Source organism: Kribbella aluminosa (assembly GCF_017876295.1).
Classification (GTDB): Bacteria; Actinomycetota; Actinomycetes; order Propionibacteriales; family Kribbellaceae; genus Kribbella; species Kribbella aluminosa.
Window position 1 is genome coordinate 168,524 of sequence record NZ_JAGINT010000001.1, and the last position, 113,011, is coordinate 281,534.

110 protein-coding genes and 1 pseudogene (2 of these 111 cut by a window edge) are annotated in these 113,011 nt (G+C 66.2%); 60 read left to right on the top strand and 51 right to left on the bottom strand.

Annotation, left to right across the window (positions count from 1 at the left end; translation table 11 throughout):
- Both JOF29_RS00920 and JOF29_RS00925 read left to right on the top strand, forming a co-directional pair.
- Positions 1–246 carry the 3' portion of a macro domain-containing protein gene (locus JOF29_RS00920; protein WP_165952287.1) on the top strand. 234 nt of this gene lie to the left of the window's left edge, so 246 of the gene's 480 nt are visible here — the last part of the coding sequence; its start codon lies off the left edge, out of view; the stop codon is at positions 244–246.
- 45 nt (positions 247–291) lie between these two features.
- Entirely contained in the window at positions 292–852 is a 561-nt protein-coding gene (locus tag JOF29_RS00925; protein WP_209692328.1) for a hypothetical protein, read from the top strand.
- A gap of 86 nt (positions 853–938) precedes the next feature.
- On the opposite strand, the gene JOF29_RS00930 is transcribed toward JOF29_RS00925, so the two are convergent.
- Positions 939–1,451 (bottom strand): Lsr2 dimerization domain-containing protein, encoded by a 513-nt coding sequence (locus tag JOF29_RS00930; RefSeq protein WP_209692329.1) that lies wholly within the window; start codon positions 1,449–1,451, stop codon positions 939–941.
- Positions 1,452–1,603: 152 nt separating this feature from the next.
- Between JOF29_RS00930 and JOF29_RS00935 the strand changes: the two genes are divergently transcribed.
- The 11 genes from JOF29_RS00935 (at position 1,604) to JOF29_RS00985 (ending at position 15,546) form a co-directional block, all read left to right on the top strand.
- Positions 1,604–3,451: a DHH family phosphoesterase gene (locus tag JOF29_RS00935; RefSeq protein ID WP_245357391.1), complete on the top strand. Its 1,848-nt coding sequence runs from the start codon at positions 1,604–1,606 to the stop codon at positions 3,449–3,451.
- A complete protein-coding gene (locus JOF29_RS00940) occupies positions 3,451–4,260 on the top strand; it encodes a CPBP family intramembrane glutamic endopeptidase (RefSeq protein ID WP_209692331.1) in 810 nt (269 codons plus the stop codon). The genes JOF29_RS00935 and JOF29_RS00940 overlap by 1 nt, the downstream gene beginning before the upstream one ends.
- Positions 4,261–4,349: 89 nt before the next feature.
- The gene (locus JOF29_RS00945; protein WP_157630298.1) at positions 4,350–4,790 is read left to right on the top strand and encodes a hypothetical protein; all 441 of its coding nucleotides are present in this window, start codon (positions 4,350–4,352) and stop codon (positions 4,788–4,790) included.
- A 1,226-nt stretch (positions 4,791–6,016) separates the two neighbouring features.
- A complete protein-coding gene (locus JOF29_RS00950; RefSeq protein WP_209692332.1) occupies positions 6,017–7,882 on the top strand; it encodes a DNA primase family protein in 1,866 nt (621 codons plus the stop codon).
- 85 nt (positions 7,883–7,967) lie between these two features.
- Positions 7,968–11,237 (top strand): hypothetical protein, encoded by a 3,270-nt coding sequence (locus JOF29_RS00955; protein ID WP_209692333.1) that lies wholly within the window; start codon positions 7,968–7,970, stop codon positions 11,235–11,237.
- Complete coding sequence (locus tag JOF29_RS00960; RefSeq protein ID WP_209692334.1) at positions 11,238–11,411, top strand: hypothetical protein; 174 nt, start codon at positions 11,238–11,240, stop codon at positions 11,409–11,411. It begins immediately after the preceding gene.
- A gap of 40 nt (positions 11,412–11,451) precedes the next feature.
- The gene (locus JOF29_RS00965; protein ID WP_209692335.1) at positions 11,452–12,204 is read left to right on the top strand and encodes a hypothetical protein; all 753 of its coding nucleotides are present in this window, start codon (positions 11,452–11,454) and stop codon (positions 12,202–12,204) included.
- A 54-nt stretch (positions 12,205–12,258) separates the two neighbouring features.
- Positions 12,259–12,411, top strand: coding sequence for a hypothetical protein (locus JOF29_RS00970; protein WP_209692336.1), 153 nt, complete (start codon positions 12,259–12,261; stop codon positions 12,409–12,411).
- Between the two features lie 117 nt (positions 12,412–12,528).
- The gene (locus JOF29_RS00975) at positions 12,529–14,484 is read left to right on the top strand and encodes a helicase-related protein (RefSeq protein WP_245357392.1); all 1,956 of its coding nucleotides are present in this window, start codon (positions 12,529–12,531) and stop codon (positions 14,482–14,484) included.
- A 93-nt stretch (positions 14,485–14,577) separates the two neighbouring features.
- The gene (locus tag JOF29_RS00980) at positions 14,578–15,135 is read left to right on the top strand and encodes a DUF7694 domain-containing protein (protein WP_209692338.1); all 558 of its coding nucleotides are present in this window, start codon (positions 14,578–14,580) and stop codon (positions 15,133–15,135) included.
- A gap of 48 nt (positions 15,136–15,183) precedes the next feature.
- Entirely contained in the window at positions 15,184–15,546 is a 363-nt protein-coding gene (locus JOF29_RS00985) for a hypothetical protein (protein ID WP_209692339.1), read from the top strand.
- 28 nt (positions 15,547–15,574) lie between these two features.
- Here JOF29_RS00985 and JOF29_RS42590 read toward each other — a convergent pair whose 3' ends face one another.
- Both JOF29_RS42590 and JOF29_RS45815 read right to left on the bottom strand, forming a co-directional pair.
- Positions 15,575–15,775 carry a UTRA domain-containing protein gene (locus JOF29_RS42590; RefSeq protein ID WP_245357393.1) on the bottom strand — a complete coding sequence of 67 codons (201 nt, stop codon included), beginning with the start codon at positions 15,773–15,775 and terminating at the stop codon, positions 15,575–15,577.
- 352 nt (positions 15,776–16,127) lie between these two features.
- Positions 16,128–16,352 (bottom strand): annotated as a pseudogene (locus JOF29_RS45815) (winged helix-turn-helix domain-containing protein); the annotation flags it as partial.
- 978 nt (positions 16,353–17,330) lie between these two features.
- Between JOF29_RS45815 and JOF29_RS00995 the strand changes: the two are divergent.
- The 9 genes from JOF29_RS00995 to JOF29_RS01035 all read left to right on the top strand — a co-directional run bounded on the left by JOF29_RS00995 (position 17,331) and on the right by JOF29_RS01035 (position 29,794).
- Complete coding sequence (locus JOF29_RS00995; protein ID WP_245357394.1) at positions 17,331–17,855, top strand: hypothetical protein; 525 nt, start codon at positions 17,331–17,333, stop codon at positions 17,853–17,855.
- Positions 17,856–18,255: 400 nt separating this feature from the next.
- Entirely contained in the window at positions 18,256–18,450 is a 195-nt protein-coding gene (locus JOF29_RS01000; protein ID WP_020385285.1) for a hypothetical protein, read from the top strand.
- A 414-nt stretch (positions 18,451–18,864) separates the two neighbouring features.
- Positions 18,865–19,791, top strand: coding sequence for a hypothetical protein (locus JOF29_RS01005; RefSeq protein WP_209692341.1), 927 nt, complete (start codon positions 18,865–18,867; stop codon positions 19,789–19,791).
- A gap of 104 nt (positions 19,792–19,895) precedes the next feature.
- Entirely contained in the window at positions 19,896–20,891 is a 996-nt protein-coding gene (locus JOF29_RS01010; RefSeq protein WP_209692342.1) for a hypothetical protein, read from the top strand.
- Positions 20,892–20,927: 36 nt separating this feature from the next.
- Positions 20,928–22,160, top strand: coding sequence for an AAA family ATPase (locus JOF29_RS01015; RefSeq protein WP_209692343.1), 1,233 nt, complete (start codon positions 20,928–20,930; stop codon positions 22,158–22,160).
- A 45-nt stretch (positions 22,161–22,205) separates the two neighbouring features.
- The gene (locus tag JOF29_RS01020) at positions 22,206–23,900 is read left to right on the top strand and encodes a vWA domain-containing protein (RefSeq protein WP_209692344.1); all 1,695 of its coding nucleotides are present in this window, start codon (positions 22,206–22,208) and stop codon (positions 23,898–23,900) included.
- Between the two features lie 87 nt (positions 23,901–23,987).
- Positions 23,988–25,919 carry an AAA family ATPase gene (locus JOF29_RS01025; protein WP_209692345.1) on the top strand — a complete coding sequence of 644 codons (1,932 nt, stop codon included), beginning with the start codon at positions 23,988–23,990 and terminating at the stop codon, positions 25,917–25,919.
- A gap of 1,407 nt (positions 25,920–27,326) precedes the next feature.
- Positions 27,327–29,033, top strand: a complete 1,707-nt coding sequence (locus JOF29_RS45095) for a 3'-5' exonuclease (protein WP_209692346.1) — start codon at positions 27,327–27,329, stop codon at positions 29,031–29,033.
- A gap of 107 nt (positions 29,034–29,140) precedes the next feature.
- Entirely contained in the window at positions 29,141–29,794 is a 654-nt protein-coding gene (locus JOF29_RS01035) for a hypothetical protein (protein ID WP_209692347.1), read from the top strand.
- Between the two features lie 790 nt (positions 29,795–30,584).
- On the opposite strand, the gene JOF29_RS01040 is transcribed toward JOF29_RS01035, so the two are convergent.
- The 6 genes from JOF29_RS01040 to JOF29_RS01065 all read right to left on the bottom strand — a co-directional run bounded on the left by JOF29_RS01040 (position 30,585) and on the right by JOF29_RS01065 (position 36,216).
- On the bottom strand, positions 30,585–30,854 hold the full coding sequence (locus JOF29_RS01040; protein ID WP_209692348.1) for a hypothetical protein: 270 nt from the start codon (positions 30,852–30,854) through the stop codon (positions 30,585–30,587).
- 13 nt (positions 30,855–30,867) lie between these two features.
- Entirely contained in the window at positions 30,868–31,272 is a 405-nt protein-coding gene (locus JOF29_RS01045) for an Imm1 family immunity protein (RefSeq protein ID WP_209692349.1), read from the bottom strand.
- Positions 31,273–31,491: 219 nt separating this feature from the next.
- Positions 31,492–33,210, bottom strand: coding sequence for a group II intron reverse transcriptase/maturase (gene ltrA, locus JOF29_RS01050; RefSeq protein ID WP_307863091.1), 1,719 nt, complete (start codon positions 33,208–33,210; stop codon positions 31,492–31,494).
- A 670-nt stretch (positions 33,211–33,880) separates the two neighbouring features.
- Positions 33,881–34,342 (bottom strand): DddA-like double-stranded DNA deaminase toxin, encoded by a 462-nt coding sequence (locus JOF29_RS45820; protein WP_372446220.1) that lies wholly within the window; start codon positions 34,340–34,342, stop codon positions 33,881–33,883.
- 360 nt (positions 34,343–34,702) lie between these two features.
- On the bottom strand, positions 34,703–34,963 hold the full coding sequence (locus JOF29_RS01060) for a hypothetical protein (RefSeq protein ID WP_209692352.1): 261 nt from the start codon (positions 34,961–34,963) through the stop codon (positions 34,703–34,705).
- 155 nt (positions 34,964–35,118) lie between these two features.
- Entirely contained in the window at positions 35,119–36,216 is a 1,098-nt protein-coding gene (locus JOF29_RS01065) for a methyltransferase domain-containing protein (RefSeq protein ID WP_209692353.1), read from the bottom strand.
- 624 nt (positions 36,217–36,840) lie between these two features.
- On the opposite strand from JOF29_RS01065, the gene JOF29_RS01070 reads away from it, so the two are divergent.
- The 9 genes from JOF29_RS01070 (at position 36,841) to JOF29_RS01110 (ending at position 42,328) form a co-directional block, all read left to right on the top strand.
- Entirely contained in the window at positions 36,841–37,923 is a 1,083-nt protein-coding gene (locus tag JOF29_RS01070) for an AAA family ATPase (RefSeq protein WP_209692354.1), read from the top strand.
- A 146-nt stretch (positions 37,924–38,069) separates the two neighbouring features.
- A complete protein-coding gene (locus JOF29_RS01075) occupies positions 38,070–39,038 on the top strand; it encodes a hypothetical protein (protein ID WP_209692355.1) in 969 nt (322 codons plus the stop codon).
- Positions 39,035–39,523 (top strand): hypothetical protein, encoded by a 489-nt coding sequence (locus JOF29_RS01080; RefSeq protein ID WP_209692356.1) that lies wholly within the window; start codon positions 39,035–39,037, stop codon positions 39,521–39,523. Before JOF29_RS01075 ends, JOF29_RS01080 begins: the two co-directional genes overlap by 4 nt.
- A 5-nt stretch (positions 39,524–39,528) precedes the next feature.
- Complete coding sequence (locus JOF29_RS45100; protein WP_157630302.1) at positions 39,529–39,885, top strand: HNH endonuclease; 357 nt, start codon at positions 39,529–39,531, stop codon at positions 39,883–39,885.
- Between the two features lie 186 nt (positions 39,886–40,071).
- On the top strand, positions 40,072–40,341 hold the full coding sequence (locus tag JOF29_RS01090; RefSeq protein WP_209692357.1) for a hypothetical protein: 270 nt from the start codon (positions 40,072–40,074) through the stop codon (positions 40,339–40,341).
- Complete coding sequence (locus JOF29_RS01095; protein WP_209692358.1) at positions 40,338–40,610, top strand: hypothetical protein; 273 nt, start codon at positions 40,338–40,340, stop codon at positions 40,608–40,610. Before JOF29_RS01090 ends, JOF29_RS01095 begins: the two co-directional genes overlap by 4 nt.
- A 109-nt stretch (positions 40,611–40,719) precedes the next feature.
- Positions 40,720–40,950 (top strand): hypothetical protein, encoded by a 231-nt coding sequence (locus tag JOF29_RS01100; RefSeq protein ID WP_020385299.1) that lies wholly within the window; start codon positions 40,720–40,722, stop codon positions 40,948–40,950.
- Positions 40,951–41,366: 416 nt separating this feature from the next.
- Positions 41,367–42,083 (top strand): hypothetical protein, encoded by a 717-nt coding sequence (locus tag JOF29_RS01105; RefSeq protein WP_209692359.1) that lies wholly within the window; start codon positions 41,367–41,369, stop codon positions 42,081–42,083.
- Positions 42,083–42,328, top strand: coding sequence for a hypothetical protein (locus tag JOF29_RS01110; RefSeq protein WP_209692360.1), 246 nt, complete (start codon positions 42,083–42,085; stop codon positions 42,326–42,328). The genes JOF29_RS01105 and JOF29_RS01110 overlap by 1 nt, the downstream gene beginning before the upstream one ends.
- 490 nt (positions 42,329–42,818) lie before the next feature.
- Here JOF29_RS01110 and JOF29_RS01115 read toward each other — a convergent pair whose 3' ends face one another.
- The 17 genes from JOF29_RS01115 to JOF29_RS01195 form a co-directional block, all read right to left on the bottom strand.
- Positions 42,819–43,031, bottom strand: coding sequence for a hypothetical protein (locus JOF29_RS01115; RefSeq protein WP_209692361.1), 213 nt, complete (start codon positions 43,029–43,031; stop codon positions 42,819–42,821).
- A gap of 77 nt (positions 43,032–43,108) precedes the next feature.
- Complete coding sequence (locus JOF29_RS01120) at positions 43,109–43,534, bottom strand: HU family DNA-binding protein (protein ID WP_245357395.1); 426 nt, start codon at positions 43,532–43,534, stop codon at positions 43,109–43,111.
- A 37-nt stretch (positions 43,535–43,571) separates the two neighbouring features.
- Positions 43,572–43,919 carry a hypothetical protein gene (locus JOF29_RS01125; protein ID WP_209692362.1) on the bottom strand — a complete coding sequence of 116 codons (348 nt, stop codon included), beginning with the start codon at positions 43,917–43,919 and terminating at the stop codon, positions 43,572–43,574.
- Positions 43,920–43,994: 75 nt separating this feature from the next.
- A complete protein-coding gene (locus JOF29_RS01130; RefSeq protein WP_209692363.1) occupies positions 43,995–45,710 on the bottom strand; it encodes a hypothetical protein in 1,716 nt (571 codons plus the stop codon).
- Positions 45,711–45,715: 5 nt separating this feature from the next.
- On the bottom strand, positions 45,716–51,274 hold the full coding sequence (locus tag JOF29_RS01135) for a hypothetical protein (RefSeq protein ID WP_209692364.1): 5,559 nt from the start codon (positions 51,272–51,274) through the stop codon (positions 45,716–45,718).
- A 161-nt stretch (positions 51,275–51,435) separates the two neighbouring features.
- On the bottom strand, positions 51,436–55,449 hold the full coding sequence (locus tag JOF29_RS01140; protein WP_209692365.1) for a type IV secretory system conjugative DNA transfer family protein: 4,014 nt from the start codon (positions 55,447–55,449) through the stop codon (positions 51,436–51,438).
- Between the two features lie 118 nt (positions 55,450–55,567).
- Entirely contained in the window at positions 55,568–57,709 is a 2,142-nt protein-coding gene (locus JOF29_RS01145; protein ID WP_209692366.1) for a coiled-coil domain-containing protein, read from the bottom strand.
- Positions 57,710–57,749: 40 nt separating this feature from the next.
- On the bottom strand, positions 57,750–59,516 hold the full coding sequence (locus tag JOF29_RS01150) for an AAA family ATPase (RefSeq protein WP_209692367.1): 1,767 nt from the start codon (positions 59,514–59,516) through the stop codon (positions 57,750–57,752).
- A 117-nt stretch (positions 59,517–59,633) separates the two neighbouring features.
- Entirely contained in the window at positions 59,634–60,203 is a 570-nt protein-coding gene (locus JOF29_RS01155; RefSeq protein ID WP_209692368.1) for a hypothetical protein, read from the bottom strand.
- Between the two features lie 181 nt (positions 60,204–60,384).
- Positions 60,385–62,652, bottom strand: a complete 2,268-nt coding sequence (mobL, locus tag JOF29_RS01160) for a relaxase MobL (protein ID WP_209692369.1) — start codon at positions 62,650–62,652, stop codon at positions 60,385–60,387.
- Between the two features lie 50 nt (positions 62,653–62,702).
- On the bottom strand, positions 62,703–63,761 hold the full coding sequence (locus JOF29_RS01165) for a hypothetical protein (RefSeq protein ID WP_209692370.1): 1,059 nt from the start codon (positions 63,759–63,761) through the stop codon (positions 62,703–62,705).
- A 19-nt stretch (positions 63,762–63,780) separates the two neighbouring features.
- Positions 63,781–64,281, bottom strand: coding sequence for a hypothetical protein (locus tag JOF29_RS01170; protein ID WP_209692371.1), 501 nt, complete (start codon positions 64,279–64,281; stop codon positions 63,781–63,783).
- 101 nt (positions 64,282–64,382) lie between these two features.
- Positions 64,383–65,078 (bottom strand): hypothetical protein, encoded by a 696-nt coding sequence (locus JOF29_RS01175; protein ID WP_209692372.1) that lies wholly within the window; start codon positions 65,076–65,078, stop codon positions 64,383–64,385.
- Positions 65,075–66,028 carry a hypothetical protein gene (locus JOF29_RS01180; RefSeq protein WP_209692373.1) on the bottom strand — a complete coding sequence of 318 codons (954 nt, stop codon included), beginning with the start codon at positions 66,026–66,028 and terminating at the stop codon, positions 65,075–65,077. The genes JOF29_RS01175 and JOF29_RS01180 overlap by 4 nt, the downstream gene beginning before the upstream one ends.
- A gap of 74 nt (positions 66,029–66,102) precedes the next feature.
- On the bottom strand, positions 66,103–68,154 hold the full coding sequence (locus JOF29_RS01185) for a phage tail tip lysozyme (protein ID WP_209692374.1): 2,052 nt from the start codon (positions 68,152–68,154) through the stop codon (positions 66,103–66,105).
- Positions 68,155–68,229: 75 nt separating this feature from the next.
- A complete protein-coding gene (locus JOF29_RS01190) occupies positions 68,230–69,543 on the bottom strand; it encodes a hypothetical protein (RefSeq protein WP_209692375.1) in 1,314 nt (437 codons plus the stop codon).
- Between the two features lie 60 nt (positions 69,544–69,603).
- A complete protein-coding gene (locus JOF29_RS01195) occupies positions 69,604–69,984 on the bottom strand; it encodes a hypothetical protein (RefSeq protein WP_209692376.1) in 381 nt (126 codons plus the stop codon).
- 439 nt (positions 69,985–70,423) lie between these two features.
- Here JOF29_RS01195 and JOF29_RS01200 point away from each other — a divergent pair, with 439 nt between their 5' ends.
- The gene (locus JOF29_RS01200) at positions 70,424–70,816 is read left to right on the top strand and encodes a helix-turn-helix domain-containing protein (protein ID WP_281067205.1); all 393 of its coding nucleotides are present in this window, start codon (positions 70,424–70,426) and stop codon (positions 70,814–70,816) included.
- Positions 70,817–70,948: 132 nt separating this feature from the next.
- Here JOF29_RS01200 and JOF29_RS42610 read toward each other — a convergent pair whose 3' ends face one another.
- Positions 70,949–71,140 carry a helix-turn-helix domain-containing protein gene (locus tag JOF29_RS42610; RefSeq protein WP_209692378.1) on the bottom strand — a complete coding sequence of 64 codons (192 nt, stop codon included), beginning with the start codon at positions 71,138–71,140 and terminating at the stop codon, positions 70,949–70,951.
- Between the two features lie 100 nt (positions 71,141–71,240).
- Between JOF29_RS42610 and JOF29_RS01210 the strand changes: the two genes are divergently transcribed.
- Positions 71,241–72,575 carry a site-specific integrase gene (locus JOF29_RS01210; protein WP_209692379.1) on the top strand — a complete coding sequence of 445 codons (1,335 nt, stop codon included), beginning with the start codon at positions 71,241–71,243 and terminating at the stop codon, positions 72,573–72,575.
- Between the two features lie 244 nt (positions 72,576–72,819).
- Here the strand turns inward: JOF29_RS01210 and JOF29_RS01215 are convergent, their stop codons facing one another.
- Positions 72,820–73,575 carry a TetR/AcrR family transcriptional regulator gene (locus tag JOF29_RS01215; RefSeq protein ID WP_209692380.1) on the bottom strand — a complete coding sequence of 252 codons (756 nt, stop codon included), beginning with the start codon at positions 73,573–73,575 and terminating at the stop codon, positions 72,820–72,822.
- Between the two features lie 109 nt (positions 73,576–73,684).
- Between JOF29_RS01215 and JOF29_RS01220 the strand changes: the two genes are divergently transcribed.
- Entirely contained in the window at positions 73,685–75,361 is a 1,677-nt protein-coding gene (locus JOF29_RS01220; protein WP_209692381.1) for a carboxylesterase/lipase family protein, read from the top strand.
- A gap of 26 nt (positions 75,362–75,387) precedes the next feature.
- Here the strand turns inward: JOF29_RS01220 and smpB are convergent, their stop codons facing one another.
- Positions 75,388–75,867, bottom strand: coding sequence for an SsrA-binding protein SmpB (gene smpB / locus JOF29_RS01225; protein WP_209692382.1), 480 nt, complete (start codon positions 75,865–75,867; stop codon positions 75,388–75,390).
- 85 nt (positions 75,868–75,952) lie between these two features.
- On the opposite strand from smpB, the gene JOF29_RS01230 reads away from it, so the two are divergent.
- Positions 75,953–76,360 carry a hypothetical protein gene (locus JOF29_RS01230; RefSeq protein ID WP_209692383.1) on the top strand — a complete coding sequence of 136 codons (408 nt, stop codon included), beginning with the start codon at positions 75,953–75,955 and terminating at the stop codon, positions 76,358–76,360.
- Here JOF29_RS01230 and JOF29_RS01235 read toward each other — a convergent pair.
- A complete protein-coding gene (locus tag JOF29_RS01235) occupies positions 76,348–76,821 on the bottom strand; it encodes an NUDIX domain-containing protein (protein ID WP_209692384.1) in 474 nt (157 codons plus the stop codon). The two genes, JOF29_RS01230 and JOF29_RS01235, sit on opposite strands and share 13 nt — an antisense overlap.
- 40 nt (positions 76,822–76,861) lie before the next feature.
- On the opposite strand from JOF29_RS01235, the gene JOF29_RS01240 reads away from it, so the two are divergent.
- Positions 76,862–77,413, top strand: coding sequence for a P-loop nucleotide/nucleoside kinase family protein (locus JOF29_RS01240; RefSeq protein ID WP_209692385.1), 552 nt, complete (start codon positions 76,862–76,864; stop codon positions 77,411–77,413).
- Here JOF29_RS01240 and JOF29_RS01245 read toward each other — a convergent pair.
- Genes JOF29_RS01245 through JOF29_RS01255 form a run of 3 tightly spaced genes read right to left on the bottom strand, consistent with a single transcriptional unit; the run spans position 77,410 to position 78,925 of the window.
- Positions 77,410–77,940 carry a GNAT family N-acetyltransferase gene (locus JOF29_RS01245; RefSeq protein ID WP_209692386.1) on the bottom strand — a complete coding sequence of 177 codons (531 nt, stop codon included), beginning with the start codon at positions 77,938–77,940 and terminating at the stop codon, positions 77,410–77,412. The genes JOF29_RS01240 and JOF29_RS01245 overlap by 4 nt on opposite strands.
- 6 nt (positions 77,941–77,946) lie before the next feature.
- Positions 77,947–78,519: an AAA family ATPase gene (locus tag JOF29_RS01250; protein WP_209692387.1), complete on the bottom strand. Its 573-nt coding sequence runs from the start codon at positions 78,517–78,519 to the stop codon at positions 77,947–77,949.
- Positions 78,520–78,568: 49 nt separating this feature from the next.
- Positions 78,569–78,925 (bottom strand): YciI family protein, encoded by a 357-nt coding sequence (locus JOF29_RS01255; RefSeq protein ID WP_209692388.1) that lies wholly within the window; start codon positions 78,923–78,925, stop codon positions 78,569–78,571.
- Between the two features lie 108 nt (positions 78,926–79,033).
- Between JOF29_RS01255 and JOF29_RS01260 the strand changes: the two genes are divergently transcribed.
- The gene (locus JOF29_RS01260) at positions 79,034–79,441 is read left to right on the top strand and encodes a GNAT family N-acetyltransferase (protein ID WP_209692389.1); all 408 of its coding nucleotides are present in this window, start codon (positions 79,034–79,036) and stop codon (positions 79,439–79,441) included.
- 4 nt (positions 79,442–79,445) lie between these two features.
- Here JOF29_RS01260 and JOF29_RS01265 read toward each other — a convergent pair whose 3' ends face one another.
- The gene (locus tag JOF29_RS01265) at positions 79,446–79,910 is read right to left on the bottom strand and encodes an NUDIX hydrolase (protein ID WP_209692390.1); all 465 of its coding nucleotides are present in this window, start codon (positions 79,908–79,910) and stop codon (positions 79,446–79,448) included.
- 81 nt (positions 79,911–79,991) lie between these two features.
- On the opposite strand from JOF29_RS01265, the gene JOF29_RS01270 reads away from it, so the two are divergent.
- Positions 79,992–80,576 (top strand): mycothiol transferase, encoded by a 585-nt coding sequence (locus JOF29_RS01270; RefSeq protein WP_209692391.1) that lies wholly within the window; start codon positions 79,992–79,994, stop codon positions 80,574–80,576.
- Between the two features lie 88 nt (positions 80,577–80,664).
- Here JOF29_RS01270 and JOF29_RS01275 read toward each other — a convergent pair whose 3' ends face one another.
- From JOF29_RS01275 to JOF29_RS01290, 4 genes are all read right to left on the bottom strand, one after another.
- Positions 80,665–82,557, bottom strand: coding sequence for a heparinase II/III domain-containing protein (locus JOF29_RS01275; RefSeq protein ID WP_209692392.1), 1,893 nt, complete (start codon positions 82,555–82,557; stop codon positions 80,665–80,667).
- A 215-nt stretch (positions 82,558–82,772) separates the two neighbouring features.
- Positions 82,773–83,018 (bottom strand): hypothetical protein, encoded by a 246-nt coding sequence (locus tag JOF29_RS01280; RefSeq protein WP_209692393.1) that lies wholly within the window; start codon positions 83,016–83,018, stop codon positions 82,773–82,775.
- A 15-nt stretch (positions 83,019–83,033) separates the two neighbouring features.
- Positions 83,034–83,519, bottom strand: a complete 486-nt coding sequence (locus JOF29_RS01285; RefSeq protein WP_209692394.1) for an SGNH/GDSL hydrolase family protein — start codon at positions 83,517–83,519, stop codon at positions 83,034–83,036.
- A gap of 59 nt (positions 83,520–83,578) precedes the next feature.
- Positions 83,579–84,394 (bottom strand): SGNH/GDSL hydrolase family protein, encoded by an 816-nt coding sequence (locus JOF29_RS01290; RefSeq protein WP_307863093.1) that lies wholly within the window; start codon positions 84,392–84,394, stop codon positions 83,579–83,581.
- Between the two features lie 264 nt (positions 84,395–84,658).
- On the opposite strand from JOF29_RS01290, the gene JOF29_RS01295 reads away from it, so the two are divergent.
- Positions 84,659–84,799: a hypothetical protein gene (locus JOF29_RS01295; protein ID WP_209692395.1), complete on the top strand. Its 141-nt coding sequence runs from the start codon at positions 84,659–84,661 to the stop codon at positions 84,797–84,799.
- A gap of 60 nt (positions 84,800–84,859) precedes the next feature.
- Here the strand turns inward: JOF29_RS01295 and JOF29_RS01300 are convergent, their stop codons facing one another.
- Complete coding sequence (locus tag JOF29_RS01300) at positions 84,860–85,234, bottom strand: VOC family protein (RefSeq protein WP_209692396.1); 375 nt, start codon at positions 85,232–85,234, stop codon at positions 84,860–84,862.
- 120 nt (positions 85,235–85,354) lie between these two features.
- Here JOF29_RS01300 and JOF29_RS01305 point away from each other — a divergent pair, with 120 nt between their 5' ends.
- Positions 85,355–85,759: a VOC family protein gene (locus JOF29_RS01305; RefSeq protein ID WP_209692397.1), complete on the top strand. Its 405-nt coding sequence runs from the start codon at positions 85,355–85,357 to the stop codon at positions 85,757–85,759.
- Positions 85,760–85,825: 66 nt separating this feature from the next.
- Here the strand turns inward: JOF29_RS01305 and JOF29_RS01310 are convergent, their stop codons facing one another.
- Positions 85,826–86,314: a carboxymuconolactone decarboxylase family protein gene (locus JOF29_RS01310; protein ID WP_209692398.1), complete on the bottom strand. Its 489-nt coding sequence runs from the start codon at positions 86,312–86,314 to the stop codon at positions 85,826–85,828.
- Positions 86,315–86,468: 154 nt separating this feature from the next.
- On the opposite strand from JOF29_RS01310, the gene JOF29_RS01315 reads away from it, so the two are divergent.
- Positions 86,469–87,353, top strand: a complete 885-nt coding sequence (locus JOF29_RS01315) for an RNA polymerase sigma-70 factor (RefSeq protein ID WP_209692399.1) — start codon at positions 86,469–86,471, stop codon at positions 87,351–87,353.
- A 3-nt stretch (positions 87,354–87,356) separates the two neighbouring features.
- On the opposite strand, the gene JOF29_RS01320 is transcribed toward JOF29_RS01315, so the two are convergent.
- The gene (locus JOF29_RS01320) at positions 87,357–88,001 is read right to left on the bottom strand and encodes a hypothetical protein (protein WP_209692400.1); all 645 of its coding nucleotides are present in this window, start codon (positions 87,999–88,001) and stop codon (positions 87,357–87,359) included.
- 70 nt (positions 88,002–88,071) lie between these two features.
- Here JOF29_RS01320 and JOF29_RS01325 point away from each other — a divergent pair, with 70 nt between their 5' ends.
- Positions 88,072–88,431 carry a hypothetical protein gene (locus JOF29_RS01325; RefSeq protein ID WP_209692401.1) on the top strand — a complete coding sequence of 120 codons (360 nt, stop codon included), beginning with the start codon at positions 88,072–88,074 and terminating at the stop codon, positions 88,429–88,431.
- A gap of 3 nt (positions 88,432–88,434) precedes the next feature.
- Here JOF29_RS01325 and JOF29_RS01330 read toward each other — a convergent pair whose 3' ends face one another.
- Entirely contained in the window at positions 88,435–89,397 is a 963-nt protein-coding gene (locus tag JOF29_RS01330; protein ID WP_245357398.1) for a 2-hydroxyacid dehydrogenase, read from the bottom strand.
- A 151-nt stretch (positions 89,398–89,548) separates the two neighbouring features.
- On the opposite strand from JOF29_RS01330, the gene JOF29_RS01335 reads away from it, so the two are divergent.
- Both JOF29_RS01335 and JOF29_RS01340 read left to right on the top strand, forming a co-directional pair.
- Positions 89,549–90,550, top strand: coding sequence for a magnesium and cobalt transport protein CorA (locus tag JOF29_RS01335; RefSeq protein ID WP_209692402.1), 1,002 nt, complete (start codon positions 89,549–89,551; stop codon positions 90,548–90,550).
- 55 nt (positions 90,551–90,605) lie between these two features.
- Positions 90,606–91,154: an AAA family ATPase gene (locus JOF29_RS01340; RefSeq protein WP_209692403.1), complete on the top strand. Its 549-nt coding sequence runs from the start codon at positions 90,606–90,608 to the stop codon at positions 91,152–91,154.
- Here the strand turns inward: JOF29_RS01340 and JOF29_RS01345 are convergent.
- The gene (locus JOF29_RS01345; RefSeq protein WP_209692404.1) at positions 91,092–92,408 is read right to left on the bottom strand and encodes a Gfo/Idh/MocA family protein; all 1,317 of its coding nucleotides are present in this window, start codon (positions 92,406–92,408) and stop codon (positions 91,092–91,094) included. The genes JOF29_RS01340 and JOF29_RS01345 overlap by 63 nt on opposite strands.
- Before the next feature lie 79 nt (positions 92,409–92,487).
- Here JOF29_RS01345 and JOF29_RS01350 point away from each other — a divergent pair, with 79 nt between their 5' ends.
- Positions 92,488–93,447 carry a LacI family DNA-binding transcriptional regulator gene (locus JOF29_RS01350; RefSeq protein ID WP_209692405.1) on the top strand — a complete coding sequence of 320 codons (960 nt, stop codon included), beginning with the start codon at positions 92,488–92,490 and terminating at the stop codon, positions 93,445–93,447.
- Between the two features lie 81 nt (positions 93,448–93,528).
- Here the strand turns inward: JOF29_RS01350 and JOF29_RS01355 are convergent, their stop codons facing one another.
- The gene (locus JOF29_RS01355; protein WP_209692406.1) at positions 93,529–94,017 is read right to left on the bottom strand and encodes an Lrp/AsnC family transcriptional regulator; all 489 of its coding nucleotides are present in this window, start codon (positions 94,015–94,017) and stop codon (positions 93,529–93,531) included.
- 199 nt (positions 94,018–94,216) lie between these two features.
- Here JOF29_RS01355 and JOF29_RS01360 point away from each other — a divergent pair, with 199 nt between their 5' ends.
- Genes JOF29_RS01360 through JOF29_RS01370 form a run of 3 tightly spaced genes read left to right on the top strand, consistent with a single transcriptional unit; the run spans position 94,217 to position 97,651 of the window.
- Positions 94,217–95,305, top strand: coding sequence for a thiamine pyrophosphate-dependent dehydrogenase E1 component subunit alpha (locus JOF29_RS01360; protein WP_209692407.1), 1,089 nt, complete (start codon positions 94,217–94,219; stop codon positions 95,303–95,305).
- Position 95,306: 1 nt separating this feature from the next.
- The gene (locus tag JOF29_RS01365; protein ID WP_209692408.1) at positions 95,307–96,293 is read left to right on the top strand and encodes an alpha-ketoacid dehydrogenase subunit beta; all 987 of its coding nucleotides are present in this window, start codon (positions 95,307–95,309) and stop codon (positions 96,291–96,293) included.
- A complete protein-coding gene (locus JOF29_RS01370; protein WP_307863094.1) occupies positions 96,290–97,651 on the top strand; it encodes a dihydrolipoamide acetyltransferase family protein in 1,362 nt (453 codons plus the stop codon). Before JOF29_RS01365 ends, JOF29_RS01370 begins: the two co-directional genes overlap by 4 nt.
- A gap of 12 nt (positions 97,652–97,663) precedes the next feature.
- Here the strand turns inward: JOF29_RS01370 and JOF29_RS01375 are convergent, their stop codons facing one another.
- Complete coding sequence (locus tag JOF29_RS01375; RefSeq protein ID WP_209692409.1) at positions 97,664–98,365, bottom strand: TetR/AcrR family transcriptional regulator C-terminal domain-containing protein; 702 nt, start codon at positions 98,363–98,365, stop codon at positions 97,664–97,666.
- A 159-nt stretch (positions 98,366–98,524) separates the two neighbouring features.
- Here JOF29_RS01375 and JOF29_RS01380 point away from each other — a divergent pair, with 159 nt between their 5' ends.
- A complete protein-coding gene (locus JOF29_RS01380; protein ID WP_209692410.1) occupies positions 98,525–98,902 on the top strand; it encodes a hypothetical protein in 378 nt (125 codons plus the stop codon).
- A 76-nt stretch (positions 98,903–98,978) separates the two neighbouring features.
- Here JOF29_RS01380 and JOF29_RS01385 read toward each other — a convergent pair whose 3' ends face one another.
- Positions 98,979–100,184, bottom strand: a complete 1,206-nt coding sequence (locus JOF29_RS01385; protein ID WP_209692411.1) for an MFS transporter — start codon at positions 100,182–100,184, stop codon at positions 98,979–98,981.
- Between the two features lie 118 nt (positions 100,185–100,302).
- On the opposite strand from JOF29_RS01385, the gene JOF29_RS01390 reads away from it, so the two are divergent.
- Complete coding sequence (locus JOF29_RS01390) at positions 100,303–100,752, top strand: MarR family winged helix-turn-helix transcriptional regulator (protein WP_209692412.1); 450 nt, start codon at positions 100,303–100,305, stop codon at positions 100,750–100,752.
- Position 100,753: 1 nt separating this feature from the next.
- A complete protein-coding gene (locus JOF29_RS01395; protein WP_209692413.1) occupies positions 100,754–100,942 on the top strand; it encodes a DUF3099 domain-containing protein in 189 nt (62 codons plus the stop codon).
- Here JOF29_RS01395 and JOF29_RS01400 read toward each other — a convergent pair.
- Entirely contained in the window at positions 100,927–101,799 is an 873-nt protein-coding gene (locus JOF29_RS01400) for a LysR family transcriptional regulator (RefSeq protein WP_209692414.1), read from the bottom strand. The genes JOF29_RS01395 and JOF29_RS01400 overlap by 16 nt on opposite strands.
- Before the next feature lie 71 nt (positions 101,800–101,870).
- On the opposite strand from JOF29_RS01400, the gene JOF29_RS01405 reads away from it, so the two are divergent.
- The 6 genes from JOF29_RS01405 (at position 101,871) to JOF29_RS01430 (ending at position 108,578) form a co-directional block, all read left to right on the top strand.
- Positions 101,871–102,923 (top strand): SDR family oxidoreductase, encoded by a 1,053-nt coding sequence (locus JOF29_RS01405; RefSeq protein ID WP_209692415.1) that lies wholly within the window; start codon positions 101,871–101,873, stop codon positions 102,921–102,923.
- A gap of 26 nt (positions 102,924–102,949) precedes the next feature.
- Entirely contained in the window at positions 102,950–103,534 is a 585-nt protein-coding gene (locus tag JOF29_RS01410; protein WP_209695913.1) for a helix-turn-helix domain-containing protein, read from the top strand.
- A gap of 110 nt (positions 103,535–103,644) precedes the next feature.
- Entirely contained in the window at positions 103,645–104,805 is a 1,161-nt protein-coding gene (locus JOF29_RS01415; RefSeq protein ID WP_209692416.1) for an NAD(P)/FAD-dependent oxidoreductase, read from the top strand.
- The gene (locus tag JOF29_RS01420; RefSeq protein WP_209692417.1) at positions 104,802–106,670 is read left to right on the top strand and encodes a 2Fe-2S iron-sulfur cluster-binding protein; all 1,869 of its coding nucleotides are present in this window, start codon (positions 104,802–104,804) and stop codon (positions 106,668–106,670) included. Before JOF29_RS01415 ends, JOF29_RS01420 begins: the two co-directional genes overlap by 4 nt.
- On the top strand, positions 106,667–107,569 hold the full coding sequence (locus JOF29_RS01425) for a dihydrodipicolinate synthase family protein (protein ID WP_209692418.1): 903 nt from the start codon (positions 106,667–106,669) through the stop codon (positions 107,567–107,569). Before JOF29_RS01420 ends, JOF29_RS01425 begins: the two co-directional genes overlap by 4 nt.
- 7 nt (positions 107,570–107,576) lie before the next feature.
- Positions 107,577–108,578: a proline racemase family protein gene (locus JOF29_RS01430; protein ID WP_209692419.1), complete on the top strand. Its 1,002-nt coding sequence runs from the start codon at positions 107,577–107,579 to the stop codon at positions 108,576–108,578.
- A 17-nt stretch (positions 108,579–108,595) separates the two neighbouring features.
- Here the strand turns inward: JOF29_RS01430 and JOF29_RS01435 are convergent, their stop codons facing one another.
- Complete coding sequence (locus JOF29_RS01435) at positions 108,596–108,943, bottom strand: UBP-type zinc finger domain-containing protein (RefSeq protein WP_281067206.1); 348 nt, start codon at positions 108,941–108,943, stop codon at positions 108,596–108,598.
- 88 nt (positions 108,944–109,031) lie between these two features.
- Here JOF29_RS01435 and JOF29_RS01440 point away from each other — a divergent pair, with 88 nt between their 5' ends.
- Positions 109,032–109,535, top strand: a complete 504-nt coding sequence (locus JOF29_RS01440) for a VOC family protein (RefSeq protein WP_209692421.1) — start codon at positions 109,032–109,034, stop codon at positions 109,533–109,535.
- On the opposite strand, the gene JOF29_RS01445 is transcribed toward JOF29_RS01440, so the two are convergent.
- Genes JOF29_RS01445 through JOF29_RS01455 form a run of 3 tightly spaced genes read right to left on the bottom strand, consistent with a single transcriptional unit; the run spans position 109,528 to position 111,718 of the window.
- Complete coding sequence (locus JOF29_RS01445) at positions 109,528–110,364, bottom strand: 5-oxoprolinase subunit C family protein (RefSeq protein ID WP_209692422.1); 837 nt, start codon at positions 110,362–110,364, stop codon at positions 109,528–109,530. The two genes, JOF29_RS01440 and JOF29_RS01445, sit on opposite strands and share 8 nt — an antisense overlap.
- Positions 110,361–110,966 carry a 5-oxoprolinase subunit B family protein gene (locus tag JOF29_RS01450; RefSeq protein ID WP_209695914.1) on the bottom strand — a complete coding sequence of 202 codons (606 nt, stop codon included), beginning with the start codon at positions 110,964–110,966 and terminating at the stop codon, positions 110,361–110,363. The genes JOF29_RS01445 and JOF29_RS01450 overlap by 4 nt, the downstream gene beginning before the upstream one ends.
- The gene (locus tag JOF29_RS01455) at positions 110,966–111,718 is read right to left on the bottom strand and encodes a LamB/YcsF family protein (RefSeq protein ID WP_209692423.1); all 753 of its coding nucleotides are present in this window, start codon (positions 111,716–111,718) and stop codon (positions 110,966–110,968) included. Before JOF29_RS01455 ends, JOF29_RS01450 begins: the two co-directional genes overlap by 1 nt.
- Before the next feature lie 79 nt (positions 111,719–111,797).
- Between JOF29_RS01455 and JOF29_RS01460 the strand changes: the two genes are divergently transcribed.
- A complete protein-coding gene (locus JOF29_RS01460) occupies positions 111,798–112,532 on the top strand; it encodes a GntR family transcriptional regulator (RefSeq protein WP_209692424.1) in 735 nt (244 codons plus the stop codon).
- Positions 112,533–112,574: 42 nt separating this feature from the next.
- On the top strand, positions 112,575–113,011 hold the 5' portion of the coding sequence (locus JOF29_RS01465) for an aminopeptidase P family protein (protein WP_209692425.1). It continues 991 nt past the right edge of the window; only the first 437 of its 1,428 coding nucleotides appear in the window; the start codon lies at positions 112,575–112,577; its stop codon lies beyond the right edge, outside the window.

Consider the following 113,011-nt stretch of genomic DNA (forward strand, 5'->3'; position numbering starts at 1 on the left):
GCGAACTTCCCCACGAAAGAACACTGGCGCGACCCATCGAAGCTCCAGTGGATCGAAGCGGGGCTCGTCGCCCTTCGACAGGTAATCATCGAATCCCAAGCCCGATCAATCGCCATCCCGCCTCTTGGCTGCGGCCTCGGAGGACTCGACTGGAGCGACGTATCCAACCGCATCGTCGAATCTCTGACGCCGGTCGCCGAGGCCGGCGTCGACGTCCTCCTGTACCCGCCTGCCAGTCGCAACTGAGCAGGACACGTCTCGCAGATGATTCATCGCACGAGAGGATTTACCATGCCCCACGTCACTCCAGACGATGCCGCAGCGGCGCGAATCGTGAACAACCCGCGCAGCCCCGTGTACTCACACGTCGACCTGGTTACCGGCGCGCGCAGCTGGGACGACGAGATCGGCATGCGTGCCGCCTACCGCGAGGGCTGGCAAGGCTGGGGACCGTCGAGCGTGACCAGCCCGCTGCTAGTGTCCGGGCACTGCCCGGCAGATCCTGACGGTCGCGGCGCGGACGCCATGGCCGAGATGTTGTGGCGGGCAGAGGGTTTCGAGGTCCTGACCGTCCCCGCCGACTGGACGACCTATGGCAAGAGGGCCGGCTTCATCCGCAACCAGCAGATGGTCGACCTCGTAGTGGCCCTGCTCAAGCAGGGCAGCTCCGTGCGTTGCACGGCCTTCCTCGACCTGTGCCGCAGGCCGCGATGCCCGCAATCGCACGACCAACAGCTCATACCGCTGGTGGCAGGGCACTTCTCCCATGGCACCGTTGACTGCCGGACCCGAGCCATCCAGGCCGGCATCGAGACCTTCGACGTGATGCATCCCTCGCTGCGTCCGGTGTGATGCTGGAGCCGGACCGATAGATCTAACCCAGCTGCGGACTCGAATTCAGGGCTCAAGGCGACGATCGCATCGGGTCGTGCCGGGGGTTATCTCTCCCGGGCGATCCCGTGTGCTTCGTCGTAGGCGGCCTGCAACTCTTTGCTGATCCGCCCCTTGCCTTGGGCATTGAAGCCGTTGTCCCGACCCCAGGCCCGGATCGTCTCGCGCTCCTCAGGAGTCATTGCGGGGACCTCAGGCCCGGCACTCCGACGCGGCTTGGGAGCTGCTTTGCGGCTGGCCGTGTCGATCCCGTGTGCTTCGTCGTAGGCGGCCTGCAACTCTTTGCTGATCCGGCCCATGCCTTGGGCATTGAAGCCGTTGTCCCGACCCCAGGCCCGGATCGTCTCGCGCTCCTCAGGAGTCATCTCTGGAACTTGCCGCTGCTTCTTCGGCTCGGCTCTGCGGCCCGCCTGGACGTACTTCTTCAGATCTGCCTCGAACTCGCGCCGCTCCTTGGCGGTGAGGTCGATCTCATACCACTCGTCACCGACCGCGAAGGTGACTGTCGCGGCATTCGGACGCTTACTGAGGTCCGACTCGACGACGCTTCGCTTAGCCATGGTGTCGACCATAAACCACTAACTGATCTATGAAAAGTCATTGGATGACGATTCCTATAGATTAAGCAAAGATGATGTGATAACAGCATCAAGAAGAGGTTCGCGCTGCTAAAATCGCATTAGACGATCATTCGATCAGCAAGGACATGATGATGACCACAACCCCCACCTTCGTCGACTCCGATCGCCAGTGGCAGGGTGCTGGAACCAGCTCCGACCTGTTCGTGCTCCTGCGCCAGCGCAGGGGCTGGACCGACGAGTACCTCGAGGCCATCGACTGCGAGAAGCACGACGCGCTGAAGGATCTCGAAACTATGGTGGCCGCGCTCGAGGACGTCCGTCGTTCGGGAGGCACGATCACCGTGGCTCCCGATTTCGACATGGACGGCATTGCCTCTGGCGTTCTCGGATTCGCGGGGCTCAAGGAGCTCGGGTTCGAGGTGAACCTCTACATCCCCGACTACCGCCGCGGGCACGACCTGACCATCGAGGACGTCGCCGACATCCATCGGCACTACCCGGAGACGACCACGCTGCTCACCTGTGACGGGGGAGTGAACTCCCATGCCGGTGTGCGCGCCGCACAGGCGTTGGGGTGGAAGGTCCTGGTGACCGACCATCACCAGGAACTCGCTCCCGGCAGCGCAGCCGACGTGACCGTCGACCCGTGCCGCCTCGATGAGACCTACGCTCTGCGCGGGATCTGCGGCGCGCATGTTCTCTACCAGGTGCTGGAGGCCTATACCGCGGCACACCAGCCATCAAAGCGGTGGGCCATTCGCCTGCTACGCCTGTTCGCCGGCCTCGGTACCGTGTCCGACGTCATGCCCGTGCTGTACGAGAACAGGCAACTGGTGCGCGACTCGCTCTCGATCGCCCGGCTGCTGAGCGCGGCCGCGCCGAGGACGGTTCCGAACCCTTATGGCGGCTTGGACCCGAACCCCGACGGCATCGATGTCCAGAAAGCCACGCTCCTGCAGCTGCTTGCCGCACAGCCTGGTGAGCACGATGCGGCGTACCTGGCCGCGTTCGAGGGTTTCGCGGTTCTCCTGAAGGCCTTCGCGCAGGCCGGCAAGGTCCGAAGCGTCGACGACATCGACGAAGGCTTCTACGGCTACTATGTCGCCCCGGCGATGAACAGCCCCCGGCGGATCGGCACACCCTTGTCCGACTGCTTCGCGGTGTTCACGAGCCCGACCACGAACCAGAAGCTCGCAGCGGCCCAACGGGTGATCGCGAACAACGAGCGCCGCAAGGAACTGGTCGTCGAGCACCTGGCCGAGCTGGCCGACGGCGACCAGCCATTGGCGCCATGGGTCTACTTCTCTGCCGCCCCTGCGGGCATGTACGGCCTGCTGGCCAACCAGATGATGGAGAAGCACGGTCACCCGGTCGTCGTGCTGAACCGGCCGGCGACGCCGTCGGAGCCGGTGAGCGGGTCTGGCAGGGCCCCAGCCTGGTTCGAGATCATCGCCGCGCTCGAGGGTCATGAGGACCTCTGGGCCATCGGTCACCAGCAGGCGTGTGGAGTGAAGCTGCGCTCCGCCGCAGCGCTCGACAAGCTCTCGGCAATCCTCGAAAGCGCAACCCGCGTCGCAATGCTCGCCGCCGCAGACTCGATCGGGCCGGCGAGTGACCTCGTGCTCGGTCCAGGCCCCGAGTGCGACGCACCACTGACCGACGTCGAACCACTGATCGAGCTGGTGCGCCGCATCGAGACACTGCGCCCGTTTGGCCACGGCTTCGTCGAGCCGGTCTTCGAAGTCGCGCTCGACGGATTCAGGGTGGACCGGATCGGCACCGAGAAGCAGCACCTGCGACTCGTCACCGGCACCGGTCTTGCCTGCCTGTGGTGGAACGCGGCCGAGGAGCACCATGACCGGCTTGCTCAGACCGCTACCAGCCACGATCTGGAGGCGTTGCGCTTCCTCGGGAGACTCCAGCTCAACACGTTCATGGGCGAGACCCGTCTACAGGTGGTCATCACGGAGCCGCTGTGATGACCACCGAGACTGACCGAAGACCGCGGACCGAGCCGCTTCTCGCGGCGTCGCGCCGCATCGGCTGGTGCGTGCTCGTGATGCTCGTCGTTCCCGGCGGGTACATCCTGCTCGCCGCGCTCGTCCTGGTGTGGATCGGGAACCCGGTCGTTGCCACGATCGCCGTCGGAGCGATCGTCACGCTGACTGTTGGCTGCGCGCGCTACCTGCGGCCCAGATTCTTCGCCTTCGACCCCGGACCTGGGCCACTGGACGGCACGCAGCGATCCCCGGGGTTCTGGCGCTGGGTGCTGCTCGCAATGCCAGTGACATTTCTGGCTGGTCAGACGATCGCGCTCATGCTCTATGGGCTGGTGGGGTCTCCTGGCTTCGACCGGCACCGCGAAGCCGAGCAGGCGTCCGCTCAGGTGCTGGTGATCACGCTGACTCTCGTGGTGGCCCCGCTCAGCGAGGAGGCACTCTTGCGGGGGCTCACCTATCCCCTGCTGCGCAAGCAGGTAGGTGTCGTGACGTCGGCAGTGCTCACGTCGCTGATCTTCGCCTGTATGCACGGCAACCTCGTCCAGGCGGTGGCGACGGCACCTCTAGGGCTCGTGCTCGCACTAATTGCCGAGCGCACCCGTGGGCTCTGGCAGGTCGTCGTTCTCCATTCGGCGTACAACCTTGCCGCAGCTCTGGTTCCACCGGGCGCCGTCCAGGCGCTGGCGACACCGGTCGGCGTCACGGTGATGGGCGCGGCCTGGGTTGGGTGCCTCGCCTGCCTGTTCGTGCGAGTCCGGTCGCGAGGTAGCGCGGCGAGGCCCGGGTGACCGGGGTGAAACCGGTCACCGGGGGACAGTGGAAAGCCGAGTTCGGCCGGCCTACTGGCCGGTCAGTGCAGCGAAAGGAGCTGATCATCATGGCTGTCATCGAGACCTGCGTCTACGCGGACGGCGAGCTGATGGCTCCGGCGCTGCTGCCGACGCTCAGGGCGAAATCCCGTCTGGCCTTTGCCAGCGCGAAGTACTTCCCAACTTTCGACATCGGCTACACCCACATCTACCGCATCACTGCCTGGGGTCTGTCTTGCGACAAGGCCGAGCGCCGTGCCAAGCGCAAGGTTGGCCGGTTCTACCGGAAGCTGAACCAGGTCGAAGGCTTCAGCACCATCACGCTCGACAAGCGTGAAGACTATGTGCGCGGTAACCAGAACTACTCGGTCACCTACGACATCGTCTATGTGATCGAGCGGACAGGCTCGCGCACCCAACGACCCGACGCCCCGTACCCGGAGTACCAGCACGATCTTCAGAAGCTGACGTTCACGCCGGAGACGGCCGCGGTACTGACCCGGCGGTGACAGGCCGCAGGATCGTGCGTCGGGCAGGACATACGAGAAGGACCGAAGGGATCCCTTCCCACGGGGAATACCCTCCGGTCCTTCTCTTCACGTTTCCATCCGCCAAGAGCGACGGCGACGGCGACAGTCTCCTGCCGTCTGCTTGTCATCGTAGCGGAATCAAAGATCATTCGACAACCATCAATAGATCATGCAGATGTGATCCCGATAGAGCCCGAATAGTCATCCATGACCCTCCCCTTGCGAGTGGCCGACCGCAGTGGCAGTCGTCCACCCCAGTTGCCCGGCAAGATGAGAGCTGCTGCCGGCCATCTCCTACCACCCCGAAGCCGGCTACTGCCGGCTCTTCTGCCCCGGATGAGACCTCCTGTCTCGTCCGGGGCATGTTTGTTCAGAGCAAATCGCTGCCAGATGTACCACTTGCTCTGGTACACCTCACGAACCGAGGTCTGACCTGGGGAAACGCATGGCCTGGGATTCGACAGCGCGAGTCACCCGTACCACTGCGAACATTCCCGTGGTACACCCGTTTGCCCTGGTCAGACACGGATTTCAGCCCGATGTACCAGAGGTACCACCGATCTGGCACCTTCCTCTAGCAGTGGGACGGCCGAGACACCGAGTCCCGCCGTCGCGGTGGCGTCGCAGGGGAGTGGGGACCCGGCTGAGAACCCCGGACTGGTCGCAGGCGCACCCGCAGGCATGCGCATGTCAGGTCTGAAATCTCTGGTACCTCTGGTACAGGGGTACTAAAAACCCCACCTGACCTGGCGTTCTGTCTGTACCACTTAAAATTTGGGAAGTGGTACAGCCCTGGCAGAAGCCCGGCAGAAACACGATCTGACCTGCGGAAACGCCTGTACCACTTGACGTGGTACAGCTTTCGCTGCCCGAGGGCAACCAGGATCTGCCCGGGCGTGCTGCCTCCCACGTCCTGCCTCATCCGACGAGCGGACCCACTGGGACGAACTCGGGCGGCTGACGCCGCCCCCGGGTGCTGCTAGGGGCCCGCTCGACATCGAGCACCCCTCGCTGCACGGACTGCACACTCCGGCCCACGCAGCCCGCCCGCGGGGTGCAGATAGTCATTCAGATAATCATTCAATAGATTGCAGATGATCATTCGAATGACATAGGGTCGGTGGACACGTTCCATTCAGAGACGAACCGTGTCGGCTTCCCACCCCCTGCCGACGGGTCTCCATCACGATGCGAAGAGGCGACGCATGACCACTCCCGGCACGGGCAACGGCTCGTCCGTCTCGCCCGGCGACACCGGATCCTCGCCGCCGGTGACCAGAACCGCGACCCTGCTGACCGAGTTACTCGACTTCTTCGACCGACGCTCGCAAGCCGCGGCACCGCAGAACCTCATCGTTACCCACGTCACGACCACCTACTTGTCGCGCCTCGACCTGGACGCTGCGCCCACCCCTCGGATACTGGAGCAGGAGCTGCTTGCCGCCAGCAACGCGATCATCAAGGCCGAGAACGTCAAGATCCCCAAGGGCGACGGCCGGTTGCCACTGGCCAAACGCCTCTCCTGCTGGCAGATCGCGCAGATACTCCTGCACCTGCACCATGTCATCAGGATCGCTCCCAACGCGAAGGACACCGATCGCGAGTACGACCTACTCGCGATGTACAACGCCACCGGAGTCAATCGCGGCACCTACACCGTGAGCGAAGACGACCTCCGCACGACTGCGAGACGCTACGACACCCAGCTCACCCTGAACGACTTCAAAGAGGTCCTCGCGATCCTGCGCGAGGACAGCCCTCGGACCCAGCGGTGCGCCCACCGGGATCTCCTTGCCGTCAACAACGGCATCGTCTTGTACAGCACAGCCGACCGCGACATCGAGATCGGTGGCCGGACGTTCCACTTCGAGGGCAAGAAGGTCCACCGCTTCGACCCGGCCATCGTCTTTCTCTCCAAGAGCCGCGTCGACTACGTCGAGGACGCGCCTCCGCAGGTCATCACCCACCCCGAGGACGGGGACTGGGAGATCGTCGCCTGGCTAGAGGAAATGTTCGACCAGCCCGGCCAGGAAGGACTGGCCGATCTGATCTGGGAGATCATCGGCGCGATCGTCCGGCCCCATGTTCGCTGGGGCAAGACCGCGTGGTTCTACAGCGAGCGCGGCAACAACGGCAAGGGCACGCTCTGTGCCCTCATGCGCAACCTGGTCGGTGACGGTACCCACACCTCGATCCCGCTGTCCGACTTCGGCAAGGACTTCGCGCTGGAGCCACTCGTAAGGGCCAACGCGATCATCGTCGACGAGAACGACGTAGGAACACTCATCGACAAGGCCGCCAACCTCAAGGCGATCGTGACCGGCGACGTCATCCAGATCAACCGCAAGTACCGGATGCCGATCGCGTTCCAGTTCCTCGGCTTCATGGTGCAGTGCCTCAACGAATTCCCGAAAGCCAAGGACAAGTCCGAGAGCTTCTACCGCCGGCAGCTCTTCGTGCCCTTCACGAAGAGCTTCAGCGGCTCAGAACGCAAGTACATCAAAGACGACTACCTACAGCGCACAGAGGTCCTCGAGTACGCGCTGTGGTACGCGATCAATCGTGCCGGGGCCGCAGATCCGGGGAACTACTACCAGCTCTCGGAGCCTGTGGCGACGAAGGCCGTACTCGCCGAGTACAAAGAGGTGAACGACCCGGTCAGGTCCTTCTGGGAGGAGCTCCGCGAGCTGTTCGTCTGGGACCTGTTGCCGTTCCCGTTCCTCTACGACCTGTTCAAGAGCTGGTTCCTCCGGGCGTCTCCGTCCGGGTCTCTGATCAGCCGGCAACGATTCGTCTCCAGCCTCGTCGCCATCATCGACGGCGACTCCGACTGGCACTGCCCGGACAAGAACCGCAAAATCCGTCCCGGCCAGATGCTGAACAAGCCCGAGCCGATGATCGCCGAGTACGAACTGAAGAGCTGGTACGCCCCTGCCTACAAGGGCACCGACCCGCTGAAGATCGGCAAACCCCTGCTCCAGGCGAGCTACCGCGGACTACTGCGCCATGCCCTGACCGCGACCGGCGCGGCGCCCGTCCCGGCTCCGGGATCGAGCCCCGATGAGCCCTGACACGACCAGCCCCGCTCAACGGCATGAAGCCGTGCCCGGACGAGATCCCGGTTCTGCAGACCCCTAGAACGAAATGAGAGACACGATGCCTGCTACCCAAGAGAGGACCCAACCTCGACGGCGACTCCCACCCGTCACAGCGGAGTCATCGCTGTTCACGTTCTATGACATCGAGTCCTTGTCGAATGTGTTCAGCCTCGTCGCCTACACGCCGCGCCCGGACCTGGCCCGCGATGCACTCGAGGTCTTCTACCTCGTCGACGACGCCACGCTGGCCGCAGCGGTCCAGACCCACTCGCTGGTCGAGGTGATCCGCACCGGCAACCCCGGGCTGCCACAGGTCGAGGCTTCGCTGTACGACCTCCACACCATCCGAGGCAACCTGCGGCTGGCGCAACTGATGGGGCTTTCCGACGCAGAGCAGGTGTGCGATCCGGAGCAGGACTCCTCATACCCCGGTGACTTGCGTCCCGTCTGTGATACCGACCCCAGCTTTGACCCGGCGGCCCACCCGTTCCTCGCCGGCTACAACTCCATGAACTACGACACGACCATGTTGGCGCTGTACCTGTCCGAGGTGTACTCCGACGTCGTCGACCACCGCGCCCGCCTGGCGTACGCACAGCAGCAACGCCGCAGTGCGAGTACGCAGCGCGTCGCAGAGACCGAACAACTTCTCGTCGACGTCCTCGCACAGCGCCCACAGTTCAAGCCGATCACCGCGGCCGCGTTGCGCTCACACAACGACGAACTGTTCGATGCCAAGAACATCGAGTACATGCCCGGCTACCTCGGCTGGGACACACCTCAGGGCAAGATCCGCCGCGCGATGCTCCAGTCCGGGCGTCACCTCGACGTCGCGCGACTCAACGAGCTGCAGCGCAAGGTCGGGCTGAAGCGCCTGCTCGGCATGCTCGGGCACCAGATCAAAGAATCCGGCAAGCTGGGCCACGACTCGATCATCACGACGCTCGAAGAGCTCTACGAACTGCTGGCCTACAACGTCGCCGACTGTTTGGGCCTCGCCCAGCTGTTCGAGCACCCGCTGTACTCCAGCGCCTTCGACCTCAAGGCCGGCCTACTGACCCAATATCGCGAGACCGTCTTCAACCGCAACGAGACGGTACGCCGCGACCGGCTGACCATCGATTCGTCCTCGGCCAAGTTCGTCGGCCGCATCCTCGCCCCGCACACGCCCCTGAACGACATCGAGAAGGTCTCGTATGTCTACCCCGCCGCAGAAATCGCTCACGAGCGCGGAATCGCCCAGGTCAACGTGCTCGACGAATGCGTGCGCTTCTTCGAGGAGCACGTCACCCCCGATCGCGCCGCCAACCCAGCACAGGCGAAGGCGCACACGGACTTCCTGCAGGTCGTCGCGTACTACCGGTCGATCGAGGGGCAGAACTTCAACGACTCCGAGGAGTACAGCGAGCTGCACGGACTCCCGGTCCGGTCACTGAAGGAGATCCCGAAGTCGCCCAACAACCTGCCCTACTTCCTCGCCGACGGGACCCCGTCGTCGTGCTTCGCGACCTTCTCCACCGGGGGGATCCACGGGGCCGAGGCCGATATCGCCGGGTTCAACCGAGACCTCGCGGAGCACCGCGCCAGCACGATGATGCTCGGCCTGGCCCGCCACCTTTACCCCGACGCGAAAGACTTCGTCGCCGAGGCGAAGCGCCAGCACAACATGCTCGCCCTGCCAGACGGCACGTCAGTCGACAAGCGTCTCGTACTGCTCGGATCGGACCCGGCGAAGGTCAAGTACCGCAAACCCAAGAAGGACGACCCAGTCCAGGCAGAGCAACTGACGCGAGCCCAGACGCAGGTCCCTGACCCCGCAGGCCTCCTGGCGGTACAACGCCCGGACCACGAAGCCCTGGACGTTGCGATCACCGACAGCATGAGTCCCGGCGGAGTGTTCGTCATCCGGGGCAAGACGGTGCTGGCGAAGTCCGCGGCCACGTCGGCCGAGTACCGGACGGAGGCGGCGAAGAAGCCACCGGAGCTGTTCGTTGCGAAGGAGGACGCGTCCACCAAGCTCCACCCGAAATACGCCCGGACCTCGACAGGCCACGTCACCCACGAGGATTTCACGAGCTACTACCCGAACCTGCTGCGCAACATGAGGGCCTTCTACAACCCCGAGCTGGGGGAAGACCGCTACGCAACGATCTTCTTCGACAAGGAACGACTCGGACGCGAACTCAAGCAGCCCGGCCTCCGCGCGGCTGAGAAGGAACGCCTGACCACCTTGCGCAACGGGACGAAGCTCATCCTCAACGCCGCGTCCGGCGCAGGCGATGCATCCCACAAGAACCCGATCCGGATGAACAACCGGATCATCTCGATGCGCATCATCGGTCAGCTCTTCAGCTGGCGGATCGGCCAGGCGCAGACGCTCGCCGGTGCCCGGATCATCTCCACGAACACCGACGGTCTCTACTCCGTACTGGACCGGGAGATCAACGACCAGGTGCTCGCCGAGCAGGCAGCACTGATCGGGGTCGACATCGAACCCGAGCCGATGTTCCTCATCAGCAAAGACTCGAACAACCGGCTGGAGCTAACCGCACCCCGAGCAGGAAGCACGCTCGCCGAAAGCCGTATCATCGCTGCTTCCGGCGGCACGCTGGCCTGCCATGTGGGACCCCGTCCGGACAAGTCACTGGCCCACCCGGCCGTCATCGACTTCGCCCTGGCCCAGTACCTGCAGGTGGTCGCCACCAGGGGAGAGGCCGCACTGTCGGAGGCCTTCGACACAGACCTCGGGCGCAAGCTCATGGGCGAGGCGATCGACCCCGAGGACCCGCTGCGAACGGCGCTGCTGTTCCAGAACGTCATCGCCGCGTCGCGCGGCTCCATCACCTACCCGTTCGCCGCGGCCCCTCTGGATCCCACTGCAGGCGACGAGGGCCAGCGGATCGTGGACCCGAGGCCGCTGCAGATGGTCAACCGGGCGTTCGTCGTGCGTCACGGCACCGACGGTGCGGTCAGCCTGCTCAACGCCGGCGCCTGGAAAATCCCACCGGCCACCCAGGCGAAACGCCGACAAGGTGCTCAGCGCCCGGTACCAGACGAGATCGCCACATCGATCCTCGCCCATCACGGCTGGGCCGCGACCCGCTGGATGAACTCCCAGAACCCCCGTCTGACCCTCGTCCCCGAAGACCGAGACGTCTCCACCCGCAAGATCAACGGCATCGACCCCACCTGGTCCATGGTCATCTGCAACGACGACCTAACTGCCCTGGGACCACCCGCCCTCATGGCAATCATCGAGGCACTCGACCTCGACGTGTACACCCAGATGCTCGCCGAGACGTTCACCAAAAACTGGATGAACACCTAGATGGGCACCGTCAAGCGTGACGTCGACCGGTACCGGCCGAAGGAACGTCTCCCACGAGGCTTCCTCTACCTGAAGCTCCTGCCACCCCTACGCAGCGGCCTCCACGCCCCGTTCGTCGCCGACCTGTGCGGCGATCAGTCGGTTCCCGAACCCGAGCGGCGGACAACTGAATGAAGACCGCGACCGCCCGAAGACACCAACACAAGGCAGATCGATGAGCCGCGGCCTCACACGATCGAACCGCCAAAACACGACCGCCTTCGGCCGCATCACGAACCACGACCTCCTGGGCTTCGACCAAGCCGCCAGGGATCTGATACTCAACGCGATCGCGCAGGGCTGCACCGGCAGAGTCTCAGCCAAAGGACACTGCATCCTGCGCAACAACACCGCGGAGACCGCCTCGGTACCGCGCAACATGACCGCTCCGAACAGGGCGTCCCGCAACGCCAAGGCACAGATACGCCGGCTGCTAGCCACGCACCGCCTGGACGAGGACCCCGAACAAGACACCCTCGCCGAACCATCGGAAACACCGAGACCGATATCGATTGCCCAGGCATTCAACGACTACGCAGGCGCGTTCTCTTCGTGGCTCGACGAGCAGGCCGACGGCCTGCCGGGGGACGCCGCGATAGAAGTCCGGTTCGACCAGAGCGGCGCACCCACGTTCCGGCTGATACCGCACCCGGCATCAGTCGCATCCGACGAGCGCCTTGCGTGTGAAGAGAAACCGAAAATGCCTATGACGACCAGCCCTAAGACATCGCGCCGCCCGCACGAGAAAGAAGACGATCACCCGAGCCTCGTTCCGCAACGCGTCCGCGAGGCACGCAGCACGACGACCACCATCGCTGAGCTGCAAGCCGAGAACCAGAGCCTGCGTGCCGAACTCGAGCGCCAGCGGAACAGAGCCGACGAAGCCGAGGTACGGATCGCACTGGTCAAGGAGGCCCTCGGCGTCTGAACCAGGACGCAAATCCAGCACAGCAGGTCATCACGCCGAACAGGAGTACCAGGTATGCGCCGGATCCCAATGAAACGACAACCCAACGCTGGGCCTGAGGCCGGCGCGAAGGAGACCCAGCAGAAGCAACTGGCGATTCCGGCAATCGTCGGCATCTGGCTCCTGTCCCTGGCCTGCCTCGCCGGCGCCTGGGCACTCCTGCGCTGACCAGCACCAAGGCCGGCCCTCCATAGACCAACGACGAAAGGAGGCAGCCGGCCAGTCCAAGGCGGCTCGCCCACGATGACCACTCTCGCCACAACCCCGCCCTCGGCCCCTCGCCTCATGCCGCATCAGCAACACACCGTCGACTTCATCGTCGACCACCCGTTCGCCGGTATCTGGGTAGACGTCGGCGGCGGTAAGACGCTCTCCGTCCTCAGCGCCCTGCAACGCATTCGGCCCATCGGCCACATCCTCGTGATCGCCCCCATCGCGGTTGCCCGCTCCACCTGGATCGACGAGATCGAAGACCGAGGCTTCAACATCCGCACCCGGTCACTGATCGTCGACGAACGCGACCGAAAACTCTCGCGCGAGCGCCGCGTCCAACGGTTCCGGCAGGTGCTCTCCGACCCGCCGACCATGTACTTCATCAATGCGGATCTGCTCACCCAGCCGTCCCAGCAAACCAGAGTGATCACACCGGTAGCGAGCAAGAAGGCAGACCCGGTCATGTCTGCGGAGGCGGCCCAGATCCTGCGACTGGTGCGAACCCGAAGGCTGCTCAACTACGACGAACTCGTCACCGAATACCGCGACCTGGCGGCCACAGATCCCGGCCGCCCGACCCCTGCCAAGTCCAAGATTCAAACCTGGGTGCAGGAGCTACGCAACGCCTCGCTGGTCACATCGGCGCCGTGCGCCTGCCGCACCTGCTCCGGAGCCGGCTGCCCCGAATGCAGGTTCGGCCTGGTCGACCAGATGCCGATCCAAGACCTCAACGGTCAAAAGACCCTCATCTGGCCGTTCCAGACCATCATCATTGACGAGAGCCACGCATTCAGATCCCACTCCTCAAACCGATTCAACGCACTCAAGGCCGTGCGCCCAGCAGTCACCCGGCTGATCGAGCTCACCGCCACGCCAGCGCCGAACGGCCTCGAGGGCCTGTGGAGCCAGGCCTACCTCCTCGACCAAGGCAGGGCTCTGGGGACCGACATCGACGCGTACCGCGAACGCTGGTTCACCCCGACGGTCATCCCGGACTCCAAAGCGCCCCCGAAATGGAAGCCCAAGCCGGGCGCCGAGCAGGAAATCCAGCAGGCCATCGCACACCTCGTGATGAGCGCACAGAACACGTCAATCAAGCTGCCGCCACTCATCGTGGAGGACGTCCACGTCCGCCTACCTCCCGACCTGATGACTGCCTACCGGGAGTTCAAGCGCGACCTCATCGTCCAGATCGTCAGCCAAGCGGCGCTGCAGAAGGCCGAGCTCGCCTACGCCGACTGGCTGCGAAACTCCGCCGAGCCCGAAGCCCAAACGATCCGCACACACCTGGCGACACTGACCGGCGACGACCTACGCGACGCCTACACGACGTTCCGCCAAGCAACGATCGGCAAGTTCCTCCACCAACCCGACGAGCACCTCGTCCGCACAGTCGTCGCCGACAACCGCGCCGTGCTGATCAGCAAGCTCATGCAGTTCGCCTCAGGCACCCTCTACACCTCCGACCCAGGCGACCCGAGCACCAAAGGCCAGTACGAGATCATCCACGACGAGAAGATCCAGAAAACCTCGCACCTGATCCGCCAGAACGCCGGAGAACCCGCGCTGGTCGCCTATCACTTCAAGTCGGACAAGGAACAGCTGCACACCCGTCTGAACAAGACAGGCATCCCTACCGAGGCATTCGACGGCTCGCGCACGATGATCCGCCGCTGGAACGCCAAGGACATCCCGGCGATGCTGATCCACCCGGCTTCGGCCGGCGCCGGCCTGAACCTCCAGCGCGGCGGCTCCACGCTGATCTGGTACACGCTGCCGTTCCTTCTCGACTACTACCAGCAGACCATCGGCAGGGTGTACCGCCCCGGGCAGACCAAGCCGGTGAAGGTCTACCGGATCATCACCGCCGGCACGCAAGACGAGCGTATGCCTGGGGTCTTGTCTACCAAGCGGCAGATCCAGGACCGGCTCCTCCGGTACGTCGACGTCGACAAGGCTCTACTCGCCGCACTCGACGACGAGATCCGAAGTGACCTCAACGACCTCTGGTCCACCCTGCGGCTCTGAGGCTCAGCTCGTGTGCCGCAACCGCCAGGGTCGGCTCTGCCAGCCGGCGGAGCCGACCCGGGTGAACAGCGCAACCGACAGGAGATCACGACGATGCCCAAGACCAGAAAATCAGGCAACCCGGCTAAAGCAGCCGGAGGCCGGCAGCGATGGACCCGATTCGTCCAGCACGAGAACACCACCACCGGCGAGCAGGTCTGGCAGAACAGCCGCTACATGGTGCTGGTCGCCACTCGCAACGACCGAACCGTTCGCTGGGGAGGACTCGAAGGTACACATGATGCCCACCTGTCGTTTCGCCGCCGCGACAGACAGCCCGAACCGATCACCTGGCGAGACATACAGCGGATCAAGTCCGAGTTGTGTGGGTCAGAAGCCGAAGCCTTCGAGTGTTTCCCTGCCGAGTCACGATTGATCGACGGCAGCAATCAACGCCACCTGTGGGTCTGGCGGGCCGGCAACCTCAACGCACCGCAGCTCGGCTGGTACAACGTCCGAGCTGTGCTGGGCGAGGCGCTGTCCGAGGCTGACGCTGCCACGGTCGCGCCGCTGGTCACCGTGCACGGAGGCAAGCTGTCCAACGCCCGGCAGAACCCGTTCGAAGACGGCGCCGACGCCAACCTGAATCACCAAGGCGTGATCTGGTCATGACGCTCCAGAGGACTCGATACGCATCGGCACACGAAAAGAGGCACAGCAATGCGTGACTTTACGGCCAGCAAAGCCGAGGAGAACTCCGAGCCAGATCAATCGGGTTCGCAGTTGGGCCCTGCCGATCGAGGCTTCCGATTCAACGGGCTGAGCACCGATGATGACACTGCGATGACTGTTGCTCTCAAAGACTCGATCGCCGGCACGCTCGCCCTGTCGGGCATCAGCGGCATCAGCTTCGCTGAGCCCCAGGAAATTACCGATGCCCGCGCCCGGATCCAAGGCCGCGAGAGCACCTTCAGGCACGTCACTGACGGCACGCCCACCGGCTGTCTGTGTGGTTACACGCCCCAGAAGCCCCCTGCACGCGGGGCACCCGATTGCCCAGCCTGCGAGCTGCTCGATTGCTAGTACACGCTCCTCGCGACGGAGCTTACGGCTAGCCGCCGAGCCTCGGCCGATAGTGGAGCTGAGCATCCTCCGCGCTGCGCCGGGTTTCCTGGATCAGGATCGGCTGACCGTTGTGGGTGGCGATCCGGCGCGTGACCAGCATGGGGAATCCCTCGGGAATACCCAGTGAACGAGCGTCGCTTGGCGCCGGAGGACGGGCATGGATGTAGTCGTTGAGATCCAGCTTCATCCCCGCGGCCCTTGGCCGCTTTGTAGGTCTGCCGGGCGGAAATATATTGCCGCCGGGCCAGTCCAGGTAGTGATTTGGCAACGACTGTGGGCAAGTAGCTGCGGACGAAGATTCGTGTCCCGGCGTCATTTTCGAGGATCCGGTCTGAGGCGTAGAACGCCGTGCCTTGAGGGACGCCGAGGGCAAGCGCCAACGGCGCATCGGCACTGGTCTGGTACTTGGACGGGGGCTCGATGTCGTGCCACTCGCCACCGGCGGACTCGGAGTCGACATAGTTACCGTCTCCGTCAACGGTGATCGTGCGCGGGTGTGTATGACTTGGCCAATCGCCCGACCTTCGCACGAACGCCCGTTGGCCCTTGATGGTCTGCACGAGCCCTTCACTGCGGAGTTGGGCAATCGCCCGCCGCACCGTTACCAGCGACACCTCATGGACCCTGGCCAACTCGCCTTCGGATGGCAGTACGGACGCCGGAGCAAGGCGGCCGGACGAGATCTGGGCTCGCAAGTCGTTGGCGACCTTCTCGGTCAGACTTACCCGCCCATCTGTGCTCTCCGTTGCGCCTTTGGTACTCACTGCTACTCCCTCTTCTCATGTTCAGGAGTCCTTGATCTCGGGATCCAGGTTCTCTCGGTTTCTAATGGCTCTAATAGTTCTATTACACAGATCCTCTTCTTGCAATAGGGTGTTGCAAGAACCTATTGCAATACGTCAAGGCCGCCGGTTAGGCTTCGCGTGTCGATTCAGCAGCCGGTCGAGGGAGGGATCAGAGATGAAGTCACGACTCCGTGGAAGGTGGATACCCCGTGGCTTGGCGGTAGCCGGTCGGTGTCGCGGACCCTGTTCCACTGACGCGACGCGTACCGCCGCGAGATCGTGCAAGCGGTGATGTCTGCATGGTCAGCGCCTTCGACTGGAGGCACGTCGAGCTCATGCGCCTGATCGTCGGCCGCCCGCGATGCGAATGCACGTGCAGGTGCGAGTGCTAACGCCTGTGCAGGTGCGCTTAAGGGTGTTGACAGGTCGGTGTAGGGATGTTGCAGGTTCGTGCAATCGAGACCGATGGTTCTTGATTTGGGACGATGCCGAGGGCAATGATGGTCGGTCTGTTGAGCGGGCCTGGAGGTTGGTTGCTGAGGGCATCTAAAGTTCCGGAGCGCGCTCTCCACGTAGCGCCAGTCATCCGAGGCTGTGGCCACCTTCGGTGGCCGAGGATCGTCAGCACATCGAACAAGCTCGACGGGGGTCGGGAAGCGATGTTCAAGCAGTGTCAACGGAGTTATCCACAGATCCACATTCTTCCTCCGCGACAGGTAGCCGGAGTGGATAGTCTTCTGTTGCTGGTTCAGCGGCCAGTCGGGGGAGCAAGGAGTGGGGTCGAAACTGCTACTAGACGGGAGGTGATTGCCGTGCGAAACGGCAGTTGTCAGCGTGTGGCCCGGACCAGACAGTCTGATGACGGGTTCAACCAACGGAGCCAGGCCATCGGTCATCAAGGAGCTGACATCGGGTTTCACCGCACTTCGCGACCGTGCGCGTGAAGGGGGCACGCCGATGAGCAATCTGCAGCCTGAGGCACCCAGCCCGGGTGAATTTCAGGGTTACAACAGGGCCCGCTGCCTTATGTGGTGCCATGAGGCCCGGGCCCGCGTGTTCGAGCGTCTCGACAAGGAGACGGCTTTCATCAGAGACACCTCGGTCGAGGCCGTCCACGTCGACAACACCAAGCTGGCCGATCGGGTCTTCCTGACGGCATTCGACGATGAAGGCCGCCGTGTCAGCGGCGACACCCTTTACAACGACGAGCCCGATCAGCGCCTGGAGGTCGCGTCGGAGTTCGACCACGACTTCACTCACATGGAAGTCCCACCCGGGTCGGACCTTGAGAAGGTTGTTGCCCGCGAGGACGGCTGGGTCGTCAACATGGAAGTGGTGCGGGAATACGACGTCGTCGACGATCGCCGGAAGACGCAGCGTGCCGTGGTACTCGCGCATCTGCCTGACCTGATGAAACGGGGCGAGGCTCGCGGCTTCCTGCTCGGCCAGGACGAGCCCGACGAGGAGGCTGATGCCGAGTGAGAGAGCCGTTGCTGCCGTTCACCTGCCGACCCAGAAGACCCGCCCGGATGCACTGAGCCCGGCGGGTCTCCTACATTTGGGCGGCTCGGGCGCCGTGCGGCGTCCACGGCGACGATCAGCGCAGCTGCTCCGGAAGGGGGAGAGCAAAGGGCGACCGCAGCAGCACGAGGATGCTGTCGACAACGTCCGGATGACTGTGGACCGTTGCAGCGGACCGACTGACGTCGGTCTCGGGTGCGATGTGGTGCGGCGTCGGAGCCGGCCGAGTGGTCCACGCCCGCAAGCTTGCGGCGGCATGCCGGATTGCTCCTCCATCACCCGCTGCCATCACGCCGGACAGTCGTCCGATGCGCGGGTGTCGATGCCACTCAACCCGTGAATGCCGGACGAAGGAACAGCGATGGACGAGCGGTGTATCGGGCCTGGCTTCTGGGAGATCGACGGGTTCCGTGTCGAGCGCCGAGCCAGGCTCTGGGGCGTGTACCTATCACCCAACACTGAGCCGGTGTTCGAGCATCGCACGCTCAAGTGGTGCCGGCAGTTCGTCGCGGACGGTATGGCGCATGACGCACTGACCGACCGGCGCCGGCGATAGCCCTCCCCGGAACCCGCGTATCGATGCCTTGTTGACATGACTCTTGCCATGGGCACCGAGCTCGTCGGCCGCAGCGGGAAGCCAGCAGTGAAGACTGCCGCCTAGATCAAGCCCAGGCTCCGAGTGCTGCCAGCCGCGGCCGGCGCACTGACTGCGGCTCCTGATTACCGAGCTGCATGTACCTGCCCGAGACCTGAAGGACGTCGACCATCGGCGTCGGACCTGCCTCTCCCAGTCTCCAACGCTGCTGGACGCCAAGCCGGCTGAGGTTCGCCTGAGCCGGGAGGCGGTCCAGTTCCCCGATAGCGCCAGGTCACCCGATCTGAGCCGAGATCGACGCGGCAGTAGCTGAGCTCCGACGGGCTCCATGCTCGAAGACCCAGACCAGCGAATCCACATAGAAGGAGCGCCATCATGGCCAACTATTCAATCTCTGCCACCCAGCTCAGCGAGGGGGAAATCGTCCTCATCCGCGGCAAGCTCGGCTTCTCCCGACTGACCCGCCTCATCGACGGTGCCCAGCTCGAGGCATCCGACGCGCGTAAGGTCCAGAGCGGGGGGATTGCCGTCGGGAAGCCTCACACTACGGCGCTCATCACCCAGGCCGAGCTGATCTGCAAGGACCCGGCCAATCCCACGGTGGAGGAGCGTTACGTCGCCGAGCGACGCTTCGCCTCTGCCAAGCACCCGGATACCGGTGCGAACTACTCGATCGACAGCAAGGGCAGCCTGCCGGGCATTGCAATCCCCGGCGATGACGGCAAGGTGGTCCAGGACGACTCCGGCCGGGAACTGGCCCAGGGCCTCGACGTGACTCTGGTGCTGCGCGTCTACAAGCCGAAGGGCTACGCCAACCGCGGGCTGTCGCTCGATCAGGTGATCGTCAACGAGCCTGTTCGCTACTACGTGGGCAACACCAACGCTGCCGAGCTCGCCGCTCGTGGCATCGTCTTCGCCGCGCCGCCGCAGAGTGTGCAGGCGGCCGCGGCTCCCGGCGCCGAGCAGCACGGGGCTGTGGCCACGGCCGTCGACGACGGAACCGGCACCGTGATCGACGAGAACGGCTTCGCGCTGCCTGGCCCATCGGCCCATCAGCCGCAGCAGGCCGCACCGGCCACCGCGGCGGCGCCCAACTCGGTGCCCGCTTCGCAGGCAACCGCGCCGGCGGCGCAGCAGGAAGAGACTCTCGAGGCCAAGCTCGCGCGGCTGGAGGCGGAGAACTCGGCGCTCAAGGACGCCGGGTCCGCCATCGGCACTCCGTTCGCACTGACCGCTCCGGCAAGCCCGTGGAGTGACGACTCCCCGGCAGGCGAGACCGCGGGGATCACCTATCAGGGCTGAATCCCCGACGACCGATATGGCCCCTGCACCGAACATTCCTGCAGGGGCCATGTCATGCCTGCTCGCTTCGTCGAGTCCGCTGCCGTCCTTCAGGAAAGATCTCGATGACGCTTGACGATCCCCGCATCAGGTTCGCCGACTTCTATGCCAACCCGGCGGTTCGCGCGCTTGCGGGCGCTGCCCGGTGGACAATCTCCGGCAGCCTCGGCGATGACCCTGACGATCCGACGACCACACGTAAAGCGCCCATCGACCTGCGCGCGCTGCTCGACCGCAACTGGCTGCGAGGTGCCTGGACGCTCGACGAGCAGTGTCTCGTGGTGCTCGACGAGCTCACCGACAGGCTCCCGGCGGCTACCAACACCGCCTTCTACCTGCGTGCGCTCACCGACGGCCTCATGGTGATCGACATCGAGCCAGATTGCCCGCCGGAGGTCGCCGCCCAGCTGCTCGCACTACCTGCCGTCCTGTACCGCGAGCAGTCGATGTCCGGGCTGGGTTTCCACGTCGTGACTGCGCTGCCGGACAACTTCCATGCGTTTCCTGTCGCCGCCGGCAAACGGGTGCTCCGCGAGGAGCACGGCTGGTACGAGATCTTGCTCGACCATTGGGTGACGTTCACCCGCCGCCCGCCTGCACCCGATGTCCTGGCCCGTGCCACGGCGGGGCCGGCAGGGCAGTTCGGCACGGTCGAAGACCTGTACGCCTTCCTGGCCCAGAATGCGCGAGTCCCTTCGGCGTCCGCCGCCGACGTCGACACCGGCGTCGAGGCCCCGGACATTCCGGGTGGAGCACAGATCGTCAGACAGACGGTTGCCGCCGCACGCCGCAGGTTCAAGACTCTCGACGACTTCGACGGCGACCACTCGCGTCACGAATTTTCAGTTCTCGGCACGCTCCACCACCAGCTGCTCAATCACCTGGTCGAGCACATGTCCGTCGGCCGGAGCTTCTCCAGCAGCGACCGGGCCTGGCTGCTGTTCCAGGCAGCTCAGCAAGTGATTCCACCGCGCGCGAAGCACAACGAGCGCCGCAACGGGCGCCCGTTCCTGCTCGACCGCGCCGCGGCGATGGTCGCGCAGCCGACGTCAGACTCCTGACCTCCCTGTCAGCCCACCACAGAAAGCATCCTCACTATGCGCTTCAACGACACGCTGTCCGAGGTCATCCGCCAGGACCTCGAGATGAATATTGTTCCCGCCCTGATGGGCGAGCCCGGCATCGGCAAGTCCTCCTGGGTCGAGGCGCTGGCCTACTCGATGAACACAAGGGCCTTCGTGCTGCCGTGCAACCAGCTCGCTGACAAGGCAGACCTCACGGGTGCGCGTCTCGTGCCGACCAACGGTGGGTCCTACAAGCAGGTCTTCTACCCCCACCACGTCATCCAGGACTGCATCGACTATGCCGAGGCGAACCCGCGCGAGTGGCCGATCCTGTTCCTCGACGAGATCAACCGAACAACCGCCGACGTTACGTCCGGCGCGCTGACCTTGGTCACGCTGCGCTGCATGGGGCACGTCGAACTGCCGAAGAACGTCCGCATCATCGTGGCTGGCAACGACAAGGGCAACGTCACCACGCTCGACGAGGCCAGCCTGTCCCGCTTCTCGATCTACCGGGTCGAACCCGAGGCCGCGACTCTCATGAACATCCTCGGTGACGACCTCAACCCGTGGGTGAGGAAGGTCCTGACGCAGTATCCGGCACTCGTCTTCCAGAAAGCTGTGTCGGGTATCGCCGCAACTGACGGGCCTGACGATGACGACGATGCCACCACTTCGTCATTCGCCGAGCTGTTCGACTCCGGCGAGGAGATGAACCAGCTGACCACGCCGCGAACGATCGACAGCCTGTCGCGCTGGCTGAACAAGGCCAGCCGTGACCAGTTGTCGCGCTACCTGGCCACGCCGACAACGATCGGAGACCGTGAGACCTACGTCCTGAACGAGGTGATCGAATCGCACGTGGGCAACACGGCGTTCGCTGTGCAGGTTGTCGCGGTCATCGCCGAAGACCTTGCCAGCGGAAGCGGCCAGACGGTGTCCAACCAGGTCGTTGTCCCGAAGCCGAACTGCTACGCAGAGCTCAAAGCCGCACAGTCCGTGACGGACCTGTCGACGCTGATCGCGGACCTGACCGACTCTGACAAGTCCGGTTCGCTGCTCTACGCGCTCAGGGATCACGAGGACAACACCCGGCTGATCGAGCAGCTCGCCCAGGCGACGAACCAGATCGAGACGGCTCATATGCGGACCCTGGTCGAGATGCTCTCCGCTGCCCAGGCAGATACCCAGAACGTCGAGGCCTTCCTCAACAGCGGGACAGCGGTGGCCGAAAGGATCAAGCCGATGATCTCGGCGTTCCTGTGATCGAGGACTGCTCAACGGACACCCCGAAAGGAGGGGCCAGTCATCATGACAATCACCGTTTCCAATCAGAAGCCGGCCGTGCTCGACCCAGTCCACACGATCTCGTGCAAGGGTGACTACGATCCACTGCCCATCCTCGGATCTGTCGTCGTGGACCCGCTACGAACGCCACTCAACCCCGGCGCCCCGGCGAGCATCACCGATGCGCACGGCAACGACATCGGGCCGGATATCGAGCAACTGCTCATGTCCTGCCTTGCCGAGACCGTGCAGCCGTCGGCTGAGCAGACCATGAAGGAGATCCTCGGCCAGACCCTGGTCAGCTACGACCAGGGGACGACCCTGCCGGTGGGCGAACTGTTCGCTGCTCAGGCAGGGCGGGCCCACAAGCTACCTGCTCCCAGCCGTACGGTCATCTACACCGCGCACCAAGACGTGATCCCCGCGGCCAAGGCACTCTTGTCGGGATCCGGCGACAGCAACGAGTTCTTTGCGGCCCTGGCCTACGCCTACCACCCGGACACGCTCGGGTTCTGGTTCCAGTCCGCAGCCGCATTCGACGACTTCAAGGCCTGGCTCACCGTCCAGACCCAGGCCATGAGCGCCGCGCTGCCAGCTCAGACGGTCCGGCTGCTCGGCGACTTTGCCGCGCTGCCGCTCAAAGGCCTGACCGAGTCGCTTCAGCTGCGCGTCGACGATGCCGACGGCAACGACGAATTCTCGTTCGCGCGGGTGATCGTGCACATGCTGATGCTCTACGTCGAACAGCAGCGTGCGGGTGCAACCCTCCAGCAGGGTGTGGCAACAAACTGCACGGCCGGCGTCTTGCCCTTCACCATCGGAGAGCTGTTTTGCCCGCGGTCGCTCGTGCTGGTGAACGTTGAAGCGCATGCCCGGGCGCGTGCAAACAAGATCACCGCCGAGTGGATGATCATCAACCAGGCACTCGCTGCCCCGGTGAAGGTCGTCTCAAATCAAGCGTTGTCGAAGCTCACGACCCTGCAGCGCGCGACAGCCCGGGCCAAGGTTCTGGCCGGCGCACAGCAGACCGGCTGGCCGACAGGCCGGGCCGCCCGGGTGATGTTCCGTAAACAGCCGCCCTCGAAGGTCGACCTGTTCGCAGCGCTCACCCGGGTGTTGAAACGGATGGGCAAGGTCAATCGATCACAGAACATCTTCCGCAGGTCGAAGACGACATTTCTCAAGGCGAACCGCCGTGATCCCGACGACTTCAACAAGGCCGGCCGGATCACCAGCGTGAGCTACATGCCCGACCTCCACCTCTACGTCGACACCTCCGGGTCGATCAGTGAGGCGAACTACCAGGAGGCGGTGCTGATGCTCATCAGGATCGCGAAGAAGCTCAACGTCAATCTGTACTTCAACTCGTTCAGCAGCGTGCTCTCGCAGGAGACCCTGCTGAAGGTGGAGAACAAATCCGTCACCCACATCTGGCGGGAGTTCCGCAGGGTCCCGAAAGTCAACGGTGGAACCGACTACCTCCAGATCTGGCGCTACATCAACGCCAGCGCGGTCCGCAAGCGCCGGCTGAGTCTGGTCATCACCGACTTCGAGTGGACTCCACCCTCGACCCGTGAGGACCACCCAGCCAACCTCTACTACGCGCCGTGCGGAGCCATGGACTGGGACTCCATGGTCAGCAACGCGAAACAGTTCACGAGGGCCATGCAGCACATCGACGCGGCCACCGCGCAACGACTGCTGGGAATGATCGCCTGAGCCTTCGCTCCCCAACGACGGTGCTGCCCACTCGGGCGGCACCGTCGTCCCGTCTCGCCACATCACATCCGCGAAGGAGCACGATCAATGGGCCTCCAGAACTTCACAGGCCGTCCCGACGATGACACGGGTTCGCCGAGTGGACCCGGTGGCCCGTCCGGCTTCGCTGTCGGTCTGCCCATCGGAGACGACGAGGACACCAACGGCAATGTCGTTGAAGAGATGCTCATCGACTACAACGAGAAGTACCGAAACGCTGAGCCCACGCTGTTCCGCGACAGGCTGATCGAGCAGATGCTCTCGATACTCATCGGAAGGACCAAGCCCAACGCGCTGCTGGTCGGTCCTGCCGGTGTCGGCAAGACCAAAATCGTCGAAGACATTGCCCGGCGCATTGCCCTCGGCGACACCCTCATCCCGGATCGGCTCAGGAACCACACGGTCTACGAGCTGCCACTCTCGAATCTCGTTGCCGGATCCTCGCTGGTCGGCGCGCTGGAAGAGAAGGTGAAGGCGGTCGTCACCTACGCCTCGGATCCCGCGAACAAGGTCATCTTGTTCATGGACGAGATCCATCAGCTCACCACCAGATCCGACGGTGGCACCTACGGGAAAGTCGCGCAGATCCTCAAGCCCGCCCTGGCACGCGGCGACATGATCGTCATCGGTGCCACGACCATGCAGGAGGCACGCTCTCTCGACGACGACCCCGCGTTCAAACGCCGCTTCTCCCGGCTCATCGTCGACGAAATCACGCCCGGGCAGACAGGAACCGTGCTGGAGAAGATCCGGCCTGGCCTGCTGGCTCACTACGGGTACCAGATCAGCGTCACCGACGACGTTCTGGCCACCGTGGTCCGGATAGCCGACGCGAACTCGCACCTGGGATCCCACCGACCCGACAACGCGATCACGCTGCTGGACCGGGCGATGGCCAACCGAGTCCTCGAGCAGAAACGGCTCATTGCTGTGGCGAGTGCGGCCGGTGATACCGCAGCCGTGCAGGCACTCCAAGCGATCCCGTGCGTGCCGCTCACCGAGACCCGGGTTGTCGACGTTGCTCGTCGGCTTGTCACCGGCAACGCGATGAAGAACGTCTTCGACGTCGCGTTGCTGAGCGCCGCTCTGACCGAGCGGCTGCAAGGCCAGGACTCTGTGCTCACCACCCTGGTCGACCAGATCGCGCGTGAGCAGCTGGAGGTGTTCCCGCGCACAGCACCAGTGGCCTGGCTGTTCGCTGGCGCTTCCGGGGTCGGCAAGACCGAGACCGCCAAGGTGATCTCCGAGCACCTGGCCGGCCAGGAGCCGATCGTGCTGAACATGACCGAGTATCACCACGACTCGTCCATCTCCCGGATCATCGGCGCGCCTCCCGGCTACATCGGGTCGGACTCGAACGCCGAACTGCCGTTCGATTCACTCGAATCCAATCCGCACAGGGTCATCCTGCTCGACGAGTTCGAGAAGGCCGACCGAGCTGTGCAACGCCTGTTCCTTCAGGCCCTCGACGAGGGCTTCATCACCACGGCACGAGGCAAGCGGATCGACTTCTCCAAGGCGTTCGTCATCGCGACAACCAATGCAGCCCGCGACGTCCTTGACGGCCAGCAGGTCGGCTTCGGCGGTAGCCCGAAGACAGTGTCGGACCGCAGTCTCAAGGCCGCCCTCGCGCAGTTCTTCGACGCCGAGCTGCTCGGTCGCTTCTCGACGATCGTCGGCTTCAACCCCATCGACGAGCAGACCTACCGCGACGTCTTGACCGCGCACTACGCGCATCAGCGGGGACAAGCCGTCGACGCTAAGCCTCGGCTCAACTACGTCCTCCCCGCAGCGCTCCCGGACGCTGAGCTGTCTGCCATGTCCGAGCGAACCTTCGTACCCAGCCATGGGGCTCGTCCCGCCGCGCGTGCAATCAGGGGCTGGATCGAAGACGCCCTGATTGCCGCACAGACGACACCTCCGATCACCGCGGCACAGCAAGTTGCTCCCGCCCCGGACGACCCCGAGCTGAGCGGCTGAACATCAGCTGAAAGCAACAGTCCGGACTCTCGGGTACGTGCGCGGTCCTGGCGCAATCCACCGCGCGCTGCCTTCGGCGCGCGGTGCCCGGGGCCTCACGGCCCCGACGGGTGGGAACGCGAGGCATCTGCCCACCTCTTCGCGAACCCTTCCCGGCTCGGTTCGCCGAGTCGCGCCCAGTGGTCACCGCCTGCTCCTTCGCAAGCAGGAAGGAACATCACCGGCCCCTCTTCGCGCAGCACGCCGATGCCCTGCGGCATGCCTTCCAGCCCCTTCTCGCCGGATCACAGAAAGCGCGCACAATGCCTCTCCTACTTGACGACATCGATCTCACGATGCCGACCACCGTCAAGGTCGTCGACCCGAAGTTCTTCTCCTCGAAGCTCACCGGCAACGGCAAACACAAGACAGGCCTGCTCCGCGGCGACCTGCGCCCGGCCAGCACCTCCCGCAACAGTGCCCATGCCGCGGGCACCATCGACCACATCGAGGTCAAGTCGAGTTCCACCCAGCACGGCATCACGACCGCCAGCATCCCGTTCGCGCCGGTGCTGCGCCGCGCACTCACCGAGGCCGGCGGCTCCTTCACTCTCGCCACTCCGCAGGACCAGGACCGGTGTGCTGTCGAGACCGGTTCGACAGACTGGGACGTCGCCTTCGACATGACGCCGCAGGGGGCCAAGCTCGTCGAAGACGCCAACGGCGGCGGCGCGAACGGCGCTCCGAAGATGAGCCGCGACCTCGTCGTCCAGTACCGGATGGAGCTGTACTTCTTCAGGAAGGGCCACGCCGAGCCCGAGCGTACGCCGATCGCCTCGACGACGTCCGGTCCCGGACATCACACCGCCGCTGCTTTCGTGAGCTGGGACACCAGCCCGATGGACAACGCGGTTGCCTTCGTGACCGAGGTCCTGCGAGCGATCGGCCTGACCCACCGAAACCCTGACCTGCTGGTCGATTGGCTGACCAACGAGTTCAACATCCACGACCGCATCACCCGTCAGGCCGAAATCTGGGACTCCGAAGTGATCGCCGAAGAGATCCTCGCCTACATCGACGGTCTTCCGGCCTCGCCCACGAAGCAGCACCTCAACGCCCTCGCCGTGCAGCTGCGCTACCTGGAAAACTACAACGTCCCCCTCGAGGCCTACCGCTCGATCCATCAGAAGATCGAGACCACCTTCGACAACGAGACCGCGGCGGCATTGTCCAAGCAGAACCTCAACCTGCTGATGAGTCACACGCTGTTCCACCTCGAAGGAATGAAGTCGCAGCTGACCACCGTCGCCGCGCCGGGCCTGGCCCCGGTCATGCCGGCACACCTGTCGGTCCAGCAGCGCGCTGCCCTCACGACCCACGAACCGCTCGTGATGGTCCAGGGCCGGCGCAGGAACCGGCAAGAGCACCGTGATCCTCGAACGCATCAAGTACCTCGGGAGCTGCGGTGTTGCCGCCTCCGACGTCACGGTGCTGAGCTTCACCAACGCTGCAGCCGACAACATCACCGCGAAGAACCCCGACGTCGGATCGATGACCATCGCCCGGATGATCAACGACATCTACCAGCTCAATCACCCGATGCACGAGCTGTCCAGTATCGACACGATCATCAACTCGATCGACATCTTCTACCCGACCAGCGACTTCGCTGCCGGATTCCGGCTACGACTGCTCGAGGTCGACCAGAACAAGACAGGCGCGTTCACGGCCCTGAACACCTACATCGAGAACCACTTCGATGAGGTCGTCGCCTTGCTCGACATGATCAAGCAAACCTCGCTCGAGCTGGAAATCATCATCTGCTACCAGCGGATCGACACCATGCTCGAGCCGACCAACGTGCAGTGCAAGTACCTGATCATCGACGAGGTGCAGGACAACTCGATCTTCGAGTTCATCTACCTGCTGAAGTACATCACCAAACACGCCCAGTCCCTGTTCATCGTCGGCGACGCCAGCCAGACCCTGTACGAGTTCCGGTCGGCCAACCCGCGCGCACTCAACACCCTGGAAGGATCAGGTGTGTTTACGACCTTCAAGTTGACGACCAACTACCGGTCCAACCAGGAGATCCTGGACTTCGCCAACGTCGTACTCGGCGATCTGGAAACCAACCAGTTTGCCGGCATCCAGCTGCAGGCCAACTCCCTGGCAGTCCCGACGGCGAAATCCTTCCAGGAAAAGGTCACGCTCGACTACCGCGCCGTGCCGAAGCTGACATCATTCGTCGCCCAGGATCTGGCCGGCATCGTAGGCCGCACCATTTCGCGCTACGTCGATGCTTGCCTGGCCCGCGGTGAGCAGGTGTGCTTCCTGGCCTACTCGCGTCGCGAGGTGACCGTGATCCAGACTGCGCTCGAACAGGTCTATCCCCAACGGCATGTCGCGTCGCTCGTCAGCGACAGAGTCTTTGCGACCGATGTCTTCTCCAAATACATCAAGCTGTACTGGAACGACGTCCTCCAGGTCCAGCCTCCCGCCGCCTCATTCGTGGTGACCCAAGGCATCAAGGACAACCTGGACAAGCTGACCAAGAACGCCGGCAACCAGAAAGTCGTCTTCGCGGTCATCGGCATGGTGCAGAAGTGGTGGCTCGAGAACGCTGTCATCATCCGCGGGTGGGAACAGCTCCACCAGCAAGGAGCACTCACGCGCGACGACTTCTTCGAGCGCCTGCGAGACAGCCTGCTGTCGTTCGAGATCCGTCACAACGCAGTGCGCCAGTCGCTGGTGAACCAGAAGAACCGTGACCGCAAAGCCAAGAACGCCGAGTCCGACGCCGACCTGGTGGTCTCGACGATCCACGGTGCCAAGGGCATGGAGTTCGACAACGTCGTGGTCCTGCACAAGGAAGGCGCTGCGACGACCCAGGCGAGCCGTCGCGAGTTCTACGTCGCGTTCACCCGCGCCAAGAAGACTGAATACATCCTGTCCTACGGCACCGTGAAGAACCCGCCGATCGAGAGCAGCTACGCGCAGATCGTCAGCCTGCTCACCAAGCGCGACGCCCAGACCGCTGCACGTGCAGCCGGCGTCGATCCGGATCTTCTGGACGACGACGGCGCCGATCCCGGTGCGTTCGGCGACTTTTCCACGGTCGCCCAAGCCGTCTGACGACACGCGTCCTTCACACACCGCAGAGGTGGGTACCTCGTTCAGCGATCACGCCTACCTCTGCGGTGTTCCCCATCCAACCGACGAAGCAGCCAAGGGAGTTCGCTGTGACAGCCATCGGCGCCCATGTTGAGTCCGGCGAATTCATCGAGAGCCCCCACGCCACCTACGACCTGATCATCTGCCACGACAATCGGATCATCTTCCGCGGTCACTACGAGACGCGTGAGAAACGACTGGACCAATGCATCGGTGTCCTGACCAGCTCCGATCTCCTGGCCGGCACGATCACTCCCGAGCGTGCCTCGATGATCCACGAACTGCATCACGCTCATGCAAGCACCAACCCCGACACGATCATCAACAACATCGCGGAACTGTGCCGCAGATGGGGCGTCCAGGTCTACGAATGCACCACCTCAAGGCGGAGCTACGAGCACACCACTTTGAAACGAGTCGAGGCTCCTCAAGTGCTCTATTCAGTCATCACGGAGTACGGTCCCGGCCAGACCATCGCCGAACACTTCCCCAACCGAGAATCCCGCACGGCCAGTCTCGTCGGCCGCGCCGAGCAGTTCTTCGCCGCTCCCGGCCAAATCCCCGACCTTGTGCTCTCAGACGAGCAGCGCCTGGCTGCTCTCGTGGCGACGTTTCTCATGCCGGCCGTCATCGCTCTGACCGAGTCCGTGCTCAACGAAGCAGACGGTGTTTACCGCCCGAGCGGCAGCACCTTGCTAGGCATCGTTCACCCGCCCACCTAGATAGAGGCCTAGGGCAACAGACACACCCCTCACCCTGGCGCGCACAGCCAGTGTCTGGCTTCGACTCACCGAGTGGCGACCCAAGGCCGGACTGACCGTTGCCTTAGCCAACCGAAGGTGGGGGGGGTACGGAAGTGCACAAGCCAGATCCAACAACCTCCGGCCAGGCATTTTCGTGCGGCCGGAGGTAATGCGGAGTCTATGGCCGACGCTGAGAACCCTCTACCTCACCTCTCGCGCGCCGTGCTGCTTGCAGACGCCTTGAGTTCCGTGCTGCACGGCGCCTGCGAAGCCATCGTGCACCTCGGGAGACGCGGTCTCCCGCACGCCAGATGACAGTCCCCTTCGGGACGCCGAGGTCAGTGCGCATGGCACCCAGCAACCTCTGCTTGGCGTTGCTGAAGGCAGAGAGCAGCCGAAGTTGGTGCTCCTCCTGACGACCCGCGAGCCTCAGTTCTTCCAAGACGTTCTCAACGTCGGTCCACGAGTCCCACACAACCGGACTGGCGTAGAGCTGAATCCTGGAGTGATTTACAGGCGGAACCTCCGATACCGGCTGCGCCCCCCAGACAACGACGCCGATCGTCTCGTGCACCACCTGTGACCGGTAGGTAAGGTCATCAAGCATGTCCTGGTACAGCGCCTCAACCCGTGCGTGATGCCGGGATTCACGTCCTGTCCCGCGTCCACCAAAGTAGCCGGCCCCCATGCCAACTAGGGCCACTACATACGGCCCAGCTTCCTTGATCACACCTACGACGGAACTCACGGCCGCCCCCTAGCTCCCCGGTCAATCAACGATGTTCGGCGGCAGTGCTCGACGAGCCTCATCAACGGACCGAAAGAACGCAGCGATCTGGTCTGCCTCATTCACAGAGAAGCAGATCCGCTCCCGCGGCTTGCCATCATGCCCCAGGACGGTCCGGTCGTGGATCACCAGGGACAGCTGAGGTCCCTGCTCGTCAACAAACCCGTCGACCTGGACCAGCATGATGGGTGCCGGACCTTGCATCTCCTCCCAGTCGATGATGCCGTGGAAGTCGGCAATGAACTCGATCATTGGTTTCACAAAGTCAGCTCGGCTCCGGGTCTGGTAGCGGGACCACCGTCCACGCGACCACCTCTGGGCGGCGGCCCGTCTTCTGGAACTCAATTGCGGCCGCTCTGGCATCCTCGACGCTGATCGCGCTCCCGTCATCCATGTGCGTCGGCTGCTCACCCATCAGGAACGTTGCTACGTGAGGCTCCGCAAGTGTCGGAGACGAGTGGTAGATCTCCCCAGCCAAGCGATTCTCGTAGAACCGCAGGGTGCTGAACTCCGCCCCCAGGCCAATACTGAGTATGGCGTCGTCAGAGGTTGAGAGTTCGAGAAAGGTCGGATCTTCCAGTGCCGAGACCTTGTCCAGCAGAGCCACCAACTCGTCTGCCGAGTTCAGCTCCACCTTCTCGAAGTCGTAGATCGCCGTGAGAACGGTCATGCCAGCCCCTTTCCGTTACCGCGGAATACGTCGCTCTTGAGCCCGTCACTCTCGGGCCAGTACAGCGTCAGTTTGGTACCCACAGGAAGTAGATCCTCCAGTATCGCGTAGCAGCCCATCTTGTCGGGGTCGGGTAGCGGGGACGCATTGCTGCGTCCCCGCCCCCTCAGAACCGGACTTGCGACTTTCACCGCATCCGGCTCAAGCAAGCCGTGACAGTTAGTCGTTGTTTATGTGTTGCTGGTCTCGTTGTGACTGGTTGCGGTCGCAATGAGCGTGTACCAAGCGGATCTGTGTGAGGCCAGACGGGCCGTGTTCTCGTTGGGCGATGTATTGCTTGGTGATCGCTTGTTTGAGAACGCGTAGCCACTGTTCCCATTCTTGTGGGGTTTGTGGCGGGTGGTCGGCGTGGAGGAGGTAGGCACCGCAGAGAGAGCATTTGCCGTTCTGCCGGAGCAGCATGCGGCGGGTGCTGTCTTTGACTGGTGGGGTTGTCCTGCGTCGCCGTCTCGCCCAGTAGCCGGTCAGTGTGGGGTCATCGACCGAGGCGGTTCCTGGGACGAGCTGGTGTCTGACGATCTTCGTCCAGGAGAACTTATGGAGATAAGCCCCGGTGGTCCGGTCGCCGAAGACGTACCGGTCACCGGTGGACGAGTTGAACCGGCCGAAATACCGGGAAACGATCCAGTATCTCGACTTGTTCGGGTGGCGACGGCGCGCCCATTTGAACAGTAACCACCATAGGTAGTTGTCCAGGTTGCTGAAGATCTTGCTGGACACGACTGTCCGGTAGTAGGCGGCCCAGCCACGCACGATCGGGTTGAGCGTGCGCAGCAGCATGGTGACGTCCTCGCCCATTTGGGCGCGGACCTCGTCACGTAGTCGCCGGCGGATCCGTTTGACGGCGTCCGGGCTTGGTTTGATGAGGAGTTTCCCGCCGTAGCGGCGGAGGTTGAACCCGAGAAAATCGAACCCATCATCGATGTGCACGATCCGGGTCTTGTCGTCGTTGAACGACAGACCTCTCGGTTCCAGCCACCCCTCGAGCCGGGCCCGGACTTGTTCGGCCTGGTCGCGTGAATGGCACAACGCGACCAGGTCATCGGCATACCGGATCAGGATCGGTGAATCGGGCATCGAGATCCCCGGTTTCCCGCCCGTTCTCCGATACCGCACCCCGGCGGCCTGCTCCATGCCGTGCAGAGCGATGTTCAGCAGCAGCGGACTGATCACCCCACCTTGCGGGGTCCCTTCACCAGTCGGCGTGAACCGGCCACGATCCATCGTTCCGGCTGTCAGCCATTGCCGGATCAGTCCCCGGCCGGGGACCGTTCCCAGCATCGACAGCAGGTGGTCGTGGTCGATCCGGTCGAATGCCGCTGTCAGGTCCGCGTCCAGCACCCAGCGCCGGTGCGGGTTCGCGCCCCGCAACGGCACAAACAGTGCCGCAATCGCGTCATGACAGCCGCGTCCCGGCCGGAACCCGTAAGAACGGGGTTCGAACCGGGCCTCCCACTCGGGTTCCACGGCGTTGACCATGCGCGCTTGCAGCACACGATCGACCACCACCGGAATCCCCAGCGGACGCTGTTTCCCATTGGCCTTCGGGATATACACCCGCCGAACCGGCATCGCTCGCCATGGCCGGATCTGGTGGTGCAACCACCAGACCAGCATCGCGCGCTGGTCATCGAAGGCCACGACCCGGCCATCGATGCCCGCCGTCCGGCGGCCAGCATTGATCTGCGTCACCCGCCGCACACTCACCAAAGTGTTACTGCGGCTGCGCAGCATCAACTTCTGCAAACTACGGACTCTCTTCAGATCGCCCGCTCGACTAGCCGTGAAGATCCGCTGCCGCAACCGTCGTACCTGCTCCTCGGCGGCACCGAAATCAATCCGGTCCCAGTCGAGTTCGCCGTCCGCCGGTCCGTTCACTACTACCGAGGCAGCAGCGTCTAACTTGCCCGACGATTCTAACAATGCGTCAACACCACCTTCACAGGCTCACCTGATCCACGTCAGCGCCCTTCCGGGCCGGGCAAATGCCCGTATCCAGCGAGTTATCACCAACCCCGGCCAGGAGAGGCCGGGCAATAGGCGGGTGTTTTCCTCGTTCCTTTCGGCTCCTGGCATTCGCTTCTTGGATCATCCTTTCCCGCCGAGAAGATCGGCTTTCCTCACGGTCAGCTCACCACAACTCCTGTTACAGGGGTTGTGGACCTCGTCGGGGTTTCCACGTTCCACATGCGCGAGTAACGACCGGGGTGGGTGCCCTCTGAACCGCGGGACGGTGGCGTCCTTCCCGGTCAACCCCTGCTCCATGACCGGCACCTGCCGCTTCTCAACGGCCAGCCCTATACCCCGCTACCGCTTTCCATCGCGCGAGGGTCAATCTAACGCGGCGTCTCTGAGGGTTCACCGCATTCACCCGTCCGGTCTTCCCCTAACCCGTAATCCCTGGATGGAACAGGAACCCTTCGGCTTCCTCCTGGAGCTTCGAACCCTGCCGTTACCAGCAACGCACGCCAAGAGCGGGGACGGTTTCAGCGGACACTAAACCGGAATCACATCATTCGACACAAAGCCGAACCTCCCTACAATGGATTCACTCAACACATGCGACCTCGTGTCGCACGCAGGGCCGGTTGTTGATGTAGAGCGTCACGTCCTTGGATGCCCCGGCTCGACGCAGGATCGCTGCCACATGTCCTTCTACATGATCCAAGGCCGAGTTCATTCGCCTGTAGTCCCCGATCAGTCCTGGACCGCCAGCGCCTGGCCCGCCACGCCCGCTCGTGATGTCCTCAGGCTGCCCGTTGCCGATCAGGATGCCGTCGGTCGGATCGCCCCTCTTGGTTCGCACGGGCAGCTTCTTGAATAACTTCAGGTCGATCTCAGCCCAGTCAGCATGACGCGCCGGAAGATCGCCCTTCAGCTCTACTTTCGGCCCACTGCCACCGGAACCCCGCCCAGCCTCGCCGGATAAGCCTCCGTCCGGCTGGCTGCCTCCCGTAACACCGTTGGGTCGTCCGCCGCCCTGCCGACCTGGTCCCGATCTGTCCGGCACACCACGGCCGGCACTTCGATCACCGCCTGCTCCCGGGGCCGCCGGTCGTCAGCGGATTCCGGCCCGCCGATCCTGAGTCCGGTTGGCTGGTCCCGCCGAGCTGGGTTCCGATCAGACGCTCGGCCCAGCCCTTGGCCTTAAATGGAGCCAGGGACAGGTAGTGAGCTGCCTCCTCGCACTTCTGTGCAGCGGCATATAGCTGCTGAGCAGCCATCGACGCCCCGCCGCCCGAGATCTGAAGCGCGATATCCGCGTTCTCCCGGCACCGAGCGGCGGTACGCTGGAGGTGCGCCGCGACCCCCGGCACCTCGTTCAGGCAGTCCACAAGGCCACGTGCAGCCTTCTGAAGTTCCGAGGGCATTAGATCTGGTCTGCGTAGCTCTTGCACCCAGCAGAGGCGATCTCCAACGCCTCCGCAGCCTGTTCCACGGCCTTGCCCGCCGCGTCCAGGATCTCCGAGATGTCGCGGTCGACCCCGGTCGCCGTACCAGCAATCAGGCTTTCCACTTGTGCGCTGTGTTGAGTGAAGCGCAGCTTGAACCCTGCCAGTCCACCTGCGGCCTGCTTGGCCTCGGACGAGACCTGGTGTAGTTGCTCCTTCAGCCGTTGTACGTCTGACATCGTGTTCCCCTCACTGGTCGACGTGTTCCGGTTACCTCTCCAGCCAGCCTTCGCTGGGTAGGTCGAACTTGTTCCAGGCAATGCATGTCGGCCGCGTGTCCGTCTCCAGGAACTCGTGCGCGGCCTGCTGAGCCAACGCTGTACTCGACCATTTCTCAGGGCACCGCCGGGAGTTGCCAGGTGGCGTCGGTGCCGTCCAGTCGTACCTGCTGAACGTGAGGGTTGATGTCGAGGCGGAATTTGTCCCGGCCTGGCCGTCCCAACTCGTCCCACTGCCCGTACGCGGCTTCCACGATGTCCCACAGCCGCTGCGGGCCTGCCTGGGCAACAGTTCCCTTCTCAATCCGTGCCCACGAGCCGTCCGGATGGGTGAAGATCGTGACGCCGGTGTCGGGCAGCGTGGTCAGGAACCGCAGCCCGGGAAGTTCCAGAGCCTGGATGAAGCGGAACGCGTCGTCGAACCACACCGACTCGTCCAGCTCGACGGAGCGGGCGGTTGCATTGGCTGACGTGATGTCGGCGAGCTGGCTGCCCAGGTCGGCCGGTCGAGGGGCAGGGCGCAGCGGCATGAAGAACGCGCCGCCAGGAAGGAAGTGTCCGGTGCCTTGGCGGTTGTCGTCGAAGTCGATGACCGCGATGCCGGTAGCAATTGGCGACACGATGCGCCCACCGGTCCGGGTCTGATCGATCCACGTCTGCGGGATCCGGTTCGGCGCGCAGGTCGCGATGATCCGGTCATACAGCGCTCCGCCGACCCAGCCATCGGTCCCATCACCGATTCCCAGGGTTGGGCGGTAGCCGAGTAGGGCGAGTCGTTCGCGGGCTGCGTTGACCAGGTCGGCTGCAATGTCGATGCTCACCACGTTGCTGTCCCCGAGCCGGTGGCACAAGAGCGCGGCGTTGTACCCGGTCCCTGTACCGATCTCGAGCGCACGGTCACCGTCAACTGGAGCGAGGGCTTCCAGCATGGTCGCCATGAGGCTCGGGATTGTGCTCGATGACTTCACGTCAGGCGACACGACCAGCAGTTGGTTGCTGTAGACACCCTCCAGCCACTCGTCAGGCGAGGTCTCGTCTACGGCCGGCTGAGCGTTCGGGGTCTGGCGATAGAAGACCGGCACGAAGACGTGGCGCGGCACAGCCCTGAAGGCAGCACGCCAAACGTCGGCGGTCACTGCGCCGTCAGAGACCAACTGATCAACCAGTTGGCCGCGCAGCTTCTCGGCCCTTGGTTCCCATAGATCCGCGCTCACCCAATCGCACCTTTCTCCAGAATGCCGGCCCCAGAAGGCTTCGTGCTAACTGGCATAGACCTGTTGCGTGTTGCTCACGAGAAGTCTTCCAGCCACTACCGACAGTCGCTCGGCTTGGCCTGTCGTTGCTTGATCGCAGACAGGATCGGCCGCCGGCGCGACCAGCCGATACAGGTTGGGCCGATCGCCCCAGTCAGAGGAGCACCCCATGGACGTCAGTAATGTCGAGGTCACGGCCGAACGCCTCTCGGGCTACAGGTGGAAGATGTGCCCCTGCGGACGGGCGCATGGCAACGGACGTCGCAGTGGAACTCGCGGCACCAAGCGCGGCTGTTCTTGTGGCCGGGTGCACGGAGCTGACGAGACGGTCGCTGTCGGCCGATTCCGTCCTGGCGGCCCGACCGGATACAAGGCGAGCCCAGCGATTCGGCTCGATGCGCCTCTCCGGCGTACACGCCAAGAAGCGGAGCAGGACGTCTGCGACGAATTGGCGTCGTCTGACTAGCCCGGCCGGCGACGAGATGGCCGGTGACACGCGAGGGCATTGGGTTGCCGGAGTGAGCACCACTGCTAAGCGCATGAGTCCACAACTACTCACACATCCTGCGAAAGGGAGAGCTCTTCATGCCTGCTTCCACGATCGTCGCCTCCGGCGGAGCATTCCGCCTCTACGACGACGCCGTGCAGACCTACGAGAAACTGCCGGTTGCCACCTACACGATCGCCTTCTCGGAGCAGAGCGGCTACACCCTGCACCGCGTCGAGCCCCTGACATCGAGGGAGGAGGCCATCTACGGGAGGCATGCGGAACGAGTCCGCCGGATCGCCAGCGGCTACTCGGCGATGAACAGGTCGTTGGGCGTCATCCTGTCCGGTGACAAAGGTATGGGTAAGAGCCTGATGGTCCGAATGATTGCCGAGCGGATGCGCGATGAACGAAGCTTGCCCACTGTGCTCGTTCAGCACGCCACACCAGGTCTGGCTTCGTTCCTCGACGAACTCGGCGAGACCGTTGTCGTCTTCGACGAATTCGAGAAGGTCTTCCCGAACGAGGGTGAGAACGAGGCGCAGAACCAGTTTCTGAGCTTGTTCGACGGGCTCAGTACGACGAAGCGCCTGTACGTCCTCTCGGTCAACGAGCTGCGCCGCGTCAACGATTACATGCTGAACCGCCCCGGCCGCTTTCACTACCACATGCGCTTCGACTACCCCGACGCCGAGACCGTAGCTCAGTACTTACGCGACCAGGTGCCCGGGATCGACGAGACGGAGGTGGCCACGGTCGTCGACTTCTCCCGCAAGTACGACGTGAACTTCGACCACCTACGAGCGATCGCCTTCGAGCTCACCCTGGGCGAGGTCTTCGCCGACATCATCGGCGACCTGAACATCAAGCGGAACGAGACCTTCACCCCCTACGTGGAGGCCCAGATCACCTGGGGCGACGGGGAGACGGATGTGATCTCCGGCCAGGTCGACCTCTTCGACCGCGAGGGCCTGCAGTCGATCGACGCCTGGGAGCTGGAGACCTCGTTGCAGTTCCGTATTCGCGACGCCGTGCCGTCGAAGGACGGCTACCTCTTGCCGCGCGGTGCCTTCGAGACCGTCGACACCCGCGACCAAGACGACAGGCCGCGCGACGAGAAGCCGCGCGCCGCTGTCTCGGTGATTCTGCGCCGCACCCGGCAGCACTCCATCGACTTCTGAGCTTCCCCGCGGGCGCGCAGCCCAGTTCCCCGGGTGTCTCGAACCATTGCAGGTCAAGGCCCCGGCGCCAACTCTGCCTGTAGTGACGGTCGAAGGCATAAGCCATAGCCAGTCGGGCCTCCGATTTGAACAGTGAAAGGTCAGCCATGGTTTATGAAGAACCCGAGAACCCGTATGCCCAGACCTACCTCAACTTCCTCAATTACACTGCCGGGCACGAGCTCACCGTCGTTCATGACGACGGTCTCTACCGGCACCTGCGAATGCGTGACCCGCAGATGGGCGGTATCTGGAGCTGGGATGTCGTCACCTGGCCCGGGCACCTGGCCACATCCGGCGACCTCGCTTCCGGCTTCGTCTTCGCACGCATTGAGGACATGCTCGACTTCTTCAACCGCGCCGGCCACCGCAGCCACTATTCCGACGGTGCACCATCCATCGATTTCGCTTACTGGGCCGAAAAGATCGTCGGACGGGACTGCTATCACGGCGTTCGAAAGTACTCCCACAACATCTTCGTAAGGTACGTCACGCACACTCTTCAGGAGGACTCAGTCCTTGGGGTCGACGCCCAGATCGACTACGAGAAGACCGTGGAGATCGCCCGCCGGGTCACCGCCCGCAACGGCGTCCACTACGAGGACTACCTTGAGCACCAGCGCCAGAACTCTTCTCTCGCGCACCTGGACATCGACGGCAACTCGGCCGACGAAGAGCAGTACTTCGGGCTGCCGATCCCCGAGACCTCGCCGGCCGACCGCCGGCAGGAACTGATCGACGATGCCTGCCAGGTCGAGAGTCGCCGCGAGGACGCGCACCAATGGCTCAACGACCACGACGACTGCCTCGGCCAGGACACCTGGGAATGGGACCTGTCCGACTACGACACCAGCTTCATCACCGCCTGCTACGCCCTCGACAAGACCGTCCAGGGCCTGGACGGAACACCTCGCCGCGAACGCCGAAGCTGCTTCCCCGTCCGCCGCTCACACCACACCCATCAGGATTCAGGTCTGACGTGCCCCAATACCGTGTCATCTCCGAACTGGACCCCGGCGACGAGCATCGCGACCCCCGTGGTGCGCGACTTCGCCTGGATGAGGCCCGCACCGTGACCGTCGTCCAGGCGGTTAGCCTTGCTGACGCCGCCGCTGACGCCGGCGATGTCGAACCGCACAGTGAACGCCGCATCATCTCCGTTGAGGAACTCGGTCCCGTGCTTGCCTTCTCCGATGAGGTACTCAGCCGTGCTCTGGGAGACGCCGCAGGTTCACCGACCGGCGAGCCACTCGTAGACCCTGAGACCTTCGACGACGACCACCTGCCGCTCCTTCGGCGCCCGGAGTTCGTTACTACCGTGAAGCAGGTTGTCTACCGTCTACGCGAATCCGGGCTCGTGCCGGGCTTGGAGATCTCGGTGCTCGCCGACGAGCCCGATGAGCCTTACGCAATGATCGAGGTTCACGACGACGCCCGCGGCTTCTTCCACTCCCGAGGAACCGAGATCCGCAAGCTGACCGACGACCACTCAGCCACCGGCTGGAACGGAGTCCTTGCGGTCGCGCGCGCCGTCATAGCCCTCAGCAACGACCTGCAGTGACCGCCGTGCACGCAGACCCTCAGATCATCTGGTCCGCGATCGCACTGCTCGGAGTCCTGATCCTGGCGGGGCATGCAGGCAGGGGCCGCCGGCGTCGAGACCCGAATCGGTTCTACACCTGGCCCGAGAAGCAAGTACTGATCCAGCAGGCCGCCGGCCGCTGCGAACACAAGCCGCCGCTGTGGAGACGTTGCCCAGCACAAGGAACACAGGCCGACCACATTGTTCCCTGGAGCCGCGGGGGACGGACCGAGTTGTGGAACGGGCAGTTGCTCTGCGAGCGCCACAACCAGCGGAAGTCGAACCGCGTCCCGAGCACGCTCTATCGATGGCGGCTGCAACGACGCCGTACGAAGTACTGACGACCCGCCCTGGCGCTCAAAGCCTCGCCGTTGAAAGCCGCGTCCCGGCGAACGACCTGGGACACCGCGCCAGACGACGAAACCGGTTGTGTACTTCACCGCCCCTACCCATGCTTTTGCAGCCTCCGTCTGCAAAAGCCCGCCCGCCCGTCTGCAACTGACGGCTGTCTTGAGGAGACAACCACCATGCCGCTTGACTACATGGTCGGTTCGGCCAGAGACCCGAACGGCGCCAATCGCCAGACCCGCAAGAGAATCGAAGCCGCTGTCAGGCGGACCCTGCGCACCGGCGGCGTGCAGGCGCTGACGGCCGTGGACGCAGCCTCGGACATGGTCATCAGCTACTTGACGACAGCCAACAGCGCGAGCCTGAAGCTCGTGCACGATGTCGCAGGAAAAGAGATCGCGCGCCTGCTTGAGGAGTTGCTACAAGGCGGCGTCGAGGACCGCCCATGAAGACCTTTGACGAACTGATCAGCCGGTTCGATCAATGGTCGGCCGAACGCGACCTCATCGAATCCGAGGTACTGCACTCCCGCAAGGCCTGGGAAGACTCTGACGATGCCGGCATCGCGCTCCTGCGGGAGATGGTCGCGGCCCTGCGCTGCTGCACCGCTGAGGGCCCCGCCTGCGGTGGGGTCCGGACGCTTGGCGATCTCGCCGCTGGCCGGCCACTGCGCGTCGACCCGCGGCTGGCGCCGTCAGCTGGCACGAGCCGTGAGTAGCAAACCGGGGCCCTGCCCGGATTGCAGCGCGGGAGCCCGACAACCGCACGCCAACGACTGCGACGTTGCGCGATGCCTGACCACGGGAGGCCAGCGCCTGTCCTGCCTCATGCTCGGTGCGTCACAGAGTCATGACTGCGGACACGACACCTGGTCCGGCGAGTGGCCGGGCAACGCTGAATGCCGCGAGTTCGGCTGGTACGTCTACGGCGACCCGAGCGTGGACGGTTTCTGGGTGCGCTGCGGCGCCGACCACCCTCAGGCGACCGAAGACCTCAACCGTCTGGTCACCGAGGCCGACTGGAACCCGGCCCTGCAGCGCTGGCAGCAGCGGCCGTGATCAGCAGCAAATAGACCTCACGGCTGGCTCGGCGTCGTCCAGCGCCGCCACTGGACGAACTCCACCAGCCCATCATGCTTGCTCTGCGTTGCGCAGCAGGCTCATGGACCGCCTACCGCGACCACCATAGATTGCGACGACGATGGCCTGGATCAGATGCCCCCATTGTGACGAGAAACGGGACACCTCCGGGCGCTACACCTCGCCGACCAACGCGAAGCGCGATCACGACTGGTGGCTTGAGGAGCACGTCTCCGGTAGGTGCGTCCTGAACGATCTGTCCACGGAAGACGCAGCCCGGAGCGCGGCCACCAGGCGACAACCTGAGGGCACAGCTGACCTCTGATCGAAGCGCCATCCCCGGCGCTGGCCTCTTGTACTTCCTCTACCTGACTCAATCGACTAAGGAGCCCGCCATGGGCGCAAGTATGAGCACGGCGTACGTCGCCGCGCTTCCCGACGCCATGCTCGACTGGGATGCCGGTTCGGAGGCGCTGGACGAGATCACTGATCCGAGTGCCTTCGGGTGGGATTCGTTCGAGCTTGAGACTCAGGCCGAGTTCCTCGACGACGATGGCGGCATCCCCGAAGAGCCGACCTTCGAGATGGCCGATCTCGCGACACTCAAGAAGTACGGACGTCGCGTGCTCACCGAGCTCAAGGATGCGCTGGACACACCCGACGTCACCTTGTTGACGATTGGTGGCTATTGGATCTATCTCACCGGAGGACTCGACGTCGACGCTGGAGTCGACGACGAGTACGGCGCGATCTACGCCTCTCTGGGACTGCCCGACCTTGTGATGAAGGCCGTGGGCTTCGTCCCGAAGCCCGAGTATCCTCCATCGCGCCGATCCGGTGCTCAGGGAGACGCGACCGACACCGACATCGTTGATGCGATCGCGCTCGGCCTTGGAACGAAACCGAAGTGGCAGGGGCGCGCCGAGCTCACATGGATCGCCGACGCGATAGGAGAGGTGCGCCCCCACCCGTACGACGCGGATCCCGTCGACTACTACGAGGACTTCACGGGCCGAACGGGCTTCGACCCGCTGAACGACGCCTTCCTCAGTCGATACGTCGGCGAGCGGGCGACGGCCGACGATCACCCCGACGAGCAGAAGGCCGGCTGATGTTCAGCACGACTCGTCGCGTCGTGGCAGTCAGCGCATTCGCGGGCTGCAGCGTTGCTGTCCTGGCCGGCTGGCTCACCGGGTTCTTCGCTCGGGTCGTGACCGGTGTTAGCAGGTCGTGGGACTCTTTGCTCGCCTGGCTGCGGGCACCTCTGGACATGAGCCATCGCGTTGCCGTAACCGCCGCAGTCCTTGTCCCGCTGGTTCTGATCCTCGTCATCATGATGGTCCTGTCCGACGATTGACTACCACCACATCTGTGCCTTGCACACGACGAACCCCGAGCACACAGTGCACCCCGGACGCGATTGCGCCCGGGGTGCACTCTTTTTTCGAGCATAGGCAGGCCTGCGTTGATCCTGCCGATGTCCGTCCAGCCTTGGATGCGGCGTTGGTTAGCTGGGCGACGCAGTAAGGCGCCGAGCTGGGCAGCGTTCTGGCAGCCTCGATTGCCGGAATACCCGTGTGGGCGAGGTCGACAAGGTTGTGGATGGCGCGCTCGCACGCGGTCCAGTCGATGTAACCATCCGCTGCGACGATCAGGACGTGGTCGGGGCGGGTCATCAGGTTGCGGAACGTGTCGACGACGGCTGTGCTGCCGCTCTCGCAGGCGCCAAGGATTAGAAGCTGGGCGGTGATACCCCCGGCAGCGTGTAGCGCCGTGGCCAAGGCGGGCAGGGTTGTACCGAAGCCCCAGTTGCGGGCACCGATATACCAGGTGGCATCGCCGTACGGCTACGGCGAATCGTCTCCCCAGGATGTGGGGCTGTAGCCGTGGCCGGTCAGCAACACTGCATCGGCCGTACAGATTGCCTCGGCCAGTTGGCCGAGGCGTCCGGCGACGATCGGGGAAGCCACCGTGTCCGGTGCACGCTGGTGCAGTTGCATGGCGAATTCCTGGTACGCGGGCAGTCCGGTAAAGGTGACGGGGTGCAGCAGACTGGGCACGAGACCGACGCTAGCAGCGGCTGCGTCGCTGGACGGCTGCGACGGTCTGAGTCGCTGTCCGCGTCCGGGATGCATGTTTAGGCCGGTTCGTCTTCCACGATCGCCTCGTCGGTGAGACTGGGTTGTCCCTCGAGTTGCCGGTTCACGATGGGCGAGGCAGAGAACTTCAGAACTGAGTAGTCGTCGACCGCGGACTGGCCGAAGTGGACCTTATGGCCCTTGTGTGCCTGGTGGTAGAAGCGGCCGAAGCCTGTCAGTACGACGGTCTCACCTTGGGCGACCGCGTCCATGAGCTCGCCGAAGATCTCTTCGTAGACGGAGGTGACCGTCTTGATCGGCCACCCGCTGCGCGCTGCGACGCGCGAGATGAACTCGCGCCTCGCGACGCGCCGGTGTGGGTCGGTCATCACCTGCGTCATGTTCAGGCCCTGCTCTCTGTTTCTGCGTAACGCTGGTTTTGTTGGGCTCGGTTGACCGGAAGAGGTCTCTTGAATGGTCAGCATCGGCTGGGGCGTTCGGTCCGGCTCGGCCGATTGGCCGTCAGAACTCGAAGCCTTCGTCCAGCGGGTGACGGAGGTCGCGGTCTTGGACGTCCACGGTCTCGATGTGAGTGATGGTTCGCCGGGTCTCCTTGGACTGGTCGCGTTCCTCCTGGGCGGCGACTTGGTGTGCTGCGCGCAGCCTGGCCTGGTTCTGCTCGCGGCCGACCTCGGACGCCGCCGCTATCGCGGACTTGATGAACTGTGCGGCGGCGGTGGGCGTCTTGTCCTGTTGCTGGTAATGCCGGGCTTGGTCCCACTTCGCCCGGTCGTCCGGTGTGACGAAGCCGAATCCGAGGGCGGTCTCGCTGGGGCGGGGGAGCCCATTGCCCTTGTGCTGGTTGCTCATAGCTTCAGTTCTCCATCTCAAAGCTGATAGTCACTGACTGCGGCAGTACAGGATCGGTGTGACCGGTCCGGCACGTCAGGCCTGGTATTCGTGCTCGGTCCCCGCTGATTGTGAGGTGCCGTTGGTGCGGGGCTCGCTGGTACTGGATGCGGTAGAGGAAGTGCTCTGCTGCTGCGACTGCCACCTGTCATAGGCCTCGGCTGGATCGTTGCCGACGTGAGCGATGAACTGTTGCCAGTTCTGCCCATACCGCTGCGCCCACTGTTGAGCGAACCCCGGAAACGCAGCGTCGACGGCCTCCAGCGCGTCGGCGTAGGCGTTGGAGTAGAGCAGCCGTTGATCCTTCTCGCTCACGCTGTCAGCGGCCATGGCCGCCTGCATGGTGCGTGATTGGAAGAGCCTGTCCGGCAGCGTGCCGGGCATCCCCTCCCCGTCGACCTTTTGCGCGCGGGCGACGCAGCCGAGCATGTAGCCGGCGAGGTCCTGGTTGAACGCTTCCATGTCGCCGCGGGCCGCCGCGTGCGACATGGTCATCGCCATGGTCTCGGACATCCGGTCGCGATGTTCGGCGTGCCCCATCTGGGGGCGAAGGGTGAACGCGCCGAGCACGCCCTGGCGGCTGACGGCGTCCTCGTACCGGGTTGGATCGACGGGCCATCCGGTGCAGTCCATGAAGTCACCGCGCCAGACCGTCTGCATCTGGTCGGTGCCGGCGATCCGCTCCTCGTGCGGGGGCGACATGTGCCATTGGCCGTGGGCGAACCCGTTGACCATCACCTGCACGCGCGGGTCCTCCCGGATGCGTTGTCCGAGGACGACACGCGAGGCCTCTGTGACTTCTTCGCGGCTGATGCCGTCCTCTTCGGCCTGCCGGTACAGCCTGGCGATCATCGTGGTGTAGCTCGCCATGATCGTCTCGGTGTCCGCGCCGGGCTGACGCAGGGCCGCGAACGCGTTCTCGGTCAGTGCCATCTCCGTCATTCCCGCCGAGCGTGGCGTGAACAGCTCGCGGTGGCCACGCTCACGAAACTTGAGGTCGGCGTAGCGTGTCTGCCACTTCTTGGACAGATAGCCGCTGGGATCAACGGAGTCAGTATCGGGTCGCGACCCTCTGCGTTCGGCCTCGTGGCCTGAGGCCAGTTGCTGTGCCCAGTTCATCTTCGACTCGGCCTTGGCGTCGATGCGCTGCTGGATCGCCGTCGAGACTGGTTCGAGGCGCTCTTTGACGATGTGGCGGAACGTCGGCGACATCAGGTACATCGCCGCCATCGTGGACATCACGCGCACGACCGACGCCGCGCTGACGCCCTCGTTCAATGGCCGCATGGCGGCCATCACCATTGTCTCGGCATGCACGCGGTGCATTGCGCTGAGCTTCTCGACGCGCTCGTCGTCGTTGAACCCTCGCACGAGAATCTTGGACGCGCGTAGCGATTCCATGTACTTGTTCCCGGCGTCGCGGACGTTCTCGCGCAGCAGCTTGAGCTGCTCGCGGTCCGTGAGGTCTGCGGTTGCGTTGGTCTGCTCGCGGTCGGCTTCGCGCCGGCGGGCCTGTTCCTCCTCGCGGCGGCGCTCCCGGGTACTGAAGAAGTCGCGGGTGCGGTCCCACCGGTCCTGCCAGCCGGAGCCGCCGGTTCCGTTCTGCCCGGAGGGATCGTCTTCCCACCACTCGGCGTCGATTGGCTCCTGCTGCTGGTCTCCGGTTCGCCAGTGCCGCCTTTGCGCCGGGTTGAAGACCAGTTCGCCGGTGATCGGGAGCGCCTTGCGGCCCCGGCTGTTTCGTTGCGCCATGGTGCTCAGCTCTCCATTTCGTAGCCGGCGCCGTCGGTGGGCGCGGCTGGTTCAGGGTCGATCAGCGGCAGGTAGGCAGGGGCCTGGCCACGGGCAGGCCGCGCAGCGGCTGCCACGGCGACGGCATGTGTCGAGCGGCGGTTGTCGCCTCGTGCCTGTGCGGCGCTGTGCTCGTCGGTGACGACGTCGCGTTTGACGAGGGCGTCCGCGATGGTTTGCGCGGTGGGTTCACTGTGCGACTCCGGGTCCGGGAGCAGGCCGTTGGCGAGCCGGCGGGATCGTCGGGTGGCCGCTGAGCAGAACTGTTCGTTCATCTCGCCGTCGAAGAGGTTCTCGTGCTTGCCGGCGGCGACGATCAGGTCCTCGAGGGTGCCGCCGTACGCCATCCGATCCATCAACGAGCCTTGCAGCGACGGATCGTCTTCCAGGTTGCGTACGAGCCCGGTCTTCGGGTCGGTGAGCGCCTGGGCCACCCGGTCGACGTATTCAGGGTTGACGGTGACGGCGAACCCGTCCTTGGCCCGGTAGAAGTCAACGAACTGCTCCACCCACTGCTCAGGTGTCGCCTGGAGCGGGACACCGTCCTCGAATTGCGCCCGCCACTTGCCTGGCCCGAGGTGTTCCAGAACGCGCCCGCGCCACAGATCGCGCCCCGGGCCCTGCAGCATCTCGTACTTGTGCCGGGCCTCGGCGGCGTCATGCTTGGCCTGCAGGACGGACTGCGTCACCGGGTAGGTGACCTCGAGGACGGCTTTCATGTCCTCATTGCGCAGCGCGCGGACGGCGCGCTGGCTGTACGAGCCACCGAGACCGGTGCCGTGGGCCTTGATCGCGGTGGCGAACATCGAGGCCTCCTGGTCGGTCCGATTGATGCCTGAGCGGCCGCTGTGGCCTCCGAGGTATCGGGCGTAGTCGGTCAGTTTCTGGAGGTTGCCTTTGGCGCCGGTGGTGACGCAGACGTCGCGCACGCTGTTCAGGTGGGACTGCAGGTCGGCGAACGACAGGGCCGTGCCGAACTCGCCCCGCTGGGCGCTGCGGTAGAAGCCGCTCAGCCGGACGGTCACGTCGTCTTGGCGCGCACGGGTCGTCTCCGGAGCTTCATCGGCTGCGCCCCAGCGAATGAGGTTCGCCGCGCCACTCAGGCTGTCCAGCTGTTGGCGCAGCTCGGGGTCCTTCGAGAGCGCCACCTGGGTGTCGAGGGAGACCTGCATGGCGAACGGGTGCGTGCCCTGCTCGCTCACGACACCGGTATCCAGGAGGTTCGCCGGCACCGACAGCTTCGCCATTGCCTCGGCCTTCGCCGCCCGGCTGTGCAGTTTCACCACGGCGACGGCGTCGCCGTCGAAATCGCCGTCGAAGCACTGGTCCATCACCGGGTTGATGGCCACGCCGGTGAGTCGCTGGTCGACCGCGACGCGCAGATAGCGCACGCCCGCGTCGCGCAGCACCGGGTCACGCCAGACGAGCGCGTGGTCACCCTCGATCAGGCCGAGCTGATCGGCCATGACCGGGCTGACAGCGATTTGGTCGATGTCGAGGCGGGGGTCTGCGGTCCATACGGCGGTCGCGGAGTCGGCGAGCCGGCTCGACATGAGGCCGGTCTTGAAGATGTTGTGTTTCCCGCTGAAGACTCGCTGCTCGAGGTCGGTGGTGATGGCCTCGAAGTTGCGCTGGGCACGGGCGGCGGCCTGGCTCATGGCGTCGACGAGTTCTTCGCGCTGGCCCTGGCCGAGGGACCCGGCGTTGAGTTTGTCTTGCAGCGCCCGGTAGCGGCAGGCCTGCTCGTGGATGTCGAGGTAGCGGTTGGTGTAGTCGTGGGTGACCACGCTGCCGTCGTCGAACTCCTGGCCCGAGCGCAGGTGCGAGGACAGCACCGGTACTTTCCAGGAGGTCCCGGAGGCCGCCTCGGTCTGTTCGCCGGTCAGGTAGCGCAGCGGGAACGGGATCTCGAGGTCGCCTCCCTTGTCGCCGATGAGCGCACCGAAAGATCGGCGCATCGCCACGACATGCAGCCCGCCGTTCGAGGTTCGCACCAGCTCAGGCATCGCGAACAGGCGACGCTCGGGCTGCTCATCGACCATGTCGTGGCCCGTCCTGCGGTCATTGTTGTCGCGACCGATCACGTGCAGCGTCCCGTCTGCTGCCATGGCGAGCCCCACGCTGAGCATGTACTCGCGCAGGTTTGCCTCGGCACCGGCGTTGTGGCCGTAGAACTCCTGCATGATCGCCGGGCAGTCCTGCGCACCGAGCGCCCAGGCCAGCTGAGAAGAGGCCTTGCGGCCCTTGCCTGCCAGCACCGATTCGTCGTCGTAGATCTTCGTCTTCTCGTCGACGGCCATGTGGGTGACGATGAACCGCATGCTGCCCAGGCTCCCCGCCCGCACACCACCGCCTGGCACCGTCAGATCCTTGGCCCCGGCGGCCATGAGCTCGCGCGCCGAGCCAGCATTACGCCGTGAGATCAGCGAGAACGGGCTCATCACCACGTGGAGGTCCGGGTTGGCGCGGAACCAGCCGACCTCTTGCTCGACGTGCTGCCGGCCGGCGTCTTCTGGGCGCATGCCGCGGTCGACGACCAGCGACACCACGCCCTTGTTGCCGTGAAGATCCGACAGTTTGTCGCCGACGACGAGGTCGCGTAGCTCATTACCCGCGCCGCGGATCTGGTTGGCCTGCGCGAACTCGCGGCTGATCACGATCGGGTCGTCTGCCGTCCAGCCGCCGAACGTCATCATGGCGGTCCCGGTGGCCGGCGTGATCTTCGATGACTGCATCAGCGTGGACGCGGTCATCTGCTGGCGGTCGAACGGGTCGTACTGGAGTGTTTCGAGCTCGGGGCGGTTCATCAGCGGGGCGCGCGCGCCGGACGTCGTTGCCGGGTCGCCGGGGATGATCCGTCCCTCGGGGCTCACCGTCGCGTCTTCGGTGAGGTAGCGCACGATGCCCTGGTTGGTCGCACCTCCGGTCATGACCGGGTCGAAGTAACCGGCGGGTGCCGCGACGCCGTTCTGGTCGGTGCCGGTGAGCACTGCCATGTTCCGGCCGCCGGTGAGCTTCCAGGGGTCGAAGTGGTTGTCGTCGGCGGGGTCGGACTCGCCCTTTCCCGCCTGGTGCTCCGCGTAGACGGTTGAGCCGCTCTTGATCTCGTTCGAGTAGCGGACCCGTTTGGCTTCGGTGGCCAGGATCGCTGCCGTCCAGGGGTCGAGCTGGCCGGAATCCTCGTCGCGGGCGCGATCGATGAAGTCGGTTGCGTGCTTGGTGCCGTACAGCTGTGTGTAGACGCGGTTGAGCGACGAACCCTCGCCGACCTCGCTGCGGCCGGACAGCAGATCGTTAGCGAGCTGGTACTCGATCCGGTCGATCATCGTCTGCTCGTAGCCCCGCAGCAGCGTCCGCTCCTCGACGCTTTTGGTCTCGCCCCGCACCTGGGGTGCGATGCGGGCCTCGTATCCGGGCACGATGAGGCCGTTGTCGCCGCTGATGAAGCCGGTGATGATCTCGCCGTGCCCGCCGACGTCGAAGACCTGCCCGATCTGGCCGGTGACGGCTGTCGTCGAGCCGTCACGCCTCATCTTCTCGGCGGTCCAGCGGATGACTCCTTGCTGGTCGATGAGAACCTCGCCCGGCTCTGCCGCGTTGCGCGCGAGGCTCGAACGGACGGTGTCACCGACGCGCCGCACGAACAGCGAACTGTGCGCATCCGCAGGGACGGCTGTCGTCTCGTCGAACCGTACGAGCCGATCCTTGAACCGGTCGGTCTGGAATCCGGAGCCGCGCATCTCGCCTGGGCCGGCTTCGATTCGGCGCAACGCCTGGGCGAGCTCGTCGAGGTTCGACCACTGGCCTTTCGGGCTGGTCATGTACTTGGCGACGCGCACCGGGTCGAAGCGTTGCTCGACGAATTCGCCGTCGACCAGGAGCGTCTCGGGTTCCCAGCTGCCGATGAGCTCGTCGGCGATCTCGTCGGCGTGTGCCCGGACCTTCTCCGCGGCGGTGCCGCCGTAGACGAGGTTGCCGAAGTCCGGTTCGATACCGGGCCCGGAGGACTGGAATTCGCCGATCATGCCGAGGCGCTCCTCGTACATCTGCTCCGTTGCGCCAGGGCGCAGGAGCTCGCCGCGATGCCCGGTGAGAACGTCCCAGTAGGAACGCTGAACGGTCGCGATCTCGGGGTCGCTGGAGTACTGCGGAGGCTCGAACTCGACCAGGTTCAGGCCGGCGGATCGCTGCTCCTCGAAAGCGGCGATGAGACTGTCCGCATCCAGCGAGGCCCGCAGGTTTTCCCGGGCGCTGTCCACGGCCTTCGAGAGGTACTGTTCGGCGGCTTCGGCATTGACGAAGAACTCGGGCAGGCTGCGGTCGTTTGCCTCACGGCGAAGCATCACTTTCGAGCCCTCGCGATGGCGCTGGCCAGCCGACCGGTAGTCCTTGACCACGAACATCGAGTCCTTGCCGACGTGGTAGCTGTCCTCGATCTCGACCGGTTCGGCGGCGCCCTGGCGGCCTCTGCGGGCGGTCTCGATGTGCGTCGATCCGTTCTGGCCGGCGAGCAGGTCGGGACGGTCCTGGCGTACCACCGCCCGGCCCTGCGCGAAGCGGAGCAGCTCGACGGCCTCGGCCGGAGTGGGGGAGTACAGCGCTGTCTTGCCCCGCTCGATCTTGTGGTTCGTCGAGTAGCGCACGACCATCCCGTTGTCGTAGATGCGGGCGCCGGCATAGTCCTCACGGGGCCGGGGCTCGGTGAGGCGGATTTCCATCCCGGTTCCGGAGACACGGGCCTTGATCTGACCTGGGTTCTGGTCCCGGCGTACCTCGTAGCCGAGTCCCTGGGCCTGTAGTTCCCGCAGCATCGCGACCGACCGCTCCACGGCGGCGGCAGACATGAACCGGTTGCGGTCCACTCTGCCGGTGCGAGGATCGCGGCCGCCGTCGAGAACCCACTGGCGCACCTGCTGGTAGTCGCGGACGCTCATCGAATCGCGTAGCGCGGTCAGCCCGGAGGCGTCCTCGTCGGTCATCGCCAGACCTGCCTCGGACAGACGGCCGCCGGAATCAGCGATCCACAACATTGCCTGCCCGTGCTCGGGACTCGCGGCCCGGTTCGTCTCGCCGCCCATGTCCCGTTCGATCGTCTCGTCCGGAAGATAGACCAGGGCAGTACCCGCGCCCTTGATCGTTGCCCGCTGCGACCACTCCGGGTCATACGGGCTGATCGGCAGGGCCGGCGCCGCGTTTACCGGGCCGGCCAGGCCTACCTCGCGCAGGAAGCGTGCCTGCAGCTGCTGCAGGAGCGGGTCTGTGACCGTGTGCTCGGTGAAGATCGGCCCGGAGCCCGGCACGGACTCCTGGATCGACGCGTCCAGCGCTGTCAGCAGGTCCTGCACGCCGAGCTGCGGGTCGGCAACAGACCTGCCCAGCGGGGCCAGCCGCTCGTCCGCGCGCAGCCTGATGGCCTTCGCCTGTGAGATCGGGATGACCTGGCGCGCTTTGTGTCGCGCCAGCCGGATCGCGTCGTAGACGACGTACTCGAAGAAGTACCGCCGCAGCCCATGTCCTGTCTTCATCGTTCATCGCCTCCGCGGGAGTGATCGGCACATAACCATTCTATAGAGAGTAGATCATTATTCCTGATAATTATTCAATAGTCACTGAAAAGCTGAGTCGGCCGCACCCACACCTCAAGGCAGGGCGGCGGCCGACGTGGACGGCGGAGGCTGGGTCCGGTTCAGCTGTCCAGCATCTCGACTGCCATCGCGCGGTCGAACGCGCCGCCGGCCAGGTGTTCCCAGGTCGGCAGGGAAGCCAGGAATCGGTAGAAGTCGGCTGCAATCTCCACCGTTGCCAGCGCCTGCAGGTCTTCCGCGTGCAACTCGCTGTCGAAGAAGACCCGCGAGTCTCCGCTGCTGGCCGCACTGTTGAGCTTGCTTGCAGCCTCGGCGAACGTCGACGAGCGCAGTGGCGTGATGTAGGTCCGCGACCCGTCGGCGCTGCGCAGCTCTCCGTCGCCGCCGACGGAGAAGTGGTCCCGGTCTTGCTGGAGCTCGACGAGCGCTGACTTGTACGCCTCGGTGAGCTGCCGGTCCAGGCTCTTGACTCGTGCAGTTCCGTCGGGTTTGACCAGCATGTCTTGGCTGATCGTCGCTTCGGCGTAGATGAGCCGGCGACGCGCGGCGGCGGCTGTCTCGCGCTGGGCGACCTCCGCGGCGAGCTCGACGTTGTCGACAACTTGGTCGTCGTCGTAGATCATCGCGACGTCGAGGTCATCGACGTCGACCTCGCGGACCGCATGCGGGTCGCGTCCTTGCTCGACGTTGACCTTCATCTGCACGATCTCCATGACCTCGTCGGAGTAGATGTCCGGATCGAGGCGCGCGATGTCGACGTCGGCGTAGCCGTAGCTCTCCTGGTAGACGTCCTTCGCGCTGCCGGAGTGGATCGCCTGCTTCATCCGCTTGTCGAGCATCTTGCGGAAGTCCGGCTGGTTCATCCGCACGTCGAAGTCCAACGCCGAGCTCAGCGTCGGGATCGTCTGGAGCGTGTAGGGGCGCCCGGGGTGGATGATCGCGTCCTCGAACAGCCGCCACGACATCGGCAGGCTTGTCTCGTTGCGATTCCAGACCGGAGGGTCGCCCGCGCGGAAGACGATCGAGTTGCGTTCGGGGATGAACGCCATGTCGTTGTACTTGATCAGCGGCTCCTCCTTGGTGTTCATCGTGTAGGAGACGCGGCCCTCGGTCTTGCCGCCCACGACCTTGTCCAGGTCCTGGCTGATCTGCTTGGAGTCGATGTAGGACTTGTGCGTGGTGCCGCTCATTTTCTCGAGCGTCTCGATCATCGAATCGTCGGTGGACTTGAGGAACACGATGTTGCTCGTGTTCCCCTGGACGATCTTGTCGACGCTTTCTCCGTAGACGTCACGCAGCTGCTGAAGGGTCTGCAGGATCAAGGTGAACTGCTGTTCCTGGCCCAGGCCGATGGAGAGCATCGTCTCGAAGCCCGCGATGCCGTTGCCGTCGGACTGCAGGTTGCCCAGCTCGTCGAGCATGAACCGCGTCTTGTACAGCGGTTTCTGGTTGCTCTTGGTCATGTAGGACTTGTCGAAGTTCAGATCGACCAGTTGTTTGATCAGGATCAAGATCAGCTTGGCGTACTTCATCAGGTGTGGCGGGGTCACCAGGAATACGGCCTTCGGGGCCTCGGAGTAGCGCACCATCGTCTGTGTGATCGCGCGTGCGTGCCCCCTGACCTTCTCGGGGGCACCGGATGCCGTGAGATCGAGCCGGTCTTGCGGATAGGTGGTGTCGGCCGGCTGGTACTCGGTGATCGCGCTGCCGTGCGTGGCGTTTGTGTGAACCGGCCGGAGCTCACGGATCACGCCGTTCTTGACGATCTTCTTGCCTGTGACGGGCTCGGCGACGTAGTGCCGGCCGTTGAGCGAGACCTGATAGTTCTTCTTGAAGTGGAAGTAGAAGGTACGCACCAGCATTTTCGACTGTGGGTTCACCAGTTCGAGCTTCAGCCAGGCTTCGTCGGTGGGGAACTTCCCCTTGAAGTAGTACCGGGCCCAGCCTTCACGCGAGACGATGTCGGCGTGGTCGAAGTCCTCGCCGAGAGGTTCGGCGAATCTCGGGTCGGCATAGGCCGACCACATGGCCTGCTGGCCGATGAGGTGGTCGCGCTTGAGGTAGTTCATGGAGAAGCGCACGCCCAGCCTGCGCGGGAACGACAGCCCGCCCAGGTCGGTGTTCTGCGAGGGTTTGCCCGAGGTGAGGGTCGAGATCGTGGGGTCGGTGAAGAAGCTCATGGCCGTGATCGCGATGCCGTACACCGACGCGAGCATCTTCTCGGCACCCGCCATCGCCCGCAGCGCGTTGTTGGCGTTGCCGATGAGCGTGCGCATGGTGTTGGTCGGCAATGCCTCGGTCGCGTTGAAGTAGAGCGTGAGCATGTCCTGGTCCGCCTTGCCCTCCCACAGGAACGCCTGGCGCTCGGCGTCGTCGCGGGCCGCTTCGAGGCCGGCCTCATCGTTCTCGAATCCGCCGGCCTTGACCTTCTTCTCCAGCTCGGCCTCAGGGTTCTTGAGCTTCTTGCTCGTGAGCTGGACGAAGAGCTGGTAGCAGTTGTAGAGGGTGACGTGCCCCCACATGTCGTCGAGGCGCCTTTCCAGCGTCTCGGGATCCATGCGCGTCGCCGCGGCATGCTCGCGCAGCTCGCGTTCCTCTTCGAGATAGAAGTCGATGAGGCCGTAGGCCGCGCGCTTGAAGGCGTTGTTCGCCGCGTTCGGCCAGACCGGGTCCTCGCCGCCGTCGACGGGGAAGAAGACATCGGCGATGTTCTCGACGTACAGGGCGCACTTGGTCGAGTCGCCCTCGCGTGCCGCGTCGGCCGCCATGCCCAGCGGGTTGTAGATGTCGGTCTTCATCGCGTTGATGAGGTTGAACTGCACCGGTTCGAAGCCGCGGGTCACGAACGGAACGTAGTTCTTCACGAGCAGCTCGCCCTTGGGGTCGTTGATGACCATGTTGGACGGGCGCTTCTCGCGCGACCACATGTCGAGCATCGGCTCGATGTAGGTCTGCCCCTTACCGGCCCGGGTGATCGCCAGCACCATCGTGTTCACCGGTGCGGTGTCCACGATGTACGCCCCGCCCGGGCGCTGGACCTCGTAGGCAGGAAACGACCAATCGTCGTTGATCAGGTCGGCGACCGTCTTGTAAGGCCCGAGCTTGCCGCGGTCCTTCCCGTCCCCGTTGTACGGGATCACCGTGGTGGCGTACTTCTTCCGCAGACACTTGTCGGCCGGCAGCCCGGAGGTGTCGAAGAGGTCGTCGCCGAACTGTTCATCGATGATCGGCAGCGAGTCGACGACCGGTTCGCCGTTGTCGTCGTCGATGGCCTCACCGGCGTAGTAGACGAGATGGCCGTCCTCGTCCACGACGTCCGCGGCGGCGCGACGCGACACCGCGATCATCTTGAGCCCCTTCTTCTGGAGCATCATGTGACTGATCATCGAGGAGACCTGGACACCCGAGTGCGCGCCGGCGTCGGGAAACCAGTCGAACTTGCGCTGGATCTCTTCGGGCACCGCGATGTGCTGGTCGTTCTCGTACTGGTTGATGTCGGAGGTGTCGCGCATCAGATTGGCGGCGTCGACCCGCTTCGAGACCCAGGCGGCCAGCACGACGCCGAGCACAAGCCCCGTCCCCAGCGAGACGAACAGCTTCAATCCGGACACGTCGGCCAGTTGAGCACCGAGATTCGTCGTCTTGGCAGGTTCGGTTCCCTGCTTCTTCGCGTCGTGCTGCTTGGCTGTGTACCACTGCGGCACAGGAACGTCAGCGAGGTCCGGATAGCACTTCCCTGTGGGCTGCCCGGCCTTGTCGAGCTGCTGGTAGCAGGGTTCGGCGGCGCCACCCTCGGCGGTGCGGGTCGACTTGATGTAGAACTTCTCACCCGGGCGGTCGCCATTCGCGGTGTTCGAGATCGTGCTTCCCAGCCCTAGGACGACCAAGGCGATCACCGAGTAGAGGACCCAGGTGATGACGGCGATGATCGCACCGGCAATGATCGCGCCCGCCATTCCGGGCGCTTTCGATCGCCTGGCCTGCAGCTGGCCCCGGTCGAGCTGTTGCCGGTCGTGCACGTCGCGATGTGACAGCGTCTGCCCGGAACCCCGGGCCGAGATCTTGTCCCAGCCGCTCGCCCTCGCCCGCGACGCCTTCCGCTTCCCTCGCGCCATTGGTGCGCTCCTCGTCCTCACTGTGTTGCCGGAAAAGTCGATAACGGCACCGGCGCGGGGACGATCCCCTGTACGCCGCTGGCCTCTTTCTGCGATCGGCTGCTGCCCTGCGATGCGCTCAGATCAGGGTCGCGCCGATGACGAACCCGCCCGCCAGCATGAGTAGTGCGAGCACGGCCGCCATCGCGATCAGTGCTGTGTTGGATCGCGACTGCATCAAGTTCGATCGCTCCAGATCGTTGATGTAGGCCTGGCGGTCTGCCTGCAGCTCATTGACCCGTGCGTCGTAGTGCTTGCCGAACGACTCGCTCATGTGGTCCATCTGCAGCAGCAGATCGCTGACCCGGTTCGTCTGCGACGTCGTCTTCTCGCTCTCCAGGTTGAGGCGGTGCTGCCACTCCTCGTCCCGGGCACGCAGGTGCTCGATCGTGGAGTGACGCGCGCGCTCGAACTCCTCCTCGGCCCGGCGTGACTGCTCCTCCTGCTCAGCACGCATCCGGGCGATCGCCCCGGCGTGCTCGCGCTCGAGCGAACCGACCCGGTCGACCGTGGCCTGCTCGGCGGCCAGCGCCTGCGCGCGGCTGATGTCGTTCTTGCGGTTCTCGTCGATGACCGACTGGATCTCGTCCGTCAGGCGAACCAGCAGCGCGCGCTCGGCAGCCAGAGCCTCGGCTTGGCGCTCGGCCAGCACTTCGAAGACCCGGGTCATGCCGATCGCCATCTTGCGTTCGGCGTCCTTGCGGCGAAGACCGAGGATCTCCTGGCGGGTGTAGTCGTAGTCGTTCTCGACCTTCGCCTCGATCGCCGTCACGGCATCGAGCTGCTCGCGCCGGATCCGTGGACTGTTCCGCTCTCGGTACTGCGCCTCGGCCTGGGCGGCCGCCTGCTGACCGACCCGGGCGATAGCGGCCTCGAATACGTCGGCGATCTCGGCCTGAGCCTGCCGGCCCTTCTCCTCCCTGGCAGCCAGCGCTTCGCGGTACTCGGCCCGCGCCCCGGCGGTCAGCCCCTGGTAGACGCTTCCCTCACGATCGATGGAGACCTCGCGGATCACCTGCTCTGCGTGCAGGCTCATGAGCGTGACGAACTGCGTTTGCAGCGTCGTTTGACCGTCGGCGTGCAACTGCGACAGTTGCGCGTTAGCCTGCCGAACCAGTTGCGCGAGCTGATCGCCGAGCCATGAGGTGGCAGCCTGTGGTGCCTCGATCTGAACGGTCAGCGCGCCGACGCCGAACGACGTCGTGAACTCGTCCAGCGTGACCTGCAGGTCAAGGTCCTCGCTGAGGAACCGTCGAGCCAGGCTTCCGCGCACCTGAAGCTGGTTCGCTACCGGCGCGGCCGGCAGCTGTTCTGTGGGCTGATCCAACCCTTCGCCGCTGGGCTCCGGATTGCCCGGTCCGATGACCCCGTCGGCCAGCTCGTCGGGGGAACCGTGCTCGTCGAAGGACGGCGAGTCGAGACCCTCGTCGTCGGTGAAGGCGGTCGAGAAGTCCAGATCGTCGTCCGGGTCGGTGCCGAATACCGGTTCCTGGTCGAACAGTGGGTCGCCGTCGTCGAAGGATCTCTCGTTCGGCTCCACCGCGACCTCAGCCAGCTCGGCGTCGGCGGCCGCTTCGGTGAGGCCGGCATCGATGTTCGCCTCGCCGCTGTGCCGCGCCCACATCTCGGCGCCGACCGCGTCCTTGAGATCGACCCGGCCCTGCGAGACTCCTTGCGCCTGAGCGAAGGTTGCTGGCGCCGCCAGGTCGACCTGGAGGCCCTGGCCGCCGCGCTGGTAGACCACCGCCCAGGTGTAGTCCGCAGTGGTGAGCAGCCCGTATTCGTCCATCCGCTCGAGCGTCCCGATCGTCGGAATGATCCCGAAGATCTGCTGGTCGAGCATGTCGCCGGTCGCTAGCGTGCGGATCGAATCGTTCTCGATCAGCTCGATGATGGAGCCCCTGGCCTCGTCACGGCCGTGACGCCTGCTCAGACCGCCGATGCTTTCTGCGGCAAGCACCAGGACCACCCATGCCGTCCCGCTGGGCAAACCGAAACGCTCGTTGCCGCGGAGCAACTCGACAGCCGCCGGGACGGCGGTCTCCCGGACCACCGACGACAGCAGCTCGTCCGGCTTCTTCTGCCGATCCTTCCTCCGCACGGCATGCTTGGGTCCTGTCAGGATGCTCACACCAATGGGTCCCTTCGATCTATAGCCCGATTTGCCTCGTCTACCAGGAGGTCGATGCAACACCATCCGAAGATACCATTCAATGATCATTTAATAGATCATTCGGAAAGGATTGTGGATAGTGGAGGGACTACCTCATCGCGGAGACCACGATGTGGCCGTCTGAGATCAGCATCGTTTTGTGATCGCTGGCCAGTTCGCCGTTGACGTCGACGCTGAGCCGGCGCTCGGTGGGGTGCTCGTTGACGAAGCGCGCTACTTCCGTGCTGACCTCGTCGGTGAGCTTCGCGACCGCTGTTCGAGCGCCGCCGGCGTCGGAGTCGGAGTCGCCCTTGTCGTCGACCAGGTACTGCAGGACTCGCTCGGACATGACGACTTGTGCGTTGTGCTTGACCCGGACCTCCTCAACCAGGCTCCACAGTTTGTTCTTCACGATCTTTCGTTGTGTCTCCAGCGAGAGCGGCTGGAACGGAACGATCGCGTCGATGCGGCCCAGGAGCTCGGGCGGAAAGCGATCGGCGCCCGCGGTGGTCGAGATCGACCGCCGGATCAGCTTGTCGTACTCGCTGAGCTTCTTGCCCGAGCCGGTGTCGTCCGGCTCGTACTGCGCGATGGTCGAGAAGATCTCGTTGCCCACGTTCGTGGTGAGCACGATGTAGGTGTTGAGGAACGACACCTCGCGGTTGTTGTCGTCCGACAGCCGGGCGTCGTCGAGTACCTGGAGCAGGACGCGCGTGACCATCGGCGAGGCCTTCTCGATCTCGTCGAACAGGAGCACGGCGTGTGACAGGTCCCAGACCCGCTTGGTGAGCTCGGAGCGGAAGAGCCCGAAAGAGTCGTCCGAGGCGAACTCGGTCATGTCGAACCGGATCAGGTGACGCTGATCGTCGCCGAACAGCAGCCTGGCCAGCTGTTTGGTCAGTTCGGTCTTGCCGACACCGGTGCTCCCGGCAAACAACATGGATGCCATGGGCCGTGATGGATCGTTCAGATCCGCAACGCACAGCTGCAGCCGCCGTGCAACGACCGACGTGGCATGGTCTTGGCTGTACACCTTCTCATCGAGTTGCTGCTTGATCAGGGCGCCGTCGACCCTGAATGCGACGTTGACGTTCAGCGACTCCATCAGTACGTCCGAGAGCAGGCGCTTGTCGATGGCCCGCTTCGTGTGCCGATGCCAGCCCACCATTGAATCGAGCACCAGGATGGACTTGCGCGGCTGCGAACTCGCCGGCATGTATCGCTGCGTGTACTCGTAGATCAGCCGGAAGAGATGGTCGCCGTGGAACTGATCGGCCACTCCGTAGCGCTCGGCCATGCCTTCGAGAATCTTCACCGTTGTCGCCTCGTCCGGTGGAGCGAGATTGATGCGCTGCAGCCGCTCCACGAGTGGCTGGTTCGGCGCAATGTGGCGGTGGAACTCCTCGTACGTCGTGGCAGCGATCACCCGGATTCCTCGGGCCCCTGAAGCGGCGAGCACAGGCTTGATCGCCTCGACCGCCGCATCCGACAACTGCACGATCTGATGGAACTCGTCGATGAACAGGACCAGTTCACGGTTCTCGTCGCGGGCAAAGCGTTCGGCCTCGTCGAAGAAGCCCTTGAGTGTCGAGGCCATCCGGTCGGAGTCGCCGGCCTCGGAGATCATTCGCGCCGGGTCGACTTCGAGGTAGAGCCGCTGTGTGTCGATCTGACTGACGCCCTGGACGAGCACGCTCTTTCCGGATCCAGCAGGAGCCAGCAGCAGAGCGTTGCACAGTTCGGCGCGCCTCATTGCCGCCAGCAACTGTGTCATCTCGTACCCGCGGCCCACGATCTCGCGCTCTGGCGGCTTCATAGGGCTGGACAGGCGGGCGAGCAGTGTGTAGCCCTCGTTCAGCCGGGAACCGTCGAACATGGCCTGCTTCCTCCGCTGCAGTCATGACACGGTCCTCGCACCACCTTGGTCGAGGCGTTGCGAGGACCGTATGAGCTCACCCCGGCTACCGGGGCCTGATGGTTGATCTGATCCCGATCAGCCCACCGCGAGCTCCTCGCCTCTCGCCGGCGTCGCGGCGTCCTCGAACAGCGGTACGTCACCGTGCTCCGCGGCGGCCTGCGCCTCGGTGACCGGCGTCTCAGCCTCCTGCTCAGCCGAGGTGCCTGCGGCCTTCTTGGCCGCCTTCATGGATGCGAACTGACCGTCCATCGTCTTGTCGTCGATCTTGAAGTCCGATCGGGTGAGCGACTTCGAGTTGAGAACGAGCCCGCCGCCCTTGGTTGACGGCATCACGTTCGCCTTGACCGCGTAGACGCGGCCGATCTCCTGGCCGTCCTTGTTCATGATCGGCTCCGAGTTGGGGCCGGCTGCGTCGACGATCTCGACGAACTGCCCCTTCGAATACGGCGCGCCGTTGTTGATGCGGTCCCCCTCGGTGCGCTGAGAGACCAGGTGCAGGTTCGTCTGCTCCGGTCCGCGCGGGTCGCGGTGGTCCACCATGACGTCGAGGAAGCGCGTCTTCCCGTCCTTCGTTGCGTTGTTGTTGTACGTCTTGGCCAGCAGGTTGACGCCGGTCATCGCGCCCTTGCCCTTGAGCAGTGCCATGATCTCTTCTCCCTGTTTCTGCCCGGCTCGACCACGAGTCGGTCTGGATCGGCAACATCCGCTGCGGGTACGAGACCCGGCCCGCGAATCGTCCACAGATTACTATCTAGATAATCATTAATGCAAGTAGAGAAGAGTATCTAATGATTATCTAATGGATGATGTCGCTGGCCGGACCTGCCTAGGTGTCGCGGTTCGCCTCGGATTCGTGGGGATCGGGGGAGTCGGGACCTGAAAGGGCGCCGGCCTCGAGGACGACCCGATCGATCTGGTGTTGGAGACGAATGACGAGGGCGGCGTCGAGTGCCGAGGTCGTCCGGCGGTGGGTGAGGTTCTGCTGGGTGCGCAGCTGTGCGAACCGGCTCGGGAGGGTGCTCTTGCCGGCAGAGTCCGTAGACCGTGCCAGTTGTGCGGCAAGTTCCGTCATGGCCGCGACGTCGTCGACCGGGAGGTCGGTGATCGCTCGTGCCTGCCCGGAGTCGTCCAGGTAGGCCATAGCCGCGATCAGGAGCCGCCGCCGCTGTGCAGCCGCGGTGGTGAATCCTGTCCGGGCCTGGGCGCCGATCGTGACGTCGGAGAAGAAGTCGTAGCCGAGGTGGTGCAGGTCGAGCGACCTGACTTCGTCGAAGTCGTAGTCCGCGCCTCGGGTGATCTCTACCCCGGGGGGCTCGTCGGCGGCGTTCAGGGTGACCAAGACCAGCCCTGATCCGTACAGCGAGGCGCGCAGCCCGTCCAGACGCTCGTCGTAGGACCGCTGCATCGTCAAGATCCGGTGGTCGAGGACGGTCCGGCCCGCGGTGCCCTCGGTGAGCAGACGCCCTCCGGGCTGTCCGTAGATTTCGCGGCCCAGTCGCTCTGCCTCTTGGGCGTCCCTCATCCGCTGTAACGAGGCATCTCTGCGCAGGCTCATCAGTGATAGGAGCCGTTGACCGTAGTCCGAGACTTGCCTGTGCTGCTCGTACCACGCGCTGGTGTCGCCGACGAACGGCAGGAAGTGCCGATACTTGGCGGTGAGCTTGCGGTGATATTCCTGCTCGAAGCGGTAGAAGTCGTACAGCGGGCGTGATTCCTCGGCCGCGACACCGACCGCCTGGGCCTTCTCCCATTGCCGGGCCAGATCCCGATAGGCCAAGGCGCGCTCTCGGTGGTGTTCAAGCCGGGAGTTGTAGCTGCGCAGCCGGAAGGCGAACGAGACGAGGTCGGTCTCCTCGGGACCGCTGTCAGGGGCGCGGTCGTGCGCCAGTGCGGTCAGCTGCTCGTAGTCCAGGCCCATGACGTCGAGCATGGGTGTGCGGATGCGCAGCTGATCGGCAGGAAGCGAGCGCACCAGTTGGTAGACGCCGTTGACCGCCTGCTCGAGGATCTGCGCGCGTCCGCGGCTCACCAGTTGTTGCCACTCACGTGTTGTGAGCGATTCGCTCGCGCGGCGCTGGTTGGCGTAGTCGACGATCCTTTCCATGGCTTGCGGCAGCGGGGAGCCGGGGCGCTCGAGCTGCTCGGTGACGAGCTCGGTGGCCAACTGGTTCGCCTTACGCATGCGGCGGTCGTTGCTGCCGGCACGCCAGAGCCGGTGGTCTTCTGGGAGGCACGCGATGAGGAACTGGGGGAGTGCGTCGTCGCGCATCCGTTCGTGTGCCCAGCGCTTGATGAAGGTAGTGACGTTGCGCCGCTCGTAGCCAACGGCGCTGGACAGGTGCGCCATCGTCTGTTTCTCGTCGAGCCAGGCGTCAACGCCGCGGCGGAGCCTGGATTTGTGCCGGTCCAGAAGCTTGCCCCGCTGAGTTCCGGACGGTGTGACCGTGCCGGTCCCGGCGTCGACCATGGCCAGATGGCAGTGCACGTGCTCGGTGTCGACCTGGATGACCCCGACGTAGCGCAGATCGTCGAAGCCGCTGTTGCCTGAGCTCATCCGTTCCAGCCCGTGCATGATCGCCAGACGCAGCTTCATCTGGTCGATGTGACCGCGGTAGTCCCCTCGTGCCTGGCAGTGGAAGTCCTGATCGACGATGCCGTGCTTTTTCAGGTAGGCCTCATCGAACGACAGGACCGTCTTGAGTACCGTGCGGCCGGCCTCGAAGTGGTCCTGGATGTCTCGACTGGCCGCGCGTAACTGTTCGTCGGACAAGGACACCGAGCTGTAGCCGAAGGCGACACCGCCGGCGCCCTGCGCCTGGCGCATGTCGTTCTTGGCCGCTTCGCGCGATATCGCGTGGTCGACGGCTGATGCCCGGGCCATGTACCGGACGATGAAGTCGTCGGTGCGCAGCCGCTGTACCGGTGCCAGCGACTCGGTCGCCTGCTCCCGCGCCATGTAGCGCTCGACGTAGCTGCCCGGCGTCGCACCCCGTGACCCCGAGCCGTCCGGATTCTTGATCGAGAACTCGTTGACGATCACTACGTCCTGCTTCAGGCCCATGCCCATCCCCTTGGTGATCTTGGCGGCCGCCATCCCGGCGACAAGCTCCTCGCCATCCGCCGCGCCGTTGTGCCGGCCCGATGTCAGACCTGGTGGTCCGGGACCGACCCTGCTTCGCCGGGGTCAAGGTCAGCAGCACGCAGCGTCACTTGGCGCCTCAGCTCGTCGAGGCGAGTCATGTCGGCGGGCGGTTCGGTGTGGACTGGCTCGATAGGCAGGTTCTCGGCTGTCTCGCCGTCCAGGTCGAGAGATGCGACCGGCTCGGGTCCCTCGTCGATGGCCGCCTTGGCGCTGGTCTCCTCGAGGGAGCCGGCGACCCTGGAGCGGTAGACGTTCTCGGGGGTGCCTGCTTCTTCCTCGCGCTCCAGGCGAAGCTGCGCCTGCTCGGCGTCCAGGGATGCAGCGACCGCCTGCATCCGCGTCGCCAGTGGGCTCGCGGTGTCGTTTTCTGCTCCGGGTCGCGCCAGGGTCGTGGGGGTGGGTGCTTGCCCGAAGTCGGCGTCGTCGAACAGCGACGTGAATGCGTCGGAGCGAGCGCTCACGCCAGTCTGGCTGACCACGTCCTGGTCGTGCCGCGAGTCGGCCGTCGTGCTGTGATCGGCGAAGTACTCCGTGATGTCGTAGCCGGAGGACTCCAGGTCGACGTCGAGGCTGCCGAGGCCGTGGACGCGGACGAAGACCACGGGCACGTCCGGGGCGCTCTCGGGCGTTGTGACGAGCGTTGTGTCTCCGGACGGAGCGAGCACGAGGGCATCGATGGTGGCGGGCAGCTCCCAGTCGATCCCGGTGACGTGCTCGGGGAGGTTGAATGCCGGGGAGAAGTAGCCCTTCTGGGCCAGTTGTACGAGTTGCTGGTCGTCGAACTCGTAGAACACGTCGACCGGTTCGCTGCCGCCGATCGGGAACGTCACCTCGTCGACGCCGTACGGCAACTGCTGATGAGGACGCACCGAGCGCAGTTCGCCGTGCAGGTGGAGGTATGGCCGGTAGTTTCTGTCCGGGCCGTGGTGCTTCAGCTCCATGGATTCGACGAGCACGGCAACATCCGCGTCGATCTTCTCCGTCCGTGTGGTCTCGACGCCGCGCTCGCGCAGTACGCGGTGCGCCCACACGTCGTTCATGGCAAGTCCTGCGATTCTCATGTCAGAAGCTCCTGTCGGCTCATCTCCGGTTCCTGGCCGGCTTCTTGCGGGTGGCCCGTCCGTCGCGGTGAGCGGTCTCGGTGTCGGCGACCTTCTCGGGTCTGCTGCGCCGGGTGTGCTTGAGGCTGGCGATCCGGCCGCTTCCGGCCCGCCACAGCCAGCGCATGAAAGCGATCTCTGCGACGGCGAGCGCGACGACGACGAACAGGAACGGCACGAGCCAGACTGCGATCGTCGCGCTGGCAGTGGGACTGCCGAGCGACGTGCCGGACCGTTGATGCAGGTACGCCCCGATCATCGGAATGACACTCACAGCCGTGACCATGACGAGCATGTAGTCGGCCAGGGTGGTGGCGAGCCGGATCACAGCCGTCCACACCAGTAACGGTGTGCCCGCCTTGACCCGGGCCGGCACTGCGGCGAATGCCGCTCTCGTGTGGCTCTTCGGGCGTTCGGTCTTGCCCTCTTCTCGCTGCTCCGGCTGGGCAACCGCCTGGGCGGGCCTGGAGATCGTCGTCATCTGTCTGATGTCCTTCGTCTGAGGTGGTGGTTGCCGGCTCGAGAGTCGACGGCGGCCGGCTCCAAGGGCAGCGAATTTGTCCGCGGTCAAGCTGAATCGGATCATCGCGAGAAGCGGGTCGAGCCCGATGGAGCAATCCCGGTCAGGTTCGAGACCGTCCCATCGGCGCTGACGGTGGCGTAGAGAAGGACCCGCCGAATAGCGGTCGGCTGCCGCGTCGCCCGCCCCTCTGCGTTCTGCGCCGCGCTGCTGACACCGACCTCGATGTCTGCCATGACCGCGTAGCGGTAGCGGGTGGCAGCCACTTCGACCACGTCGACGTCGAGGTTGCGGCTGACCGTCGAGGTCATAGCGATCGCGTCGATGTAGTAGCGCCGCTTCCGGCCGGCGTCCTCGTTGAATCTGGACGGCGGCAGGAAGGTCTGCAGGAAGGCGTCCTTCTCGGACAGACCGAAGCGGTCCTTCAGCGACTCGCGGGCGAGCTCGTAGGTCTCGCCGGAATCCCAGGTGAAGGCCATGGACAGCAGTTGGGCGAGGGTCGCGGTGTCTTTCCTGACCCGGGCCGTGCTGATGCCGATCCCTGCCAGGACGGTCTTCTCCGAGACCTCGGCTTCCTGCCGGGCCTCTTGTGAACTCGACGCCTCCAAAGACCTGACCTGCGACTCCTGAGCAGCGAGATGCCGCGACTGGTCGACCGCCTCGGCAGCAGCCAGGACGATCCCGGTGGCCACTACGGTCGCGAGCGCCAGGATCCAACGGTTCCTCGCCCAGAACCCACTCTTGTCCGGCACCGTCATGGCTTCCGCACCGGCCCTTCTCCCAGCTCCGGCGCTCTGCCGGCCCTTGCTGCGTCCGTCTCGGGCTGGTGCTGCCGGCCCGCGGCCGTGACGACCAGCCCGAGTCCGCTGAACGTCCGCATCGAGTCGGCGTAGGTAGCGCTGGCCCAGGCGAGCACCGTGCTCTTGCTGTCCCTGCACACCCAGACCACCCGCGCCCTGGTCGGCGCGTCGAGCGTCGGCATCACCGACTCGACCCTCCAGCCGTACGACTGCGGATCCGCCGCCTTCAGCCCGTCGTAGCGGACATACCAGGCAAAGCGCGGGTCCATCTCGTCCCTGCCGAAGTAGGGCGTCGTCGTAAAGGAATAGGCCAGCCGTTCGTCGGCGACGAAGGACTTCGGATCCCATAACGGGGCCAGCACCCGGCGATGCTCGACGGTCTTCAGGACGGCTTCGTTCGGTGCACCGTTGCCAGCACCGGGAGCGTTGTTCACCGCATGGAAGAGCCCGGTGTACTCCTGCTGCTTGTCCGCCATTGCCTTTGCAGCCGCCGCGGCCCGTGCGTTGAGCACCGCGAGCGCCTTGCTGTCGACCCGTGCCGCCGTCGGGGTGGGGGCGCCGTCCGGAGCCACCGCGGAGGAAGTTTGAAGCGCGCTGATCCGGAGTGTGTTTGCCGCGCTCTGCTGGTCGTAGGTCCGGTTTCCGACCGCGCTGAGTACGGCCGTAGCGGCCAGTGCGAGCCCCAGCACGATCGCGAGGCGTTGTCTCGGGCTGTGCCTGGGGCTGCTGGGTGTGTGGGCGTCGGAAAGTCTGCCCGGGCGAGTGCGCCGGGCGGCCGCCCAGTTGTTGAAGCGGACCTCGAGGTCGGGCCCCGTGACCTTGCTGTGCTCGCGGCGTGACCGTTCGGTGAGGTTCTTGTCGTCCGCGTCCGTTGCCTCCGGTGCTGGGCCGGTTGTCTGGTCGGTCATCTGTTCGTCTTCCGGGTCGTTCGAGGGGTGGCTGAGTGGTCTGGTCCTGGGGGCAGGGAGCGGGTCGGTGGGGGTCATGACTTTTTGACCTGATCGGCAGGCAGCATCAGGTCCGAGACGTCAACGAACATCCAGCCCTCGGCTGCCATTGCCGCGGCGCTGTCGATGCGCACCCGGCCCATGTAGGCGCAGTAGCCCGCCTCGCCGAGGATGACCTTGTCGCCATCGACACCAAGCACCACGAGCGTGTGCCCCCATCCCGTGGAGCCAGGGCCGGAACCGACCGAGTACGGGACGGGCGTCGACTGCATCTTCTTGCCAGTCTGCTCCGCGATCGAGTAGGCCGTCCGGATACCGTCGCCCGGGGGATAGGCCTGGAACGACGTGTACTTGTTCACGAAATAGATGCTGAAGCTCGTGCAGTTCATGGCGTGGTTGCTGCGGCAGGACCCCGGCCCACCCTCTTCGCCGTACCGGCCGTCGAGGAACTTGTCGCCCTCCTGATTGAAGAGGTCGACAAGCGCCTGGGCCTCTTCCTGGGTCATGCCCCCGCTCTTCGGCGAGACGGCGCCGTCGTTGCCTGGGGCGTTGCAGTGCCCGCCTTCGAGGAGCAGGTTGACGATGGTGCTGCCCTCGTTGAGGAAGTCGCCCACCGTCGTGCGGACCAGTCCTTTGTCGACCGTCCAGCCGCTCATCTTGGCGAACCACATCTCGGCCTTCTGGCCGCGGGCCGCGATCCCGGCGGGTCCGTCTGCCGACCGTTCCCAGTTCTCGTGGAAGTACGTTGCGGCCTGAGCCGGAGTGCCCTGTGGGGTTGTGAGCATGCCCTTGAAGACTCGGACGTCGCTGGGGTTGTCCCCGCCGTTCAGATCGGCCATGAACCGCAGTTGCAGTCCGAGGTTCCACCAGTCCGAACCCTTCGCGCCGGCGTAGTTGCGCAAGAGCGTGTTGCGGCCGAAGGTCCACTGGCCAAGGCCGATGCCGTTGTCGGTGTTCAGTGCAGCGCTCTTCTTCTGGTCGGTCATGACGTAGGTGCCGGTGGGGAAGTTCTGCACACTCGTCGGGTCGATCCCGGACTCCTGGGTCCAGTTGCCGAGGATGCCGGCGATGTTGACCTCAGGCATGCCCCAGGTCTTCAGGACCGAGTACACGGCTTGGGCGTTCTTGTCGGCGTTCGTACCAACCGGGTCGTTACTCCCGACCGGGACCACGTTGTCGCCGCGTGCGCTGCAGTCCGTGGCGATCGGATCGTCGTGCACGGTGAAGGTTGTGCTGACGATGCTGAGAAGGCCGCCAATGAGCGCGAGCACGCCGAGGCCGGACACTGCTGCAAGTCCTGCCGCAGCGACCGTTGTCGAGATCACCGCACTGCCGCCGGAGATCGCGGCGACGACCTTTGCCACCGCGGCCCCGGCCGCCATGAACGGCTTCGTGGCGGCATTCCACAGCGCGCTGCCTGCACCGACGATCCACTGCAGCATCATCTGCAGGAACGACAACGCCTGCGCGAGCATCGCGAAGAAGAACGACTTCAGCCAGTTCAGGAAGAGGATGAGTAGCGCGAGCAAACCAGCCGGCGGCGTAGCGGACGCCGCGGTGGCCAAGGCCAGCTTCTTGTTCCGGCCACCGCTGTCTGGATGTCCCGGTCCGTTTCCGGCAGTGGTCTCGGATTCGTCGCCTGAGGTCTGGTCGCGCCGATAGCTCGTGCCGCCCGTGCCGAGTTTCGGGTGAAGATCTTGGTTGTCGGGATCGACAGTGGGGCGTGCGTGGTTACGGCCGTCCGGCTCCGGGGTGGGAGCGTGCTTGTTCCCCTCCGAGGTCTGCCGCAGGGCGGCTAGCCCGGTCTCCTTCGCGGCGCCGACGCCTGCGCCTGCTGCGCCGCCCCGCATCGCGCCCTCGGCTGCACCGCGGGCGCCGGCGGCCAACAGCCGCTTCTTGCCGTCGGACAGCCTGTCTCCGACGGCCTGGTCGACCGCGGCCTCGGCTGCGGCTCCGGCCATGGCACCCTTGAAGTCCCCGCGGGCCGGAGTTTTCCCGACCTTCGGGCCACCGGTGGCACCTGCCGTCGGCTGCTCACTCGTGCCCGCGTTCGTGGTCGTGTCGGTCTGTGGGGTGTCGTCCTCCATGTTTTCCTCTTTCTTGTGGCGGCAGGGAGCCCTGTCGGCCGCGCGAGCTTCTTGCCCCAGACCTGCCGAGGTGGCTTAGCTGTAGGTCACGAGGAAGTCCTCGTCTGCGTTGGTCGTGTTGTTGGTGCGCACGTCGCGAAGGTCGACGTCGAGCTTGAGCAGGCCAAGCAGGAGGTCCGATTGGTACTTGGACTTGCTGGCGTAGTAGTCCTGGTATGCCTGGGACAGGTTGTTCATGACCGTGGTCAAGGGGCGCATGGTGACGTCGGACGTCCGGTAGTCGGTGGTCAGGCTCTTCCCGTTCGACAAGGTCCATGCGATGTCGCTGATCTCGCTCGACGTACCGGTGGTGCTCGCCGTCTCCGCTGCCTTGGTCTGGAGGTAGTCGACGTAGCTTTGGCCTTTCGGCACGAGCTGATCGAGGTAGCCGGCTTCGACGTTGCTCGAGCGCCAGTCGAACTTGAACCCGCCAGGCACGACCTTGGTGGTGTGCAGCGCGAGCGTTGACTCGCCGGCCTTGGATTCAGCCTTGGTTTCACCGGTGACCTGGTCGCCGGCGATGCTCGCCGGGACGCCCGGTGGGCGCAGGAACAGGCCGTCGACTTTTGTCGTGGCAAGGTCTTTGCTGTAGGAGCTGATCTGCGTGAGGCTCGTGCGCATCTCGCCGAGCTTTTCGTCGAGAGCGTCGCGAGCCTTGGTCTCTTCCTGTTCGAGGACGACCTCGTAATAGGCGCGCGCGGCATCGAACTTCGCCGCGTCCAGCGAGTCAATCGTCGTGGTTCCCGAGGCCCCGGGATTGAGAAAGATCCGCCACTGGTCGTACTTCGCGAACGACCTGTCGCCGATCAATTCGTCGGCGTTCGCCCCGGCGGCTCGCTGCTTACTGAAGGAGAGCTCCGCGTTGGCCCGGATGGTGAGGTTGAGCACCTGCGGCTCGAACGGCCGCTGCGACTCGAGAACCACGCCGACGTAGCCAGTTGCCCCGAAGACGTGGAACGACCCGGTGACGCCAGGGGTCTTCAGCTTCTCGGTCTTGAGTTTGTCGTCCGATCCGAGCAGGAACGCCTTGTAGTCGGGCGCGTCGTAGGAGATCTTGGCCCGATCGTCGAAGTGCATCATGATCAGAGCCTTGTTCTTGCGCTTATTGGTGTAGACGCCGTCGACATCGCCACTGAGCTGTGTCTTCGAGGTCGTGAACTTTGGGGTCCACAGAGCCCTTTCGGCGAGAGTGTCGCGCCCGGCCGTGATCGCCGACACACCCGATGCCGCGAGCAAGAGCACGCCTGCGAGGGTGAGCACGCCGAAGAAGAGCCCGAAGCGCTCAATCGCGTGGTGCGAGTCGAGCCGGAAGACCTTGCCGAATGCGGTGAGCTTGTCGTTGATGCTCATGTACGTCCCTGCGGTTGTCGGCCGTCGAGTGCCGATGGAGCCGGCGTGCGGCTGGTCTGGCTATCGGCCTTCGATCGGACCCGGTGCGACGATGATCGTTCCGCCGCCGAGCTCCTCGATCGTGGTCTGGCCACCGGAGCCCACCGCGTTGACGAGCGTCCAGCCGCCGGTGCCGACTGCTCCGCCGATCAGAATGAGCATGACGATCTCGCCCCAACCGTGGCCCTTACCGTTCTGCTGCCCGCCGATGAGCTTCTTGATGAGCTGCACGACTCCCCAGATCAAGCCGGCCGTGCCGAGCGCCATGAGCAAGAGGCCGCCGGTCGTCTGGAGGTAGGTCTTGGCATTCTCCAGGAAGGACTTGACGTCCCAGGCCGCGTCAGGCAGCGGCACCTGCGCCTGGATGAGCGCCGAGGCGACTGACTCGCTGATCCGATTCATCGATCGTTCCCTTCGCGTTTCGATCCGTTGCCCGAAGAGGCCCGGGCAACCTGGGTGATCATCATTGAATGAGCTTATCGAATAATCATCTAAATAACCAGTGAATGATAAGCGGATGCTCGGGGAGCGGGTCGAGTCGGGTCGCGATGCGAACGGACCGGGTCGAGCCATGGGGGTGCCTGCCTGATCCCGACCCGCTAGGGGTGCCTCCACCGGAGTGCTCTGTTCGAGCGTCAGTTCGTAAAGATTTCGGCAGATCGGCAGCGGCTATCGGCCGTCCCGACTGGCGCTAGATCGCAGGTTTCGATACAGATACGAGCCGAAACCGAATCAGAGACCGATGGGTTGCCGCTGTAGCTACAACGGTTTGGGTTCGGTAGCCTCCTGGTGCACATCACGCGTGCCCCCGATCGAAGCCGGATGCCCTCCTATGCCCCCCATGCCTGCTCTGCCCTCCGACACCTTCGCCCGCCGTCTCCGAATGGAGCGCGAGAGGCAGGGGCTGAGCCAGGCGGAGCTTGCGCGGAGGGTGACCGAAGTCCTGGGGGTCAATGTTGACAAGTCAGCAGTAGCGCGCATCGAACAACAGACCCGAGCGATTCGCCTCGACGAAGCGGCCGCCATGGCCGAGGTCCTCGGCCTCCCGATCGCGGCACTCCTCTCCGATCGCAGTGCAGAAGAGAATGAGGCGCTGAAGCAGCAGTACCTAGCGGACCGCGTTGCTGCGCAGCGCCAGTGGGAGCAGATTCGTCAGGAGATCGATCGGCTCACGGGTCTCATTCAGAGCCTCAGTGGGACGAATGAGTTCGACCGTGACTCCGGCCGCGGGTAGCTCTCGGATGTAAGAGCTCTGACGGAGCCGGCGCCAGTGCCCGCATCCCGGGCCAGCTGTTCTGCGGCTGTCGTCAAAGGGGTGTGCGTTCGAAGCTAGGGATCATGACTGCAAGCCCTGCTGTCTCTGGGTCTAGCTGACGAGCTGCCCCTTCACATACTCGTCAAGGTCCACCTCGCGGTAGCGCACGGCCTTGCCTACCTTCGCGTAGCGGGGGCCCTCGCCTCTGAGTCGCCAGCGCTTCATCGTCGAGCATCCGACCTTGAGGTAGTCCGCGGCCTCCTGTGGCGTCAGGACCGAAGGGGTGGCACGTGTCTCGGGCACGGATGACTCCTCGTGATTGCGTATGGGGATCAGATTGGATCTAATAAGCTATCAGATGATCATTCAGATGGCATTCAATCTCTTTGTGTAGGGGTGGGACATGGCGCAGAAGGCAACGGGACGGCCCCGGCCAACAACGTCTCGGCTCGAGATCGGGGAGCACAGCATCGATCGAGTCGAGCCGAAAGAGCACGATGACGGCACATGGTGGCTCACCTGGACGATCCGGCTGACGGATGGGCGCACCCGGAGGCCGCGAACGAAGGGTCGTACGAAGACCGAGGCGAGACGTCGCGCCAAGGACAAGGCAAAGGAACTTCTGGCGGCGTCTAGAAGCGATATCTGGAAGGTAACCGACGACCTCGTCTCGTACATGGAGAAGGTGAGCAAGCCGGCAATCGAGACAGCGAAGCTCGCAACCAACTCACGCGACAGGTATCTGTTGGTCTACAAGCTGATTGTCGGCGGCTGCCTACGTGAGGACCACAAGCACAGTCGTAGCCTCAAAGGCCACACAATCGGCACCGGGACACGCTTTCGCGCCCTCGAGAGGTGCCTCGTGGAGATCGCCGAGCTTCATGGTTCGGAGACCGCCCACCAGGCTCGCAGTGTGCTGGGCAAGTATGTGCTCGACCAGCTCATCCGCGACGAACTGATCGACGCCTCGCCCATCGCAGGCAAGCGCCTCGATCTCGCCGGGAGCAAGGGTGACACCCCAACTCGTGGGGGTGTGGCGCTGTCTGCCGACGAGTGGAACGCCGTAATTGACTACCTGCTCGCGCTCGACCCTGCCGAGGGGATCGAGCCTCCTAAGCGTGGGATGTATACGCTTGAAGACCGTATCGCGGTAGCGGCCAACGCGATCGATCTGACGTTGCTACAGACTATGACTGGCCTGCGGATCGGCGAAGCAACGAACGTCGATCCCTCCATGGTCACGTTCGACGGCGACGAGATGATCTTCGATTTGCCGCCGGAGATCACGAAAACGAAGAAGGGGCGCTTCGTTCACGTGACCGATCCGGCAATCGTGGCGCGGTTCAAACCGCGGTGGGAGATCGCTCGCGCCAAGGGTGGTCCCCTGATTCCGAGTCCTGCCAAGCCTGGCGTTGTCTGGGACCAAAGGCAGCGCAACGAGGCGGTGAAGACGCTCTACCTGAAGATGGCCGAGGAGTTGGATATTCCAGCTCTCGAGACCGAACGTTCGCACGTCTGGCGTGCAACCTTGAACACATTGACGCTCGGGGCTGGCGTGCCGGAGGCGATCCGGACAGCGCATCTCGGGCACACCGCGCAGGTCAACCGCCGCAGCTACACCGACACCCGAGACGGCGCGGTGCTGGCCCGCAAATTGTCGGGACTGCGGACCTCGAAAAGTACACCCAAAAGTACACAAAGCGAGAGCTCCCCAGTGAGCCCTGATGAACCAAGCTGAGCTCCAAGCGGTCGGACGAATCCCAGCTATACAAGGCCTTTCGTCGCCGAAGTGCCCCCTGACCTGGGAGTTTACGATTGGCCTCCAGATACTGAGAAGGTCGTCGGTTCGATTCCGACAGGCGGCTCCACCAAACCCCCAGGTCAGATGTTCCTGACGCTGGGGGTTCCTGCTGTCGGCCTCGACGAACGACGGGTGACGAGCGAGGGTCTGCGCTGACGGGGTCAGGTTCCCGATCGTTGCGCTACGTCGTGGGGCTCTGGCGCGGCGGCTTCTGGGCGATCAGTACGTCGATGCCGTCCAGGATCCGGTCGAGGCCGAAGGATACGTCGGCGTCGTGGACCTCGTCGGTGTACTGGCCGCCGGTCATCAGCGCGGCCAGGAGCGAGTATCCGAGTTCGTGCAGCCGAGGTTCGAGGAATCGTGTCAGCGCTGCCGGCTCGACGGAGGTCGTGATGCTGTCGCGTACATCGCGACGCGCGCTGGCGATCCGCCGGGCATAGCCGTCCAGCAGCAACGCGCACGACAGGCCTTCGCTGGGACTCAGCCCGGCACCGGTCAGTACCTTCAGGATCGCCTCTGCCCAGCCGAGCAGATTCGGCGTCATCGGCGCTCCGCGGATCGGGAGATCGCAGAGCCAGGGGTGGACGTCGCACCGATCGACCATCGCCTGCGTCCAGCTGGTCGCTCCGGCTCGCCAGTCCCGTGCCTCGGCGACCCGGTCCGGCGCCGGCCCCCAGGCTGCGTCGCCGATGAGCACCAGCAGTTCGTCGCGGGACCGGACGTACCTGTAGATCGCGTTGGCGGTCAGCCCCAGCTTCTGAGCGATCTTGGGCATCGACAACGCGGCGAACCCGTCGGCATCGGCCAGCTCGAGGGCTGCGTCGACGATCTGCTCGACGCTCTGCGTCGGCTTCCGGCCGAGTTTGTTCGACTTGGTGGGCAGGCCCCACGCCAGCGCGAGCCCCGGTGGCAGCTGCGCATCGTCCGTCGACGGCATCAGGTCGGCTCCTCGCGCCTCGAGAAACTTGGTGGTTTGACTTCGTGTGTACCTTACACTTTATATTAGTGGGGACCACACACGAACTCAATGAGGATGCGAGCGCGCTATGGCACAGCAGGATCACCACGACGGCCCGGGCCGTCGACGACCGCGGTTCGACGTTTCTCGCCGGCTCGGAGTGCTGCTGACCGCGGCATTGCTCTCGAGCTCGGCGGCGGCCTGTGGAGGAGCAGCCGGAGCCGCGACGAACAGCCGTCGTACGCCGGAGACTCCCGCGGCCACCGTGGTCTCGACGGACACCGGCGCAGTACGCGGCACGCTCACCGCGGAGGCCCGGCTCTTCCAGGGAATTCCGTACGCCGCGCCGCCGGTCAGGCAGCTCCGCTGGGCATCGCCGCAACGGGCCGCGTCATGGCACGGCATCCGGAACGCCACCAAGCCCGGGAATCGCTGTGCGCAGGCCGAAGGGCTGATCGATCCGGCCAGCAGCACCGAGGATTGTCTCTACCTCAACGTCGCCACGCCACACGACAGCAGCGTGCGCAAGCTGCCGGTCATGGTGTGGATCCACGGCAACGGTTTCATCAGCGGCGCCGGCAGTCTGTACGACGCGCAGCGGTTGGCGAACAGCGGCCAGGTGATCGTGGTCAGCCCCAACTACCGGTTGGGCATCTTCGGCTTCCTCGCCCATCCGGCGCTCGACCACGGCGGAGCTCGGCAACTCTCGGGGAACTTCGGCCTCGAGGACCAGCAGGCCGCGTTGCGGTGGGTCCAGCGCAACGCGGCGGCGTTCGGCGGCGATCCGGGCAACGTCACGATCTTCGGTGAGTCCGCCGGGGGCACCAGTGTCTGTTCCCATCTGGTCGCGCCGGGATCCGCAGGACTGTTCGAGAAGGCGATCGTGCAGAGCGCCGAATGCACCGGGCGGAAATGGTCGCCCGGACCGCCGACCTGGTTTCCGCTGCCACGCGCCGAGCGCGAACAGCACGGCCTCGATGTCGCGGCCGAGGTCGGCTGCTCCAACCCCCGTACGGCTGCGGCCTGTCTGCGGGCCAAACCTACGGCCAAACTCGCCAAGTTGTCTGACGTGGGGGTCGGATCAGGACCGACCGTTGGCGGCGGCGTACTGCCTCTCAGCCCGGATCGCGCCTTCGCGACCGGCCACTTCAACCACGTACCGATCATCCAGGGAACCACGCGTGACGAGCACCGCCTGTTCACCGCCGCAATCGAAACAGCAACCGGTCATGTGACGACCCCGGCCAGCTACAGCGAAGAAGTCCACACGCTGTTCGACCAGTCGGACGCCAAACGGGTCCTGGCCCGCTATCCCGTCGAAAAGTTCCATTCGGCCGGCGAGGCCTTGTCGACCGTCGTCACCGACTGGGCGTGGAGCTGCCCGGTGCTCGCTCGAGACCGCGCACTCGCCGTACAGACACCGCTGTATGCGTTCGAGTTCGCCGACGAGAGCGCTCCGTGGTTCACCACGCTTCCGAAGCCCAACTTCCCGACCGGCGCGTTCCATGGCGCCGAACTGCAGTACCTCTTCACCGACAAGCAACTCCCAGGCCCGGGCACACCCGCGCAGAAGCAACTCTCCGCGACGATGATGCGCTACTGGTCCCAGTTCGCACTCACCGGCGACCCGAACGCTCCGGGTCAGCCACGGTGGCAGCCGTTCCAGAACAACGAGCACGTCCAGTCACTCGCCCCTGCAAAGATCACCGCAGCCGACCTGGCCCAGGAACACCAGTGCGCCTTCTGGACCTCGATAGCCTCCTGACCTGACCGATCAGGGCCGCCTGGGCGTCAGTCCGGGCGGCCCTTGAGGCGGCGGTGGAGGGCTCGTTGGGTTTCGCGGGTTGCTTCGCGTTCGGCCAGGGCGTGGCGCTTGTCCCAGGTCTTCTTGCCGCGGGCGAGGGCGATCTCGACCTTTGCGTTTCCGTCCTTGAAGTAGAGGGTGATGGGGACGATCGTCAGGCCGCTCTCGTTCACCTTGCGTTCGATCTTGTCGATCTGGGCGCGGTGCAGCAGCAGTTTCCGCTTGCGCCGGGAGCCGCCTTCGAACCAGCGGGACTGGGAGTACTGCGGGATGTGTACGCCGTGCAGCCAGATCTCCCGCTCCTCCACCATCGCGAACCCGCCGACCAGCGACGCCCGCCCGGCACGGAGCGCCTTCACCTCGGCACCCTGCAGCACGATCCCCGCCTCCCAGGACTCGCCCAGCTGGTACTCGTGCGCGGCCTTCCGGTTCCGGGCGATCACGGGGTTGGCGTCGGGTTTCTTCACACGCCGATTCTGCCCCGAGCTGGACACCAGCCCCAGCCCAGGCAACACTTCCTGAGTCGTGGATACACCTGAGCGGTTCCGGATCGTGCCTGACGACTATCACGTGCCGTACGCCGGTACTGCGGAGGACGGCCGGAAGTTCTTCCTCAGCGAGGAGCTGTTCGACGGGGACGCAGGCTATGTCGGTCTGTACCTGTGGAAGGCCGACGGCACGTTCGACGAGGTGCGGGTCGAGCAGGTACGCCGTACTGCGGGCGTACCACCGGGCCAGCCGGCCTCGGCCGGCGCGGAGGCCCTCGTCGGGTCCCGCCTCGCGGAGCTGGGCAAGTACGTGCTGGAGCCCATCGAGGTCCAGCCGTTCACCACGACGGTCGACGGCACCACCTTCGGCTGGGTAGTCGACCAGTTCGAGGGCGCGTACTCGATCCACATCGAGCCAGGCGACTTCATCGCGTACTACGCCCCCTGGGACGGCCTCGGTTACGACACCTGACCGTTCTCCAGGTAGCACGTCCCCCGCGTACGCCGACACTCGAGCCCGGCCACGACGCGGGCGTACTGCCCGGGATCGAGCAGCCGCGCGGCCTCTCCGAGCGTGACGAACCGGAACGCGACAGCTTCGTCCGCCTGCAGCACGATCCGCTCGACGTCGCCCGGAGTCAGGACCCCGCCGTCGAAGAGCAGCGCCACGACCTCGGTGAAGTCGCCGGATCGAGCTATCCAGTCCACCGCGAGCAGCGCACCAGGCTCCACCACGAGCCCGATCTCCTCGCGGACCTCGCGGCGGGCGGCGGAGCGCGGTGACTCGTCGCGTTCGACCGCTCCGCCGGGAATGTCCCAGGTTGGTTTGTACGGCGGTTTGAGGATCAGGATGCGGTCCGCGGCGTCGGTGAACAGGCAGTCCGCGGCCATTCGCTTGGTTGGGAGCTTGGCGGTGAAATGATCGTCGCTCACCACGTCAGCCAACCACAGCAGCGGCGTACGGAGGATTGGGATGTTTCTGCTTCAGATGTCCGGGGTTCCGGGGTCTGGGAAGTCGACCGTGGCTGCTCACGTCGTAGAGAAGTACGGCGCGGTTGCTGTTGACTACGACGTGATCAAGTCGGCCGTTCTGGATGCGGGGTTCGATCTCGGCGGGAGTACCAGGGCGTCGTACGAGGTGATGTACGCGATGGCTCGGCATCTGCTCGTCCAGGGGCGGGACGTGGTGATGGACAGCCCGTGCTTCTGGCCGCGGATCGTGAACGAGGGGATCGCGATCGCCGAGGAGAACGGCGCGGCGTACCGGTACGTCGAGTGTCGGGTGCAGGACCTGCAGCAGCTCGACGAGCGCCTCCGGCGGCGGCCGCGGTTGCGTACGCACCGGCCAAGCCTGAATCAGCCGCCCGCTGATGCCGGCGGCGAACCTGTGGACGGCGAGGCTCTGGTCCGCGAATGGATGGACAAGGCGCACCGTCCCGCGGACAACTACCTCCAGCTGGACATGGACCGCCCGCTGGCCGACGTACTGCCTGAGGTCGATCACTACCTGAAGCAGTCCGGCTAGCGGGGAGTCCACAGAGCGAGCCATTGTTCGGCGCCCCAGGCTTCGTAGCGGTCTACCTCGGTGAAGCCGAGTTTGGTTGCCAGGCGCATCGATGCGGTGTTCGCGGTCTGGGTGGTGAGGACCACCGGCGTTCCCGGTCGTGCAGCGGCGAACCAGGCGAGAGCCGCGGCGCAGGCCTCGGTGGCGTAGCCGTGTCCCCAGGACGACGGCAGGAACAGGTAGCCCAGCTCGACCTCGGCCAGATCGGCCCGCACTTCGTCCGCGTCGCGCTGGTCGAGTGTGACGGTGCCGATCATCACGCCGTCGAGTTCGACGACGAACAGGCCGGTGCGGCGCCGCGGTACCTGCGGGAGCTTCTCCTCGAGTAGATCCCGCGGCTGGGCGCCGCCGATGTACGTGCCGACCTCCGGCGAGGCGAGCAGTTCGATGAGCGCCGTACGGTCCCGGGCCTCGGGCTCACGCAGTACGAGGCGCTCGGTCTTGATCGGGTCAGGCGGCCACGCGACGGACTGGAGCTCGCTCTTCATGACCCGTCACCCTAGCTCTCCGGCGATCCACCGCTGGACGACCTCGTCGGCAACTGCGTCGATCGTGCGGTCCGCGGTGCCGACCTCGTAGTCGCTGATGTCGTCGGCGGCCAGCTGAGCGGACAGCTCGGAGGCGCGCCGTACAAGGTGGTCCAGGCTGTCACCGGTCTCGCGCCCTCGGTTCCGGATACGGTCCGCGAGATCAGTGTCCGAGGCATCCAAGCGGCAGATCACCACCGGTCCGCCGACGGCTGTTTCGAGCAGTCGCCGTTCGGCCGGGCTCTCGACGACGCCCGCGATGATGAGCCGACGGTGCCCGGCCTGGCGGTAGTTCGACCAGATGACCGCGAGGTTTGTCGCCTTCAACCGTGCTTGGTGCGGGTCGTCGGCCGGCGGCGGCCAGGCGGCGCCGAGCAGGTCGAGGTCTGCGAAGGCGGGGGCGAGTTCCAGGTCGATGCAGCGGTCGAACACCCGCCAGCCGACGGTGGTCTTGCCGACGCCCGGTGGGCCGGAGAGTACGACGGTGGTCCTGCCGACGCCCGGTGGGCCGGAGAGTACGAGGGCAGGTGGTGTGTGCACCCGTGCGATGATCCCGGTCCACCCGGTCGCCGGGCAACGCGATTCCGGCCTATTCGATCAGGTCGGGGTCGTCCATGAACGTGCGGACGTCCTGGGCGCAGCGGCAGGCGGCGGCGATCTTCGCGGCCCAGGTGAGGGCCTCCTCGCGGGTCGGGACGGAGACGATCAGGACGCCGCCGATCAGCTCCTTGCTCTCCGGGTACGGGCCGTCCATCACCAGCCCGTCGGTGCCGACCACGGCGTGCTCCATGCCCGCGGCGTAGTCGAACCCGCCGGCGAACCGCAGTACGCCGGCGTCCTTCGCCTCCTGGACCACGGCGTGCGCGGCCTTGCCCACCTCCGGGATGTCCTCCTCGGGGATGTGGTCCATCGCGCCGTTCTCGAACGAGATCAGGTATCGCGGCATCTCATCACTCCTTGTCCTCGGCAACCTGCACCGGTCGCCGCTCACTCCTGCAACGAACGCCGTACCCCGGATCCGACAGCCATCTCCCACCAATTGTGTCGGTACTGCGTGATTGACTGCGCGATCCGCGCCGGTGATCCGGTCGGCCTGATCGAGTACGTCGACCAGCGCCCGGCGGCCTGGTGTGCGGTCGCGCCGCGGACGGAGTACTACGCGATCGTGCGCTCTCGGACGCTCCCGATCGACGATCCGGACGACCCGTCGATCTGGGCGATCAACTGCCTGTTCGTGAAGAACGGCTACCGCGGCCGGGGCCTGACCGCACCGATGGTCGAGGCTGCCGTCGAGCACGCCCGCACCTCCGGCGCCCGACTGGTCGAGGCCTACCCGGTGAAGTCCATGCCCGGCGACCCCGGCCGCGGTGTCCTCAGCACCTTCCTGTCCGCCGGCTTCACCCCTCACGCAGAAGCCCGCACGACCGCCAAACGCAACATCGTCGTCCGCCGCACCGTCTGATCGGCTACCAGCTCCACTCGTCTCCGCTGAGGGTGAAGCGCCACGCTCGGCCGCGAGTCCCGTGGGCGAGGTAGTGGATTGCGGGTACGGCGATCGGCGGGTACGGCATCCGGCCGAGTCGGCGTACGGCGTCCTCGGGAGTGAACCAGCGTGCCGCCATCACCGAACCGTCCGGGTCGTCGATCGCGAACGCCGGGTCGGCCACGTCGACGACGTAGTTCCACGACCGCGAGGTGACACGCCCGGCGGCCTGCGTCTGCGTCGTCCAGACGAGTTCGAGCTCGTCCACGGACACGTGTAGACCCGACTCTTCCCGCAGCTCCCGAACCGCACCGGCCGCGGGCGTCTCACCGTCCTCGACACCTCCGCTCGGGAGGTTCCAGTACGGGGCGTCCCAGGCGTGGTACTGCTCACGCACCATCGCAACCAGCCCGTCGTACCGCGCGATCACACCCGCGTACCCCTGCATCCCAGAACCCTACAAGCGCGCGGGGGGTGAGCATCGTGTTCCGGACGGGGAGTGTCCGGAATGGGGGTTAGCGTGCGGGGTATGAGTGAGAGTGAGTGGGTTTCTCCGTGGTGGGAGCCGCCGGTGGCGGGGGACGAGGTTGGGCATCTGGTGGGGGCGCTGGACCGGTTGCGGACGACGTTCCGGTACAAGGTGGACGGGCTCGATGCGGAAGGGCTGAACACCCGGATCGGGGTCTCGTCGATCACGCTCGGTGGGTTGCTGAAGCATCTTGCGGCGAACGAGGACTACCTGTTCGACGTGAAGTTCCGCGGGAAGCCGATGGGTGGGCCGTGGCTGGACAACGGGTGGCGGGACAACAACGACTGGGAGTTCGACTCCGCCGTCGACGACACCCCGGAGGAGCTGTACGCGCTGTGGGACGGTGCGGTCGAGCGGTCCCGGGCGACGCTCACCGCGGCGATCGCGGACGGCGGGCTGGACCAGCCGGCCGACATCGCCTGGCCGGACGGGCGGCACGCGAGCCTGCGGCGGCTGGTGTGCGACCTGGTCGAGGAGTACGGGCGCCACACCGGGCACGCCGACCTGATTCGCGAGGCCGTCGACGGCCGTGTCGGCGAGGACCCACCCCGCGACTGGACGCCCGTCGGCGCGAAGAACACCTGAAACTGGACCGCTACGCACGCACAACCCACCAGAACCGCACATGTTTACGTTCACTTCGCCGGTTCTGCATGCGTAGCGGTCCGTCGAGCTACTTGACCCGCTGGAGCGTCCCGTCCGCCGCGATGCCGACGACCGTCGTCGCCCCGTCCACGGTCAGGTGCAGCAGCATCCGGTCGCCCTGCCACGAGGTCGTGTAGGAGACGTTCGCGTTGCTGCGCGTCGGCGCGATCACCGACAGCACTGTCGCGTTCTTCCCGGACCGGTTGAACTTCACCACCGGCGCCGGCAGTCGCTCGTCGATCGTCGTGTAGTGCCAGCCCTGGATCGGGTCCTGCTCCCCGCTCGTCACCTCGATCGGCGTGATCTCCTGCCGATACGGGATCTGCAGCACCGTCGTCTTCACCCGATCGCCCGGCCGCGCCGCCACCACCCGGTCGTTGCCGCTGACAACCACCTTCTGATCGGCCGGCAGGTGCCAGAGCGCGGAGTACTCCTGCTCCACGTCCGACGTACCGCGGTCCAGCACCACCATCACGTCCGGGTCCTTCTGCACCAGTACGTCGCGGGTCCGGTCGACGCCGGCGCCGGGCGAGTCGTGCAGCTCGTAGAACTCCGACGTCGGCTTCAGCGAGGATCGCACAAGCTTGGTCTCCGGGTGCCCGGTCGCCGACTTCACGGTCAGCTCGTTGTGCGCGAACTGGCTCCTCGCCCAGAACCGCCAGTCGTCCACGGTGTACCCGGCGTGCCCGCCGTCGATCAGGATGTCCCGCCCGTGCGAGGTGTACGTGATCGACGTGTGGTCGTTGTGCCCGTGCAGCTTCTGCGACGGCCCGAACCGGATGCTGTACGTCGACTCCTGCGCGAACGCCCGCGTCTCGCCCCACCCGGTCCGTCCGAAGATGTACCCGGCGTCGAAGATCCCGATCCGCTGCGTCGGGCGGATTCCGCGCGCGCCGAGCGTACCGGCGTACTCGAGGACCGTCCCCTGCACCGGCACCGTCCTGACCACCTCGGAGTCGCCGAGCTGCGGCAGGTTCCCGAGTGAGTTGGTGGCCAGCGCGAGCCATTTCGCGAGCTCCCGCCGACGCGCCATGATCGTCGTGCCCGGGTCCACCCCGCACTTCCGCAGTACGTCGATCGCACGTCCCCACAGGGCGTAGTTGAACTGTGCGTATCCTGTCGACTGTTCGTTGGTCGACCCCTGGGTATCGATCGAGGTCTTGATCGCACTGGTCAGCCGGTCGGCCGCGACCTTCTTCAGGTCGCTCCGCATCAACGTGCAGCCGATCCCGAACAGCGCCATGCTCTCGTCGGTGCCGTGGTTCCAGTCGCCGCTGTAGTTCTTCCGCAGGAACCACGCGTGGTCGAGCAGTGCCTTGTCGAGCCAGGCGTACGTGAGCGGCAGCTGCCCCACGTGCAACCCCGACAGCACCGCCTGCCGCAGGCAGATCAGCACGTTGGTGCGGTGCATGGTCGACTCGTACGCGCCGACGTCGGACTTCCACGAGTACGGGTTGTCGTTCACCCAGTCGCGGGCGATCGTACTGACCCGCTGCAGCGCCGCCTTGTCGCCGCGTCCGCCGGCGGTGATTCCTTGGCCGAGCCAACGAAGCGAGTGCAGCCACATGTACCAGCTCGGGTTCTTGGCCGGGTTCAGCCGCCAGTTGATGTTGCCGTGGCCGTCACCGACCCTGGTCGGCGGCGTCGTTCCCCAGGTGAAGGTGTCCCTGTACAGGTTGCCGAGCGGGTTCGTCCGATCGATCCCGCTGTACGCCGGACACGTGTAGATGTCGCGCCGTGCCGGCATCGTCGGCGGTGGGCTCGGCGGTTCGGGGGTCTGGCTCATGGTCGGGTCCGGGGCCGCCTCCGGCTCGGTCCCGGCCCAGGGGGCGACCAGCATGACGGCCAGTACGGCGGCGCCCGTGAGCATCGCGGTCGTGAGCCGCAGGGTCGTTCTGGTACGCAGATGTCTCGCGGGCATCGTTTTCCCCCTCGTCCGGGCATGCCGGTGCCGAAAGCGGTGCCGGGCGCTGTGTGCTGGTACATCTGACCGTGCGGCGTAAAGGTTGCTTACGGCATCAAGCGGGCCGTCAGGTACGTCGCGATCGGTTCCCCCGGAGGTCAGATTCGTTCCTCTACCGGACAGATGTGGCCAGCACCCGGAAAGTTGCGTTTCCGGATGCCCGTTCGGGCACCTCAGCTGTGCCGGATCGCCTGCAGAATCAGGGTGTTCCGCGCATCCTGCCCGGCCGGCACGGTGGTGTGGCGGCCGTCGCGGAGATCGGTGTCCAGCCGCTCGGGATGCGCCGCCAGGAACTCGGCCCAGTGCACGACCCGCAGGTTCGGGTGCTGCAGCTGTGCCTGCTCCAGTTGCAGGTTGATCCACTCGCTGTTCCGCTGGTCGGCGACCTGGACCGCCGCCGGTTTGCCGGTACGTGCCACCTGGACGTCGACCCACTACACGGTCCGCCTCGGCCCGGCGATCCGCAGCGCGCGCTCGACCTGGGCGCCGAACGCGGCCGGGTCGAAGATGTCGTTGGACCCGACCGCCATCACGATCCGCCGCGGCAGCCCGTACGCCTTGGCCCACGCGGCCAGCTCGTCAACCGCTGCCGACGTCGGCTGACCGGCCCAGCTGTACTGCGCGAACGACGTACCGAGCTGTTGCTCCAAGAGCCGGCCGAGTGCCGCGCCGTCCTGGACCGCGATGCTGTCGCCGAACAGGACGATGCCGTCGGACGCGACCACGTGCCGGACCTCCGAGCCGCTCGCGATCACGCGATCGTTCTTCTGGTACGAACCGAGCGCGCCGGATCCGTAACTGCCGGTGTCGACAACCGGCTTCGCGTGCACGTCCGGAGTGTCGAAGTGCAGCAGCGCCAGGAGGGCAGCTGTCAGTACGACGATGATGGCGGCCGAGACCGACCAGCGTCTGATGATCATGCACAACTCCCGCAGAGAACGACGTGCCTGTTACACGCGTAGATCGGTCCGCAGGTTGGCTAGTGGCTTGCGATCGCGTCGGCTATCAGGCCGTTGCGGGCGGAGCTGCCGGTCGGCTCGCTGGTGTGGACGCCGTCGCGCAGGTACTGGGCGGGGCCGTTCGGTTGCGTCGTGAGGAACTCGGACCATTCGACGATCCGCAGGTTCGGGTGCAGCAGGGCGGCCTGGGCCAGCTGCTGGTTGATCCAGGTGCTGTTCGCGAGGTCGGCGTCCTGGACGGAGGCCGGCTGCTTGGTGCGGCTCGCGTACACGTTCACCCAGTAGACCGTTCGGTTCGGGCCCGCGATCCGGATCGCGCGCTCGACCTGCTCGGTGAACGCGGGCGGGTCGAAGATGTCGTTGGTGCCGACCGCCATCACGATCCGCTGCGGCAGACCGTAGCTGCGCGACCAGTCCTCGAGCGCGTCGACCGCCGCGGACGCCGGCTGCCCGGACCAGTCGTGCACCGCGATCGGGTCGGCCCCGCGGTCCGCCAGCAGTTGTTCGAGCGCGGAGCTGTCCTGCACCGCGATGCTGTCGCCGAACATGAAGACGCCGTCGAACGCGAGGACGTCGCGAATCTGGTCCTCGGAGGAGATCCGGTGCAGCAGGCCCTGCCAGGGCCCGAGCGTGCCGGAGCCGTACGGGCCGCCGCCCCTGGTCGGCACGCTGTACGACGTGCCGCCGACCAGGGCCTCGGATCCGGTCGTACGCGGTTCGAGTACGACGAACACGCCGCCGAGCACCGCGACGACCAGCAGCGTGACGACGATCGCGAGCAACGATCCGAAGAACGCCCGGACCCCCGACACCTCCGTCGCCCCACCCTGCCGCACGCTTCCCGCCCTTCGTTCTCTCCGCACAATGACATGACGCGGTGACCCCCAGATCCGCTGCATGCCTGCCTACCCCCAACCGCCGGAAGCGAACCCCCCGGTTCCCTTCCTGCCCCTAGCATCCCTGACGCCGCAAATCATGGATAGGTTTTCGGTCATGCCGGAATCAACGGATCTGCCCGCCCTGGAGCGCACCCGCCTCGCCCACCTAGTCGCCCGCCGCACCCCAGAAGCCGCCGCCCGCTGGTCGACGGCGCGGTCGCCGTGTTGAGGTACCGGTCGGCGATCGAGATCGGCGTCGACGGGCGCGAACCGGGGCCGCTCAGCGCCTGGCACCTCGACTGTTACCGCCGTACCGAGGCCGGCTGGCAGGTGCAGTGGTCGCAGGCCACGGAGATCCGGTGACGTACGGGCGGCCTGCCTGTACGTCACCGGATCGCTACTCTGTGAATCCGCCCGTGTGAGTCAGCCGGCGACCTCCGCCTGGCTCCGCTCGACGCAGAACTCGTTGCCCTCGGGGTCCTTCATCGTCACCCAACCGCGCCCGTCCGGACGCCGGTGGTCCTCGTGGATCGTCCCGCCGAGCCCCGAGATCCGCTCGACCTCCGCGTCCCGTGTCCGCTCGGTCGGGCCCCAGTCGAGGTGCACGCGGTTCTTGACGCTCTTACCTTCCGGTACGGCGATGAACAGCAGCCCGGGTACCGGATCCGGCGCCACCACCAGCACCTCGTCGTCGCCCGGCTCGTCGCCGTCCCCGAGCGGCCAGCCGGTCACGGTACTCCAGAACTGGGCCAGCTCGTAGGGGTTCGCCGCATCAATCGTGATGTGTCGCAATTTCATGCGCAGACCTTAACCACTTGGCCGTCCACCGGGTCTCGCGGACTGTCGGCGGCCGGGTCTACTGTGCGAAGCATGGCGCCGGACCAGAAGGCCCGGCCAGTTTGGGGGAAGGACGATCCGATGGCATCCCGGCTCAATCCGTACATCCAGTTCCAGAACGAAGCGCGTGCCGCCATGGAGTTCTACCAGGGAGTCTTCGGCGGCGACGTGTCGTCGAACACCTTCAAAGAGTTCGGCGCCTCGCACGGCCCGGACGACGAGGACCTGCTGATGCACAGCCAGCTCGAGACGCCGAGCGGGTTCACGCTGATGGCGGCCGACACCCCGCAGGGCATGTCGTACAACCCGGGGGAGAACATCGCGATCAGCCTCAGCGGTGACGGCGAAGAGCTGCGCGGCTACTACACGAAGCTGTCCGACGGCGGCAAGGTGACGGTGCCGCTGGAGAAGCAGATGTGGGGCGACGAGTTCGGCATGGTCACCGACAAGTTCGGGATCAACTGGATGGTCAACATCGCGGGCTGACGACGTACCTTCCCGGGGGATTCGGTGTCCCCGGGAAGGTCTTCGCGGCAGGCTTGACCGGCACGGCTAGTTTTCGACGAAGGCTGCCATCAGGCCGGGCTCGTAGGAGCCGCCCAGCTGGTTGAGCGTGACCGCCATCCGGTTGGTCGCGTTGATCATCGCGATCAGCGTGACCAGTGCGATCAGCTCGTCCTCGGTGTAGTACTTCGCGGCGCGCGCCCACGTCTCGTCGGACACACCCTCGGACGCGTCGGCCAGACGGGTCGCCTCGTCGGTGAGCGCCAGCGCGGCCTGCTCCTCCTCGGTGAAGACCGTGGAGTGCCGCCAGCCCGCGACCAGGTTCAGCCGGGTGGCGGTCTCGCCCGCTGCGGCCGCCTCCTTCGTGTGCAGGTCGATACAGTGGCCGCATCCGTTGATCTGGCTCGCCCGCAGCATCACCAGGTTCTGCGTCGGGTGCGGGAGGGCGGTCTGCTGGATCAGCGCGTGTACGGCGTACAACCGCTTGGCCAGCTTGGCGCCGAACGCGTTCTGCATCAGGTCGATCCGGGTTTCCATCGTCGTCGTCCTCACTGGTGGGATCTACTGGACGAACACGAGATGCCGCGCGGCCGGCGCGTGTGACGTGACGTGCGCCATACGGACCGGGATGTCACAGAGCTGGGGCGGCCGGCATCTGATGGGTGACGCCTGCGGACGAGGGAGCTGTTCCATGACCGGTACCGACCGAGCCACCGAGGCTTTCGTTGCCCATCGCAACCTCCTGTTCACGGTCGCGTACGAGCTGCTCGGCTCGGCCGCGGACGCCGAGGACGTACTGCAGGAGACCTGGCTGCGCTGGGTCGGCGTCGACCTCGACACCGTGCTGGACCATCGCGCGTACCTGGTCCGGATCGCCAGCCGGCAGGCGCTCCAGCGCCTCCGCACCCTCGGCCGCCGGAAGGAGTCGTACGTCGGACCGTGGCTGCCCGAACCGCTGCTCACCGCCCCGGACGTCGCCGACGACGTCGAACTCGCCGACAGCGTCTCGATGGCGATGCTGCTCGTCCTGGAAACCCTGAAACCCACCGAGCGCGCCGTCTTCGTCCTCCGCGAGGTCTTCGGCCTCGAGTACGACGAGATCGCTCAAGCCGTCGACAAGAAGCCCGACGCCGTCCGCCAGATCGCCCACCGCGCCCGCTCCCACGTAGCCGCCCGCCGCCCGCGCGGCCGGGTCTCCGCCGACGAGACCCGCCACGCCTTGGAAGCCTTCCAGCGAGCCGTCAACACCGGCGACATCCAATGCCTCGTCGACATCCTCGCTCCCGACGTGGTCTTCCTCGGCGACGGCGGCGGCGTCGTCCAGGCCCTCCCACGCCCGGTGGTAGGCGCCGAAAAGGTCGCCCGCCTGCTGGCCCTGGCCGTCGACAACCTCACCGAGGCCTCCTTCGAAGTCACCCAGATCAACGGCCGGCCGGCCCTCCTCCTCCGCTTCACCGATGAGGTCGACACCGTCACCGTCCTCCACGTCGAAAACGGCAAAATCACCGGCCTGTACGCCGTCCGCAACCCCGCCAAGCTCTCCCACCTGACCAAAGAAAACCTCCTGACCCGCTGATCGTCAGGAGGTGATGGTCAGCTCGAGTGGGGTCGACAGGTAGAAGCCGCTGACCGTCTGCAGGGTGATCACGAGCGCCCATGTGCCGGGCGGGACGGCGTACCCGAGGTCGGGTACCAGTGAGGCTGTGCCGATGAGGGCGGGTACGGGACGGCTGTGCCCGGGGTCGATCGGGAACTCTATTCGCGGCGCGTTGTGCGGGCCGACGTAGAGGCCGACGACGGCGCCGGAGCTGTCGGTCACCGTGGAGTGCAGATCGCCCGCGGTGATGAGGACCTGTTGGTGTGCGGCGTGGTTCGTCACGAGGACGTCTTGCTTGGAGTGATGGCCGGAGCGGATCGTCAACGGGGCAAGGAGGTCGGCGGTGAGCTCGCCGCGGTCGGCGGGTTCACCGTGTAGTTGGCGGGCGAGCTCGTCCACGAACAGTTGCCTGCCCGGGAAGGTCAGAGCGCCGACCTGCAGCTCGACGAGGTCGCCGTACTTCGCGTGAAGCTCCCCCGCAATGCCGGTCGCCCAGGCAGCGAGCTGAATCCGGAACCGCCGCTCGTGCCTACGCTCGGTGGAGGGGCTTGGCCACACGACAAGTGGCCGCGGCGACTCCTCGCGATACCGCAGCAGATCTTCCCGCAAACTCTCCCAACCGACCATCGCCGCTCCAGTGGCTCAGAACCGAACAAACCACCTGACTCGCTGACGGTCAACGGTTGATGATGCTGGGATGCCTGAACGACATTCGCGTGCTGTGCCCGGTGGACGGGCGTTCTATCTGACTGAGCGGCTTTGGGAGTTGTCGGCGGAGCTTGCCGCGGAGGCTGTGGCAATCGAGAGTATTCGGGAGTTTGATGAGGACTGCTGGTTCGGTGGGCGGGCGGTGACCTGCCGGATGGTGGCTCGGCATGCTGAGCGGATTCAGAAGGCGGATCTGCGGTATCCGGTGATTCTTTCGGCGGACGGGCGGCTGATGGATGGTGGGCATCGGATTGCGAAGGCGTGGCTGAGCGGCGGGACGACCGTCGATGCAGTTCGCTTCGTCGTGGACCCCGAACCGGACTACATCCGGTGGGACCCGACCGACTGACTCCTACTTCACCAGGTGGGCGGATTCGGGGACGGGGGTCAGGGGGGTGCCATTGGTGAGGTAGTGGGTGAGGTTTTCGACGACCAGGTTGGCCATGGCGGTGCGGGTGGGTTGGGTGGCGGAGCCCACGTGGGGGAGGAGGACCGCGTTGGGGAGGGTGAGGAGGTCGGGGTGGACCTTGGGCTCGTGTTCGAAGACGTCCAGGCCGGCGGCTTGGATGGTGTTGGTGCGGAGGGCGTCGACCAAGGCCTGCTCGTCGACGACGGTGCCGCGGGCTACGTTGATGAGGATGCCGTCGGGGCCCAGCGCCTTGAGGACCTCGGCGTCGACGAGGTGGCGCGTGGTCGGGCCGCCGGGGATGACGACCATCAGCGTGTCGATGTCGGCGGCCATCTCGACCAGGGACGGGTAGTACCGGTAGTCGACCGGCTTCGGGCTGCGGTTGTGGTAGGCGACCGAGACGCCGAACGGCTGGACGCGGTCGGCGATCGCCTGGCCGATGCGGCCGAGGCCGAGGATGCCCATCCGGCGGCCGTGCATGGTTGCGCGGGTCAACGGGTACGGCGTACCGTCCGCCCACTCGCCGTCGCGCAGGTACCGCTCGGCCTGGCCTAGCTCGCGGACAGTCATCAGCAGCAGGCCCAGCGCGGTGTCGGCGACCTCGTCGTCCAGGACACCGGGGGTGTTCGTGACGATGACGCCACGCTCGGCGGCGGCCACCGCGTCGATGCGGTCGTACCCGACGCCGAAACTGGCGACCAGCCGTACGGCGGGGAGCCGGTCGAGCCACGGGCCGTCGATCCTCGTACCGCCGGTGGCGACGGCAACGATCTCGTCCCGGCGGGCCGCGAGCACCGCGTCCGGATCGGTCTCCTGCCAGAGCCTGATCAGCTCGCAGTGACCGTCCAACCCGGCGGCGACAGCTTCGTTCATCGGTCCTGGCATCAGCACGACTGGAAGTCCCATGCGTTCATCCTCGACGACGAGCACGGCCCGCACCAGGAACCCGACCGGCACTTCTCAGGAACTGGACCGGAACCGAAGTTCACCCCCGCTTTCCCGCCCAGACCTGTTGCGGCGGCGGACGGAACGACGACGATCAGGAGAGGAGGCCATCATGATCATCGACTGCGCTTACTACCGGGACGGACGCCGCCAGCACGTCGAGGCGATGTCGGTCGCCGACGCCGCCGCGAGCTGCCGGGCCGGCGGGTTCGTCTGGCTGGGCATGTTCGAACCCACCCCCGAGGAACTCGCCGACGTCAGAACGAACTTCGGCCTGCACGAGCTGGCCGTCGAGGACGCACAGACGTTCCACCTCCGCCCCAAGGTCGAGCCGTACGAGGGCGACATCCGGCTGGTCATCCTGCGCACCGCCCGGTACGACGACACCCGCGAGGAGGTCGACTTCGGCGAGGTCAGCGTGTTCGTCGGGCCGTCGTTCGTGATCACCGTCCGGCAGGGCGTGGCGAGCGACCTGCACGGCGCCCGGATCCGCCTCGAGCAGCGCCCCGAACTCCTCGAGTGCGGCACCAGCTCCGTCCTCTGGGCGATCCTCGACCAGGTCGTCGACGGGTACGGCCCGGTGGTCGCTGAGCTGGAGCGCGACATCGAGGAGGTCGAACGGACCGTGTTCGCCGGTTCGGTCGCGCCGACGGAGCGGATCTACTTCCTGCGCCGCGAGGTGACCGACTTCTACCGCGCGGTCCACCCGCTGCTCGCCGTACTCGCGACCCTCGAACGCGACGCTCGCGACACCGCGCTGCTGCCGTACTTCCGCGACGTCCGCGACCACCTGGTGCTGGTGAACGAGGAGGTCGCCGCGCAACGAGACCTGCTCGCCACGGTGCTGGAGGCGAACATGGCGGTGATCGGGGTCGAGCAGACCAAGGTCAGCGTCCGGCAGAACGCCACGATCGAGCAGCTCACGATCCTCGCCACGGTGTTCCTGCCGCTGACCTTCGTGACCGGGTTCTTCGGCCAGAACTTCGCCTGGATGGTCAACCGGATCGGGGCGGAGTGGGACTTCTTCGTGCTGGGCATCGGCGGTCTCCTCGTACCGTGCATCGCCCTGCTGATCTGGTTCCGCCGCCAACGCGCAGCCAGAGACGCGACCTGAGCCGCACGTCAGCCGGCTCGAACATCGGCCCGGCCGATAGGTACAGTCCCGTAACGTGACGTCGCGGTTGATCGTGCTTCGGGGCAACTCGGGCTCCGGCAAGAGCTCTGTCGTGGAAGCGATCCGCGAGCGGTACGGACACGGCATCGCCTACATCGAGCAGGACTACGTACGCCGGACCGTCTTCCAGGAGCTGGCCGAGCCGGACGGTGCCAACATCGAGCTGATCGGGCAGATGGCGAGCTATGCACTCGCCCGGGGCTTCCATGCAGTCGTAGAAGGCATCCTGCCGACCGTCCGGTACGGCGGGATGCTCGCGCGGCTGCATCGTGACCACGGCGGGCACTTCTACTACCTGGACATCCCGTTCGAGGAGACCGTGCGGCGGCACGCGACTCGCGACAAGGCGAGCGCGTTCGCGGCCGACGACATGGCCGACTGGTACCGCCCGAAGGATCTGCTGGACGAGCCGCGCGAGACGGTCATCGACGAGACCAGCTCGCTCGACGCGACCGTCCAGCAGATCCTGAACGAGACCGGACTATGCGGTCCAGCCGCCCAGTTGCAGGTCGGCGACGACGACGGGCTGACCGGTCGCGAGTGACTGGTTCGCGGCGATGCCGACCGCGACCGCCCGGACGCCGTCGTGGACGTCGGCCGCCCGTCCCAGCGGATCGTTGCCCGCGCCAACGAACAGGTCGTCGTACAGCAGCTTGTCGCCGCCGCCGTGGCCGCCCTCGCCGCGTGGGATCTCGACCTCGACCGCGGTCGCCCAGTGCTTCTGCAGGACGAGCCGCTCACCGTTGCTGCGGACGTCGCCCGCGATCACCCGGTCCGACGGGTAGCTCGGGTCGATCTGGTCGTCGACGACCGCGGCCCGCTCGACCACCTCGAGCTCGGCGCGGCCGAGCGTCCCGTTGACCGAAACGCGGTACCCCTCCCACGGCGAGTGCGCGTTCAGCGAGTAGCTCAGCCGGGCACCGTTCGCGTACTCGGCGATCACCGACATGTTGTCCTCGATCGTGATGCCCGGCGCGAACACGTCCTGGTCGCGCAGGTACCCGTCGTACTTCTCGGCCTCGTAGTACAGCTGGCGGTTCGTGTCGTCGGTGCGCAGGTCGAGCAGCCACGGGTCGTTGGCCGAACCATCGATCGTGCCGCGGGCCGGCCGCTCACCGAGACCGCGGGCGGCGGCGTTGCCGGAGCCGTAGAACGCCAGGCCGCCGGAGGCGAACACGCGCGTCGGCTGTGAGGCGATCCACCAGTTCACCAGGTCGAAGTGGTGTGACGCCTTGTGGATCAGCAGACCGCCGGAGTTCTTCTTCTCGCGGTGCCAGCGGCGGAAGTAGTCCGCGCCGTGCCGGGTGTCCAGCACCCACTGGAACTCGATGCTGGTGACCTGCCCGATCTCGCCGTCCCGGATCACCTGTCGGAGCGCGCTGTTCCGCGGCGAGTAGCGGTAGTTGAACGTGACGACCACGGACTTGCCGGACTCGTTCATGGCGTCGACGATCTGCCGGGTGCCGTCGGCGTCGATGGTCAGCGGCTTCTCGACGATCACGTCCGCGCCGGCGCGCAGCAGCCGCGACACCACGGCGGCGTGCGTGTAGTCGGGGCTGGTCACCACGACGCGGTCGACGGACTGCTCCTTGACCATCCGCTCCAGGTCGTCGGCGCCGTACTGCGGGAGGTCCGGGCCGCCCAGCTCGGTCAGCTTGGTCTGGTGGAACGCGAGCCGGCCCGGGTTCGGGTCGAGCAGGGCGACGAGCTCGGCCTCCTCGGGGTGCTCCTGGAGGATGGCGCGGATGTACGACTGCGCTCGCGAACCGGTTCCGGCGACTGCGTAGCGTCTGGGCACGGCGGGCTCCTTCTACTCGTGTAGATCGACAACGCTAGCAACCGCTTTCCGGCCCGGTCAACCGTCGTACCATCACTGCATGCCGAAGGAACCGGTCACCCGGAACGACGTCGCGGAGTACGCCGGCGTGAGTACCGCCGTGGTCAGCTACGTCGTGAACGAAGGCCCGCGGAAGGTCGCGCCGGAGACCCGGGACCGGGTGCTGGAGGCGATCCGCGCGCTCGGCTACCGGCCGAACGCCACCGCCCGGGCGCTCCGGATGGGAACCACGCGGACGTTCGGACTGATTACGCCGGACGGCGGCAACCCGCTGTTCGCGGAGCTCGCGAAGGCGATCGACCGGGAGGCGGCCGCCCGCGGGTACGTCGTCCTGCAGACCAGCGCCGACGGCGACCCGGAGACCGAGAACGCGAAGATCGCCGAGCTGCTCGCCCGGCAGGTCAGCGGCCTGGTTCTGGTGGCACCGACCGACGACCCGAACCTGCGGGACGTCGACGTACCGGTGATCGCGATCAACCGCCGGCTGCCGACCGTCAGCTCGGTGCGGCCGGCGTACCGCGAGGGCGCCCGGCTCGGCGTCGAGCACCTGATCTCGCACGGCCACCGGCGGATCGGCCTGGTGATCGGTGGCGCCGGGCATCCCGAGCGCGAGCTCGGCTGGCGCGACGCGCTGGCGGCCGCGGCGCTGCCGGAGGGACCGGTCGCCCGCGCCACGTTCTCCCGTGAGGGCGGGTACCGGGCCGGCCAGACCCTGCTCCACCACGAGCCGACCGCGATCTTCGCCAGCTCCGACCTGCAGGCGATCGGCGTCATGCGGGCCCTGCACGAGGCGGGCGTGGACGTCCCCGGAGACATCGCGGTCGTGGCCTTCGACGGTACGCCGGAAACGGAGTACACCTGGCCGCCGCTGACCGTCGTACGGCAGCCGGTCGAGAGCCTCGCCGAGGAGGCCGTCCGCCGGCTGATCGAAGGTGAGGACGCGGTCGAGGCCCTGACCGTCCCGACCGAGCTGATCCGCCGGAGGTCGTGCGGCTGCTAGGACGCACCTCCCGATCCCACGCCTACTGCGAGGTGCCCGCCGAGCACCTGCTCGCTACGGCGTGGGATCGGGAGGTACGTCCTAGAGCGTTCCGACGTCCTCGAAGATCAGGGCGGTGCGGGTCGCGAGGACCTCGGGGATCGCCTGGAGTTTCTCCAGGACCAGGCGCCGCAGGCCCTCGTTGTCGGCCGCGCGGACCAGCAGGATCGCGTCGAAGTCGCCGCCGACCAGCGCCATGTGCTTGATCTCCGGGATCGCCTGGAGCTGCTTGCGCAGCGACCGCCACGAGCTCTGCCGGAGACTCAGCGTGACGTACGCCGACGTACCCAGGCCGAGCCGGAGCGGGTCGACGGTGACGGTGAAACCGGTGATCACGCCGGTGTTCGTGAGCCGCTCGACGCGTGCGTACGCGTTCGCACGGGAGATGTGCACCGCGTCGGCCAGCGCCCGGATCGACAGCCGTCCGTCGCGGCCGAGCGCCTCGATGATCAGCCGATCGACCTCGTCGAGCGCCGGGGCGACGACAATCTGTCCAGGACCGGCCCGGTGGACGATCACCTCGTCAGACATTCTGAGCGTCCGATCTGCAGCTTGGAACCAAATGTCTCGCGATTCTCCCAGCTATAGATCCACTTGACCAGCAGGTACGACGATGTGGCTACCGTCCGTCTCCTGCGCTGGAGGGTCTCGTGAGCGAGCGAAGCGAGTTCACCATCAAACACAGTCCACATCGCGCCTCATCGGCGCCCGGAGCGAAGCGAGGACGTCGATGAGCTTCGTCTCGGAGCAGTTGCTCCCCTCCGCGGAACCCGTCTGTCTGATCGACCAGAACGGCGTACCGCACGAGAACCCGTCGTACGAGCTGCCCGCGAGGGACCGGCTCGTCGACGGCTACACACAGTTGATCAAGGCCCGCCGGTTCAACGACCAGGCGAGCGCACTGGTCCGCCAGGGACGGCTGGCGGTCTACCCGTCGTCGCACGGGCAGGAGGCGTGCCAGATCGCCGCAACGATGGTGCTCCGCGAGGGTGACTGGCTGTTCCCGACGTACCGCGACTCGGTCGCGATCATGAGCCGTGGCGTCGACCCGATCGAGACGCTGACGCTGCTCCGCGGCGACTGGCACTCGGGCTACGACCCGTACGAGCACAAGGTCGCGCCGCAGTCGACCCCGCTCGCCACCCAGCTCCCGCATGCGGTCGGGGTGGCGCACGCGGCCCGGCTGAAGGGCGAGGACACGGTCGTGATGGCGCTGGTCGGTGACGGCGGCACCAGCGAGGGCGACTTCCATGAGGCGCTCAACTTCGCGGCGGTGTTCCGGGCGCCGGTGGTGTTCTTCGTGCAGAACAACGAGTACGCGATCTCGGTCCCGCTGGCCAAGCAGACCGCGGCGCCGTCCCTTGCGCACAAGGGAATCGGGTACGGCATTCCGGGTGAACGGGCCGACGGCAACGATCTTGCCGGCCTGCTCGCGGTGCTCGGGCAGGCGGTGGACAAGGCCCGCGCGGGTGCTGGACCGCAGCTGATCGAGGCGCACACGTATCGGGTCCAGGCGCACACGAACGCCGACGACGCGACCCGGTACCGCGCGGACGCCGAGGTCGCGCCGTGGCTCGAACGCGATCCGATCGACCGGCTGACGACGTACCTCTCGCAGAACGGCGGTCTGGACGACGAGGTGCGGCAGCGTGCGGAGGAAAACGCTGTACGAATTTCCGCGCAGCTGCGGGACGGGCTGATGCCGGAGCCCGAGGTGGAGCCGGCCGAGCTGTTCGCCTATCTGTACGCCGAACAGACGCAGCAGCTGCGTGAGCAGGCCGCGTTCCTGCGCGACGAGCTGGCCCGAGAGGAGGCCTGACATGGCGCACACGAAGATCTCGATGGCGCAGGCGCTCAACCAGGCGCTCCGCGACGCGATGACCGCCGACGAGACCGTGGTGATGTTCGGCGAGGACGTGGGCGCGCTCGGCGGCGTGTTCCGGATCACCGACGGGCTGACCGCTGAGTTCGGCGAACAGCGCTGTTTCGACACGCCGCTGGCCGAGGCCGGCATCGTCGGGATGGCGGTCGGGATGGCGATGAACGGGATGCGCCCGGTGGTCGAGATGCAGTTCGACGCGTTCGGGTACCCGGCGTTCGAGCAGGTCGTCTCGCATGTCGCGAAGATGCGCAACCGGACCCGCGGGAAGGTCACGCTACCGATGGTGATCCGGATCCCGTACGGCGGCGGGATCGGCGGCGTCGAGCACCACAGCGACTCGTCGGAGAGCTACTTCGCGCACACTCCGGGGCTCACCGTGGTGACGCCGGCGACGGTGGCGGACGCGTACGGGTTGTTGCGTAAGGCAATCGAATTTCCGGATCCGGTCGTGTTCATGGAGCCGAAGAAGCTCTACTGGGCGAAGGAAGAGGTCGATCTCGGCGAGTCGCAGCCGGCGATCGGTCGGGCCGTCGTACGGCGGGAGGGCGCGGACGCGACGCTGATCGCGTACGGTCCCGCGGTGCCGGTCGCGCTGGAGGCGGCCGAAGCCGCGGCGGCCGAGGGGCGGCAGCTGACCGTGGTCGACCTGCGGTCGATCGTGCCGTTCGACGACGAGACGGTGTGTGCGGCGGTCCGGCGTACCGGGCGGGCTGTGGTCGTCGCGGAGGCGAGCGGGTTCGCGAGTGTGTCGTCGGAGATCGTCGCCCGCGTCACCGAGAAGTGCTTCCACTCGCTGGCGGCGCCGGTGCGGCGGGTGACCGCGTTCGACATTCCGTTCCCGCCGCCGAAGCTGGAGAAGTACCAGCTGCCGAGCGTGGACCGGATCCTTGACGCGGTCGACGATCTGCAGTGGGAGGACTCGTGAGCGAGCGTAGCGAGCGCATCATCAAGCACAGCAACACGTTTCTGCTCCCTGACCTCGGTGAAGGGCTGACCGAGGCGGAGATCGTGCGGTGGTTGGTGAAGGTCGGCGATGTGGTTGCGGTCGACACTCCGATCGCGGAGGTCGAGACGGCCAAGTCGATCGTCGAGCTGCCGTCGCCTTATGCGGGGGTGATCGAGGAGCTTCATGGTGAGCCCGGTACCACGGTGCCGGTCGGGAGTCCGTTGCTCACGGTTGCGGATCCTGCGGGGGCGGCGTACCGCGCAGAGGAGCGCGCGGGGTCGGGGAACGTGCTGGTCGGCTACGGGACGGTGGAGTCGACCGGGTCGGGGCGGCGGCGGAAACCTCGAGTTTCCGGGGTTTCCGGCGTTTCGGAAAACGTTTCGGTGGCACGGGTGCCGTTGGTGATCTCGCCGCTGGTACGGCGGCTGGCGCGGGACGGTGGGGTGGATCTCCACGAATTGACGGGGTCGGGCCCGGACGGGTTGATCGTGCGCCGGGACGTCGAGCACGCGATCGCGTTCCGCGCACAACCGGCCTCCGAGGTACGGCCGTCCGAGGTGCGGCCGTCCGCGATACAGCCATCCGCGGTGCCGGCGACCGCTGGTCAGCCGGCGGTCGCTGGGGTCGAGGCGCGGACCGGTCTACACGAGTTGCGGCGTACTCCGATGAGCGGGTTCCGTAAGGCGGTCGTCGCGACGCTGACTCGGAGTCGCGCGGAGATCCCCGAGGCGACGACCTGGGTCGACGTGGACGCGACCGCACTCGTGGAGCTCCGTGCGTCATTGCGGACGGCAACAGATCCGGGACCCGGTCTACTCGCGTTGATGGCCCGTTTCGTGGTCGCCGGGCTGCTCAAGTACCCGGAGCTCAACGGATACGTCGACACCGGGCGCGAGGAGCTCGTCCAGTACGACGGGGTGAACCTCGGGCTGGCGGCGCAGACCGGCCGCGGTCTCGTCGCACCGGCGATCGGGAACGCGCACACGTTGACGACCCGCGGTCTGGACGCGGAGATCCGCCGGCTGACCGCGTCCGCGCGGGACGGGCGGCTGACCCAGCAGGAGCTGACGTTCGGGACGTTCACGCTGAACAACTACGGCAGCTTCGGCGTGGACGGCAGTGCGGCGATCATCAACCACCCGCAGGTCGCGATCCTCGGCGTCGGCCGGATCATCGACCGGCCGTGGGTGGTCGACGGTGAGATCGCCGTCCGCAAGCTCACCCAGTTGTCGCTCGTGTTCGACCACCGCGTCTGCGACGGCGGCACCGCGGCTGCGTTTCTCCGGTTCGTGGCCGACGCGTTCGAGAACCCCGCGACCGCATTCGCGGACCTCTAAGAGAGCGGACCTCTAAGAGATCTGTCGCGGTCTGAGGCCGACAAGAATCACCCGGAGCCCGGAAGCGAAGCGTGCTTCCGGGCCGGCGGTGCTCTCGCGGTTCAAGTAGGCGGCGAGGTGCTGGGAGTCGACGCCCATCCGGCCCGCCGACTTCGACGCCCAGCGCGCCCCGCTCAGCCCGCTCCGCCGGACGACCGAGATCCACGCGGAGTCGGCCACCGCCGAGCCGATCAGGTAATGAATGACCGCGGACACTGCCGAGTCCAGATGCGTTCCCTTGAACCCGGCCGCGGCCAAGATGCCCTGCACCCGATCGGTCAACGCCTGATAGTTGGGCCCGAGCCCAGCATGCGTCGGCAGCAACTGCGCGGCCCATGGGTGCGCGCACAACGCCAGGTACGCCGCCATCAACACGTCCGTCACCTGCTCGCGCCAGTCGCCCTGCGCCTCGACCAACGCATCAGCCAGAACCGTGTCGACGACAAGCTCGAGCAGGTCGTCCTTGTTGGCGATCCGCCAGTACAGCGCGGAGGTCGCCGCGGTCCCCAGCTCAGCCGCCATCACCCGCATCGAGAACCTATCCAGCCCGTCCCGATCCAGTACCCGGATCGCGGTCGCGACGATGTCCTCTCGGCTCAGCCGGCTCCGCGTCGGCTCCGGCTCGTCCCGCAACCACACCGATCCGAGCGCCGTTCGTCGATCTGCCTCACGCACTGAAACAGTGTGTCACAACCGGGAACACCGTTTCACGACCAAAGTGGGCAGGCCGCGACCTCGGCACGACGACCTGCCCGCCGCACCGGCGAAGACTCGAACCATGACGATCAACCGCGCCCAGTCGCCCTAGGAGCAGCTGCAGCAACGGCAGGGGTGGTGACACCTGCCGTCGCGTCACCACACCGGCGCACGCTCAAGGCGTCGCGTACGACACCGGCGGCCCGACGGCAGCCGCCCGCGCTGACGGCACAGCCAGATGCGTGGCGAGATCCATGCCGTACGGCGTCGAACTGGGTCAGCATCAACGGCAGCGACGTACGCCGGCTGATCGACACCGCGACCGCGGCGCTCAGGGAAGGGCTGACCGTGTCGATCCGCCGCGGTCGTTCGCAGTACGTCCGTGACGAGCAGGAGCAGGCGGACCACCTGACCGACATGCTTGAGGTCTTCACGGAGCAGGGCTTCCTGGGCGCGTCCCCGTACACCTTCATCTCACCCGTCGCCCCACACCGTCCCCAACGACCGCCTCCATGACGGGGACATGGCCGCCTTCAGCCTCTGCAAGGTCCTCTGCTCCGAAGACCAGAACCCGTCATCCCCTACCACCTGGCTACCGAAGAAGTCCTTCCACGCCGTGGCAGGGTTCTACGGCTAGGGCCGGGACCTGGCTGGTGTGGCGGCGGTCCAGTAGGCCGGAGACGAGTGCGACGAGCAGTCCGGCGAAAGCGAGCGCGGCGCCTACCCAGTTGGGAGCGGTGTAGCCGAGGCCGCGCTCGATGGTCAGCCCACCGAGGTACGCGCCGACGGCGTTGCCCAGGTTGAACGCGGCGATGTTGGCCGCGGACGCCAGCGCCGGAGCCCCTGGGGCCTTGTCCATGACCCGCTTCTGCAACGGGGCGACCGTTGCGAACCCGGCTGCTCCGAAGAGCGCGATCGTGACGGCAGACGGGATCTTGGCGTGTGCGGTGAAGACGAACACGACCAGTACGGCGGCCAGCAGCGTCAGGATCAGGTACAGGCTCGGCATCAGCGACCGGTCTGCTGCCTTACCGCCCATCAGGTTGCCCACCACGAGCCCAACGCCGAACAGCACCAGCAGCCAGGTCACCGCGCCGGCAGAGAAGCCCGCGACCTCGGTCATCATCGGTGCGATGTAGGTGAACGACGCGAACACACCCGCGAAGCCCAGCGCGGTCATAGCGAGCGCCAGCCACACCTGCAGGCTCTTGAACACCGCCAGCTCGCTCTTCAGGCCAGGGCCTTCAGCGGAGCCCTGCCGCGGTACCAGGAACACAATGCCCAGTAGCCCGACCACACCGAGCGCAGTGACCGCCCAGAACGTCGACCGCCACCCGAACTGCTGCCCGAGCGCCGTCCCACCCGGTACTCCGAGCACGTTGGCGATCGTGAGCCCGGTGAACATCAGCGCAATCGCGCTCGCCTGCTTCGCCTTCGGTACCAGCGACGCGGCCACGACCGATCCGACACCGAAGAAGGCTCCGTGGGACAGCGCCGCGACGATCCGCCCGGTCATCAGCACGCCGTACGACGGGGCCACCGCGGAGAGCAGGTTGCCGGCGATGAAGACGCCCATCAGCGCGATCAGCACGGTCTTTCGGGAGACCTTGGAGCCGATCGCGGTGAGCAGCGGGGCGCCGACCACGACGCCCAGCGCGTAGCCGGAGATGAGCAGGCCGGCGGACGGGATGCTGACCCCGAAGTCGGTGGCGACCTCGGGGAGCAGCCCCATGATGACGAACTCGGTGGTGCCGATCCCGAACGCACCGATGGCGAGTGCGAGCAGAGCCGCTGGCATGACGCTCCTTCGAAGGTAAGCTGATGACTATTACCGGCGTGCGCGATAGTTGCACACGCGGGCTATTGCACAAGCGCTATGATTGCGCATGCAAGCGTGATGTTCAAGTGGAGGTGCCGTGGGACTACCGGATGACGCCGCGGAGGCGCGGGCGCAGGGGTGGCGAACCCTGGCGGCGCTGCACGCCCGGATCGAGGACGAGCTGGAGCGCGCGCTGCAGAAACAGCACGGGCTGTCGGTGAGCGAGTACAGCGTGCTGGACGTGCTGGCGCGGCAGGACGACTACCACCTGCGGATGAACCAGCTCTCCAACGCAGTGGTGCTCAGTCAGTCCGCTACTACCCGCCTGGTGAACCGCCTGGAGGACCGCAAACTGCTGGAGCGGTACCTGTGCCCGACTGACCGGCGCGGTATCTACACAGAGGTCACCGAGGCCGGCCGTGCCCTGCTCGAGCAGGCCCAGCCGACACATGACGCCGTACTGACGTCTGCACTGTCGAACGCGGCCGACCTACCTGAGCTGTCCCCGCTGGTGCGAGCGCTGGGGAAGCTCCCGCTAGCGGTGTGACATGGCCCGCAAGTACGACAACCGCAAGCTGTACATCCTGCTGATGGGCAGCTGCGCCACGTTGATCATCCTGGCCTGGTTCGTTGTCCGGCTGTTCTCGATCCCGGCAGCCGTCGCGATGAGCGCAGTCGCCGCGGTACTACCCCCGGCCGCCGCCATCGTCGCCAACTGGGGTCACGACAAGCGCTGACCCGACAGCACGTCGATGAAGGCTGCGGCCAGTGGGTCAGGGGTGCTGCGGGTGTACGCCGTGAGCGTGCGGCGCACGGGTGGTTCCGGGCGGAGGATGTGGCCCTCAAAGGCCGGCGGGAGGATGTTGTCGGGGACCAGCGCGGGGCCCAGGCCGGCTGTGGCGAGTGCTGGCGCTGCGGCTGTCTGCTCTGTGCGTACGGCGATGCGCGGTTCGAAACCGGCTTGTGCACAGGCGTTGTCGAGGACGTCCGCGAGTCCGTGGCCGGGCGCGTAGTGCACCCAGGAACGGTCCGCGAGGTCCTGAAGCTTGACGGTGGTCCCGGTCGCTGCCGGGTCGTCGGCGGCGACCACGACGACCAGCTCCTCGGTGCCGAGCACGTGCGTGACTCCGGTCCAGTTCGTGGGCTCGGGACCGACAGCGAGGTCGGCCTGACCGGCGTACATCGCGTCGACGAGCTCGTCGGTATGGCGGTGCTCGAAGAGGCGGATGCCGACGTTCGGACGGGTCTGGCGCCAGCGGCGGAGCGCCCCGGGGAGTACGCCGAGGGTGACCGAGTAGACCGTCGCGATCTGCAGCTCGCCGACTTCGAGGCCCGCCGCCTGGCGTGCGGCGCACCGGGCTCGCTCCGCGTCGGCCAGTGCGGCTCGGGCGTGCGGGAGCATCGCGCGTCCGGTCGGGGTGAGACGTACGGTACGCGGCAGCCGTTCGAGCAGCGGGCCGCCGGCGGAGCGTTCGAGCGCGCGGATCTGGTGGGAGAGCGCGGGCTGCGTCACGTGCAGGAGTTCGGCGGCCCTGGTGAACGAACCTTCGCCGATGACGGTGACGAAGTACTCGAGCTGCCGCAGCGTTGTCATGAACTGAGCTTATGGCTTCGGTGAAAACTATGCCTTGGTCTTATCCGTGCAGGTCAGCAAGGCTGTCGGGTATGGAGAACGTTGCGTTGGTGGTGGGAGCCCGCGGTGTGATCGGGACGAATCTGGTCGAGCATCTCGCGTCGCTGCCGGACTGGCGGGTGATCGGGCTGTCGCGGCGCGGCGGGACCGACGTACCCGGCCAGGTCCGGCACGTCGCGGTGGATCTGCTCGATCCGGACGACACCCGGGAGAAGCTGTCGGGGCTGACCGGCGTGACACACGTCTTCTACGTCGCCTACCAGGACCGGCCGACGTGGGCCGAGCTGGTTCCGCCGAACCTGGCGATGCTGGTCAACGTCGTGGACGCGATCGAGCCGGTCGCGCGCGAACTGCGGCACGTCGGCCTGATGCAGGGGTACAAGGTGTACGGCGCGCATCTCGGCCCGTTCAAGACACCGGCCCGGGAGGACGATCCGCCGCACCTGCCGCCCGAGTTCAACGTCGACCAGCAGCGGTTCCTGGAGGAGCGGCAGCGGGGGAAGGCGTGGACATGGTCGGCGTTGCGCCCTTCTGTGGTTGGCGGTTCGGCCCTCGGCAACCCGATGAACCTCGCGGTCGCGATCGCCGTCTACGCCTCGCTCTCGAAGGAACTCGGCGTACCGCTGCGGTTTCCGGGCAAGCCCGGCGCGTATCACTCGCTGCTGGAGCTGACCGACGCCGGATTGTTGGCCAAGGCAACGGTTTGGGCGGCGACCGCGCCGGCCGCGGCGAACCAGGCGTTCAACATCACGAACGGCGACCTGTTCCGGTGGAGCGAGCTGTGGCCGAAGCTCGGCGCGTGGTTCGGGCTGGAGGTCGCGCCGCCCTTGCCGATGTCGTTGCAGGACGTGATGGCCGGTAAGGAACCGGCGTGGAAGCAGCTGCAGGCGACGCACGGCCTGGCCGCGACGTCGTTCGCCGAGGTGTCGTCGTGGCCGTTCGCCGACTTCGTGTTCGGGTGGGACTACGACTTCTTCGCCGACGCCTCGAAGTCGCGCCGGGCCGGCTTCCACGAGTACGTCGACACCGAGCAGATGTTCTACGACATCTTCACCGACCTCCGTCGGCGGCGCGTCATTCCGTGATGTGGCATGGTTCGGCTGTGACTTCGATGGGTGCGGGAAAGCTGCTCGGGACGAACCTGCGGGCGCGGCGGGACGAGCAGGGCATCTCGCTGTCCGAGCTGGCCCGCCGGTCCGGGATCGCGAAGGGCACACTGTCCCAGCTGGAGTCCGGCGCGGGGAACCCGACGATCGAAACAGTGTTCAGTTTGTCGAACGCTCTCGGCGTCCCGGTGTCGGCGTTGCTGGCCGAGTCGCCGGCCTCCGGTGTGGTCCTGGTGCGGTCCGCGGACGTCGACGTACTGTCCGGTGACGCCATCGACCTGCGGATGCTCCGGCGGCTGGAGCACCCGGGCGGGCTGTTCGAGATCTACAACCAGGAGATCCGGCCGGACGCGATCCAGCACTCGGCCGGGCATCCGGGGACCGAGCACCACGTCGTACTGTCCGGGCGCCTGCGCATCAATACCCATGGGCAGAACGAGGAACTCGGTCCGGGGGACTACCTCGCGTTCCGGGCGGCGGGGGAGCATTCGTACGAGGCCGTGGCCGGTCCGGTGCGGTCGGTGCTGCTGCTCGAGTACCCGCCGGACGTGTACCCGACGGCGGCCGGCGGGCCGCATCTGCCGGGATAGTTCCGGAAAAGGTCCGGGAGAGGTCCGGTTGGGTGCATTGACCGGTCGTCGGAACCGCGCGTAATCTCGGTATCGTTCATTTTAGCGAACGTCCAGCCGAGGAGGCCGTCATGCACCGGTCCGCGACACCCGACGTGGTGGTGGTCGGCGCGGGCATGGTCGGGGCCGCGTGCGCGGAGGCGCTGTCGGCGGCCGGGGTGCGGGTGCTGGTGATCGACCGCGACGGGCCGGCCGCGGGGACGACGGCGGCGGGCGAGGGCAACGTGCTGGTCTCGGACAAGGAGCCGGGCCCGGAGCTCGAGCTGGCGGTCGCGTCGCGCGCGGAGTGGGACGTGGTGCGCGGCCGGCTGCCCGAGCGGGTGGCGGACGTGGAGTGGGAGGCGAAGGGCGGCGTCGTGGTGGCGACGGGCGACCCGGAGCCGCTGACCGTGTTCGCCGCGAAGCAGCGCGAGGCCGGCGTCGACGCGCGGGTGCTCAGACCCGCGGAGGTCTTCGAGCTCGAGCCGTTGCTCACCCCGCGGGTGACGATCGGAGTGCACTACCCGGACGACGCGCAGGTGCAGCCGGTGCTGGCGGCGACCGCGTTGCTCGCCGCTGTTCGCGAGCGCGGCGGCGAGGTGCGGTCGGGGATCACCGCGCTTGGGATCCGGCAGTCGCGCGGCCGGGTCGTCGGAGTGGACACGTCCGACGGCGACATCGCCTGCGGTGCGGTGCTGAATGCCTGCGGTCCCTGGTCGGGCGCGTTCAGCGTGGCGGCCGGCGCGCGGATCGAGGTGCTGCCGCGACGCGGGATGATCCTCGTGACCGCACCGCTGCCGGAGTGTGTGCGGCACAAGGTGTACGACGCGGATTACGTCGGCGCGGTCGGCAGCGGGGACGCAGAGCTGCAGACGTCGACGGTGGTGGAGTCGACCCGGGCCGGGACGGTGCTGATCGGTTCGAGCCGGGAGCGGATCGGGTTCGACGACACGATCCGGGTGCGGGTGTTGCGGGAGCTCGCCCGGAAGGCCATGGGGCTGTTCCCGTTCCTGGGCGAGGTTCCGGTGCTGCGCGCGTACGGCGGCTTCCGTCCGTATGCTCCGGATCATCTGCCGGTGATCGGCCAGGACCCGCGGGTGCACGGGCTCTGGCATGCGACCGGTCACGAAGGCGCGGGCATCGGGCTGGCGCCGTCGACCGGCCGGCTGATCACGGAGCTGTTCCTCGGGCTGGCCCCCCATCTCGACCCGGCGCCGTTCCGCGTCGACCGTCCGGCGGTGATCGCGGCATGACCGCCTATCAACGTCCGCGCGCAGGGGACCCAGCTGAGGTCGGTACGCCGTCCACGTTCGAGGTCAGCGTCGACGGCCATCCGGTCACGGCGCAGGCCGGTCAGACCGTCGCCGCCGTACTGCTGGCCAACGGCCACGACACCTGGCGGACGACGCGGATCCACAATCGGCCGCGCGGCGTCTTCTGCGGCATCGGCGCCTGCCAGGACTGCCTGGTCACCCTCAACACCCTTCCGCATGTCCGAGCCTGCCAGCGAACCATCACCCCCGGCGACACCATCACAACCGCCAACCGTCCACTCCTCCCCGGCCCCGAGCCCACCTCCACCTCCACGTCAGGGTCAGCGCCCGCCCCTGCGTCAGCGCTCACGTCCGTCTCCCCCGATGGGATGGCCGGCCAACAGGTCCCGCCTCCGTCGCGCGGCTCGGTGGGGAGTGCGCGGGTGGTGGAGGTTGTGGTGGTGGGCGGCGGTCCGGCGGGGGTTGCTGCGGCGCTAGGGGCTGCGGACGGTGGGGCGGAGGTGCTGGTTGTCGACAGCGGGCGGGCTGTTGGCGGGCAGTACAACCGACAGTTGCCGGAGGAGTTCGGTGCGCGCCGGCCGGATCGGTTGCAGCACGAGTGGAAGGCGTTCGCGGCGCAGCGGGATCGGCTGGTCGGCCATCCGCGGATCACCTACCTGCCGGAGACGTCGATCTGGGCCCTTGAGGGACTCCGGCTCTGGGCACAGACCGGCCCGGCGGATGCACCCGGGCGGCAGCCGTTCGCCATCGATGCGAAGGCTGTCGTGCTGGCGACCGGTGCCTACGATCGCGTGCTTCCGTTCCCTGGTTGGGATCTCGCCGGCGTCTACACTGCGGGAGCCGCGCAGGCCCTCGCGAAGGGGCAGCGCATCGCGATCGGTCATCGGGTGCTCGTCGCGGGCACCGGCCCGTTCCTGCTGCCGGTGGCCGAATCGCTGATCGGCGTCGGCGCGCAGGTCGTCGCACTCCTCGAAGCCAACACGCTGAAGACCGTCCGCAAGGGCTGGTCCACCGACGTACTAGTTGCCCCGAGCAAGTTTCGGGAGGTGGCCGGGTACGGCGCCTTGCTCGCCCGGCACCGGGTCCCGCTCCGGCACGGCTGGACAGTCCTCGCCGCCCACGGCTCCGCTCACGTCGAGGCCGCCACCATCGCCCGCCTGGACGAGAACTGGCGCCCGCTTCGTGGGACCGAACGCCGCGTGGCCGTCGACGCGATCTGCCTCGGGTTCGGCTTCACCGCCAACCTGGAGCTGGCCGTCTCCGCCCGCTGCACGGTCGGCACCGGCCCCGACGGCGGACCGGCCGTGTCCGTGGACGCCAACCAGCAGACAACCACCCCCGGGTACTTCGCCGCCGGCGAGCTCACCGGCATCGGCGGCGCCGCTCTCTCCGCCGCGGAAGGCGCCGTCGCCGGCGCCTCGGCCGCCCGCCACGCGCTGTCCGCAGCCCAGCCACCGGTGCGGACCACCGCGGATCCAGCCGTCGCGAAGGGCCGCCGGTTCGCGGCCGCGCTCGCCAAGGCTTATCCGGTCCGTGACGGCTGGAAGGCCTGGAGTACGGCGGAAACGCTCGTCTGCCGCTGTGAAGAGGTGACCCGCGGCGAGCTCGAGGCCGCCGCGGACGACCGCGGCCTGCAGGACGGCCGCGCCATGAAGCTGAGCAGTCGCGCAGGCCTCGGCATGTGCCAGGGACGGGTGTGCTCGCGCACCGTCGCTGCCCTGCTCGCCGGCCCGGGCGACGTACCGAATCCGAGCATGAAACGACCGATCGCCGTACCGGTGCGGCTGCGGGATCTGGCCGCCGCCGAGGTCGCGGAATCAGCAGAAACGATGGAGGAACAATGACCGAGAAGCTGGACGGCGTGATCGTCGCGACCGCCCTTCCGTACGCCGAGGACGCGTCGGCGCCGGCCGGACTGCGCCCGGACCTGGACAAGTACGCCGAACACTGCCGCTGGCTGGTGGACAACGGCTGCCGCGGCGTCGGGCCGAACGGGTCCCTCGGCGAGTACTCGTCGCTCACCGACGACGAGCGTCGCGCGGTCGCGAAGACCGCGATCGAGGCCGTCGGCGACGACGGCGTGGTGGTCGTCGGCGTGCACGGTGCCGGCTCGCACCAGGCCCGTGCCTGGGCGGAGAAGGCCGCCGAGGACGGTGCGCACGGCGTACTGTGCCTGCCGCCGACGATGTACCGGGCGAACCGCGGCGAGGTGATCGCGCACTTCACCGAGGTCGCGAAGGCCGGGCTGCCGGTGATGGTCTACAACAACCCGCTCGACACCAAGGTCGACCTGACGCCGGACCTGCTCGCCGAGATCGCGCAGATCGAGAACGTCGTCGCGGTGAAGGAGTTCTCCGGCGACGTCCGGCGGATCCTGGAGATCCGCGAGCTGGCACCGGACCTGGCCGTGATCGCGGGCGCCGACGACCTCACGCTCGAGGCGTTGCTGATGGGCGCGACCGGCTGGTTCGCCGGCTTCCCGAACGTGTTCCCGAAGGAATCGGTGCAGTTGTTCGGGCTCGCCACGCAGGGCAAGCTGGAGGAGGCCCGGGCACTGTACGAGCCGCTGGTCGCCGCGTTCCGGTGGGACTCGCGGACCGAGTTCGTGCAGGCGATCAAGTACGGCATGGACTACGTCGGACGGTTCGGCGGACCGTGCCGGCCGCCGCGCGGGCCGCTCGTCCCCGAGCACGTCGTGCAGTTGGAGCAGGACATGAAGAAGGCAGTGGAGTCGCTGAGATGAGGTCGGCATGAGGTCCGTTCGGACGATCAGCGCGATCGACTCGCACACCGAGGGCATGCCGACCCGGGTCGTCACCGGCGGGGTCGGCGTGGTCCCGGGTGCGACGATGGCGGAGCGCCGCGAGTACTTCGTGAAGCACCTGGACGACCTGAGGTTGTTCCTGGTGAACGAGCCCCGCGGGCATGCCGCGATGAGCGGCGCGATCCTGCAGCCGCCGACCCGGTCCGACGCGGACTGGGGCGTGCTGTACATCGAGGTCTCCGGCTGCCTGCCGATGTGCGGCCACGGGACGATCGGGGTCGCGACCGTCCTGGTCGAGTCCGGCATGGTCACGGTCACCGAGCCGGGAACACAGGTCCGGCTGGACACCCCGGCCGGGCTGGTCGTCGTTGACGTTGCCGTGAGCAACGGTCGCGCGGAGCACGTGACGCTGCGGAACGTCCCGTCGTACTCGCACGCCCTGGACGCGACTGTCGAGGTGCCTGGGCTGGGCAAGGTCACGTACGACATGGCGTACGGCGGGAACTACTACGCGATCCTGCCGCTGGAGCAGCTCGGGATCCCGTTCGACCGCGCCGAGAAGGACCGCATCCTGACGGCCGGCCTGGACATCATGGACGCGATCAACGCCACCGACCGCCCGGTGCATCCGCTGGACCCCGGGATCAACGGGTGCAAGCACGTCCAGTTCACCGCACCGGGCGAGGACGGCGCCGACTCGCGCAACGCGATGGCGATCCACCCCGGCTGGTTCGACCGCTCACCGTGCGGCACCGGTACCTCCGCCCGGATGGCCCAACTCCACGCCCGCGGCGAACTCGCCCTCGACACCGACTTCGTGAACGAGTCCTTCATCGGCACCCGCTTCACCGGCCGCCTGCTCGAGGAAACCACGGTCGGCCCCCACCCCGCCGTCGTCCCCACCGTCACCGGCCGGGCCTGGATCACCGGCACCGCCAACTACCTCCTGGACCCCGACGACCCCTTCCCCACCGGCTTCGTCCTGTAGCCGGGAGGCCGGTGGGGTCAGCGGTGGAGTTTGGATTGCCAGTCGGTGGGGACGTTGCCGCCGGGGACGGGCTGGGTTGCGGGGCGGGAGGCTGGTGGGGCGAGGTCGGGCCCGTCGTAGTACTGGGACTCGCCGTAGTGCCAGAACCAGTCTTCGCCTGGTTCGAAGCTGCGGACGATCTGGTGGCCGGAGTCGGCGGCGTGGGCGGAAGCGTGCTGGGCGGGGGACGAGTCGCAGCAGCCGATGTGACCGCACTGGGCGCAGCGCCGCAGGTGGAACCACCAGCCGCCGGCGTCCAGGCACTCGACACAGCCGGTGCCGCTCGGCGGGACGGTGCTGTCGATACCCGGCGTTCCAGAAGTCATAGGGCACATCCTGTCCCGTCCCCGCCGCCCGAACAAGGCACCTCAGAAGAGGACATGCCCTGTCCGCTACCTCCGACAGGCTGGACGCATGACGACACAGCAGATCCCGGGCGGGAAGTCGACCATCACTCCGTACGTCGTGGTGAAAGGCGCGGACAAGTTCCTGGACTTCGTGGAGCAGACGTTCGAGGTGCAGGCCTCGGGGCGGTTTCCGAATGAGGACGGGACCGTCGGGCATGCGGAGATCACCGTCGGCGAGTCGGTCCTGATGACGTTCGACGCGGCGCCCGGGTGGCCGGACACGCCGGCGTTCCTGAGCGTGTACGTCGACGACGTCGAGCGGATCTACCGGCGGGCGATCGAGGCCGGCGCGACGGTCGTGACCGAGTTGATGTACTCCGGGATCACCGGCGACCGGGGCGGCCGGGTGCAGGACCCGACCGGCAACATCTGGTGGCTGCAGACACACGTCGAGGACGTCGACCCGAGCAGCCTTCCGGCGCTGTTCGCGGATCCGGCCGAGGCCGCGCTGATGCGGAAGGCCCAGCAGACGTTCGCCGCCGCGATGGAGAGGCCCGTGCCGATCAGCTGACGAGTCGTACCGGCTGGCCCGGGCGGAGTTGGGCGCAGGCGTTCAGGTCCGCGGCGGCGACGTACGCGATGACCGGGTAGCCGCCGGTCACCGGGTGGTCGGCGAGGAAGATGACCGGGGTGCCGGACGGGGGGATCTGGATCGCGCCGTGGGTCATGCCCTCGCTGGCCAGTTCGCCGGCGCGGGCACGTTCCAGTGGCGTGCCGTCCAGGCGTACGCCGACCCGGTTGCTGTTGGTGCTCACCTCGTAGACCTGCGAGAGAAGCGACGCCCAGCCGGCGTCGGTGAACCAGTCCCGCCTTGGGCCGGGGGTCACTCGTAGTACGACCTGGCCGGCGGCCGGGTGGGCGACGGGGGCCTGATCGACCCCAGGCATCGGATGGACGAGCGAGCCGACCTGCAGCGTTTGTCCAGCCACCAAAGGCGAAGGACCGAGGCCGGAGAGCAAGTCAGTGGAGCGGGAGCCCAGGACGGGAGGAACGTCGAGGCCGCCGCGGACGGCGACGTACGTGCGCAGGCCGCTGGCGGGTGGGCCCAGGCGGAGGAGTTCGCCGGACCTCAGCAGGGCAGGGGCGTTCAGGGGTACGCCGGTGCACGGGGCGCCGGTGATCGCCAGCAGGAGGTCTGTGTCGGCGTGGATGGTGAGGCCGCCGTACGTGACCTCGATCGCGGCCGCGCCCTCGTGGTTGCCGACCAGCCGGTTCGCGAGCTCGTAGGCGGCCCGGTCGCAGGCGCCCGATGCCGGGACCCCGAGGGCGGCCTGACCGGCCCGTCCGCGGTCCTGGATTGTTGCCAACGGCCCCGTTGTCAGAACGGTCAGGCTGCTCATCCACGACCCGCGTCGACGAACCGGACCCGGCGGCCGGGGTGGAGCAGCGCGGCAGGCTCACGCGACGCGTCGAACGTCCGCACCGACGTACGGCCGATCAGCTGCCAGCCGCCGGGGGACTCGCGCGGATACACGCCACTGAATTCCCCGGCCAGCCCGACCGCGCCGGCCGGGACCTTGGTCCGCGGCGAGGTCCGGCGCGGGATGTTCCAGTCGCCGTCGGACGTCAGATAGCCGAAGCCGGGCGCGAAACCGGAGAAGGCAACGGTCCACGAAGCGGAGGTATGGCGAGCGACCACGTCGTCCCGCGTACAGCCGAGAAGAACAGCGACGTCGTCCAGGTCCGCCCCGTCGTACACGACCGGGATCTCGATCAGCTCGCCGCTGGTACGGCGATCCCGAGCGGGAACCAGCTCCCGCAGGCTGCGGGACAAGCCGGCGAGGTCACCCCGAGTGGTGACGAGAATCGTCCGCGCCGCCGGGACGATGTCCACAACCTCCGGCGGCGGGTCCGCGGCGAGCGCCGCGTAGTACCCGAGCACCTGGTCGAGGTCGTCGAGCTCCACCAGCAGTGCCCGGTCACCCGACGGAAGGATCCGCATCACCCGGTGAACGGGCGTACGTCGACGCCCGCTCCCTCCAGTGCGCCACGCACCCGCCGTGCGATCTCCACAGCACCAGGAGTGTCGCCGTGCACGCAGATCGAGGCCGCCTGCACGACGAGCGAACCACCGTCGACGTCACGAATCGCCCGACCGGTCGCCATCGCCGTACACCGCGCGGCGATCTCGTCCGCGTCGTGCAGCACCGACCCAGGCAAACGCCGCGACACCAACGTGCCCGTCGCCGTGTATGCGCGGTCCGCGAAAGCTTCGTGTACGACGGTCAGCCCGGCCTCGGAAGCGAGCCGCAGCCACTCCGAGCCCGGCAGGCCGAGCACCGGAAGCGTCTTGTCGTACTCCGCGACCGCGGCGACCACGGCACCCGCCTGCCCCACGTGATGGCCGATCGTGTTGTACAGCGCCCCGTGCGGCTTCACGTACCGGACCCGGTCGCCCGCGATCCGCGCGAACGCGTCCAGCGCGCCGAGCTGGTAGACGACCTCGTCGCGCAGCGCGTCCGGCTCGATGTCGACGTACCGCCGCCCGAATCCGGCCTTGTCGGCGTACCCGACGTGCGCGCCGATCGCGACGCCGCGCTCGACCGCCTCGGCCGTCACCCGGCGCATGATCGACGGGTCACCGGCGTGGAAGCCGCAGGCGATGTTCGCACTCGTCACGACGTCGAGCAGTGCCGAGTCGTCACCCATCGACCAGGAACCGAAGCCCTCACCCAGGTCCGCGTTGAGGTCCATGAGCCCGAGCGTAGAGATTGTTGAACAATCCTGCAAGAGCCTTGTTCCACTTTTACCGGCCACCTGGGATGATGCAGAGATGACTGAGACCGGCCGCCAGACGTGGCTGCGGACCGTCGCCGCCGACGTCGCGCGGCTGGACCGGAGCAGCTCGGCGGAGCGCGCTGCCGACATCCTGCGCCGCAGTATCACCGAGGGCGCATTGCCGCCCGGCGCGCAGCTGTCCGAGGTCGAGCTGACCGAGGTCCTGGAGGTGAGCCGGAACACGCTCCGCGAGGCGTTCCGGCTGCTCACCCATGAAGGACTGCTGATCTACAAGCTGCACCGCGGCGTGTTCGTCCCGGAGCTCGACGAGCAGGACGTCATCGACCTGTACCGGCTGCGCCGCGTCCTCGAGGTGGACGTCGTCCGCGGGCTGTCCGGGCGTGACCCGGAGCTGCCCGCGAGCCGGCTGGAGCCGCTGCACGACGACGTCGAGGTGGCCAAGGCGGCCGCCCGCGCGGACCGCTGGCCGGCCGTCGGTACGGCGAACATGCGCTTCCACCAGCACCTGATCGGCCTGGCCGACAGCTCGCGGATGGACGCGATGACCGGCCGGCTGCTCGCCGAACTGCGGCTGCTGTTCCACGTCATCGCGGCTCCCCGTGAGCTGCACGAGCCGTACATCGCGCGGAACCGCGGCCTGCTCGAACTGCTCGAGGCCCGCAAGTACGACGAGGCCGCGGCGGACCTGCATCAGTACCTGCTCGACTCCGAAGAAGGCATCCTGGCCGCCTTCCGGGATAAGGGCTTGCAAACCGCGCCGGGAACCTGAGTTGATGAGCAGAAACGTCAGCAGCAAAGGGGAGCACAGGTCATGACCGATGACGACCGGATCGACCAGACGCCGAAGTCCTACCGGCCGATCGACGCCAAGGGATTCCGGGAGTTCGTCTCTCGCGGCTGGGGGCCGGTCGACCGGTCGGTGGCGGTGCCGGAGGGGCTTGCCGAGGCTGCCGCGGCGCACCGGCGGAAGCTTGCCGCCGCGCTGCCGGGCCGCCGGATCGCGCTCGGCGCGGGCCGGGCGCCGGTCCGGTCGAACGACACCGACTACCAGTTCCGCGCGGACAGCGACTTCGTCTGGCTGACCGGCTGCCAGGCCGAGGGCGCCGTCCTCGTCATCTCCGGCGACGGCGACGCGACGCTCTACCTGCGCGAGACCGCCGGCCCGGGCGAGGCGGACTTCTTCGCGAACGCGCGCGACGGTGAGCTGTGGATCGGCCCGGTGCCGGGCCTGAAGGACTGGTCGGACGC

Bases quoted from the DNA above. Each gene is read 5' to 3' on its own strand.
- JOF29_RS00925 (WP_209692328.1), top strand. From the start codon at position 292: ATGCCCCACGTCACTCCAGACGATGCCGCAGCGGCGCGAATCGTGAAC.
- JOF29_RS00930 (WP_209692329.1), bottom strand. From the start codon at position 1,451: ATGGCTAAGCGAAGCGTCGTCGAGTCGGACCTCAGTAAGCGTCCGAAT.
- JOF29_RS00935 (WP_245357391.1), top strand. From the start codon at position 1,604: ATGACCACAACCCCCACCTTCGTCGACTCCGATCGCCAGTGGCAGGGT.
- JOF29_RS00940 (WP_209692331.1), top strand. From the start codon at position 3,451: ATGACCACCGAGACTGACCGAAGACCGCGGACCGAGCCGCTTCTCGCG.
- JOF29_RS00945 (WP_157630298.1), top strand. From the start codon at position 4,350: ATGGCTGTCATCGAGACCTGCGTCTACGCGGACGGCGAGCTGATGGCT.
- JOF29_RS00950 (WP_209692332.1), top strand. From the start codon at position 6,017: ATGACCACTCCCGGCACGGGCAACGGCTCGTCCGTCTCGCCCGGCGAC.
- JOF29_RS00955 (WP_209692333.1), top strand. From the start codon at position 7,968: ATGCCTGCTACCCAAGAGAGGACCCAACCTCGACGGCGACTCCCACCC.
- JOF29_RS00960 (WP_209692334.1), top strand. From the start codon at position 11,238: ATGGGCACCGTCAAGCGTGACGTCGACCGGTACCGGCCGAAGGAACGT.
- JOF29_RS00965 (WP_209692335.1), top strand. From the start codon at position 11,452: ATGAGCCGCGGCCTCACACGATCGAACCGCCAAAACACGACCGCCTTC.
- JOF29_RS00970 (WP_209692336.1), top strand. From the start codon at position 12,259: ATGCGCCGGATCCCAATGAAACGACAACCCAACGCTGGGCCTGAGGCC.
- JOF29_RS00975 (WP_245357392.1), top strand. From the start codon at position 12,529: ATGCCGCATCAGCAACACACCGTCGACTTCATCGTCGACCACCCGTTC.
- JOF29_RS00980 (WP_209692338.1), top strand. From the start codon at position 14,578: ATGCCCAAGACCAGAAAATCAGGCAACCCGGCTAAAGCAGCCGGAGGC.
- JOF29_RS00985 (WP_209692339.1), top strand. From the start codon at position 15,184: ATGCGTGACTTTACGGCCAGCAAAGCCGAGGAGAACTCCGAGCCAGAT.
- JOF29_RS42590 (WP_245357393.1), bottom strand. From the start codon at position 15,775: ATGAAGCTGGATCTCAACGACTACATCCATGCCCGTCCTCCGGCGCCA.
- JOF29_RS00995 (WP_245357394.1), top strand. From the start codon at position 17,331: ATGAGCAATCTGCAGCCTGAGGCACCCAGCCCGGGTGAATTTCAGGGT.
- JOF29_RS01000 (WP_020385285.1), top strand. From the start codon at position 18,256: ATGGACGAGCGGTGTATCGGGCCTGGCTTCTGGGAGATCGACGGGTTC.
- JOF29_RS01005 (WP_209692341.1), top strand. From the start codon at position 18,865: ATGGCCAACTATTCAATCTCTGCCACCCAGCTCAGCGAGGGGGAAATC.
- JOF29_RS01010 (WP_209692342.1), top strand. From the start codon at position 19,896: ATGACGCTTGACGATCCCCGCATCAGGTTCGCCGACTTCTATGCCAAC.
- JOF29_RS01015 (WP_209692343.1), top strand. From the start codon at position 20,928: ATGCGCTTCAACGACACGCTGTCCGAGGTCATCCGCCAGGACCTCGAG.
- JOF29_RS01020 (WP_209692344.1), top strand. From the start codon at position 22,206: ATGACAATCACCGTTTCCAATCAGAAGCCGGCCGTGCTCGACCCAGTC.
- JOF29_RS01025 (WP_209692345.1), top strand. From the start codon at position 23,988: ATGGGCCTCCAGAACTTCACAGGCCGTCCCGACGATGACACGGGTTCG.
- JOF29_RS01040 (WP_209692348.1), bottom strand. From the start codon at position 30,854: ATGATCGAGTTCATTGCCGACTTCCACGGCATCATCGACTGGGAGGAG.
- JOF29_RS01045 (WP_209692349.1), bottom strand. From the start codon at position 31,272: ATGACCGTTCTCACGGCGATCTACGACTTCGAGAAGGTGGAGCTGAAC.
- JOF29_RS01060 (WP_209692352.1), bottom strand. From the start codon at position 34,963: ATGTCAGACGTACAACGGCTGAAGGAGCAACTACACCAGGTCTCGTCC.
- JOF29_RS01070 (WP_209692354.1), top strand. From the start codon at position 36,841: ATGCCTGCTTCCACGATCGTCGCCTCCGGCGGAGCATTCCGCCTCTAC.
- JOF29_RS01075 (WP_209692355.1), top strand. From the start codon at position 38,070: ATGGTTTATGAAGAACCCGAGAACCCGTATGCCCAGACCTACCTCAAC.
- JOF29_RS01090 (WP_209692357.1), top strand. From the start codon at position 40,072: ATGCCGCTTGACTACATGGTCGGTTCGGCCAGAGACCCGAACGGCGCC.
- JOF29_RS01095 (WP_209692358.1), top strand. From the start codon at position 40,338: ATGAAGACCTTTGACGAACTGATCAGCCGGTTCGATCAATGGTCGGCC.
- JOF29_RS01100 (WP_020385299.1), top strand. From the start codon at position 40,720: ATGCTCGGTGCGTCACAGAGTCATGACTGCGGACACGACACCTGGTCC.
- JOF29_RS01105 (WP_209692359.1), top strand. From the start codon at position 41,367: ATGGGCGCAAGTATGAGCACGGCGTACGTCGCCGCGCTTCCCGACGCC.
- JOF29_RS01110 (WP_209692360.1), top strand. From the start codon at position 42,083: ATGTTCAGCACGACTCGTCGCGTCGTGGCAGTCAGCGCATTCGCGGGC.
- JOF29_RS01120 (WP_245357395.1), bottom strand. From the start codon at position 43,534: ATGCTGACCATTCAAGAGACCTCTTCCGGTCAACCGAGCCCAACAAAA.
- JOF29_RS01125 (WP_209692362.1), bottom strand. From the start codon at position 43,919: ATGAGCAACCAGCACAAGGGCAATGGGCTCCCCCGCCCCAGCGAGACC.
- JOF29_RS01130 (WP_209692363.1), bottom strand. From the start codon at position 45,710: ATGGCGCAACGAAACAGCCGGGGCCGCAAGGCGCTCCCGATCACCGGC.
- JOF29_RS01135 (WP_209692364.1), bottom strand. From the start codon at position 51,274: ATGAAGACAGGACATGGGCTGCGGCGGTACTTCTTCGAGTACGTCGTC.
- JOF29_RS01140 (WP_209692365.1), bottom strand. From the start codon at position 55,449: ATGGCGCGAGGGAAGCGGAAGGCGTCGCGGGCGAGGGCGAGCGGCTGG.
- JOF29_RS01145 (WP_209692366.1), bottom strand. From the start codon at position 57,709: ATGATCATTGAATGGTATCTTCGGATGGTGTTGCATCGACCTCCTGGT.
- JOF29_RS01150 (WP_209692367.1), bottom strand. From the start codon at position 59,516: ATGTTCGACGGTTCCCGGCTGAACGAGGGCTACACACTGCTCGCCCGC.
- JOF29_RS01155 (WP_209692368.1), bottom strand. From the start codon at position 60,203: ATGGCACTGCTCAAGGGCAAGGGCGCGATGACCGGCGTCAACCTGCTG.
- mobL (WP_209692369.1), bottom strand. From the start codon at position 62,652: ATGGCGGCCGCCAAGATCACCAAGGGGATGGGCATGGGCCTGAAGCAG.
- JOF29_RS01165 (WP_209692370.1), bottom strand. From the start codon at position 63,761: ATGAGAATCGCAGGACTTGCCATGAACGACGTGTGGGCGCACCGCGTA.
- JOF29_RS01170 (WP_209692371.1), bottom strand. From the start codon at position 64,281: ATGACGACGATCTCCAGGCCCGCCCAGGCGGTTGCCCAGCCGGAGCAG.
- JOF29_RS01175 (WP_209692372.1), bottom strand. From the start codon at position 65,078: ATGACGGTGCCGGACAAGAGTGGGTTCTGGGCGAGGAACCGTTGGATC.
- JOF29_RS01180 (WP_209692373.1), bottom strand. From the start codon at position 66,028: ATGACCGACCAGACAACCGGCCCAGCACCGGAGGCAACGGACGCGGAC.
- JOF29_RS01185 (WP_209692374.1), bottom strand. From the start codon at position 68,154: ATGGAGGACGACACCCCACAGACCGACACGACCACGAACGCGGGCACG.
- JOF29_RS01190 (WP_209692375.1), bottom strand. From the start codon at position 69,543: ATGAGCATCAACGACAAGCTCACCGCATTCGGCAAGGTCTTCCGGCTC.
- JOF29_RS01195 (WP_209692376.1), bottom strand. From the start codon at position 69,984: ATGAATCGGATCAGCGAGTCAGTCGCCTCGGCGCTCATCCAGGCGCAG.
- JOF29_RS01200 (WP_281067205.1), top strand. From the start codon at position 70,424: ATGCCTGCTCTGCCCTCCGACACCTTCGCCCGCCGTCTCCGAATGGAG.
- JOF29_RS01210 (WP_209692379.1), top strand. From the start codon at position 71,241: ATGGCGCAGAAGGCAACGGGACGGCCCCGGCCAACAACGTCTCGGCTC.
- JOF29_RS01215 (WP_209692380.1), bottom strand. From the start codon at position 73,575: ATGCCGTCGACGGACGATGCGCAGCTGCCACCGGGGCTCGCGCTGGCG.
- JOF29_RS01220 (WP_209692381.1), top strand. From the start codon at position 73,685: ATGGCACAGCAGGATCACCACGACGGCCCGGGCCGTCGACGACCGCGG.
- JOF29_RS01240 (WP_209692385.1), top strand. From the start codon at position 76,862: ATGTTTCTGCTTCAGATGTCCGGGGTTCCGGGGTCTGGGAAGTCGACC.
- JOF29_RS01245 (WP_209692386.1), bottom strand. From the start codon at position 77,940: ATGAAGAGCGAGCTCCAGTCCGTCGCGTGGCCGCCTGACCCGATCAAG.
- JOF29_RS01255 (WP_209692388.1), bottom strand. From the start codon at position 78,925: ATGCCGCGATACCTGATCTCGTTCGAGAACGGCGCGATGGACCACATC.
- JOF29_RS01265 (WP_209692390.1), bottom strand. From the start codon at position 79,910: ATGCAGGGGTACGCGGGTGTGATCGCGCGGTACGACGGGCTGGTTGCG.
- JOF29_RS01270 (WP_209692391.1), top strand. From the start codon at position 79,992: ATGAGTGAGAGTGAGTGGGTTTCTCCGTGGTGGGAGCCGCCGGTGGCG.
- JOF29_RS01275 (WP_209692392.1), bottom strand. From the start codon at position 82,557: ATGCCCGCGAGACATCTGCGTACCAGAACGACCCTGCGGCTCACGACC.
- JOF29_RS01285 (WP_209692394.1), bottom strand. From the start codon at position 83,519: ATGATCATCAGACGCTGGTCGGTCTCGGCCGCCATCATCGTCGTACTG.
- JOF29_RS01300 (WP_209692396.1), bottom strand. From the start codon at position 85,234: ATGAAATTGCGACACATCACGATTGATGCGGCGAACCCCTACGAGCTG.
- JOF29_RS01305 (WP_209692397.1), top strand. From the start codon at position 85,355: ATGGCATCCCGGCTCAATCCGTACATCCAGTTCCAGAACGAAGCGCGT.
- JOF29_RS01310 (WP_209692398.1), bottom strand. From the start codon at position 86,314: ATGGAAACCCGGATCGACCTGATGCAGAACGCGTTCGGCGCCAAGCTG.
- JOF29_RS01315 (WP_209692399.1), top strand. From the start codon at position 86,469: ATGACCGGTACCGACCGAGCCACCGAGGCTTTCGTTGCCCATCGCAAC.
- JOF29_RS01320 (WP_209692400.1), bottom strand. From the start codon at position 88,001: ATGGTCGGTTGGGAGAGTTTGCGGGAAGATCTGCTGCGGTATCGCGAG.
- JOF29_RS01325 (WP_209692401.1), top strand. From the start codon at position 88,072: ATGCCTGAACGACATTCGCGTGCTGTGCCCGGTGGACGGGCGTTCTAT.
- JOF29_RS01330 (WP_245357398.1), bottom strand. From the start codon at position 89,397: ATGGGACTTCCAGTCGTGCTGATGCCAGGACCGATGAACGAAGCTGTC.
- JOF29_RS01335 (WP_209692402.1), top strand. From the start codon at position 89,549: ATGATCATCGACTGCGCTTACTACCGGGACGGACGCCGCCAGCACGTC.
- JOF29_RS01350 (WP_209692405.1), top strand. From the start codon at position 92,488: ATGCCGAAGGAACCGGTCACCCGGAACGACGTCGCGGAGTACGCCGGC.
- JOF29_RS01355 (WP_209692406.1), bottom strand. From the start codon at position 94,017: ATGTCTGACGAGGTGATCGTCCACCGGGCCGGTCCTGGACAGATTGTC.
- JOF29_RS01360 (WP_209692407.1), top strand. From the start codon at position 94,217: ATGAGCTTCGTCTCGGAGCAGTTGCTCCCCTCCGCGGAACCCGTCTGT.
- JOF29_RS01365 (WP_209692408.1), top strand. From the start codon at position 95,307: ATGGCGCACACGAAGATCTCGATGGCGCAGGCGCTCAACCAGGCGCTC.
- JOF29_RS01385 (WP_209692411.1), bottom strand. From the start codon at position 100,184: ATGCCAGCGGCTCTGCTCGCACTCGCCATCGGTGCGTTCGGGATCGGC.
- JOF29_RS01395 (WP_209692413.1), top strand. From the start codon at position 100,754: ATGGCCCGCAAGTACGACAACCGCAAGCTGTACATCCTGCTGATGGGC.
- JOF29_RS01400 (WP_209692414.1), bottom strand. From the start codon at position 101,799: ATGACAACGCTGCGGCAGCTCGAGTACTTCGTCACCGTCATCGGCGAA.
- JOF29_RS01405 (WP_209692415.1), top strand. From the start codon at position 101,871: ATGGAGAACGTTGCGTTGGTGGTGGGAGCCCGCGGTGTGATCGGGACG.
- JOF29_RS01410 (WP_209695913.1), top strand. From the start codon at position 102,950: ATGGGTGCGGGAAAGCTGCTCGGGACGAACCTGCGGGCGCGGCGGGAC.
- JOF29_RS01415 (WP_209692416.1), top strand. From the start codon at position 103,645: ATGCACCGGTCCGCGACACCCGACGTGGTGGTGGTCGGCGCGGGCATG.
- JOF29_RS01420 (WP_209692417.1), top strand. From the start codon at position 104,802: ATGACCGCCTATCAACGTCCGCGCGCAGGGGACCCAGCTGAGGTCGGT.
- JOF29_RS01425 (WP_209692418.1), top strand. From the start codon at position 106,667: ATGACCGAGAAGCTGGACGGCGTGATCGTCGCGACCGCCCTTCCGTAC.
- JOF29_RS01430 (WP_209692419.1), top strand. From the start codon at position 107,577: ATGAGGTCCGTTCGGACGATCAGCGCGATCGACTCGCACACCGAGGGC.
- JOF29_RS01435 (WP_281067206.1), bottom strand. From the start codon at position 108,943: ATGACTTCTGGAACGCCGGGTATCGACAGCACCGTCCCGCCGAGCGGC.
- JOF29_RS01440 (WP_209692421.1), top strand. From the start codon at position 109,032: ATGACGACACAGCAGATCCCGGGCGGGAAGTCGACCATCACTCCGTAC.
- JOF29_RS01445 (WP_209692422.1), bottom strand. From the start codon at position 110,364: ATGAGCAGCCTGACCGTTCTGACAACGGGGCCGTTGGCAACAATCCAG.
- JOF29_RS01450 (WP_209695914.1), bottom strand. From the start codon at position 110,966: ATGCGGATCCTTCCGTCGGGTGACCGGGCACTGCTGGTGGAGCTCGAC.
- JOF29_RS01455 (WP_209692423.1), bottom strand. From the start codon at position 111,718: ATGGACCTCAACGCGGACCTGGGTGAGGGCTTCGGTTCCTGGTCGATG.
- JOF29_RS01460 (WP_209692424.1), top strand. From the start codon at position 111,798: ATGACTGAGACCGGCCGCCAGACGTGGCTGCGGACCGTCGCCGCCGAC.